The organism is Nostoc sp. (assembly GCF_036919575.1).
Lineage (GTDB): Bacteria > Cyanobacteriota > Cyanobacteriia > Cyanobacteriales > Nostocaceae > Nostoc.
Genome location: NZ_JBALBY010000106.1, coordinates 57,672 through 173,014, shown reverse-complemented (window position 1 = coordinate 173,014; position 115,343 = coordinate 57,672). Strand labels below are relative to the sequence as shown.

General features: G+C 42.4%; 109 protein-coding genes, 1 tRNA gene and 3 pseudogenes (1 of these 113 only partly in view). 42 read left to right on the top strand and 71 right to left on the bottom strand.

What is annotated here, in order from left to right; all coding sequences use genetic code 11:
- From V7K27_RS27100 to V7K27_RS27085, 4 genes are all read left to right on the top strand, one after another.
- Positions 1 to 962, top strand: the 3' portion of a protein-coding gene (locus V7K27_RS27100) for a metallophosphoesterase (protein WP_334951408.1). Its footprint begins 715 nt before the window's first position; only the last 962 of its 1,677 coding nucleotides appear in the window; its start codon lies beyond the left edge, outside the window; it ends in the stop codon at positions 960 to 962.
- Between the two features lie 344 nt (positions 963 to 1,306).
- Complete coding sequence (locus V7K27_RS27095) at positions 1,307 to 2,260, top strand: glycosyltransferase family 2 protein (protein WP_334951406.1); 954 nt, start codon at positions 1,307 to 1,309, stop codon at positions 2,258 to 2,260.
- 137 nt (positions 2,261 to 2,397) lie between these two features.
- Entirely contained in the window at positions 2,398 to 2,535 is a 138-nt protein-coding gene (locus V7K27_RS27090) for a hypothetical protein (protein WP_334951404.1), read from the top strand.
- Complete coding sequence (locus V7K27_RS27085) at positions 2,516 to 2,944, top strand: pentapeptide repeat-containing protein (RefSeq protein ID WP_334951402.1); 429 nt, start codon at positions 2,516 to 2,518, stop codon at positions 2,942 to 2,944. Before V7K27_RS27090 ends, V7K27_RS27085 begins: the two co-directional genes overlap by 20 nt.
- A 179-nt stretch (positions 2,945 to 3,123) precedes the next feature.
- Here the strand turns inward: V7K27_RS27085 and recG are convergent, their stop codons facing one another.
- The 7 genes from recG to V7K27_RS27050 all read right to left on the bottom strand — a co-directional run bounded on the left by recG (position 3,124) and on the right by V7K27_RS27050 (position 12,725).
- Positions 3,124 to 5,610, bottom strand: a complete 2,487-nt coding sequence (gene recG / locus V7K27_RS27080) for an ATP-dependent DNA helicase RecG (RefSeq protein WP_334951400.1) — start codon at positions 5,608 to 5,610, stop codon at positions 3,124 to 3,126.
- Between the two features lie 105 nt (positions 5,611 to 5,715).
- Positions 5,716 to 6,549 (bottom strand): hypothetical protein, encoded by an 834-nt coding sequence (locus V7K27_RS27075; protein ID WP_334951398.1) that lies wholly within the window; start codon positions 6,547 to 6,549, stop codon positions 5,716 to 5,718.
- Positions 6,550 to 6,656: 107 nt separating this feature from the next.
- Positions 6,657 to 7,733, bottom strand: a complete 1,077-nt coding sequence (locus V7K27_RS27070; protein ID WP_334951396.1) for an RNA-guided endonuclease InsQ/TnpB family protein — start codon at positions 7,731 to 7,733, stop codon at positions 6,657 to 6,659.
- A 583-nt stretch (positions 7,734 to 8,316) separates the two neighbouring features.
- A complete protein-coding gene (tsf, locus tag V7K27_RS27065; RefSeq protein ID WP_334951395.1) occupies positions 8,317 to 9,261 on the bottom strand; it encodes a translation elongation factor Ts in 945 nt (314 codons plus the stop codon).
- 458 nt (positions 9,262 to 9,719) lie between these two features.
- Positions 9,720 to 10,514 (bottom strand): 30S ribosomal protein S2, encoded by a 795-nt coding sequence (gene rpsB, locus V7K27_RS27060; protein ID WP_300415762.1) that lies wholly within the window; start codon positions 10,512 to 10,514, stop codon positions 9,720 to 9,722.
- A 601-nt stretch (positions 10,515 to 11,115) separates the two neighbouring features.
- Positions 11,116 to 11,877: a Uma2 family endonuclease gene (locus V7K27_RS27055; protein WP_334951394.1), complete on the bottom strand. Its 762-nt coding sequence runs from the start codon at positions 11,875 to 11,877 to the stop codon at positions 11,116 to 11,118.
- A 50-nt stretch (positions 11,878 to 11,927) separates the two neighbouring features.
- On the bottom strand, positions 11,928 to 12,725 hold the full coding sequence (locus V7K27_RS27050) for an HAD family hydrolase (protein WP_334951393.1): 798 nt from the start codon (positions 12,723 to 12,725) through the stop codon (positions 11,928 to 11,930).
- Positions 12,726 to 12,834: 109 nt separating this feature from the next.
- Between V7K27_RS27050 and V7K27_RS27045 the strand changes: the two genes are divergently transcribed.
- Positions 12,835 to 13,653, top strand: coding sequence for a hypothetical protein (locus V7K27_RS27045; protein ID WP_334951391.1), 819 nt, complete (start codon positions 12,835 to 12,837; stop codon positions 13,651 to 13,653).
- Positions 13,654 to 13,782: 129 nt separating this feature from the next.
- Here V7K27_RS27045 and V7K27_RS27040 read toward each other — a convergent pair whose 3' ends face one another.
- From V7K27_RS27040 to V7K27_RS27030, 3 genes are all read right to left on the bottom strand, one after another.
- Complete coding sequence (locus V7K27_RS27040; RefSeq protein ID WP_334951390.1) at positions 13,783 to 14,490, bottom strand: DevA family ABC transporter ATP-binding protein; 708 nt, start codon at positions 14,488 to 14,490, stop codon at positions 13,783 to 13,785.
- Positions 14,491 to 14,605: 115 nt separating this feature from the next.
- On the bottom strand, positions 14,606 to 15,760 hold the full coding sequence (gene devC / locus V7K27_RS27035) for an ABC transporter permease DevC (RefSeq protein ID WP_334951389.1): 1,155 nt from the start codon (positions 15,758 to 15,760) through the stop codon (positions 14,606 to 14,608).
- Between the two features lie 109 nt (positions 15,761 to 15,869).
- Positions 15,870 to 17,294 (bottom strand): HlyD family efflux transporter periplasmic adaptor subunit, encoded by a 1,425-nt coding sequence (locus V7K27_RS27030; RefSeq protein ID WP_334951387.1) that lies wholly within the window; start codon positions 17,292 to 17,294, stop codon positions 15,870 to 15,872.
- Positions 17,295 to 18,544: 1,250 nt separating this feature from the next.
- Here V7K27_RS27030 and V7K27_RS27025 point away from each other — a divergent pair.
- From V7K27_RS27025 to V7K27_RS27010, 4 genes are all read left to right on the top strand, one after another.
- Complete coding sequence (locus tag V7K27_RS27025; RefSeq protein ID WP_334951386.1) at positions 18,545 to 18,808, top strand: hypothetical protein; 264 nt, start codon at positions 18,545 to 18,547, stop codon at positions 18,806 to 18,808.
- Positions 18,805 to 19,065: a hypothetical protein gene (locus tag V7K27_RS27020; protein WP_334951385.1), complete on the top strand. Its 261-nt coding sequence runs from the start codon at positions 18,805 to 18,807 to the stop codon at positions 19,063 to 19,065. The genes V7K27_RS27025 and V7K27_RS27020 overlap by 4 nt, the downstream gene beginning before the upstream one ends.
- A 213-nt stretch (positions 19,066 to 19,278) precedes the next feature.
- Positions 19,279 to 19,401 (top strand): hypothetical protein, encoded by a 123-nt coding sequence (locus tag V7K27_RS27015; RefSeq protein WP_334951383.1) that lies wholly within the window; start codon positions 19,279 to 19,281, stop codon positions 19,399 to 19,401.
- A gap of 53 nt (positions 19,402 to 19,454) precedes the next feature.
- On the top strand, positions 19,455 to 19,700 hold the full coding sequence (locus V7K27_RS27010) for a hypothetical protein (RefSeq protein ID WP_292767722.1): 246 nt from the start codon (positions 19,455 to 19,457) through the stop codon (positions 19,698 to 19,700).
- 46 nt (positions 19,701 to 19,746) lie between these two features.
- Here V7K27_RS27010 and V7K27_RS27005 read toward each other — a convergent pair whose 3' ends face one another.
- Positions 19,747 to 19,881, bottom strand: a complete 135-nt coding sequence (locus tag V7K27_RS27005; protein WP_334951382.1) for a hypothetical protein — start codon at positions 19,879 to 19,881, stop codon at positions 19,747 to 19,749.
- Between the two features lie 11 nt (positions 19,882 to 19,892).
- On the opposite strand from V7K27_RS27005, the gene V7K27_RS27000 reads away from it, so the two are divergent.
- Positions 19,893 to 20,069: a hypothetical protein gene (locus V7K27_RS27000; RefSeq protein WP_334951381.1), complete on the top strand. Its 177-nt coding sequence runs from the start codon at positions 19,893 to 19,895 to the stop codon at positions 20,067 to 20,069.
- Here V7K27_RS27000 and V7K27_RS26995 read toward each other — a convergent pair.
- The 5 genes from V7K27_RS26995 to V7K27_RS26975 form a co-directional block, all read right to left on the bottom strand.
- Positions 20,066 to 20,803 (bottom strand): phycocyanobilin:ferredoxin oxidoreductase, encoded by a 738-nt coding sequence (locus tag V7K27_RS26995; protein ID WP_334951380.1) that lies wholly within the window; start codon positions 20,801 to 20,803, stop codon positions 20,066 to 20,068. The two genes, V7K27_RS27000 and V7K27_RS26995, sit on opposite strands and share 4 nt — an antisense overlap.
- A 172-nt stretch (positions 20,804 to 20,975) precedes the next feature.
- A complete protein-coding gene (locus V7K27_RS26990; protein WP_334951378.1) occupies positions 20,976 to 21,569 on the bottom strand; it encodes a Maf family protein in 594 nt (197 codons plus the stop codon).
- 178 nt (positions 21,570 to 21,747) lie between these two features.
- Complete coding sequence (gene psbP / locus V7K27_RS26985; RefSeq protein ID WP_334951376.1) at positions 21,748 to 22,293, bottom strand: photosystem II reaction center PsbP; 546 nt, start codon at positions 22,291 to 22,293, stop codon at positions 21,748 to 21,750.
- A gap of 415 nt (positions 22,294 to 22,708) precedes the next feature.
- The gene (locus V7K27_RS26980) at positions 22,709 to 23,290 is read right to left on the bottom strand and encodes a WD40 repeat domain-containing protein (RefSeq protein WP_334951374.1); all 582 of its coding nucleotides are present in this window, start codon (positions 23,288 to 23,290) and stop codon (positions 22,709 to 22,711) included.
- A gap of 624 nt (positions 23,291 to 23,914) precedes the next feature.
- Complete coding sequence (locus V7K27_RS26975) at positions 23,915 to 28,993, bottom strand: peroxidase family protein (protein WP_334951373.1); 5,079 nt, start codon at positions 28,991 to 28,993, stop codon at positions 23,915 to 23,917.
- A 480-nt stretch (positions 28,994 to 29,473) separates the two neighbouring features.
- On the opposite strand from V7K27_RS26975, the gene dapB reads away from it, so the two are divergent.
- Positions 29,474 to 30,310 carry a 4-hydroxy-tetrahydrodipicolinate reductase gene (gene dapB, locus V7K27_RS26970; RefSeq protein ID WP_334951372.1) on the top strand — a complete coding sequence of 279 codons (837 nt, stop codon included), beginning with the start codon at positions 29,474 to 29,476 and terminating at the stop codon, positions 30,308 to 30,310.
- 32 nt (positions 30,311 to 30,342) lie between these two features.
- Positions 30,343 to 31,029, top strand: coding sequence for a phosphate ABC transporter permease (locus V7K27_RS26965; RefSeq protein ID WP_334951370.1), 687 nt, complete (start codon positions 30,343 to 30,345; stop codon positions 31,027 to 31,029).
- A gap of 206 nt (positions 31,030 to 31,235) precedes the next feature.
- Here V7K27_RS26965 and V7K27_RS26960 read toward each other — a convergent pair whose 3' ends face one another.
- The 3 genes from V7K27_RS26960 to V7K27_RS26950 all read right to left on the bottom strand — a co-directional run bounded on the left by V7K27_RS26960 (position 31,236) and on the right by V7K27_RS26950 (position 34,312).
- Positions 31,236 to 32,651 (bottom strand): right-handed parallel beta-helix repeat-containing protein, encoded by a 1,416-nt coding sequence (locus V7K27_RS26960; RefSeq protein WP_334951368.1) that lies wholly within the window; start codon positions 32,649 to 32,651, stop codon positions 31,236 to 31,238.
- 76 nt (positions 32,652 to 32,727) lie between these two features.
- Entirely contained in the window at positions 32,728 to 33,357 is a 630-nt protein-coding gene (locus V7K27_RS26955) for a precorrin-8X methylmutase (protein ID WP_334951589.1), read from the bottom strand.
- A 145-nt stretch (positions 33,358 to 33,502) separates the two neighbouring features.
- Positions 33,503 to 34,312, bottom strand: coding sequence for a TPM domain-containing protein (locus V7K27_RS26950; protein WP_334951367.1), 810 nt, complete (start codon positions 34,310 to 34,312; stop codon positions 33,503 to 33,505).
- Positions 34,313 to 35,036: 724 nt separating this feature from the next.
- Here V7K27_RS26950 and V7K27_RS26945 point away from each other — a divergent pair.
- Positions 35,037 to 35,357 carry a DUF2281 domain-containing protein gene (locus tag V7K27_RS26945; RefSeq protein ID WP_334951366.1) on the top strand — a complete coding sequence of 107 codons (321 nt, stop codon included), beginning with the start codon at positions 35,037 to 35,039 and terminating at the stop codon, positions 35,355 to 35,357.
- The gene (locus V7K27_RS26940; protein ID WP_334951365.1) at positions 35,357 to 35,545 is read left to right on the top strand and encodes a type II toxin-antitoxin system VapC family toxin; all 189 of its coding nucleotides are present in this window, start codon (positions 35,357 to 35,359) and stop codon (positions 35,543 to 35,545) included. Before V7K27_RS26945 ends, V7K27_RS26940 begins: the two co-directional genes overlap by 1 nt.
- 119 nt (positions 35,546 to 35,664) lie before the next feature.
- Here the strand turns inward: V7K27_RS26940 and V7K27_RS26935 are convergent, their stop codons facing one another.
- The 3 genes from V7K27_RS26935 to V7K27_RS26925 all read right to left on the bottom strand — a co-directional run bounded on the left by V7K27_RS26935 (position 35,665) and on the right by V7K27_RS26925 (position 37,541).
- Entirely contained in the window at positions 35,665 to 36,204 is a 540-nt protein-coding gene (locus V7K27_RS26935) for a DUF948 domain-containing protein (RefSeq protein ID WP_334951364.1), read from the bottom strand.
- 11 nt (positions 36,205 to 36,215) lie between these two features.
- Positions 36,216 to 36,566: a YtxH domain-containing protein gene (locus V7K27_RS26930; protein WP_334951362.1), complete on the bottom strand. Its 351-nt coding sequence runs from the start codon at positions 36,564 to 36,566 to the stop codon at positions 36,216 to 36,218.
- Between the two features lie 639 nt (positions 36,567 to 37,205).
- Positions 37,206 to 37,541, bottom strand: a complete 336-nt coding sequence (locus V7K27_RS26925; RefSeq protein ID WP_334951361.1) for a hypothetical protein — start codon at positions 37,539 to 37,541, stop codon at positions 37,206 to 37,208.
- Positions 37,542 to 38,465: 924 nt separating this feature from the next.
- Between V7K27_RS26925 and V7K27_RS26920 the strand changes: the two genes are divergently transcribed.
- On the top strand, positions 38,466 to 39,458 hold the full coding sequence (locus V7K27_RS26920) for a metal ABC transporter solute-binding protein, Zn/Mn family (protein ID WP_334951360.1): 993 nt from the start codon (positions 38,466 to 38,468) through the stop codon (positions 39,456 to 39,458).
- A gap of 385 nt (positions 39,459 to 39,843) precedes the next feature.
- Here V7K27_RS26920 and V7K27_RS26915 read toward each other — a convergent pair whose 3' ends face one another.
- Positions 39,844 to 40,374: a DUF4330 domain-containing protein gene (locus V7K27_RS26915; protein ID WP_334951359.1), complete on the bottom strand. Its 531-nt coding sequence runs from the start codon at positions 40,372 to 40,374 to the stop codon at positions 39,844 to 39,846.
- 393 nt (positions 40,375 to 40,767) lie between these two features.
- Between V7K27_RS26915 and V7K27_RS26910 the strand changes: the two genes are divergently transcribed.
- Positions 40,768 to 41,631: a M48 family metallopeptidase gene (locus V7K27_RS26910; protein WP_334951358.1), complete on the top strand. Its 864-nt coding sequence runs from the start codon at positions 40,768 to 40,770 to the stop codon at positions 41,629 to 41,631.
- Positions 41,632 to 41,729: 98 nt separating this feature from the next.
- On the opposite strand, the gene V7K27_RS26905 is transcribed toward V7K27_RS26910, so the two are convergent.
- Both V7K27_RS26905 and V7K27_RS26900 read right to left on the bottom strand, forming a co-directional pair.
- Positions 41,730 to 42,485: a metallophosphoesterase family protein gene (locus V7K27_RS26905; RefSeq protein WP_334951357.1), complete on the bottom strand. Its 756-nt coding sequence runs from the start codon at positions 42,483 to 42,485 to the stop codon at positions 41,730 to 41,732.
- 665 nt (positions 42,486 to 43,150) lie between these two features.
- A complete protein-coding gene (locus tag V7K27_RS26900) occupies positions 43,151 to 46,294 on the bottom strand; it encodes a plasmid replication protein, CyRepA1 family (protein WP_334951356.1) in 3,144 nt (1,047 codons plus the stop codon).
- Between the two features lie 399 nt (positions 46,295 to 46,693).
- Between V7K27_RS26900 and V7K27_RS26895 the strand changes: the two genes are divergently transcribed.
- The 4 genes from V7K27_RS26895 to V7K27_RS26880 all read left to right on the top strand — a co-directional run bounded on the left by V7K27_RS26895 (position 46,694) and on the right by V7K27_RS26880 (position 49,846).
- Positions 46,694 to 47,053: a DUF2281 domain-containing protein gene (locus tag V7K27_RS26895; protein WP_334951355.1), complete on the top strand. Its 360-nt coding sequence runs from the start codon at positions 46,694 to 46,696 to the stop codon at positions 47,051 to 47,053.
- 163 nt (positions 47,054 to 47,216) lie between these two features.
- Positions 47,217 to 49,010, top strand: coding sequence for a GmrSD restriction endonuclease domain-containing protein (locus V7K27_RS26890; RefSeq protein WP_334951354.1), 1,794 nt, complete (start codon positions 47,217 to 47,219; stop codon positions 49,008 to 49,010).
- A 163-nt stretch (positions 49,011 to 49,173) separates the two neighbouring features.
- The gene (locus tag V7K27_RS26885) at positions 49,174 to 49,431 is read left to right on the top strand and encodes a hypothetical protein (RefSeq protein ID WP_190942212.1); all 258 of its coding nucleotides are present in this window, start codon (positions 49,174 to 49,176) and stop codon (positions 49,429 to 49,431) included.
- Entirely contained in the window at positions 49,421 to 49,846 is a 426-nt protein-coding gene (locus V7K27_RS26880) for a type II toxin-antitoxin system VapC family toxin (protein ID WP_334951352.1), read from the top strand. Before V7K27_RS26885 ends, V7K27_RS26880 begins: the two co-directional genes overlap by 11 nt.
- Before the next feature lie 63 nt (positions 49,847 to 49,909).
- On the opposite strand, the gene bchB is transcribed toward V7K27_RS26880, so the two are convergent.
- From bchB to rpmI, 7 genes are all read right to left on the bottom strand, one after another.
- Positions 49,910 to 51,436 (bottom strand): ferredoxin:protochlorophyllide reductase (ATP-dependent) subunit B, encoded by a 1,527-nt coding sequence (gene bchB, locus V7K27_RS26875; protein ID WP_292760706.1) that lies wholly within the window; start codon positions 51,434 to 51,436, stop codon positions 49,910 to 49,912.
- 803 nt (positions 51,437 to 52,239) lie between these two features.
- Positions 52,240 to 52,809: a peptidylprolyl isomerase gene (locus tag V7K27_RS26870; protein WP_334951351.1), complete on the bottom strand. Its 570-nt coding sequence runs from the start codon at positions 52,807 to 52,809 to the stop codon at positions 52,240 to 52,242.
- A 294-nt stretch (positions 52,810 to 53,103) separates the two neighbouring features.
- Positions 53,104 to 55,086 carry a primary-amine oxidase gene (locus V7K27_RS26865; RefSeq protein ID WP_334951350.1) on the bottom strand — a complete coding sequence of 661 codons (1,983 nt, stop codon included), beginning with the start codon at positions 55,084 to 55,086 and terminating at the stop codon, positions 53,104 to 53,106.
- 231 nt (positions 55,087 to 55,317) lie between these two features.
- On the bottom strand, positions 55,318 to 55,842 hold the full coding sequence (locus tag V7K27_RS26860; RefSeq protein ID WP_334951349.1) for a tetratricopeptide repeat protein: 525 nt from the start codon (positions 55,840 to 55,842) through the stop codon (positions 55,318 to 55,320).
- Between the two features lie 121 nt (positions 55,843 to 55,963).
- On the bottom strand, positions 55,964 to 56,779 hold the full coding sequence (locus V7K27_RS26855) for a transporter substrate-binding domain-containing protein (protein ID WP_334951348.1): 816 nt from the start codon (positions 56,777 to 56,779) through the stop codon (positions 55,964 to 55,966).
- A 12-nt stretch (positions 56,780 to 56,791) separates the two neighbouring features.
- A complete protein-coding gene (rplT, locus tag V7K27_RS26850) occupies positions 56,792 to 57,148 on the bottom strand; it encodes a 50S ribosomal protein L20 (RefSeq protein WP_229545555.1) in 357 nt (118 codons plus the stop codon).
- A 19-nt stretch (positions 57,149 to 57,167) separates the two neighbouring features.
- Positions 57,168 to 57,365, bottom strand: a complete 198-nt coding sequence (gene rpmI, locus V7K27_RS26845) for a 50S ribosomal protein L35 (RefSeq protein WP_292760699.1) — start codon at positions 57,363 to 57,365, stop codon at positions 57,168 to 57,170.
- Between the two features lie 323 nt (positions 57,366 to 57,688).
- Here rpmI and V7K27_RS26840 point away from each other — a divergent pair, with 323 nt between their 5' ends.
- A complete protein-coding gene (locus tag V7K27_RS26840) occupies positions 57,689 to 58,012 on the top strand; it encodes a thioredoxin family protein (RefSeq protein ID WP_334951347.1) in 324 nt (107 codons plus the stop codon).
- Here V7K27_RS26840 and V7K27_RS26835 read toward each other — a convergent pair.
- Together V7K27_RS26835 and V7K27_RS26830 are read right to left on the bottom strand one after the other, a co-directional pair.
- Positions 57,999 to 58,232: a hypothetical protein gene (locus V7K27_RS26835; protein WP_334951346.1), complete on the bottom strand. Its 234-nt coding sequence runs from the start codon at positions 58,230 to 58,232 to the stop codon at positions 57,999 to 58,001. The two genes, V7K27_RS26840 and V7K27_RS26835, sit on opposite strands and share 14 nt — an antisense overlap.
- Positions 58,195 to 58,428: a hypothetical protein gene (locus V7K27_RS26830; RefSeq protein ID WP_334951345.1), complete on the bottom strand. Its 234-nt coding sequence runs from the start codon at positions 58,426 to 58,428 to the stop codon at positions 58,195 to 58,197. Before V7K27_RS26830 ends, V7K27_RS26835 begins: the two co-directional genes overlap by 38 nt.
- 119 nt (positions 58,429 to 58,547) lie before the next feature.
- Here V7K27_RS26830 and V7K27_RS26825 point away from each other — a divergent pair, with 119 nt between their 5' ends.
- Complete coding sequence (locus tag V7K27_RS26825; RefSeq protein ID WP_334951344.1) at positions 58,548 to 58,889, top strand: hypothetical protein; 342 nt, start codon at positions 58,548 to 58,550, stop codon at positions 58,887 to 58,889.
- A 194-nt stretch (positions 58,890 to 59,083) separates the two neighbouring features.
- A complete protein-coding gene (locus tag V7K27_RS26820) occupies positions 59,084 to 59,524 on the top strand; it encodes a coactosin family protein (protein WP_334951343.1) in 441 nt (146 codons plus the stop codon).
- 328 nt (positions 59,525 to 59,852) lie between these two features.
- Here the strand turns inward: V7K27_RS26820 and V7K27_RS26815 are convergent, their stop codons facing one another.
- Positions 59,853 to 61,703, bottom strand: coding sequence for a S8 family peptidase (locus V7K27_RS26815; protein ID WP_334951341.1), 1,851 nt, complete (start codon positions 61,701 to 61,703; stop codon positions 59,853 to 59,855).
- 113 nt (positions 61,704 to 61,816) lie between these two features.
- Between V7K27_RS26815 and V7K27_RS26810 the strand changes: the two genes are divergently transcribed.
- Positions 61,817 to 62,251 (top strand): hypothetical protein, encoded by a 435-nt coding sequence (locus V7K27_RS26810; RefSeq protein ID WP_334951340.1) that lies wholly within the window; start codon positions 61,817 to 61,819, stop codon positions 62,249 to 62,251.
- A gap of 471 nt (positions 62,252 to 62,722) precedes the next feature.
- Here the strand turns inward: V7K27_RS26810 and V7K27_RS26805 are convergent, their stop codons facing one another.
- A complete protein-coding gene (locus tag V7K27_RS26805; RefSeq protein ID WP_334951338.1) occupies positions 62,723 to 65,593 on the bottom strand; it encodes a choice-of-anchor D domain-containing protein in 2,871 nt (956 codons plus the stop codon).
- Between the two features lie 1,278 nt (positions 65,594 to 66,871).
- The gene (locus tag V7K27_RS26800; RefSeq protein ID WP_334951337.1) at positions 66,872 to 68,653 is read right to left on the bottom strand and encodes a calcium-binding protein; all 1,782 of its coding nucleotides are present in this window, start codon (positions 68,651 to 68,653) and stop codon (positions 66,872 to 66,874) included.
- Between the two features lie 847 nt (positions 68,654 to 69,500).
- Here V7K27_RS26800 and thiD point away from each other — a divergent pair.
- Positions 69,501 to 70,322, top strand: a complete 822-nt coding sequence (gene thiD / locus V7K27_RS26795) for a bifunctional hydroxymethylpyrimidine kinase/phosphomethylpyrimidine kinase (protein WP_334951335.1) — start codon at positions 69,501 to 69,503, stop codon at positions 70,320 to 70,322.
- On the opposite strand, the gene V7K27_RS26790 is transcribed toward thiD, so the two are convergent.
- Entirely contained in the window at positions 70,311 to 70,478 is a 168-nt protein-coding gene (locus V7K27_RS26790; protein ID WP_334951333.1) for a hypothetical protein, read from the bottom strand. The two genes, thiD and V7K27_RS26790, sit on opposite strands and share 12 nt — an antisense overlap.
- 126 nt (positions 70,479 to 70,604) lie before the next feature.
- Between V7K27_RS26790 and V7K27_RS26785 the strand changes: the two genes are divergently transcribed.
- On the top strand, positions 70,605 to 71,213 hold the full coding sequence (locus tag V7K27_RS26785) for a hypothetical protein (protein WP_334951331.1): 609 nt from the start codon (positions 70,605 to 70,607) through the stop codon (positions 71,211 to 71,213).
- 355 nt (positions 71,214 to 71,568) lie between these two features.
- Entirely contained in the window at positions 71,569 to 71,907 is a 339-nt protein-coding gene (locus V7K27_RS26780) for a P-II family nitrogen regulator (protein WP_300418920.1), read from the top strand.
- Between the two features lie 273 nt (positions 71,908 to 72,180).
- Here V7K27_RS26780 and rdgB read toward each other — a convergent pair whose 3' ends face one another.
- Together rdgB and V7K27_RS26770 are read right to left on the bottom strand one after the other, a co-directional pair.
- Positions 72,181 to 72,759, bottom strand: coding sequence for an RdgB/HAM1 family non-canonical purine NTP pyrophosphatase (gene rdgB / locus V7K27_RS26775; RefSeq protein ID WP_334951330.1), 579 nt, complete (start codon positions 72,757 to 72,759; stop codon positions 72,181 to 72,183).
- Positions 72,760 to 72,845: 86 nt separating this feature from the next.
- Positions 72,846 to 74,285, bottom strand: coding sequence for a phosphoglucomutase/phosphomannomutase family protein (locus V7K27_RS26770; protein WP_334951329.1), 1,440 nt, complete (start codon positions 74,283 to 74,285; stop codon positions 72,846 to 72,848).
- 701 nt (positions 74,286 to 74,986) lie between these two features.
- Here V7K27_RS26770 and V7K27_RS26765 point away from each other — a divergent pair.
- Positions 74,987 to 75,496, top strand: a complete 510-nt coding sequence (locus V7K27_RS26765) for a pentapeptide repeat-containing protein (RefSeq protein ID WP_334951327.1) — start codon at positions 74,987 to 74,989, stop codon at positions 75,494 to 75,496.
- 231 nt (positions 75,497 to 75,727) lie between these two features.
- On the opposite strand, the gene V7K27_RS26760 is transcribed toward V7K27_RS26765, so the two are convergent.
- The 3 genes from V7K27_RS26760 to V7K27_RS26750 all read right to left on the bottom strand — a co-directional run bounded on the left by V7K27_RS26760 (position 75,728) and on the right by V7K27_RS26750 (position 78,224).
- Positions 75,728 to 76,207 (bottom strand): plasmid segregation centromere-binding protein ParR, encoded by a 480-nt coding sequence (locus tag V7K27_RS26760; protein ID WP_292753455.1) that lies wholly within the window; start codon positions 76,205 to 76,207, stop codon positions 75,728 to 75,730.
- Positions 76,208 to 76,212: 5 nt separating this feature from the next.
- Entirely contained in the window at positions 76,213 to 77,361 is a 1,149-nt protein-coding gene (locus tag V7K27_RS26755) for a ParM/StbA family protein (RefSeq protein ID WP_334951324.1), read from the bottom strand.
- Positions 77,362 to 77,600: 239 nt separating this feature from the next.
- Positions 77,601 to 78,224 (bottom strand): DedA family protein, encoded by a 624-nt coding sequence (locus V7K27_RS26750; RefSeq protein ID WP_334951322.1) that lies wholly within the window; start codon positions 78,222 to 78,224, stop codon positions 77,601 to 77,603.
- On the opposite strand from V7K27_RS26750, the gene V7K27_RS26745 reads away from it, so the two are divergent.
- Positions 78,224 to 78,535 (top strand): hypothetical protein, encoded by a 312-nt coding sequence (locus tag V7K27_RS26745; RefSeq protein WP_334951320.1) that lies wholly within the window; start codon positions 78,224 to 78,226, stop codon positions 78,533 to 78,535. The genes V7K27_RS26750 and V7K27_RS26745 overlap by 1 nt on opposite strands.
- 267 nt (positions 78,536 to 78,802) lie before the next feature.
- On the opposite strand, the gene V7K27_RS26740 is transcribed toward V7K27_RS26745, so the two are convergent.
- The gene (locus V7K27_RS26740; protein WP_300418931.1) at positions 78,803 to 79,885 is read right to left on the bottom strand and encodes a Gfo/Idh/MocA family oxidoreductase; all 1,083 of its coding nucleotides are present in this window, start codon (positions 79,883 to 79,885) and stop codon (positions 78,803 to 78,805) included.
- A 487-nt stretch (positions 79,886 to 80,372) separates the two neighbouring features.
- On the opposite strand from V7K27_RS26740, the gene queC reads away from it, so the two are divergent.
- Positions 80,373 to 81,050 carry a 7-cyano-7-deazaguanine synthase QueC gene (gene queC / locus V7K27_RS26735; protein ID WP_334951318.1) on the top strand — a complete coding sequence of 226 codons (678 nt, stop codon included), beginning with the start codon at positions 80,373 to 80,375 and terminating at the stop codon, positions 81,048 to 81,050.
- 392 nt (positions 81,051 to 81,442) lie between these two features.
- Here the strand turns inward: queC and V7K27_RS26730 are convergent, their stop codons facing one another.
- Complete coding sequence (locus tag V7K27_RS26730; RefSeq protein ID WP_334951317.1) at positions 81,443 to 82,837, bottom strand: hemolysin family protein; 1,395 nt, start codon at positions 82,835 to 82,837, stop codon at positions 81,443 to 81,445.
- Positions 82,838 to 82,968: 131 nt separating this feature from the next.
- Positions 82,969 to 83,670, bottom strand: coding sequence for a hypothetical protein (locus V7K27_RS26725; protein WP_334951316.1), 702 nt, complete (start codon positions 83,668 to 83,670; stop codon positions 82,969 to 82,971).
- Between the two features lie 294 nt (positions 83,671 to 83,964).
- Here V7K27_RS26725 and V7K27_RS26720 point away from each other — a divergent pair.
- Positions 83,965 to 84,037 (top strand) — tRNA-Ile (locus V7K27_RS26720).
- A 105-nt stretch (positions 84,038 to 84,142) separates the two neighbouring features.
- Here the strand turns inward: V7K27_RS26720 and V7K27_RS26715 are convergent.
- Positions 84,143 to 84,577, bottom strand: a complete 435-nt coding sequence (locus V7K27_RS26715; protein ID WP_334951315.1) for a hypothetical protein — start codon at positions 84,575 to 84,577, stop codon at positions 84,143 to 84,145.
- A 100-nt stretch (positions 84,578 to 84,677) separates the two neighbouring features.
- Between V7K27_RS26715 and pyrE the strand changes: the two genes are divergently transcribed.
- Positions 84,678 to 85,301 (top strand): orotate phosphoribosyltransferase, encoded by a 624-nt coding sequence (pyrE, locus tag V7K27_RS26710; protein ID WP_334951314.1) that lies wholly within the window; start codon positions 84,678 to 84,680, stop codon positions 85,299 to 85,301.
- 52 nt (positions 85,302 to 85,353) lie between these two features.
- Here pyrE and V7K27_RS26705 read toward each other — a convergent pair whose 3' ends face one another.
- From V7K27_RS26705 to surE, 5 genes are all read right to left on the bottom strand, one after another.
- Positions 85,354 to 85,593, bottom strand: coding sequence for a hypothetical protein (locus tag V7K27_RS26705; RefSeq protein WP_334951312.1), 240 nt, complete (start codon positions 85,591 to 85,593; stop codon positions 85,354 to 85,356).
- 33 nt (positions 85,594 to 85,626) lie between these two features.
- Positions 85,627 to 86,535: an AAA family ATPase gene (locus V7K27_RS26700; RefSeq protein ID WP_334951588.1), complete on the bottom strand. Its 909-nt coding sequence runs from the start codon at positions 86,533 to 86,535 to the stop codon at positions 85,627 to 85,629.
- A 184-nt stretch (positions 86,536 to 86,719) separates the two neighbouring features.
- Positions 86,720 to 87,778 carry a bifunctional riboflavin kinase/FAD synthetase gene (locus V7K27_RS26695; RefSeq protein ID WP_334951310.1) on the bottom strand — a complete coding sequence of 353 codons (1,059 nt, stop codon included), beginning with the start codon at positions 87,776 to 87,778 and terminating at the stop codon, positions 86,720 to 86,722.
- A 625-nt stretch (positions 87,779 to 88,403) separates the two neighbouring features.
- Positions 88,404 to 89,300, bottom strand: a complete 897-nt coding sequence (locus tag V7K27_RS26690; RefSeq protein ID WP_334951309.1) for an MBL fold metallo-hydrolase — start codon at positions 89,298 to 89,300, stop codon at positions 88,404 to 88,406.
- 286 nt (positions 89,301 to 89,586) lie between these two features.
- Positions 89,587 to 90,384: a 5'/3'-nucleotidase SurE gene (gene surE / locus V7K27_RS26685; protein ID WP_334951586.1), complete on the bottom strand. Its 798-nt coding sequence runs from the start codon at positions 90,382 to 90,384 to the stop codon at positions 89,587 to 89,589.
- A 352-nt stretch (positions 90,385 to 90,736) separates the two neighbouring features.
- Here surE and V7K27_RS26680 point away from each other — a divergent pair, with 352 nt between their 5' ends.
- A complete protein-coding gene (locus tag V7K27_RS26680; protein ID WP_334951307.1) occupies positions 90,737 to 90,970 on the top strand; it encodes a hypothetical protein in 234 nt (77 codons plus the stop codon).
- A 133-nt stretch (positions 90,971 to 91,103) separates the two neighbouring features.
- On the opposite strand, the gene V7K27_RS26675 is transcribed toward V7K27_RS26680, so the two are convergent.
- The 7 genes from V7K27_RS26675 to V7K27_RS26645 form a co-directional block, all read right to left on the bottom strand.
- On the bottom strand, positions 91,104 to 91,739 hold the full coding sequence (locus V7K27_RS26675) for a restriction endonuclease subunit R (protein ID WP_334951306.1): 636 nt from the start codon (positions 91,737 to 91,739) through the stop codon (positions 91,104 to 91,106).
- A gap of 218 nt (positions 91,740 to 91,957) precedes the next feature.
- On the bottom strand, positions 91,958 to 92,458 hold the full coding sequence (locus tag V7K27_RS26670; protein ID WP_334951305.1) for a cupin domain-containing protein: 501 nt from the start codon (positions 92,456 to 92,458) through the stop codon (positions 91,958 to 91,960).
- A gap of 163 nt (positions 92,459 to 92,621) precedes the next feature.
- The gene (hisS, locus tag V7K27_RS26665; protein ID WP_334951303.1) at positions 92,622 to 94,013 is read right to left on the bottom strand and encodes a histidine--tRNA ligase; all 1,392 of its coding nucleotides are present in this window, start codon (positions 94,011 to 94,013) and stop codon (positions 92,622 to 92,624) included.
- Positions 94,014 to 94,157: 144 nt separating this feature from the next.
- Complete coding sequence (locus tag V7K27_RS26660) at positions 94,158 to 94,604, bottom strand: DUF3598 family protein (protein WP_334951302.1); 447 nt, start codon at positions 94,602 to 94,604, stop codon at positions 94,158 to 94,160.
- Positions 94,604 to 94,801 carry a hypothetical protein gene (locus V7K27_RS26655; RefSeq protein WP_334951301.1) on the bottom strand — a complete coding sequence of 66 codons (198 nt, stop codon included), beginning with the start codon at positions 94,799 to 94,801 and terminating at the stop codon, positions 94,604 to 94,606. The genes V7K27_RS26660 and V7K27_RS26655 overlap by 1 nt, the downstream gene beginning before the upstream one ends.
- The gene (locus V7K27_RS26650) at positions 94,791 to 96,212 is read right to left on the bottom strand and encodes an aldehyde dehydrogenase family protein (RefSeq protein WP_334951299.1); all 1,422 of its coding nucleotides are present in this window, start codon (positions 96,210 to 96,212) and stop codon (positions 94,791 to 94,793) included. Before V7K27_RS26650 ends, V7K27_RS26655 begins: the two co-directional genes overlap by 11 nt.
- Before the next feature lie 135 nt (positions 96,213 to 96,347).
- The gene (locus tag V7K27_RS26645) at positions 96,348 to 97,382 is read right to left on the bottom strand and encodes a nitrilase-related carbon-nitrogen hydrolase (RefSeq protein ID WP_334951298.1); all 1,035 of its coding nucleotides are present in this window, start codon (positions 97,380 to 97,382) and stop codon (positions 96,348 to 96,350) included.
- A 324-nt stretch (positions 97,383 to 97,706) separates the two neighbouring features.
- On the opposite strand from V7K27_RS26645, the gene V7K27_RS26640 reads away from it, so the two are divergent.
- Positions 97,707 to 97,973, top strand: coding sequence for a hypothetical protein (locus tag V7K27_RS26640; RefSeq protein ID WP_334951297.1), 267 nt, complete (start codon positions 97,707 to 97,709; stop codon positions 97,971 to 97,973).
- A 275-nt stretch (positions 97,974 to 98,248) separates the two neighbouring features.
- Here the strand turns inward: V7K27_RS26640 and V7K27_RS26635 are convergent.
- The 3 genes and pseudogenes from V7K27_RS26635 to pbpC all read right to left on the bottom strand — a co-directional run.
- Positions 98,249 to 98,434, bottom strand: a pseudogene (locus tag V7K27_RS26635) (red chlorophyll catabolite reductase); the annotation flags it as partial.
- 287 nt (positions 98,435 to 98,721) lie between these two features.
- Entirely contained in the window at positions 98,722 to 100,095 is a 1,374-nt protein-coding gene (locus V7K27_RS26630) for a PQQ-dependent sugar dehydrogenase (protein ID WP_334951296.1), read from the bottom strand.
- Between the two features lie 1,045 nt (positions 100,096 to 101,140).
- Positions 101,141 to 103,477 carry a penicillin-binding protein 1C gene (pbpC, locus tag V7K27_RS26625; protein ID WP_334951294.1) on the bottom strand — a complete coding sequence of 779 codons (2,337 nt, stop codon included), beginning with the start codon at positions 103,475 to 103,477 and terminating at the stop codon, positions 101,141 to 101,143.
- Between the two features lie 605 nt (positions 103,478 to 104,082).
- Between pbpC and V7K27_RS26620 the strand changes: the two genes are divergently transcribed.
- On the top strand, positions 104,083 to 109,758 hold the full coding sequence (locus tag V7K27_RS26620; protein WP_334951292.1) for an alpha-2-macroglobulin family protein: 5,676 nt from the start codon (positions 104,083 to 104,085) through the stop codon (positions 109,756 to 109,758).
- A gap of 145 nt (positions 109,759 to 109,903) precedes the next feature.
- Here V7K27_RS26620 and V7K27_RS26615 read toward each other — a convergent pair whose 3' ends face one another.
- The 4 genes from V7K27_RS26615 to V7K27_RS26600 are packed head-to-tail and all read right to left on the bottom strand — an operon-like array spanning position 109,904 to position 111,104.
- A complete protein-coding gene (locus V7K27_RS26615) occupies positions 109,904 to 110,401 on the bottom strand; it encodes a DUF3368 domain-containing protein (RefSeq protein ID WP_334951290.1) in 498 nt (165 codons plus the stop codon).
- On the bottom strand, positions 110,398 to 110,676 hold the full coding sequence (locus tag V7K27_RS26610) for a UPF0175 family protein (RefSeq protein ID WP_334951289.1): 279 nt from the start codon (positions 110,674 to 110,676) through the stop codon (positions 110,398 to 110,400). The genes V7K27_RS26615 and V7K27_RS26610 overlap by 4 nt, the downstream gene beginning before the upstream one ends.
- 6 nt (positions 110,677 to 110,682) lie before the next feature.
- Positions 110,683 to 110,904, bottom strand: coding sequence for a type II toxin-antitoxin system HicA family toxin (locus V7K27_RS26605; protein WP_334951288.1), 222 nt, complete (start codon positions 110,902 to 110,904; stop codon positions 110,683 to 110,685).
- Complete coding sequence (locus V7K27_RS26600; RefSeq protein ID WP_334951287.1) at positions 110,901 to 111,104, bottom strand: type II toxin-antitoxin system HicB family antitoxin; 204 nt, start codon at positions 111,102 to 111,104, stop codon at positions 110,901 to 110,903. Before V7K27_RS26600 ends, V7K27_RS26605 begins: the two co-directional genes overlap by 4 nt.
- Before the next feature lie 32 nt (positions 111,105 to 111,136).
- On the opposite strand from V7K27_RS26600, the gene V7K27_RS26595 reads away from it, so the two are divergent.
- The gene (locus V7K27_RS26595) at positions 111,137 to 111,277 is read left to right on the top strand and encodes a hypothetical protein (RefSeq protein ID WP_334951286.1); all 141 of its coding nucleotides are present in this window, start codon (positions 111,137 to 111,139) and stop codon (positions 111,275 to 111,277) included.
- A 77-nt stretch (positions 111,278 to 111,354) separates the two neighbouring features.
- Here V7K27_RS26595 and V7K27_RS26590 read toward each other — a convergent pair whose 3' ends face one another.
- Positions 111,355 to 111,759 carry a pentapeptide repeat-containing protein gene (locus tag V7K27_RS26590; protein ID WP_442947649.1) on the bottom strand — a complete coding sequence of 135 codons (405 nt, stop codon included), beginning with the start codon at positions 111,757 to 111,759 and terminating at the stop codon, positions 111,355 to 111,357.
- A gap of 59 nt (positions 111,760 to 111,818) precedes the next feature.
- Here V7K27_RS26590 and V7K27_RS26585 point away from each other — a divergent pair, with 59 nt between their 5' ends.
- The 5 genes and pseudogenes from V7K27_RS26585 (at position 111,819) to V7K27_RS26570 (ending at position 113,268) form a co-directional block, all read left to right on the top strand.
- Positions 111,819 to 111,992, top strand: a complete 174-nt coding sequence (locus V7K27_RS26585; protein WP_334951283.1) for a hypothetical protein — start codon at positions 111,819 to 111,821, stop codon at positions 111,990 to 111,992.
- Positions 111,932 to 112,111: pseudogene (locus V7K27_RS36590) on the top strand (hypothetical protein); the annotation flags it as partial. The gene V7K27_RS26585 and the pseudogene V7K27_RS36590, both read left to right, overlap by 61 nt.
- Before the next feature lie 79 nt (positions 112,112 to 112,190).
- The gene (locus V7K27_RS26580) at positions 112,191 to 112,730 is read left to right on the top strand and encodes a hypothetical protein (RefSeq protein WP_334951282.1); all 540 of its coding nucleotides are present in this window, start codon (positions 112,191 to 112,193) and stop codon (positions 112,728 to 112,730) included.
- Entirely contained in the window at positions 112,727 to 113,128 is a 402-nt protein-coding gene (locus tag V7K27_RS26575) for a hypothetical protein (protein WP_334951280.1), read from the top strand. The genes V7K27_RS26580 and V7K27_RS26575 overlap by 4 nt, the downstream gene beginning before the upstream one ends.
- Positions 113,125 to 113,268: a hypothetical protein gene (locus V7K27_RS26570; protein ID WP_334951279.1), complete on the top strand. Its 144-nt coding sequence runs from the start codon at positions 113,125 to 113,127 to the stop codon at positions 113,266 to 113,268. Before V7K27_RS26575 ends, V7K27_RS26570 begins: the two co-directional genes overlap by 4 nt.
- 63 nt (positions 113,269 to 113,331) lie before the next feature.
- Here V7K27_RS26570 and V7K27_RS26565 read toward each other — a convergent pair whose 3' ends face one another.
- Positions 113,332 to 113,880 carry a pentapeptide repeat-containing protein gene (locus V7K27_RS26565; RefSeq protein WP_334951278.1) on the bottom strand — a complete coding sequence of 183 codons (549 nt, stop codon included), beginning with the start codon at positions 113,878 to 113,880 and terminating at the stop codon, positions 113,332 to 113,334.
- Positions 113,881 to 113,909: 29 nt separating this feature from the next.
- On the opposite strand from V7K27_RS26565, the pseudogene V7K27_RS36585 reads away from it, so the two are divergent.
- Positions 113,910 to 114,089: pseudogene (locus V7K27_RS36585) on the top strand (hypothetical protein); the annotation flags it as partial.
- Positions 114,090 to 114,108: 19 nt separating this feature from the next.
- Here the strand turns inward: V7K27_RS36585 and V7K27_RS26560 are convergent.
- From V7K27_RS26560 to V7K27_RS26550, 3 genes are read right to left on the bottom strand one after another with little or no spacing between them, the layout of a single operon-like run.
- Complete coding sequence (locus tag V7K27_RS26560; protein WP_334951277.1) at positions 114,109 to 114,336, bottom strand: type II toxin-antitoxin system HicA family toxin; 228 nt, start codon at positions 114,334 to 114,336, stop codon at positions 114,109 to 114,111.
- The gene (locus tag V7K27_RS26555) at positions 114,333 to 114,536 is read right to left on the bottom strand and encodes a type II toxin-antitoxin system HicB family antitoxin (protein ID WP_109007161.1); all 204 of its coding nucleotides are present in this window, start codon (positions 114,534 to 114,536) and stop codon (positions 114,333 to 114,335) included. Before V7K27_RS26555 ends, V7K27_RS26560 begins: the two co-directional genes overlap by 4 nt.
- Positions 114,537 to 114,580: 44 nt before the next feature.
- On the bottom strand, positions 114,581 to 115,177 hold the full coding sequence (locus tag V7K27_RS26550; protein WP_334951275.1) for a hypothetical protein: 597 nt from the start codon (positions 115,175 to 115,177) through the stop codon (positions 114,581 to 114,583).
- Positions 115,178 to 115,343 lie beyond the last annotated feature (166 nt).

The following is a 115,343-nucleotide window of genomic DNA, read 5'->3' as shown; positions in this document are numbered from 1 at the left end:
AATTTGATGATACAATTCCCCGTGTCGTTGCTCAAAAAATCTACCAAGACAAATCTTTAATAGATAATTCTTTTAATACTAATACCTACGAAGAGATTTTCTCTTTACCAAAAAGTAAAGAGGGTGGAAAAAGGTATTATGCAGTTACTTTTGGTGATGTGCGTTTGGTGGTACTGTACGCTACGAATATGTGGCGCACTCCCAACTTAGATGGAAAGCGTAAGGGTAGATATCGAGAAGCAGAAAATGATTTAAATAACCCTGAAAATTGGGGTTATGGACAGTTGATTTATGAGCCAATTGCTAAAGGCAGCAAGCAGTACAATTGGCTAGAGGCAGAACTGAACAGCCCTGAGTTTAAACAAGCAAAATACAAAGTTGTGATGTTTCATCATCCGGCTCATACTCTGGGTGATAATATAGTTCCTGCTTATACAGAACCAGTACAGATAATTGAACGGGATAACAGCAATATCAAAGCAGTGCGTTACGAGTACCCCAAAGACGCAGATTATATTATCCGCGATGTTGTCCCAATACTTGAAGCAGCTAATGTGCAATTGGTATTCTATGGACATTCCCATTTGTGGAACCGTTTTGTTAGTTCCAGTGGAATGCACTTTCTGGAAACATCTAATGTGGGCAATACTTACGGTGCTGCTTGGGGTGACAGAAAGCGAGAAGTGCCAATTGGATATCAAGAGGATTATGTTAAGGTTGGTGATCCCAATGGTTTAGAACCGATAGTGCCAACAATTTCTCCTTTGCTGGGTGAAGATGGCAAGCCAATGCCTTATATTACGAGTAATGATATTACGGTTTTCAGTATCTTTGATACGGGGACAGGTACGATAAGTAGTTATCGCTTTGATACCCGCAAGCCTGATTCGGAAGTATTGAAGTTTGATGAATTTAAGTTGAATCTTCAAAGTAATGCGATCGCTGGTCAACATGAGGGATAAATTTTTGATATCCAAAGAAGACTACATAGTTAACTCTCTAGCTCATCATTATCAATAATGAGGTTGTAGCTATTTAGGACTTACGCAAAATATCTCTGAAACTCTGATTTCCAGCGTTCGCGCAGCGTCTCCCCTTGGGAGAAGTTCAGATCGGCGTCAGCCGCGACTCCGACTTCTCTCCGTGTACTCTGCGCCTCTGCGGTTCGTTATTCCCTAACTCATGTGTAAGTCCTATATTTATAAAATTGCATCATCGGCAGATTCACCATTTCTGTAACCAGAATCAAGTAAGGAACAGTGTCAGTGTCCTATCTGTCCTATCCTGGAGATGGGTAAATAGTGTTGTGGGTGATAGTGTGTTTTTCAGCATTGTGATACCGACTTATAATCGCCAAGCAATTTTAGAAAAGTGCCTCCGCGCCTTGGAGATGCAGGAGTTAAGTCAGCCAAGTTCGATTACTAATTACGAGGTTGTTTTGGTGGATGATGGTTCAACCGATCGCACATTGGATTGGTTGACAGAACACAAAGAGGAGTTTCCCCATGTACGCTGGTTTCAACAAGACCATGCAGGACCTGCTGCGGCTCGAAATTTGGGGGTAGAAAAGGCGCTGGGAGATACAATTATCTTTATTGATAGCGATTTAGTGGTGCTAGAAAATTTCTTGCAAGCTCATGCGGATGCACTAATGCAGGGGAAAGAAAAATTGAGGAGCGATCGCCTTTTCACTTACGGAGCAGTTATTAATACTTGCAATTTCGACAACCCAACGGCTGAACCCTACAAAGTAACAGATTTTTCAGCAGCTTTTTTTGCTACCGGAAATGTCGCAATTCCCAAACATTGGCTAGAGAAAGCGGGACTTTTTGACACCAGTTTCCAACTCTATGGCTGGGAAGATTTAGAATTAGGTGTGAGGCTAAAAAAACTAGGTTTGACACTAATTAAATGTCCAGAAGCGGTAGGATATCACTGGCATCCACCATTTAAATTAGAGCAAATTCCCCGATTAATTGACCAAGAGATTCAACGCGGACGTATGGGAGTTTTGTTTTATCAAAAGCATCCCACATGGGAAGTGCGAATGATGATTCAAATGACTTGGCTGCATCGCTTACTTTGGGGAATTCTTTCGCTCAATGGTGGGCTAAATGAACGAACAATGGCTCCATTTTTGCAATGGCTAATTAATTTAGGTAAACCGCAATTAGCTTTAGAAATCGCCCGAATTTTCCTCAACTGGTACAACGTGAAAGGTGTCTATGAAGCCTATGCTCAAATGCAGCAAGTATTGTGATTTAAACACCTTTGGGAAGTATCACCGTGTAATCAACTGTGTAAAGATGCAGGATGTCGGGTAATGGGGGTTAAACGACATTCAAGGGAAAGCGGCTAATTTAGAGCAATAAGTCATGGTTTATGGGAAGTGTATAGATGAGGATAACTGCTAAAGATTTGTTGCAACGATATGCTGCTGGGGAAATAAATTTTGGAAAAATTAATTTGGTAGCTTTCTTTGTCAGACCACCTTGGTTGATGTGGGAGTTTAGTTATGGAAAAAATAACGGCTGAAATGTTCTTTAAGCGGTACGAGAATGGGTGCAGAGATTTTCAAAGTATCATCTTGGAGTATGCTGACTTGAGCATGGCTGATTTTCAGAGAATTAACCTGCAAGGCTCCCAGTTAAGCTATGTTAACCTGAGTAGAATTAATTTGCGGGATAGTACTTTGACCGCTCAATTCAGCTTCTGTAATTTCAGGGATTCTAAAATCGAATCTTGTTACTTGGAAAGTGCCAGGTTTAGCGATTGTGATTTTAGAGGGGCTAGTGTAACCAAAGTTAATTTGACTTATACCAGTTTTATTCGAGTCAACCTTCAAGGAGCGAGGCTTGAGGGTTTTGGAGAAGAATTCCCCTTGTTCTTCAATGTTGTTCGAGAAGACGGGGAATTTATTCCTGGTTACACCTATGAACCCTAATTATCACTTCCCAAACCGCGACCGAGCAATAGAGATGCACAGCACTGGTTCTCATAACTCTTGCTCTGGCTCGTTTGCAGCGACTACAGTAAGAACCTCCAGGGGACTTCCAAGGAATAAATTACTTTTAAAAGCTAGGAATGCATAGTCAGTTTCTCTCTTAAACTAACTCAAATATGTTATGTCAAAATTGCCCCACCCATCAATCGCTCGTACCGATACTTCAACTCTTCTTTCATCAAATACCAGCGCTCTAAAGTGGCATCCATCTCTATAATTTTCTCGGCTGCTTGCCGCGCTAAAAGTAAAACTTCCTCATCCTCAACCAAACTCGCCAAGGTAAAATCTGGCACTCCAGATTGACGAGTTCCCAAAACTTGCCCTGGCCCACGAAAACGCATATCCATCTCGGAGATGAAAAAACCATCCTGAGATTGTTCCAACACCTTCAGCCGTTGTTGAGCATCAGGACTTCTGGAACTGCTCATCAACAGACAGTAAGACTGAGCCACGCCCCGACCAACACGCCCCCGCAGTTGGTGCAGTTGCGATAAACCAAATCGCTCAGCATTTTCAATGAGCATTACTGTAGCATTAGGTACGTCTACACCAACTTCAATAACGGTAGTAGAAACCAAAATTTGCGTTTGGTTATCACGGAATTTGGTAATCGCCTCATCCTTCTCGGCTGAACTCATGCGACCGTGTAGCAGCCCCACTTGAAAGTCGGGAAAAACGCTTTCTTGTAGCTTTTGATGCTCGTCCACAGCCGATCGCAGATCCAGTTTTTCTGATTCTTCTACCAACGGCAAAACCACATAAACTTGTCTACTTTGGGCAATTTCTCGGCGGATCAGGTCGTAAGCATGGTTGCGTTGCTGACCCGATAGCACTGTTGTCTGAATCTTTTGCCGTCCTGGTGGTAACTCATCTATTTGGCTGACATCCAAATCCCCGTGTATGGTCAGTGCCAACGTTCGGGGAATCGGGGTAGCTGTCATAGTTAACACATGGGGTTGCTCACCTTTTTGCTGCAAACGCGCCCGTTGCTCTACACCAAAGCGATGCTGCTCATCTATCACCACTAACCCTAGTTGCTGAAAGTTTACGGGGTCTTGAATCAAGGCATGAGTTCCCACTAACAGAGGTAATTCACCAGTTGCTAACTGAGAATGTATTTGTCTTCGTTTAGCAGTTTTGGTGGAACCTGTCAGTAATTCCACTGGTAAATGCAAGAGGTTAAACCAACTAACTAATTTGCGATAATGTTGTTCTGCCAAAACTTCTGTGGGAGCCATCAGCGCCGCTTGGTAGCCAGATTGAATTGCTGCGAGGATAGCTAACACGGCGACAACTGTTTTACCGGAACCGACATCACCTTGCACCAAACGATTCATTGGTACAGGTTTTTGTAAATCGTTGAGAATGTCATTGAGAACTCGTTGCTGTGCGCCAGTGAGTTGAAAAGGCAGTATTTCGTGAAATTTCTCTACAAGTTGACCGCGTGGCACAAGAATGGCGCTGGTTTGAATTGCCCTTGCTTGCTGCTGACGTTGCAATAACCCAAGTTGCAGGTAGAAAAATTCATCAAAGACTAGGCGACGACGGGCAACTTGCAGAGCGGCGCTATCACTGGGAAAATGGATGTTAGCGATCGCATCTTTCAATTCCATCAAACCATACTTCTCTCGCAAACCACTTGGCAAGGGGTCTTTCATCTGAGCCGCAGCAGGCAAAGCCACAATTACCGCCTGTCGCACCGTATTCGCCACCACACCCTCAGTCAGTCCATAAATTGGCACCACCCGCCCAATATTCAGCGACTCAATCGAATCTCCTGGATTTGCCAAAACCTCTAGTTCGGGATTATCCAGTGTCAAGCCGTATTTACTTTCTTTCACCAACCCACACGCCGCCAGAATACTACCTACTGGATAACGGCGTTTTAAACTTTCTTGCCAAGCGCGACTGCTAAAGCGCGTACCTGCGTAAAAACGACCAATTTTGATTTGACCACTGTTATCTTTTACAATCAATTCTAAAATTGATAATTTCTGATTTTTGGGACTAGTAAAGCAGTTGCAACGCTTCACTGTAGCGACTATTGTCACTGTCTCACCCGCCTGTAACTCGCGGATATTTACCTGACGTGCATAATCAATGTGGTCACGGGGATAGTAGAAAAGCAAGTCGCGGACGGTGTGTAAACTAAGCCGTGCCAAATTATCAGCTTTTTTAAAGCCTATTTCTGGTAAATCACTGAGTTTTTGATCAATTTTCGGGGCAAGCCTCCGACTCACCTCAGAGATGATTTTGGATTTTGGATTTTGGATTTTGGATTGATAAATTCTCTCTTGCTCCTCTGCTGCCCTGCTCTCCTGCTCCCCCTGCTCATCTTGCTGTAGTTGTGAGAGATACCTACGAGTCTCTGCTACTAAGTGTTGTCTTTGTTCCAGTGCTAGATGTGGATAACTAGCAAATTGCACCGCTAGTCCTTGCCAACGGCGGCGTTCAGTTTGGGGTAAGCCTGTTGGGAATTTACCCAAAGTTAGGCTCAGAAATTCACTGAAGCGGTACTCTCTGCCCACCAAGTCTGTAAAGCCACGTTCGGCTTCTATTGCCAAGGCTTTGTGCAATCGTATCCAGTCTGGTTTTTCATTAGTCATTGGTCAGTAAGGTTAGGAGTGAAGAGTTAGGAGTGAGGAGTTAGGAGTGAGGAGTTAGGAATTAGGAATAAATTACTCATAACTCATAACTCATAACTCATAACTTTATTCAAACCAACTAGCACGCCATGCAGCTTCAGCTTCAGCGATCGCTCTTTCACGATGTTTCTTTTGATACTCTCGTCCTAGCTTGTTTAGCTGAAGTAAAATACTGCGGATTTGTCTGCGCTCAGACGAGAGTGTTACATCAGCAAATTCAATTTCCCCTAGCCGCAGGTTAATAGCCATAATTTGCGTCAGTCCAGAATCTTCTGACTGCTGCTCATTTTCAATTTCAATTACTAAGTTTAATAAGTTGGGTGGTCCTGGCATTACCTCGCCAGATGCTTCGGATGCAGCCGCAGCCGCAGCTGCTAAAATCGGTTCTGGCAATTTTTTGGGCAATATTCCAGCTTTCTGTAATAAAAGATTAGCATCATGCGAAAGTTTTTTCAGTATCTCTTGCGTGACCTCTTCTAAGTTCTGTTGCCATTTTGCCAGTTCTATAGGATTAGAAGTGTCGGCGATAATAGGCTCAGAAGTAGATGTGTCCAAAATCACAGGAGTTACTCCCTCATCCCCCTCATCCCCCTCATCCCCCTCATCCCCCCCTATTCCCTCACTTTTAATATAAGTGAGCAACTCCTCAGATGCCAATTGGCCCAACTTGCGGATTGCTTGTTGCAATTGTTGGCGCTGATTCAATGATAAATGTAGGAAGTTTTCGGGATACCCTTGTGTACAAAGGTGGTAACTCGCCAAAATCAACTGTTTTCGTACAGCTAGCCCCAAGGTGTTTAGATAACTAGCATAAGCCGTTTGTAGTTCTACTGCGATCGCCCGAATCGCTTCTTTGAGTGCTGCAATATCCCGTTCAATTCGCTCGATTGCTCTTGCCATATCTTTTCGTTCTTGCCCATGTGAACTGCTATATAAAACCTAGACAAAGCTAGACTTTATTTCTTATTTCAAGGGGAGCATGGGAGCGGTTATCCCTCAATAAGCTTTCAAGGTTTAGCCAACCTTGATAAATTAATTGAAGCGTTTAGATCCCGATCCATCACAAAATTACAACTTTGACAGTTGTAAACCCTTTCTTTTAGTGGCATATCCTGGACATGACCACAATTAAAACAAGTTTTAGACGAAGGATAAAAACGATCAGCAATTATTATTTCACAACCAAACTTTTTAGCTTTATATTCTAGTTGTCTTCTAAATTCACCAAAACCACAATCTGTTATTACTTGAGCTAACTTATGGTTTTTAACCATATTACTTACTGCAAGGTCTTCAATAACTACTTTTGCGTGGTTTTTGCAAAGATAAGTAGTTATTTTATGAAGAGTATCTTTTCTAAGGTTAGCTACTCTAGCATGATGTTTTGCTAGTCTTAGTTTGGTTTTGTGTTTGTTGTTAGACCCGTTAACTTTTATTGAAAACTTTCTGGATAATCTTCTAAGTTTTTCAATGTTTGCTTTATAGTGTTTAGGGTTAGGGAAAACTACACCCGTAGATAAAGTAGCTAGTTCTTTAACACCTAAATCAACACCTACAACTTCATGAGGTTTAACGGTTAGCTCATGTTCTTGTTCATAAGCAAAGGCTATAAACCAACTGTTAGCTGTTCTAGAAATAGTGATTGATTTACAAGAGGTGTGTGGCAAACCTTCATAAGTTTTAACCCAACCAATAGTAGGTAATTTGATAGATTTCCCACCAACAGGAATAGGTTTACCGCTATTATCTACAGTAAAACTATCATGTTTACCTTTCTTTTTGAAGTTTGGGTATTTACCAAGACCTCTAAAAAAGCGAGAAAAGGCATCTCCTAAGTTATCAAAAGCATATTGAGTAATCTTTTGGCAAATACCTTTTTCTTTTATCCAAGTTAATTCCGGTTTTACATAATTATTGAAAAACTTCTTAAGGATATATTTGTCAGGCTTTAATCCATCGTTATAAAACTCTTGCCAAATAGCTAAACCCCAATTATAGGTAAACCTTGCTATACCAGCGTGTTTACTCATAATTATTTGTTGGTTTTTAGTTAGTTTTAACTTTGTTTTGATGGATAAAAGCATTATTTCGACTTCAACACTGCATTTCTTCCAAGTCTTTGTCTGTCAGTTCTTGTACATTCGTGAGAGGTTAAGACGAAATCATTTTTGTCAATTAGTAACTCTGCGGAAAATTTGCTAAAAAAGTGAGTATTAAATAAAGCTTTCTACTGAATTTGGATGCAAGAACGAATGATCCTTTTAAATATGACGCGATCGCTAGCCCAAAAATTCTGTTGATTAGCCCCATTTTCCCCAAAATTTTAAGTACTATTGCTTATTGACAAAAGCTCTATAATCTTAACCTCTCACCGATGGTTCTTGTACGGGTTATAAAACACCTACAGGTTTGTCTATAAGTTTGCAGGATTGTCTATTTAATTGTCAACTAGTCCCTTTCTCTTACATAGTACAAATGTACGAATTTATTTTAGTATAACTTTCCAGAGGATTTTATATTTTAAATTAAATGCGATATTTCGCGTCTTTAGTAATAAAATACAGGTCAGGCTATTTGCTTGACCTGTTTGGTAAAGAGTCATTAGTCGTTAGTCCTTTGTCCTTGGTAAAGACTAATGACAAATGACAAATGACCAATGACTAAATATTACTTACTGCCCATTTGTGCAGCGACTTCATCAGCAAAGCTAATTTCTTGCTTTTCAATGCCTTCGCCCAGTACATAGCGGACAAAGCGACTAATTTGAATGTCTTCGCCTAATTGCGCCTTCACTTGCTTCACCAAGTCTTCCACAGAAATACTTTGATCGCGAATGTAAGGCTGATCGAGCAAAGCCAATTCTTTCAAGCGTTTTTCAATTCGTCCCTGAACAATCTTTTCTTTGATGTTATCTGGCTTGTTCGCCAAATCATCCTTGCCCATTTCAATGTCTTTTTCCTTTTGGGCAATTTCGCTAGGGATTTGGTCTACACTAACATACTCGACGTTTGGGCAAGCTGCAACTTGCATTGCAGTGTTCCGTGCCAAGCTTTGGAACTCTTGATTAGCAGCCGCCCCCTCAGTTTGGGAACCCAGTTCTACCAATACACCAACTCGACCGCCAGTGTGAATGTAGCTGTCTACTATACCTTGTGTGCCCTCTGTTATTGCAAAATTGACAAAGCGACGCACTTGGATATTTTCACCAAGGGTGGCAATGGTTTGCTTGATGAATTCTTCTACAGTTACACTTTCATGATCAACATAGGGTTGAGCCAACAAAGACTCAACACTATCAGCTGTCGCTGCTTGCTTTGCTAGGTTCTTAACTAAGGCTTTAAAAGCCTCGTTACGAGCAACAAAGTCGGTTTGGCAGTTGACTTCTATGAGTACACCCACCCGACCAGCAGGCTGAATGTAGGTGTCCACTAAACCTTCTGCCGCAATGCGATCGCTTTTTTTCCCCGCCGTAGAGATGCCCTTTTTCCGTAGCCAGTCTACGGCTTCTTCTATGTTGCCGTCAGTCTCTTTCAGAGCATTTTTGCAGTCCATCATGCCCGCACCAGTTTTTTGGCGTAGCTCTTGGACGAGTTTTGCAGATATTTCCGCCATGTTGCCTCAATTCCTAACTTGACCTCGAGTTGTAATCGCTCACCGAATTTTAGATTTTAAATTTTGGAAAATGGAATTGAAGATTCAAAATTAAAAAAGTCTGAGAGCAAGCGAATTTAAACGCGAGAATAAATCTCAAATCCCAAATTACTTGACTTGCCCCTGACTTAATTGCTCTTTTCAATCTAAAATCTAAAATCTGTCTTGAAAAGTTTGCTCAACGGGGGGAACCCCCGCACGCAACTTTTCGCAAAATCCAAAATCCAAAATTGCCTCACGGGTGTTGAGTATTTCTATCTTACTCAGGGCTGGGGGAGAAAAAATAATGAAGTTATGTTATGAGGTATGAGTTTTTTCGCCTCTACCTTAGCCTACGAGTTGCCGCAGGTTAGGGCGGATTGCTGCTTATTCTGCAAACAACCGCCCTCCCTCGGACATTTGCTTCACCCCTGCTTTACTTATTCCTCAACTTCCTCGTCGGGAATTACGGCGTCAGTATATTCGCTTTCTTCGTAGTCTTCGTCATACTCACCGCCTTCGTAATCTTCGTCATACTCTTCAGCATCCAGCTGACCGTGACGACCTTCGTAAATGGCATCCGCCAATTTTCCGACTATCAGCTTAATTGACCTGATAGCATCGTCGTTTGCTGGGATGGGGATATCTACTACATCTGGGTCACAGTTTGTATCCAGCATAGACACAATCGGAATATTCAGCTTTTGGCATTCTTGAACTGCGTTATATTCCCGGCGTTGGTCTACAATTACCACGATATCGGGGACTTTCCGCATTGTCTTAATGCCGCCCAAGTATTTCTGAAGCTTCGTCATTTCCCGACGCAGCATTGAGGCTTCTTTCTTCGGTAATAAATCTAGTGCGCCAGTTTCCTCACGGCGTTCTAAATCTTTCAGACGATCTACCCGTGTTTTGATGGTTGCCCAGTTGGTCAACATTCCGCCCAACCAGCGTTGGTTAATGTAGTGGGAACCGCAACGGGTGGCTTCTTGGGCAATAATTCCAGCTGCTTGCCGCTTGGTGCCGACGAAAAGAAATTTCTTCCCTTGTTCTGCATGCGATCGCATATAGTTGTAGGCATTATCCATCAACTGGGCAGTTTGCACCAAGTCGATAATATGCACACCATTGCGGGAAGTGTAAATGTAAGGAGACATTTTTGGGTTCCAACGCCGGGTCTGATGCCCAAAGTGAACCCCTGACTCCATCATTTGAGCCAATGAAACGACTGGCATATATTTTTTAACTCCGATTCGGGTTAAACCTCCATCCAAGTGCATTTCCCAACTGGGAAACACCCGAATTCTTAGATGTGCGAGATTAGTTAACCATACTAGGTTAACACATTCGGAAGAGTTGTTGTTGGCTGACCGAGTGAGGGCGATAAAATAGCGCTGCCCAATTGTTGAGTGGGCAGCGCTATGCTTTTATTAAATGCCATCAACAGCGATCGCCACGCTCATTTATAGTAAAAAATACTCAGTATAAAAAGCTTTCCCCTTTACCCCTTTTTTTCATACCTAGTGTTATAAATATTCAACAAATTAATGCTCAAAAATGGTAAAATATGTCTAAATATCCAATAGCCATAGACCATTAACTAAGGGGTGAAAAGCCAGCCACTACAAGCTTCCTTGCTTTAGGCATAAGGAGTCAAGCATAGGTACAAGAGCAAGCAATATTAGTTGATGTGAGGTAATTAACAATGGATAAATGTTGAATAAAACGTAGTCCCAGCGGCTTTTAGCTTAGGGATAGAGGGTATTGCAGTTTACCCATTCCGGGTAACACCGGGAAAAGTGGCTTAAGGATATTTGTCCATAAAGTTATTAACTGTTACTGAATATTATCGGGGTCTACATTGAGCGATCGCAATCTTGCCTTTAACTGTTCTATCTGCAATTCTGCCTGTTCAGCTCGTTGGCGTTCCTGTTCAGCTCGTTGGTGTTCCTGTTCAGCTCGTTGGCGTTCCTGTTCTACCAGTTCTTCTGCCTGCTGTCTTGCTAAAACTTCCTGCCCTAAAGCCTCTGCCAGTTCATTGGGGATAAGTAATTTTTCCCCCGTATCCTCTCGATAAAACCCAATTAGCCTTCCCTCAACTACCAAACGCAGTTGTAACGGTTCACTACGTCCATCTTGTATAGGTTCGTAGATTTCTCCCCGCAGGCGATAGCCACGTAACCGTTGTTGCACCCACTCGCCTTTAGGGTCAAATAGCCAATATTCCTTGACACCTAGCTGCTCATAGAGGGTCTTTTTGAAGATTTCGTCTTGTCCCTTAGTCCCAAAGGATGTCATTTCAAAAATAACTGTGGGTACTTGACCCTCTTCCCAGATTTTATAGTTGTCCCGACCGCCGGGTGCAACATCAAAAATCACCATCACATCTGGGGCTACCCGCAACTTGGGAAAGCCTTGTGCATAGTAAAGAAATTGATTTCCCAATACTGTTGCCTGACGATTTGCCACATACTGTTTCAGGACTTCCAAGGTAGTTAGCAAGGCATAAAGGTGATCGTAGGTTTCTGCCACTGGTTGACCATCAGCACTGGGGTAGAAAATTTCTGATTCGACACTAACAGGTAAAGTAGCCGTCATGGTTGTAAAATCAGTGCTACGAGATTATTGTAGAACAACTGTACCTCTCCCTAACTTGAAATGTGCAAGCTTTTTAAAATATAACTGGATAACTCACAAAATCCTTCCCCTTCGGCAGCAGTGGTAATATAAGCGGGCTGATATTTCAACTGATTCATATATTCCAGCACATTTACCACGCCTACAGAAATAGGAAAATAACGCCGATCAAATAAACTTTCATCATTGGGGCTATCGCCAACAGTGACAATTTGTTCTGGTGAATACTGGGGCAAATATTCGCGCAATACCTGCAACAATCCCACAGCTTTATCTTGCCCTTGAGGTTTAATGTGACACTGGACGTTGCTATAGGTAAATCCCCAGCCCATTTGTTGACAGAGATTGTCTAGGGTTTGTAGTTCGTCTTCCCGCAAACCAGCTACATCAAAAGTCCAGTCGGTGATGCGAAAACGATTATCAGCAGATTCTTGGATTTGGGGAAATTTAGTTTGTAAATTCTCAAAAGTCGTAGCCAAGTGCTGACGATGTTGAGCTAAATCGGGAATGGGTGTTAAGACTACTGGTTTCTGGTTCCCAGGTGGAAAGTACAAACCGCCATTTTCTGCTGTAGCACCGGCCACTGGCATAATCGCACTCAATCCACTCACCCACCCAGCAGAACGTCCTGTGACAATCAGCACCTTAATGTCAGCTGCCGCTAAATCCTCTAAAGCTTGCAGCACTGCGGGAGTAAATTTTCCTCGTGTAGTTAGGGTGCCATCCATATCTGTGGCTATCAGACGGATATTGCTCAGGCTGGTAGATGAAATCTCAGACAGGGCAGGAAAGCTCTGGTGTCTGGACATAGGCGGTTTTTAAAAGACTGTAAATAAAGAATATTAATCATACAGCAAGATGGCCTTGAAGATTTGGGCATCCTAAACATCAGGAGTCAAGTTTTTCAGTTTTCCAACCATGCCCACTTCGATCTTTCTTGCCCTACCCTCCGGGACAAAGACTAAAAAGCCATCCCAGGAAGTGCCAGCGAGTAATCCTCAAATAGTACCACTATTGGTAGTAAGCTCTGGAGGACTGGCTTTAGCTGTGATTGCTTTGATTGTGTATAGTAAGCTCCAGATGAATAAGCTGGAGAAAAAACTTAAGTTTGAACAATTCCGTGCGCGAGAATTAGAGAAAAAATTTAAGCTGGCGCTGGAAACAATTCGCAAAATGGAAACTAATCCCGATTTGGTCAACTCACGGGACTTTAACCTAGATTATCTGCGAATGCGGATGGCAGAGGAGGTGTTTCATTTTGCAATCCTTAATCAAGTGAAGATTCAGATCAAAGATAAAATTACTCAAGCCCTGCGCCCAAATCAAGCCCAACAAGGATCAGTCGGAATTGCTAATAGCGCTGGACGGCAAGTAGATGAAATTTTTGATGTGGAGTATGAGACTGGTAGTGCCGGGAACTCTGCCAAGCGAGTGCTGTTTCGCATTCAAGTCCGGTTAACGAAGTTACCGACACAAGCAACTTCTGCGACTATTAGTCAAATTATTGACTGTATAGAAACTTACCTAAGCCCGGTAGAAAACGAAGATAGTTGGCAACCAATAATTCAAGGTCGGATTGCTACCATGCATTGGGATCAAAAGGCTAAACCTACGCCTCTACTGGTGCTAGAGCAATCGAATGAAGGGGTGAATGTGACTTTTCGTACTAGTCGCCAACCAAATACCCCACCTCCGCCAAAGCCAACTGGAATGAAAAAATCAGGCTCGACTAGATAATACAGCAGAATTCAGGAGTCAGAATTCAGAATTCAGAAGTCATTAGTCATTTGTCATTTGTCAAGAGTAAATAGACTATGTTTATTTGTGTCACAGCTTAGTTATAAGTTGTGATTTCTCACTTGGGAATCATGACTGAATCGCTGTATTTGGGGAATTACGGGTTAAAAGACCATCTTCCATTTCTACGATGCGATCGGCTATGTCTAAAATGCGGTTGTCGTGTGTCACTAATAAGATAGTAGTTCCCTGATTTTTGGCTAGACTCTGCATTATTTCCACAACATCGCGTCCTGATTGTTTGTCTAATGCTGCTGTTGGTTCGTCTGCTAGCACCAGTGGGGGACGATTCACTAGGGCGCGAGCGATCGCAATTCTTTGTTTTTGTCCACCAGAAAGATTGTCTGGGTAGTAATCTACTCGTTCTTCTAGACCAACTGACCCCAGCATGGCTTTTGATTTAGCCACTGCTTCTGTTTGAGAAATATTATTATTCAATTCTACCGCCATTTGCACATTTTGCTTCGCTGTCAAGAACCCTAGCAAATTGTGAGCTTGAAAAATATAACCAATGTTGCGTCGCATCTGGACTAGTTTGCTTTGACTGACGCCAACGAGTTCTTCACCTAAAAATTTTAAACTTCCTTCTTGTACAGACCGCAAACCACCAATTAAGCTCAGTAATGTTGTTTTACCTGAACCTGATGGCCCGGTCATAATTACAATTTCACCAGGATAAATTTCTAGGTTGATGTCAAATAATATCTGTTTTCTCAGTGCGCCTTTGCCATAGTAGTGATTGAGATTTTTAATGGCAATTACAGGTTCTTTCATCATAATTTTGTTAGTTATATGTTAGTAGTTTCACGCTACGTAGTGCCTGCCAAAAATTAATGTTTCTTAATTGTAAACTCTGGTTATCAACAATATCTTTTAATTAATAGTGAATTAATTAAAAGATATCTGCTGGATCGGCAGAACGTAATTTTCTGACTGCGATCGCACCAGAAATAATACACATCATTATAGTCAGAAATAACACCATTGCCGCACGATCAAAACTCATAAAAACTGGTAAAAGTGTTGCTTTCCTGGCACTATCATACATAAAAAAAGCAAATATAATTCCAGGAAAATAGCCTAAAACTGCTAATAGTAAAGCCTCTTGAAGGATAACTGTCAATAAATAGTTTTGTGTATAGCCTATTGCCTTGAGAGTAGCGTATTCAGCTAAGTGATCTGCAACTTCTGTATAAAGGATTTGATAAACAATCACAGTCCCCACAATGAAACCCATGACAGTCCCTAATGTGAAAATAAACCCAATAGCTGTACTATTTGCCCAATAATTCCGCTCAAAATCAATAAATTCTTGCTTAGTTAAAACATTTACTTCGTTAGGTAAATACTTTCGTAATTCTTGGGCGACAACTTTAGCATCTGCTCCCGGTTTTAATCTAATCAGCCCAATATCAATTAATCCTTGCTGACGATTGGGAAATATCCGCATAAAGTTAATATCACTCGTAATTAAATTCCCATCTGCGCCAAATGATGCACCTAATGTAAATAGTCCCCCTACTTTAATTCGCCGCCTTCGTACTTCTGCTGTTACAATCTTTCCTTGCTCATAATTAGCAGCAATTGGCCCATACTCCACCCTAGAAGAACGGTCAAATAGAACTACATCAGGTAGTTTAAGTTTATCTAAATTCTCTTGAACTCCAGGTAAGTTAACTAGGTTAGTTTCTGGGTTCATTCCAAAGACAAGGATACTACGAGGACGGCCTGTTACAGGATTTTTCCAAATTGTAAAGTCCAAATATATCGGATGTACTGATTGAACTGCGGGTAACTCTAAAGCTTTATATAATCGCCGTTGAGAAAAGCTTCTCATCGCCAGTACAGCGCTAGATTGACTGTTAATTAAAACAATATCGCCTTGCAAGCTGTTATGAAATCGAACGTTACTATAATACAGAGCATCCCGGAAACCGAGTTGCATAAACATTAAAATATCAGCGAAAGCAATTCCTGCTAAAGCGACAGCTAGGCGAGTTTTTTCCCTTGTCAGTTGTAGCCACGACAGAGGTATTTTTTGATTCATTTTTTAGGTATCCAAGCACAGTTAAGATAATTCGTAATTCGTAATTAAGAACATTTACAATCCAAAATAGCAAATCACAAATTTGTAATACTGCTCATCTATAACTGAATTAGTTATTGATATCGACAACAACTTTAGCGTAAGTTAAACCAGAAACTTTCTGGCTATCTGCTGGAGGTAGAGCAATTTTCACTTCTACAACTCTGGCATCTACATCTGCTGCTGGATCTGTATTCAGCACATCTTTTTTACCAATTTTTCTGCCGATTTCAGTGACAGTTCCCTTTAATTCGCCGCTAAATGCTCCATTATCGCTGGTGATAGTAGCATTTTGACCAATACGCACTTTACCAATGCTGTCTTCGGCGACTTCAGCAATCACAAACATTTGGCTGGTTTGGCCAATTTCAGCAATGCCATTTGCACCGATCGCTTCGCCTGATTTGGTGTAAACTTTTAGAATCTCTCCGGCGATTGGTGCTTGAACGTAGCTCAATCTCAGTTCTGCTTCGGCTTTTCTGACATTTGCGATCGCATTACTAACTTGAGCTTGCGCTACTTGCACATCGGTAGGACTAACATCTAAAATTTTGCTCAGTTTGGCCTTTTCTTCATCGATTTGTCTTTGCAAAGTTGCTAAAGTTTTATCGCGGTTAACTTTGGCTTCGATTAGCTGCTGTTGCAAAGTTGCTAAATTTTGGATTTGGTTAGCTCTAGCCTCAGCAAGTTGCTGTCGTAGAGTTGCCAATGTCTGCTTCAGCGTAGCTTGGCTTTCAGCAACCTGCTGATTAGAACTTACTGCACTCAAGCGTCTTCTGTCCCGCTCTTGCTCAGAAATCGCACCTTCTTTGTATAAATAATCATAGCGTCCGGCATCTACTTGGGCATTGCGCTGTTCGGCTTTAATACGTGTCAGCGTTGCTCTCAGAACTTCTTTTTGCCCACTAAGTTCAGCTTCTAGGCGATTCACGGTTGCTTGTTGGACGAGTTTACCACCACTTAACTGGGCTGCAATCCGGGCGATCGTTGCTTGTTGAGCATCCCTTTCCCCAAGTAACTGCGCTTGTAGGCGAGCAATAACTGCTCTTTGGGCTTGAATATCTCTTGGAGATCCGGCTCTGACTTGCGCTAAATTCGCACGGGATTCTTGCACTTTGGCTTTTGCCTCTTCTAGTCCGGCTATTTGGGTATCGCGGTTGTCCAAAATTGCTAGAATTTGACCTTGCTTTACCTGTTCACCTTCTCTCACCAAAAGTTGCTGAATTCGTGACGATGGTGCTAATCCTGATGATGGGGCGGACAATTTAACAACTTCGCCTCGCGGTTCCAAACGCCCCACAGCACTAATGCTATTGGTAGATGGCATTATGGGTACGGATGTAGTTAGTTTCCTCAGCTGTTCGATTTTAGCTGTACCTAGTATCCCAGCCGCGATTACCACTGGCACAGCGACAGCGATACCCCACCAAATCTTCGGTTGTTCATGATTAAGTGGCTGCTCACTTGGCTTTGGCTTTTCAGTCACCCTTGACATAGTATGTTACCCGTTTACCTGAATTGTGCTGATGGAAGTAAAAATAAAAGGGTTTTTAATAATCAACAGCCAGCCGCTTAGGACAAACAACAGTGGTTTAAAGCTGGGTATGGCTTAAAATTCATTGTGTGATGAACGCTCAACACTATGGCTTTGCAAAATGGTGTTTTCTATAGTGTTTCTCATTTGTATGCAATACACTGACCTCTCTCTAAATCTCTCTCCTAAAAGGAGAGAGACTTTGAGGCTTACTCCCCAACGCTAAAACGGTTGGGGCTGTTCTTGTTAGGTCTGTATTGAAACCCAGAAGCGCTATAGTAGCTGGCTATTCAATAACTCTGAGTATTATTGAGACACGAGTGCAATGGAAGTTAGCAGAATTCACAAGCAGTATGAATCTAGATGTAGAGATGCGATATATCACATCTCTACACAAAATCCTAAATTGGTATGATGCGGTACTATACTGCCAATAGGGTTCGGTTAAGGCAAGAGACGCGATAAATCGCCGTCTCTACAACGGACTGATTATTGTAAAGACGGCGATTTATCGCGTCTTTGCGATGTAGGGCGTGTCATCAAAAAACCTTATCCGAACCGTATTGACTTTACTGCTACATTCACTACAGCTATAGTTAGTCACAAAATTGAAAAGAAACATCAAAAATAGACTGTTGCCTTTCCTGGATACAATCTTGCTACAAAAGTGAGTCTTCCTTAAGTCAATCAACAATTAACTAACTAAAAAATATCTGTTGACCCTGAGGGAAGCCGAAGGGTCAACTTGAGCATTTCTAACATTAGAGTTTCCTTAACTTTCTGGTCAATGAGTTAGCTGTCTCTAGTTGCTTACACCTACCAAGACAACAAACCATTTTGTGATATTCGCTTCAAAGACCTGACTATTCTCCCTGCTGCTGTTTTGGGACTCCATTAAACTCTCGTTGAATGAATTCTACATTTATCCGTTATGGGAAAACGTAACAGAGCCTACAGATAGAAAACTGTGAGCCTCACAAACCAAGCAAAGTTAAAAAGGATTTCAAAATTGCGGTTGCTACTTACGGTTGTACCCAAGTCGAGCGATCGCTAACCAGACAACAAAAGCCGCTAACTAGGGAATTGCCGCATGAAGGCGGGATAGCTGCACTAGACTAGAAGTAGGTTGAATTGTCTCGACATTTAACGTGTCGCGTAGAATAAAAATACCGAATCACAATAGAAGTAGTAACAGTCACAGGTGAAGACAAATGAGTCCAGAACAAGAATTATTAGAAAAATGGCGAACGCTTGACAAAGAAAAACAGGAAGAAGTTTTAGATTTTGTAAAATTTATTCATGCAAAAATGGTGAAAACTCAACCTCTAACCCCTGCAAATAAATCTCAATTGGGAAAACGTCTGCGGCAAATACGTGCCGAAATCGTTTCTTCTGGTGAACAAATGTTCACTCAAGATGAACTTGAAAAAGAAATTGCTAATCGTCGCGGTGGGTTACAGGAAACTGATACATGATGATAAGTTTTATTGATTCTGGGGTACTAGTTGCTGCCGCTCGTAGTGTGGGGGAATTATCCGAAAAAGCTCTTTCTATTCTAGAAGACTCGGAACGGGAATTTGCTGACAGCGTGTTTGTTAAGTTGGAAGTAATTCCCAAAGCAATTTCTAATCGACAAACAAAAGAATCTGAATTTTACGAAACATTTTTTAGCAGTATCACTTATTGGGCGAATGATTTAGACAAAATGGCTCTTCAGTACTTACTATGCTAAATTGCTTTGATAAAACCCTAAAACCCTTATATATCAACATAATTAACATTATTTACTAACATTTTAGGGTTTTAGCAATAATTTTGGCTTTTAACCTTATTTTTTAAGCCAAATTTTGATGTTTAACTAATAATTTGGCATAACAGGTACTGAAGAACCGACAAAATTGTTCAAGATGCTTACCAAATTGCTTCTCAGTATGGTTTAGCAGCTATGGACGCGCTTCATGTAGCGGCGGCGTTGTCAGTTGGGGCAGAGGAATTAGTCACAACTGAGAAAAGAACAAAGCCTATGCATCGAGTAACTAGTATTAATGTAGTTTCTATTTTTGATTAAGTTCAAACATAGTTGATTGTCCTCATGACACTGCACAGTATACGGAGGACGGAATGATTATTGTTCGTACTTCTGATTTTCGTGTTGCAGAGTTAGACCTTTCACAAACAAAATTTGTTTCAAAAGAAACTTTTGACAAGAGAGTTAAGCGTTTAAAACCTGTAAAAGGTGACATTTTATATAGTCGGGAGGGTGGTATTTTTGGTATTGCTTGCCCTGTACCTGATGTAGAAATTTGTATGGGTCAGCGAATGATGTTACTACGTGCTGACAAAAATATTTATCTAACAGTGGAGTAGGTGCAACCTTACTCAAACGACGATTGGAAGCCATCAGCAAAATCTTTCAAGTTTGCATAATTGATGCCCCACCCCAGCGATCGCGCTGGTGCATGAATCGAGCGATCGCATTTTTTAGGGGCGATCGCTCAGTTAAGATTTCCTTGTTATATAGTTCCCTGGTAGCTACAGAAATTAACAAAAAGCTGAAGCTTGAGTAGTTTGATATGGTTGGAAGCGATCGCTTGTTTTTTAGCCGATCTCACCAAATCGCGTTGCTGCCGTCCTAGACTTAAGCCTAAAGGCTTTTTGCCGCTTTCATCCCGCACCTTTAGTGAAGTGTTTATCGGGTTTCAGCAGTATTTGTATTCACAGGATATGGCAGCTTAATTTGGCAGATCGAATAGAACTGTGGTCATGTAATTTTCTGCCCAAACTGGGCCAAAGGCTTTTTCTAGTACGCGGCGGGTTTTATCGTTTTGCTGCTGTTTGGTGCAGTAGTTGTGTTGTCCGGCGATATTTTGTGTAACTTGTTCAACTGAAACAGGATGTGAAGCGATCGCTTGGGTACAATGAATGTCTAAAAATTCTCGCACCCGCGCGAGAAATATTGTTTCTTCTTCAGGGGAACTGGGGCGGACAAAGATGCAAAAATCAGAAAAAATATTTCCCCATTCAGGTAATTCACGAGGTTGAGAAAAGTTAAGCACTGTTAGCTGTGTCAGTGCAGAAGTATAAGATTCTGGTAAGGTACGCTCTACGTTAATCGGAGAAAGGTCGGCGATCGCAGCACTAATTTGACCTCTACCCCCAACTAAATCGCAACCAAACATCGGCAGGTTATATTCTGGACGGGGAAACATGACACAGTGCAAAATATCCAGCATATTTCCGATTTTTGCCAGTTCCAAATGCATTTTCCGAAACTGGGGCGTTTGATAGCAGCGATTTTCAATCGTCAGTTTTTCGCCTTCTAGTCTACCTTCCACATACCCCAACTCATCAGGCAAATGGTAGGGTGATAAATCCAGGTGCTGATGCCAAGCTGCCTCAATACAATCGGCTAGCTGACGAATTAGGGGATGTTGTTGCTCACGCAGCGAGGGCATAGAAGTAAATGACATATTCTAGTTGGCAATGCGATCTATTGGCTAGTCTACAACCTGTCGTGCCATACCTGCTCTGGACTGCAATATAAGCAAACACTTTAGGGGATTGGGCATTGGGGATTGGGCATGGGGCATGGGGCATTTACTAATAACTAATGACTAATGACTAATGACTAATAACTAATGACTATTGCCAAAATTCCGTAACATCGTATCCGAATTCTTCTAGCATTTGCCGCAGCAGAGGTAAACTGAGTCCAATTACATTGCTGTGACAGCCTTCGATTTTTTCCACAAATAAACTACCAAAACCTTCAAGGGCAAAGGCACCAGCACACTTGAGGGGTTCACCTGTGGCAACATAGGCTTGAATTGCGCGATCGCTCATTTGAGCAAAGTAAACTCTTGTGACTTGAGACTTGACTAAAGTGCGATTTTGGTCTATATCAATTAAGGCATGACCTGTGTACAAATCGCCAAAGTTACCTTGCATTATCTGCCACCGAGCGATCGCTTCCGAGATGTCTGGTGGTTTACCGTAAATTTCACCATTGATGGACAAAACTGAATCACAACCTATAATCAAAGCCGATTCAAACTGCGGGGCTACAGTTTGTGCCTTGTAGTCGGCAAGAGTTTTGACCAATTCTGCTGGTTCACTTAGTTGAATTTGCGACTCATCAAAGTCACTGGGTTTAACTATTGGTTCAATACCAACAGTTTGCAGCAAGCGGCGACGGGCTGGGGAAGCTGAGGCAAGTACAAAAGGTGGAATTTTCATGAGATTTCTGAAAAACTTGGTAATTACGCATTGGGCAATTCAATTTTAGATTTTGGATTGACGATTTTGGATTAAATTTCAATTCTTTAATCCAAAATCTAAAATCTAAAATTCTCACTCTCCCTCATCTCCCTCATCTCCCTCATCCCCCTCATCTCCCTCACTCCCCACTCCCCAATTAATAAACAGAAAAAGAATTGACAACCTCATCAATCATTCGTTTAACTCTCTGCCAGCGTTTTTCAGGAATTGAGGCGTTGAGGGTAAAAAGTTTACCACGGCTAACAGCGACGCTGGCGATGTTGTGTCGTTGCTGTTGATTGGGGAGTTTAACCTCATACTCTAAAAGGTAGTATATTTTACCGTCTACTTCTCGCTGTGCGGCATTGACTAATTCAGCCGAACGACCAGAGTCAGGAGGCGCCAGAGCTGCTTTTCCTAATTTATATCCTACTTCTGTTGGGGTTCCCAATTCTGATAAAGTTTTGCCTTCTGGAACTGGGCTAATCACAACCGAAACATTTTCCGACACCTCAATCAAATCGTGGAAAACCACATCTGGCCCGTTGGCAACTTTAACTTGCAGCCAGCCGTTAGGATATAAAAACTGATAGCCATCACTACTGTCTACAAAGCTTTTGAGTCCAGCCGCAGCCGCTACACTAGAATTGCTCAGGCTGAAGCTCAACACCAATAGCAAAATTAATACAATTCGTTTCCACATTTCTACAGATTCCTTTGGGCTGGAGATCACACAATGCTTGCATCATTTCTCGTTTTTATTCTCCCACCAAGCGGGACGCTTCGGATGATACAGTTTCGCCTAAATGTACCAGTACTTTCTTTACAGCTTGATAAGTCAGTAACTTTGGACAGTATTGGCTGCCCTCGCAATTTCCTTCAGAGGCAGGACTTACGCAAAAATCGCTAAAAACCTTAATTTATCGTTCGCATAGTGTGCCGGAGGCATACCGCCCTTCGGATGACGCTCGTTCGTGAAACGTCTCCCCTTGGGAGAAGACTCGCTAACGCTGCGCTAACACCAGTCGCCAATAACGCCTTCGCGGAGCGTCTCGAAGAGAAGAATTAGTAGAGTGTGCGTAAGTCCAAGAGGATGTTTGAAAAGTCACACCAGCTTATTAATTAGAAGGTTTAGAAATCATAATTGGGATTGGCCTAGGTAAAATGCTGGTAACATTTTCGTTAGACAATCGCCAAATCTTAATAGTTGTATCTGCACTACCACTAGCGAGCGTTTGACCATCAGCACTGAAGGCTACAGAATAAATTGCTTTTTGATGTCCTTGAAGAGTATGCAGTAACTGTCCAGTCTGGAAATTCCACAACTTAATCGTTTGATCGTAACTACCACTAGCGATCGTTTGACCATCAGCACTGAAGGCTACAGAAGAAACTGCTTGATTATGAGCCGCCAGAGGTATGTTTAATTTACCACTAGTCATCTGCCAAATGATGACTTTGCCATCTTGACAACCACTAACAAGAATCTGCCCATTTGGACTAATAGCCACTGTTCTAACTGCGTCTGAATGCTCGAAAACCCGGAGTATTTTACCAGTTTCTACATCCCATAGCTTCACCGTTTTGTCCCAGCTAGCACTAGCCAAAGTTTTTCCATCCCGACTGAAAGCGATCGCTTTCACATCATCTGAATGTCCAGATAAAGTATGGATTAATTTCCCCGTTTTTAAATTCCACAACTTAATTTTGTTATCCCAACTACCACTTTTTAATATCCAAAAAATAAAAATTCCTCTTAACTACTAATAAATAAGCATGCACCAGAGCTAATAAAAAAGCCAGGACACCTATTTATCGGCGATATTTAAATAATTTAATTATTATTTTTGATTTTTTTCTAACTGGAAATACTACTCTAATAGTACTTGGTAATAAGGTAAAAATGTAAGCAAATAAAGCTAAAAAACCTAGCAGATTAGGAAGCGGAACATTATCTAAATGCAACATAATAATAACTTTTTATCATCAAACTAGCGTGGTCGATATATTCAAAAACAATGGCTGTCGGCGGACTTTTTCTGTAGTAGATAGGGTAGGTTATTTCGTTAACGCACCATCTTGATTTGATCTGCGGCGCTTTAGGCGTTTCACCATAAAAGACTTCCAACAAATAAATTACCTAATCTTAGTGGGGTGGACAACATGAGTGCCCATATACAAGGGGGATCGTGTCGCCACCTCACAAGAAGTAGTTGAGTATTTTTTTGTTTGGAAGTCCCTAACGCATCCTACATACTGGCAGGAAAAAAGTAAGCCAAAAACCATAAAGCAATCCTGGCTCTAGAAACCAGGATTGCTTGGCATTAGACGTAGGAGAAAGACGAGCTATTGGTCAAGTTGAGTGTAGAATTCGCCGCAGAACCCTGTATCAGAGCGATAAGATCATCATTACCGCCAATACTTCCAGTCGAGGAGGACGAATAGACACGTGAATCCGTTGCCCCACCGCTATTGTTCCGGTAGAGACCAATGCCAGTTTGTCCGCCAATAGTGCCAACTTTGACGTTGTTAACAAGTGTGTAATTTGCAGCAGAACCAGTCAGTTGAATTTTGTCACCGAGTTTGAAATCAGTAATCTGGGCATAGTCAGTGTTTCCATAGAAAGAACCATTATTAACCCCGTCATCATAGAAAGTTTGACCTTGTACACCGAGGATAAAAGTGTCGTTCCCAAGTCCGCCTGTGAGGGTGTCGATGGTGCCAACCCCGTTAGAACCATTGCCAGCACCAGTTAAATAGTCGTTACCTGCGCCGCCTGACAGCAAGTTATTAGCAGCATTGCCGACTAGAATATCATTGCCTTGACTGCCTGTAACCTGTTCGATCGCAGTTAACAAAGTAGTACGCGTTGAACTCGTATAGGAAACTGTGCCCGTTGCTAGGTTAACGTTAACGCCGCCAGTATAGGGACTGTAGTCTACGGTGTCAATACCAGCACCTCCATTGATGAACACGGTATCAGAACTGCCAGTAAAGTTATCGTTACCTACGCCGCCTTTGACAATCTGATATTCACCGTCAGTCAACTTGATTTTTTCAATGTTGATTAGGGTATCAGTACCATCATCGCCATTCCAAGTAAGTTGGTCTGTTACCTGCAAATTCCCATTAGCAACCGAGAATTTATAGTCGGTATAGAGTCGGTCGTAGTGAGCTGTATCATACCCATCGCCACCATTGAGGAGGTCATTGCCAGCGCCGCCAGCAAGGTTATCGTTGCCACCACTACCGATGAGGGTATCGTTACCATCGCCACCATACATTAAAGCCCAGTTGGTAGTAGTGAGGTTATCGTTGCCATCAGTGCCTGTAACGACTGAATAGACACCGCCACCACCAAAGTTAATTTGTTCAACGTCAATTAAGGTATCAGTGCCATCACTACGACTCTGATCGCGGATTTGCCACTTACCTTGGTCAGAAAAAGAGACTTTGTAGTTTAGATGGTATCCAGCTTCATATACCGTGTCATAGCCATCACCACCTAATATCCTATTACTACCAGTGCCTGCATCGATATAGTCATTACCAGCGCCAGCAAAGACTTGATCATCGCCATTGCCACCATAGATAACATCATTGCCATCACCGCCGATAATCTGGTCAGCACCGTCATCACCAGAGAGGTAGTCGTTTCCGGTTCCACCATCGATAAAGTCATCGCCGCTACGACCAAAAATAGTGTCGTTACCTGTACCGCCGTAGAGGAACTCGGCGCGATCGCCACCATCAATTATGTCATCACCAGCTTCGCCGTAGGCAGTGTTATCGCCATTACCCGTAAAAATGTAATCGTTGTTGTTGGTTCCCCCAATTACCTCGTCGGAGTTGAACCCCTTTGCCGAACTACCACTGGGAGTACTACCTGAGTCTGGACGTACATCGAGTACATATTGTCGACCATCAAAAGTAACAATTGTGCCATTCTTAGCTGTGCTAACACCCTTAGTACTTTGGACACCAAGTCCTTGCTGCTTCACTGCTGCCAAACCACCATACTTATGTTCGTTTTTCGGATCAGATACAGCAGTTTCACCGAGTTCGATATGATTGTCAACATATTCAAAGACATCGCCTTGGAGGTGACGTGCCCCTGTGGTGCGCTCAATCATATCTTTGAACTGTTCTGATTCAATCTGGGTCAATAGTCCTATGGCCTCTTGAAAGTTTGAGTCGAGGCGGTTGAGGTAGTAGAGGCGATCGCCATCTTGAAGTCGCTCTAACTGATCGGCAAAGATCGTATTGAATGTAGTCCCCAGAACCCCGCCAGATACATGCGTTTCAGCCAAACCGCCGATCCACAGGTCAATCTTGTTGAAGCCTTGGTCGTCCCCGTTGAGGAAATTGGTCGCTTGTACCTTGGTAAAACCTTGAGCAGCAGCAGTACCCTGTAGGATTGTGCCTTTATCCAGCCCCGCGATCGCCTGAGCTTTCGACAAATCACCATCAAAAGAATAGGCGGCAATGAAATCCACCAGGGATTCTGGGTGAATCATGTGGCTACCAAAATCCTTCCAACTGGTGTAGGGATTGAGATCCTCTACTTTCAGAGAGCCATGTAGTTCGGGATAGGATGATGTAGTACTGTAAAGTTGCGAACTAGGAATAATTTGCTTTGTCTGGTGAGCGCTTGACCAAGAAAGTTTAGCGCTGGCATGTCCCGTACTGTCGTAGTACTCTAGTTTAATGTCGTACTTCTGTCCAGCTTCCAGGGAAATGCTGCCAGACTGTTTAGTTGGTAGCTGATCCGTGGAGTTGTCAATTAATAATTGTCCATTCACCCACAGCCGTATACCATCATCAGCATTGGTATAGAAAGTGTAGCTTTCGGTGTACTCGGCTTTGACTTGTCCTGTCCAACGCACAGAGAAAGTATCAGATCCCATACTCGCATCTGGTGAACTCGACCCCCAATTAAAGTTAACAGCAGCATCAGTGCGGGTAAGTCTTAGATTGGTGAAGTCTTTGTTGTCGAAATACTCTGCCTTCAAACCACCAGCAGGCGAGGCTGCTCGTTCAGCCACTAGCGCATCGTGTAGCTGTTTACGGGCATCATTCAGGGTAGTTAATCCTAAGTCACGACCACGAGCAATATTGATCGCAGCTAGATCCAATGCTTGTCCAAGTAAGGTTTGTTGCAATGCAGGGGTAACAAACTCGTCGGTTTCATTCCCCACCTGACGGGCCATACCCAAGGCAACAGATCCAGGCCCAACCTGAGAAAAGGCATTTGGGTTCAAGAATGCTGCTTTGAGGGCAAACTTTTGGACATCGGCAGTTAGGCTGCCATTGGGATCGAGATAGTCGATAGTTTCCCGTAATTGGGAGTGACCAAAACGGAAGGCTGCTTGGGAATAGTCGAGTGTGATGTCAGCGTTGATGTTGGGGTTGTAGGTGCGGAATTTCGGGATATCTGGTGAGACAAATCGGGCATACTCGAAGACGATGTGTTGGTACTCCGTCTGGTTAATGAATCGCGCTGCTTCAAACAACTTATCTTGATTCCAGGAGATGGCACCATTGGTTGTGACGTAATTGCCCTGAGCATCTTCGTAATGACTGTTAACAATGCTTACCCCTGACGATAATTGAGCGCCCATCCGTACATTTACAGCCACCTGCCAGTCATGAGCATAGGTCTTGTTGGAGTCTTGACTCTGCTGCTTCAGGATCGCCGATTCCAAGCTATTAAGTTGAAAGACATGATTCTCATGGAATACATGGTGTAGGGTCGTCAAACCAAAGTTTTCATTGAGTCGCCCGTCACCGGCAACATAGTGATCCCCTACAGACCGTAATAGTAACTCGTTAGCGATCGCCTGATCAGCAGCACTCAGATTCGGTTGGATGGAGAAACTGTTAGGGTTGATGTAGTTCGAGAAGTTGTAAGCTGTGCCATTGACTGTAATCGTCGTTGGTAGCCCTGTTTGATCCAGGGTTGTGCTTAACTCAACTCCCGCCAGGATACCTGTAGTGTCCTTCGTTGTCCCGTTCTGGTAGATATGGGCAGCATCGAAATGCGGGTTCATATCTAGAAGGACGGCCTGATTTGTACTAATGGTCTGAATTCCGGCTTGATTCGGATCAGCATCTAGGACATGACCCTGGTCATCGCGCACCCGGTAGTTCTGAATATCTTCCCATGTCAAGTCATCGCGCCCAGTCGCTAGCAGTTGTACCCGCAGTTCCTTCAGGGTGGGTAGAGTCTCTTTGGTCATTGTAGAGGTGCCGTCCGCCTGAACAAAGTTCCAAGACTGCGCCAGGGTGTTGCCAGTCAGTAAATTTGCACCGGGAATATAGTGCCCCGGATTGTTGGCGTCTTCTACCCACTGACGCAGTAGTTGCGTGATCTGCTGGTCGGAACCGTAGGCTTGTCCTAAGTCAGTGTAGGGAGAGGTGCGATCTAAATAGATGGGATTAACTGGACCGAGTTTATCGTCAGCAGTGCCGTACTTGCCATCAGCCCCCGGATTAATGTCGTCAACAGTGCCGAATTTGCCATCAGCACCAGCACCGAGCGGGTTGGAAACCGTAGCTCGTGAGATCGTCATCGATGTAACACCCTGGGCAGGGTTGTAGAGCGGATCGTTCGGACTCAGGGGGATAACGATCTTGGCACTCTTGCCATCAGCACCGATATTGCCGCCTTTTTCAATGAAATCAAGACCGTGGTCTAAGTACTGGCCAAACAGCACAAACACGCCACTGTAACCCGATTTAGATTGATTACTACTGCGATCGCTCCTTTGGCTGCGAATGAAGGGTAAACTAGTACCGAGAGAATTATCGATATCGGTGGCGATACCGAGGCGATTCAGGGCAGTCTGGGATGAAATCGTTTGAGAAATCATCCGTGGCGTGTAGTCAACCACCGTCTTGAACGGGTTGGCATAGAGCGCCGAACTGTTGGCAATATCGTTGCTGATGGTCAGACCGTTAGCTACAGTCTGGTAAGAATCTTGGAACCCAATTGTACCGGGGCCAAATCTCCCAGGGTTGAAAGCGGGGTTATTGATGTTTTGCCCAAGGTAGTTAGAGTAATTTGCCTTGGTAAGGTTCAGGAAGGGTTCATTAGTCGAACCCCAGGTATATCTACCAGGATTAAGATTGTTGAAAACGCCGCTGATTGTTCGAGTACCCAACGGATCAAGGACACTCCGCACGCGGATGGGGGCATTCACATAGATGGAAGAGTCAAGGGGGTTGAATGTACCCAATAGACCTAGCTCGCGAACAATATTGTTAATATCTACGTATCCGTAGATCGGCTGACCATTTTGGTCGTAACGAATAATTTTGATGTTGGCAGCATTCACCTGCCGACGCAGAAATTTCACATCACTGGGGGCGATAGAAAAAAGAGAACCAAGCTGATTTGGCATATATTAGGTTTATTGAATGTAAATTAAGTGATTGAAGCAGGCAGGAGGCTTAATTGGAGCAAATCAGTTATATAATTCGACCTATTTTGATTTGGAACTACTGTTGCGTAAGCTTCCTACAGATTAGGCAACAGTAAGGGTCTTAAACTCTTGCTAATTTCGGTCGCAGCCGGAAGTAGAGAGCAGTTTTTCTTCTGCCTCCTTGGTTTCTTGATCAAATGAAAAATACCTGTAATTTTTGTTAAAAATTAATTAAATCCCTACAAGGATTCACATCTTTTTTTTACATTGATTTAGGTGAGTTAAACCTATCTTACTGGTATAAATATTTAATTAGTTTAAAGCTTCGATGAATTAATACCTTGCCAAAATAAAATTTAGTGCGGTCAATTTTTTTACCAAAAGATAGAAGGAGTCTAGCCAGTAAATCACCAAAGTCTTTACAATTCCCTTATTCACTCAAAAAGTATTTCTCGACCTATGACGAATCAAGCTCCTATCCCGGTTATTGTCAACGGTGCTGCTGGTAAAATGGGACGTGAGGTGATTAAGGCGGTGGCGCAAGCACCTGACTTAAACCTAGTGGGTGCAATTGACCACAGTCCTGAACATCAAGATAAAGACGCTGGAGAGTTGGCGGGTTTAAGCGAACCCCTGGAAGTGCCAATTACCAATCAATTAGAGCCGATGTTGGGGTATGTGGCTGGCGATAGAAAGTCTCCTCCAGGGGTGATTGTAGACTTTACGCATCCTGATTCAGTTTATGACAATATTCGTAGTGCGATCGCCTATGGTATTCGTCCTGTAGTCGGCACCACTGGGTTAAGTCCAGAACAAATTCAAGACTTGGCAGACTTTGCCGACAAAGCTAGCACTGGTTGTCTAATTATTCCTAACTTCTCCATTGGGATGGTGCTGTTGCAACAAGCCGCAATCATCGCCTCCAAATATTTTGACCATGTGGAAATTATCGAACTCCATCACAACCAAAAAGCTGATGCCCCCAGTGGTACTGCCATTCAAACGGCGCAGTTATTAGGAGAATTGGGTAAAACTTTTAACCCGGCTCTTGTAAAAGAAACGGAGAAATTACCAGGAGCCAGAGGCAGTATAGCAGAGGAAGGGATTAGAATTCATAGCATTCGCTTGCCGGGATTGATTGCCCATCAGGAAGTTATTTTTGGCGCACCGGGACAGATTTATACTTTACGACATGATACCAGCGATCGCGCTTGTTATATGCCAGGAGTGCTATTAGCGATTCGCAAAGTCTTAGCGCTAAAGTCGTTAGTATATGGATTAGAAAAGATACTTTAAACCAATTCTTCAGCATTCATCACTCAGCACTCATGTTAGTACCACTGACTCGCCAGAAATTTGAACAAGTTGTCCCTCTAATTGCCACTGGTTTGCAGTACAAGTACTACTGGGGGAAATTCTCAAATTTTTTGCAACGGCTGTTAATTTCTGTAGTTGCCGTAGTTGCTATTTTGCTTGCGACATTCGTTTTCAAACTTGAGTTTGCTTCAATAGTATTTGTGCTAGGGGTAGTTAGCGCTTTTTTTTGGCTGTGGTATCCAGTGTTTCAAGCAAGTATGCGGAATTTGCAATGCCGCCGTTATAAGTACGGCGGCTTTTTCCGTGGTCGAGTGCTAGATTGGTGGATTACAGACCAGTTGATGGGTAAAACCGAAACAGTCAACAACAAGGGCGAATTGGTGATTATAGAAAACCGAGAAAAACAGATAAATTTAGAGGTTGGTGATGACACAGGATTTAGTATTGAATTTGTAGCACCATTACGTTCTGCTCACAAAGTTATTACTCGCGGCCAAATTGCAGAAATGGTAGTGATGTCAAATCGCGCAGATTTGAGCAGTATTGAAGAATTCAGCGATATATACTTTCCCAATCGTAACCTCTGGGTCAGCGACTATCCTTATCTGCGGCGGGATTTCTTTAACGAAATCGGTCGCCGCTTGCGTGAAGACCAACAACAAAAGTCGCGTCGGCGGCGTCGTACAGTAGAGGATTGAAGAATAAGTGAAGCAGACAGGAGGATGTAATCAGTATGGGCTGGGAGCATCTCAGTGAAAGCAAATACACCAGATGAGAAAAAAGATTCTTGCTCCCTCTCCGAACTCACGGAGAGGGTTGGGGTGAGGTTTTACAAGGCTTTTTAAGAAAGTGAGATGCTCCCGTATGGGCTTCTCTTTCCTACCCTATACTTCCTACCTTCTTGCTAACGAGAACATCCCACTTTGATGAGTTTCCCTTCCAAACGATAAGTCACTGTCCCACAAACAAAACCTGCCGACTTAGACTCTACATAAGTCTGCCTTGGCGGATTTTGTTTATCTAGCCGCGATTTCCAATCTCCAGATATTTTTTCTAGAGTGGGATGCTTACTTAAAAACTCTGAGTCTGCAACAATATCGTGAGGACCCTTAACACTTATCTTAGAACTATTAATGTAGATATTATAATCATAAATAACGTTTTGATTTCTAATGTTAATATTAATATCCTTGCCCGGAAAAGCATAGAGAATATTATTTAAAATTTTGACATCAGATGACGTATGAGCATATATTTGCGCGCCTTTAATTTCTGGACTCTGATTATTTAAAACAGCAGTGTTATTTACAATATCAACATGCTCACTTAAAAATGCATGAATACCTGAACCACCATTATTAAATGTCAGATTGTTTTTAACTAAAGTACCTCCTGTATATGCAGCCAAGTTGGGGTTATGATCATTTCTGGAACTATCGATAATAATGCCATTACCGTCTGTGATCCTTCCCACTGCAATCCAAGGGATGTACATGCGATTGTTGTAGCTCTTGTTGTTAGTTACAAACATCTTGTACCCCCGGTTGTTGTCAGAATTCCAATTGTTCAACATCGAAATACCACTATTACCATAAACTGAGTACCAGGCATTATTGAACACAGTGTTATTATCCACCTTCACATAATCAGCCTCGATTACTGTAATACCTGCTCCTCCACAGTCATGCACTTTGTTGTTCAGAATACGGATGTGATGAACATGACCATTGGTTCGTCCATCAATGCTTATGCAGTTTCCGCTTGTCAGTGGGTTTTGTTTGTTAGTCTTCTGACTCATCGCATAATCAAGGGTTACATTGGCATTGTTCCCAATTACCTCTAGCCCATTTATTTCGATATATGAAGCTCCATTTGCAATCAGGATACCGTGCCATGTATTGTGCTGAATTTTTGGGAAATGCCCAGGATATGCTTTATACCTAATCCATGCTTTGGCAGTTCCAGAACGTTTAATATTTACTACACTCCCAGCTTTGGGTAAATTTGTGTATACTCCGTTCATAATCAATACTGTGTCGCCAGGGTTAGTCATATCTGCCGCCTTTTGAATTGTCCGAAAGGCGGATGAAGAAGAAACTCCACTATTTTTGTCGTTTCCAGCACCACTAACATAGTATGTTTTCGGAGTCCCATTAGTGCTGATTAGCCCGCGGCTGCTAGTGGATACCTGACGGGCGTTTTCAAAATGTACTTTTATCCATTCTCCCCCAGCCAAAAGACTTAATACCACGGGAATTGCCAGATATGCTTTTAAACTGAAACCTTGAATTACCACAAGAAAAGGCTCCTTTCTCGGCACTACTTAACAAAAATATCAGGATATTCAATACTTTTAAATAGTATTTGGCATAAAAGGTACGATCAAGCCGACTTTTCTAACTCCCCCGATTTCCATCTTGTCCATAGGCTTGCCATGCCAAGTCTACCAATCCATCAACGATCGCAGCTGCTACAACTGCATTACCTTTGCGACTGTCAATTATAATGTGAGGCACTAAAGAATCTCGTAAGCGCTCCTTCGCTTCATCAACATTTACAAATCCCACTGGAGTTGCAATTATCAAAGCAGGTCTAATTTCCTCAGCTTCAATTAAATCCACCAGTGCTGTTAGTGCTGTTTGGGCTTGACCCACCACAAAAATGCCCTCTGGATAACGCTTTGCTAAGGTTTCTATTCCCCATGCGGCGCGAGTTTTTTCTTTTTGAGGGCGTGTCAGAGCTTCCATACTGCAATATACCGGATTGGCAAAGGTGTTTTGAATCTCGTAGGCAATACCTACTTGTACCATCGGCACATCTACCACAATCGTAGTACGCGCGGCTAGCGCTGCTGCTCCAGCTTGCAAGGCACGCTCAGAAAAGCGAATCAAAGACTTATACTCAAAGTCAGCCGTGGCGTAGATTACCCGACGGACAATCTCATACTCTGCGGGTGAAAATACATGAGCCTCAATTTCGCTATCAATAATTGCTAAACTTTGAGCATCAGTTACGTGCCATTCCATTTTTGTTGAGCTTTTCAAATATTAGATTTCAGCTTATCAGCTTCAGAGAGTTAGGAGTTAGGAGTTAAGAGTTATAAGTTTTGAATTAACTCATAACTCAGCGAGAAGTTTGAGCGGCCCAAGCCGCAGCTCAAATCTTCGACACTCATAACTCATTACTGGAAGAAGGCCGACTGAAAATAGGAGATAAGTAGGCAACCAAGACGCCGATGAGAAACCCAGAGATATTGCGAACTAGAGGTACCCAGTCGCTTGTACGTGTCACTACTGGGCCAATACCAAAGGCAATAAATAAGATTCCCCACAAAGGTGAGAATATTAAAGCCCATTGCCAAGCGAAAACTTGTCCTTTATCGCGGGGTTGAGCTGCAAACCCACAAATCACCCCACCAATAACTGAGGAAATCAAGGTGAGAATCCATTGCTCTCGTGGCAGTCCGGGGACAACATTGCAACCACCCTTGAGCAAACAGCCTTTAACCGATTCTAAGGCTTGCAGAATGGCTTGGTCTTCGCCTTGTTCGCGGACAAAGAACAAATTACCGAAGCGGGTTTGCAGTTCTATCCAGAACGTCCGGGGTAAAAGTTCATAAACAGCATCGCCGACGCTAAAACTGAGGATGTTACCGCCACGAGAATCAGCAACTAATAGAATGCTTTTGTCATCCAAACCCCAATATTTGATGACTGCCCGACCTGGGGTGCGGTCATACTGAGTCAATACTCGCAGTTTCCAGCCCGTATCGGCTTCAAACTGCTCTAATTCTTTGACAAGCTTTTCTTCTTGCAGCACAGGAAGAGATTTTGCTAAGTCTACAACTGGGGTAAAGGTGTTAGGGAGTAAATCGGGATTGTCATAAGCCAGTGCTGGGGGAGAATGCATCACCCAAATTGACCCAGCCAGGAAAAATACTGCAATAGATAACAGAATTCGTCGCCAAAAACAAGATTGCATGGACGTTTTTATACAAATATCAACGGTAAAAGTAAACAAGTTGTTTTAAAAGAGTACTGGAAAAGTGATAGTTCTTTACACTTGTTTACTTTACTCTAATCTAAGGGATCAAAGCAAAGGGTTTTTGGGGAGTGGGGAGTTGGGAGTTGGGAGTTGGGAGTGGGGAGTGGAGAGTGGAGATTCGGGAATAAAGTCTATTTTGTCAATGAGTTAAAATACTCAAAATATCCTTAATAAAAATGATAATCGTGGCTGGGGAGAGAGGTAGGAGGCGAACGACGCTTACCTCCTATCATTATCGTCAAAGTTTTTAACGTGTCGCGCAAGTCCCCAGCTTCAATGTACTCTAATGGTAGGTATTGTGAGCGGGGGTTGAGGATTGCATCCAGTATTGTTTTTTTGTATCAGCAATAACAAATACGCTTATGTATGACGAAGCGCCAAAATTTTCTGATAGGATAGTTGGGTCTTGACCACCAATGCCGTAAGCGAAAACCAAGCTGTATAGGTAAGTGTCGCAAGAGAAAGATTTGGGTCTTGGGAACCAGGACTCCTGCCCTTGGAGGGAATGTTAGACTTTCTAGTACTACGAAGTACTGGAGGCTGTTCCCGATGAATTGGGAAGCCCCGTCCGTCTTACGGCGGAGTAGTTCACCAACTCAAAATTGACTAAGCCATAGCGGAGTTCCCCATACAATAAAAGGGGAATGATTAGAGGTGAGAGATGACTAACAAAGAATTATTAATCCAAGAAATAGAAACTTTACCGCCGGAGTTGCTAACAGAAGTACTCGGTTTGATACGTTCTATTAAGGTTAACTATACAAAAAAGGAGTTGGAACGAGGTAAGCTTGAACCTATCCCTTTAAGGGATTCTACAGAAACTTCTAGCGATCAAGACCAACTTACATACCGTCCTGCTTCGGGACGCTCCATTCTTCGACACGCTGGTACTTGGGAAGGTGACGACTTTGAAGAATGCCTTCAAGCAGTATATGCTACCCGTGGTCAAGCGAAATTTGATGACGAAAATCTATTTGAATAATGTATTTATTTGATACAAATCATTGTAGTGCCATTATTTTAGGCGAACCAAATGTTATCCGTCACGTGAATGAAGTTGGAGAAAATAACATTGCTACTTGCGTAATTGTGCAGGGTGAACTGACATTCATGATGGAAAAATCCCAACGCAAGGAAAATAATCTGGCTCGCTTGACAGAATTTTTATAAGATATTCGTATCTACCACATAACAGAAGCAACAGCAACAATTTACGGTCAAATTAAAGCAGCTTTATTCAATCAATTTGCACCCAAAGATAAAAATAAGCGGCGAAAAACTAAAATTGGTCAATCTTCCTCATCGAAATTGTTTTCCCAGCTAGCGGCGTCGTTGTAACCGTCATTAACGCGGTATACTTCTGCTTTGATCCGGTGATTTTCTTGCCTCAGCACTTCTCGTTCTCGCAACGTTAGTGGTGGTTTTTCATTGCTGGGCAAGCGATCGCTTATTCGCCTCGCGGGTTTTTGACGTGTGAAGTTTCTCCAAGCAGCTTTCGCGCCAATAAAGATGCTGCGTGTACCTACTTGCAGATTTTGAGCTTGAATTCTTGCACTATCAAGACTTTGATCAACTTGTTTCACGACTTGACTGGCACTTTTTACACCTTCACTGACATCATCAGTTAAGTCAGCGATTTCCAAACCAGTCACGCGGATAGCTTCTAGAGTGGGTGGTAACTCGCGTGAGAGGGTATCAAATAGCTTTTCTGCACTGCGAGCTGCGCGTGCTAACTCCTGCAAAGCAGGTATTGCCGCCACTAAAACCGCAGTTAAACTTGTGGCGACTAAAAGTAACGAAAGTCCCAACCAAAACAGGGGTTCAATCACGGTTGTGTCATTTATGAGCGTTCTAATTCCTGGCGAAGAGAATCTGAGTCTTCAACAGATGTTTGCCGATTTAAGACTTGGCTTTCTCGCTGACTGGCATCTACACCTGCTGCGATCGCTTCCTGTAATCTATCTAAAGTCTCATCCCAATTTCGTAGTGCGATCGCAGAGAGACGATCTGCCTGGATTTGCACACTAGTTGATAAATCTTCTGCCAATTCTGGGATAGCATTGGCAGATTTTTTCAAAATTTTACGCGTTTCGCGCCCTGTGCGCGGAGCCACGAGCAAACCAGTCAAAGCACCGATGGTAGCTCCCAGCATAAAACCGCCAATAAATACTCCAGAACGGTTATTAGACATCTTGTTGTTTCTCTCCTTACACCCATTTTAGGTGGGTTTTCTCCCCTTGTAAGACTCCACTGATTTTATTCAGTTAATCTAAGTAGGTAGGCACAAATTAACCTAACTATGTAACAAAATGTAAAACCGCCAAAGTCCTTGTGATTGCTTCGTTACACTCCGTTTCACTCGCAATGACATACTTATAAATTTTCCCACCCACCTACTTATCGTGACAAAATATCAGCCATAAATGTTGCTTTTATTCATTAAATATTAAAAACATTAATTACTTATAATTCAAAACTCCCCGTGTTTGTCAAAGTTTTTATGCCTCCGGTAAGTCTTATGACGGGCTTCTAAGTCCCAAATTGGCGCTTAGACTTCTGTTTGTGTCACCACATCCCAGTGTCCTCGCATCAGCCCTAATTATAAATGTTCATGAACCTGACATAAAATAGGACTCAGAATTCAGAATTGGTAAATACTCTACCCATAAAGGGATAGAGTTTTAAGGCGAGAATATTTTTATTTTTTTCGCCCAACCTTCGGCCACGCTCACGGCATCGCTAGGGGCGAGGTTTTAACAAATATTCATCACCCACTCGTACAGCATTCATACTGAATTCTGACTCCTGAGTTCTGAATTCTTCTTATAAATCATTTTGCAACAGTTCTTTTCCCAGATATTAACTCTAGCCTCCGAAAATAACGCTGCCAGATTTGCCGTCCTAGCAAAAGTAGACTGATAATTTGCCGGACTTGTTGGATTTGCATTTGTAGCGCTTGATTTTTCTGCCGTAAGTTATAAATATTTTCCTGGCTGAGATAAATATTTTCGGGTGCTTTATTCAGTGCTGCGTGGGTACAACTTTCATAGACGGTTAACCTATCTGCTATGTATGCTAGCTGCTGCTTGAGTTGCCACACCCGCCAAGCCACATAGAGTAGTATCAGCGAAATCAGGGTGTTAACGAGGATAACTAAAATTACCATTGTTTATCTTCACCAATATCAGCTTTGAGGAATTGTTTTATATACTTGACTTGGCTCTTATTTAATGATGAAGAAACTAAAGGATAAAAATTATGGCACAATGTACAGCCGAGATTATGGCAATATAGAGCAGTTAAGTTGATGTGCAGCTAAATTGTATAACACGAAAACCCAAAAATATTGTAGTGCGGGCAACATGAGCGCGTCCAATATACAAATTAAATACGCAACAGCTTAGATGAAAATTAGTGTAACAAAGGCTGATGGCTAAAAAATCGCCAATTCGCCAATTCTGTAACAACTATATGCCCACACCTAGCAAAACCACAGCTACAATTGCCTTAGATTCACGACTAGGTTTGCGAAATCAACCCGTATGCTCAATAAGCCCCAGCATGGCTACGTTCCACTCCCTAACCTGATAATCCTAGTTAAGTTGCGACTTTTGTGGCATATAAGCACAATGGCATAGCCCCTTCAACAGACGATGACAGAACTACACTACACTCCTTATCGGAGGCTCCCCAGCATCGCCTTTATTATTGTGCTTCTACCTCTACCAGTTTTCGAGTCTGTCGCGTGAAGTTAACTAACATTTTGCCTGCAAAAATCTCACTAGTACAGCACGGCGTAAATAAGCCACCCATTTCTAATCTCTGAAACCCTTGCTAAAACGTAATTACGAATTACGAATTACGAATTACGAATTACGCGTTCGCGTAGCGTCTCCAAGAGTTGCGGTACTAGTGGTTCACTAAGCAAAAATTGCTGGATGTAGGCTGGGGAAAGTGGGAAAGGAGAGAGTCTATTAATTCCTCTTCCCTTAACTTTTAGACTTTTCCCAGCCGAAGGCTTCGCCCTGCTATTTCACTAATCCGTTACTGATAATGATTATTTTTTCAATACATCCAGTAGGAGTTGAGGATGTCAAAAAAATTACCATCAAATAATTCCTTCCGAGCTATTCTTGTTGCCTTAACGATTGGATTTGTTGGGTGTGGAAATCAAGCTGCAAGAACCGCATTCACTCAGACTACCACCCAGGTAAATGAGAATCTTCCCCAAGTCGTAGCGACTACAAGCGTACTATGTGACTTAACCAGACAGGTTGCCGGGAATACAGTTAACCTTACCTGCTTAATTTCCCCTACAGCCGACCCCCAATTTTATAAACCAAAACCGGAAGATCGTAAAGCCATTGAACAAGCTAATCTTATTCTTTATACTGGTTACAACTTTGAACCAAATCTGATCAAATTAATTAAAGCGACTAAAAACACTGCACCAAAAATAGCCGTCGGACAACTTGCGGTGTCTAAGCCACAAAAATTTCAGAAAGGCGGCAAGAATGTAACCGATCCTCATCTTTGGCACAATACCAAAAATGCGATCAGAATGGTGGAGGTAATTAATAGTAACCTGAGAAAATTAGAATCTAGTGATGCAGAAGTTTATACCAGCAATACCAAAAAAATCAAAAATGAACTCACTCAACTAGATCGCTGGATTAAGTCAAGAATTGCCAGTATTCCTGCCAAAGAACGCAAATTAGTTACAACCTCTGATGCACTGAGCTATTACGCCAAAGCATACGGTCTTTCATTAGCAGGGGGATTGCAAGGTATTAGTACTGACAAAAACCTCACGGCTGCACAAGTGACAAATTTGGTGACAAATATTAAACGGGCTAAAGTGTCAACAATTTTTACTGAGGCGACAATTAACCCTAATTTGCTTCAATCTCTAGCAAGAGTTGCTGAAGTGAAAATTTCTGAGAGGAAGTTGTATGCTGAGGGACTTGGTGAACCAGGAAGCGAAGGGGACACTTATCAGAAAATGATGATTGCCAATACACGCACAATTGTAGAAGGGTTAGGAGGGACGTATTTAATGTTTGAAGCGAAAGCTCCTAAGTAGTTAGGACTTACGCAGTGTACAAATGCATCATAATATGCACTAGCTAAAATAGGTTGTTTCAGGCTTTTATTAATTATCCTGTGATCGTAAATAGACCATGCTGTAGGGGCACAGCAATGCTGTGCCCTTACGAAAGATGTGGTTTTTAACCTTATGCATATTTGGTATTTCTTGTCAATGCGTAAGTCCTAGTAGTTATAACCTTAACCGAACCGTATTGGGAAATAAGGGACTGACAAATAAAAAATACTCAACGGTACTAATGACTAATGACTAATGACTAATGACTAATGACTAATGACTAATGACTAATGACTAATGACTAATGACTAATGACTAATGACTTCGATTTCCCCCCGGCTTGAAGCCGGGGGATGAGTCAATGCTATTTCTCGAATCTGATATCAATAACAGTTGCATTGAAGTTGTAGTTAAAGCCTTCTAACTCAAATGGCATACCAATTTTCACTTTACTGCTACCTAAAACTAGTCCGCTTTCAGTGCGTTTGGCTTTACCTTCTAAGGTTAAAATCATATCTGTACTAAAATTGTTGGTCTTTGGATCTGGCAATTCTTTAACACTGCCATCAGGTTGGAAAACATTGACTGTTCTAGGTAGCTGTTGAATAGATTTAATCCCAATCTCTCCATAGGGTTGATTGCGGATAATTACATCAGTTTTCCCGCCTTTTTTTAAGCCATTGTTAAATAATTGCTCAGGATCACGTACATTCAAACCACGAACTACTAAGTCTACTTCTATGGGTACTATTTTCTCACCGACTTGGGCAAGACCCAAGCTAGACAAGATAGTAGACAAGATCACAAATATAACTAGCAGAGTTACCAGTGCAGCACCTAAATCTAGGAGGTTGATTTTGCCGAACAAACGACCTTTTGAATCTAAAATAGCCATAAAAAATTTTCCGAGGTAATAGCGAAGTAATTGATTGTAGCAAGAAAGTTTTCGATGGGAATAGCAATTTTACCTATTTGGTAATAACTCAAAGCGGCTAGGAGTTGCGGTTATGCGACAGTTTATCACGAGTTCGTAAGTTCGGAGTGGCGACAGATGACTCTCAAACTTTTGGCTGTTAAGACTGACGCATCCAGAAGGTAAAATCTAGTGTTTAAGCCTATCCCTAGAGTGAATCCCTAGCCTCACACAATTCAGTAGATTTGCGTAAGCATTGGCTGTATAACAATCCCTTTGGTCTTGAGTTAAGAATGCAACTTAGAATGATCTAAAACCGTCTCATAATTTGTTCCATCATTTTATGTTCTCCGAAAATTATCTTCAGTGCAGATTATGTTGAATTGGAAAGGTTTTGTGGCAAATTCCCGTATGTGGCCGCGTCGCTGGTTTTATCCTTTAATTTCGGTGGTAGTCGCCCTGAGTCTGTGTCTGAGTACACCCTTGCCGGGAAGAACTTTAGACTTTTTGCCTCTTCTACTCCAAGGATTTCAGGCATTTCAGCTTTCTAATATATCCCCTAACCAAGAAGTTGATCTTGGTAAGCAGATTAATCAGGAATTAGTCGGCAGTCAAGTCCGGCTTAACCGCAATCCCGAAGTTAATCGCTATGTAACCCAAGTTGGTCGGCGTTTAGCAGCTAATAGCGATCGCCCCGATCTCCCCTATACCTTCCAAGTAGTTCAGGATGACACTATTAATGCTTTTGCTACCTTGGGCGGCTATGTATATGTCCACACGGGTTTGCTGAAAACCGCAGACAATGAAGCGCAATTAGCAAGTGTACTCGCCCATGAAATTGGTCACATTGGCGGGAAACACGTAGTCAAACAGATGCAGCAAAAAGCGCTGGAAAGTGGCCTATTAACAGCTGCTGGCTTAGACCGGAGTACGGCGGTGCAAATTGGTGTACAGTTAGCGCGAGACTTGCCACGCAGTCGTAAAAATGAATTTGAAGCCGATCAAAGAGGATTAAGAACTTTAACACGTACTGGTTATGCTCAGTCTGCAATGGTTTCCTTTATGCAAAAGCTGCTGAAAAAGGGTGGTTCTGCGCCGACATTTTTGAGTACGCACCCCGGAACGAGCGATCGCATTCATGCCCTCAGACTTGCAATTGACTCTCAACCTAGTAATGGAAATTATGGCTTGGATAAAGCTAGTTATAAAGCTAATATTCGATCATTAGCGAAGTCTTGAGGGCATTGGCCATTACTCAAGAGTCATTTCTCCCTCATCTCCCTCATCTCCCCACTCCCCACTCCCCACTCCCCACTCCCCCTCATCTCAAATATTGCTCAATTCTGATTGCGGCGATCGACCTTGATTTTGGCTGGATCAACTCTGATCACTACATCTTCTAAGGGCAGGACACGGAGATAATTTTTAAAAATGTTAACTTGATAAACTAAGTTATTCGTCACATCCAATCCAGTCAACCAGCCACTTTTGGGATGATAAGCACCAGTATCTATGTCTAGCCATCCCTGTCCTTGTGCCAGTTTACCAGGAGAAACACCCGGCAGAGTAAAAGTAATGGTGTGACCGATGATAATTTGCTTATCTGGGAAGTAGGGTTTTTCAATACTATGAAATTCCTCTCGTATCCAACAGAGTTCATCGGCAGTTTGTTCTGTGACCGACTTGGAAGGGTCAACACCAGCATGAGCTAACCAAATATCCCCCAAGTCGAGATATGTAGGCAAACTCTTGAACCAATCCAGATGGTCGTCGGGGATTGTGGCCTGGTGATAACTGGCTACGGTAGCTTGCCCTCCACCATACAGCCATGCTTGCATCGTCGGGGAGGAGGTTCTTTCATTGGTCAGAATGTTTAATAACATCTGCTCATGATTTCCCAGCAAACATGGGTAGTTATTTCGCTTGACAAAATTAACTACTTGTGCGCTATGAGGCCCACGATCAATTAAGTCTCCCAGAAAATAGACTTGATCCTCTGAGGTGGGGGCGATCGCCTCCAACAATGTCATCAAACCTTCATAGTGGCCATGCACATCCCCAATTACAATTCGTCTGGGGCTAATTTCGCTCATTGTCTCTTAGCTTCAATAGTTTTGGCTAATACTTCTGCTACAGTTTAAGCTTTCTGGTTTCCGCAATGAAAGGTAAAAATACTGAACAAGTTTTATTTTAATTTAATTATTATCCCAGTAATAAAATTAATCTATGATGCTAATGGGGGAAAATATATAGTTTTGAGTGGTAAGGAATAAGAATTAAATAACATACAATTTATGTCCCTGGCTTACCTCACCCTCAATCCCTCTCCGATATATTGGAGAGGGAAGCTAGAGACAGGATAAAGTTTTGCATTTTATTTAAGAAAGTTTGGGGGTTTAATTCCCCAGCAAGACAGGCAGCACGAATTGAACGCCTAATTGAAATCCCCGTCACAAAACTTAATTACGAATTACGAATTATTTTAAGCTGTTACTGTGAGGTAAACGCAGAGGGACGCAGAGAATTCGCTACGAATTTAGGACTTACGCAAAATATCTCTCAAACTCTGATTTCTCCGTGCCCTCTGCGCCTCTGCGGTTCGTTAAACAAAATCAGGACTTACGCAAACAATAGCCGAAACCCTTATTTTCTGGTAGGGGCAATTCATGAATTGCCCCTACAGCGTGTGGTTTTGCGTAAGTCCTAAAAATGATCTAAATACTGCATTTTAGAAGTATGACAGCATCATTACTAGATATTAGGGTAGGATATTGACCACTGCGGCATAAGGCTTGGTTTGGATAATTTCAAGCTTCCAGTCTGAAGAATAATCAGGTAACTCATAGCCAACACTCTTAACATGAGCCAACATCAACTCATCCCGTTGATGCCAAACTGCAAATATTCTCTCCCTACCATCATCAAGCGTTTCTAGGTCGATTTGATAAACCTCATTTACCCGCTTTAGTTTCAAGCCCAACAAATTTAACAGTCGGCTGAGTATTTTTATTGCCGAAACCTGCTCTTTCTCCCCGACTAAATTAATACCAAGCGCTCTTTTAATATGCTTACTATGCTGAAAAACAACATTTTTAAGCAATATCAAATCTGTATGACTCTCGCTAAATTCTCGTTCTGCTTCGAGAAACTGAAGCATTCCCAAGGCTCTCATCGCCTCAACTTTCAGCGTGTAAGTTTTTAAATCTGGTAGAAAAACTTTCCCTTCACCCCAAGACAATTGCTGATGCCATTCTTGCTCATCTCTGACGTGAAAATACTCGCTTTCGTGAGTTAGATAATAATGAATTAACAGTTGACAATAATATCCGTGGTCATCCTGCAATTTCAGCCAAGGAGTAACTTCTACACCATACCTTTGTCTGAGAAGATATTTATTGATTTGGTTGCGTTCTCCATCAGTTAGGGAATGCTTTACTAATAGCTGCTCATATTCTACATAATCGATATCTTGAGCATTAGCGACAGCAGTTGCTAGCGATAGTTGATTTTGCTGCTTAATATCTTTAATTTTACGTTTAATTTCTTTAGCTTTTTGACGCCTTTGCGCCCAATCTTTTTGAACTTTGACAATTTCTAAAACTAATCTTCTGCGGGTAGCTAAATCATCAGCGTCAGTTGCCAAAAATGCCAGGCGTAAATCTCGAATAATATTATTGTGAACAGCATTACTCCGCAACTGAATTTGATGCCCATCAGCAATCAAACCATCTTGCATCGATTGACGGTAGAGGCGGATAGAAGCATTTACCCGTGCAGATAACTTAGCCCAAGTTCGCAAATGAATCGGGTCATGAACTAAAGGTAAATCTACATCTATTTTATGTAGTGGACTCAGCAAAGCTAAGTTTTCTTTTTGATTTTCTTGATACCAATCAGATAGCAAGCGATAATTTGTACTACCACTACCAATTAAGCCAATACCTCGTTTAGCGCACCAGACAACACGCGGAACATCATCACGCACTCTCGCTAATGCTTGTCTTGCTTCCGAGTCAGGAATTACCCCTTGAAAAATGCCATAAACTCGGTCGAAATGCTGGACATCAATACTAATTCCTGTACCAAGACTAGGGGTAACAAAAACGCCGTCATATTCAGAGATTTTTTCATTGATAGCGGCGATAAAATCAACCGCTTCATGTCCAGGTGTGTTTGTAGTGTGGCTACTAACTACCAAGGTTTTGGGAAATTGCCGTCGTAATTTTTGTAATCGCTCTTTCAGATAACGTTCAATTGTTTCACAACTGTAACGCCCAGTGCGACTATCGGTAGTAACGTAACATTTACGTCCAGCAAGTAAATCCAATTCCAGTTGGTGAATTAGCGGTGTTGGGTTCGGCGAATCATAAAAAGTTACGTCCCAACCTTGCTGAGGTTTCCACTGGTTGAGAACTACCCAAGGTGTTAATTTAATTCCTGCCAATCCCTGTAAATATTCAAGTGATACATCTGATAAATCAGCATCTTGGGCAATTACTAACCCCCCAGTTGTTAAAACTGTGGAAATTAGTTGCTGGAATAATTTTAATATTTTTACACGCTTGTGTTTACAAGTATTACTGTTTAATAGATGCCATAAAGATTGCTCTACTTCATCTAAAATTACTATTGCCCCGCGCCAATTTTCCGGGTTAAGTTTCCAAATCGAATCAACACACAATCCAAGGGAGTGTTGAGGAAACAGAGAGCGGAGGATGGGAGGAGCGGGGGTAAGTGTTTTATCAATTCTTTTCTCCCCATCTTCTTTATGTGTTCCCCATTGAATACCAATTTTTTCACATAAAAATCGTCCTAGTAAAATTCTGTGAGTAATTAATAAAACAGGTTGATTTCTGCTTTTTGCTTGCTGAACAACGGCTTGCAGTGCTGTAGTTTTACCCGTTCCTTTTGCTGATTTGACTCCTACTAATCCAGAGGTGGGGAAAGGTATTTCACTTATATAAGGGCGATTCAAGGTGAGTGCAGCAGGAATGCTTAACTCGGTGTGGGGTTTGGTTTGAGCAAGATAAATTTCTAAATCAACACTTTGACGATAAACTTTATCGAAACTACTTGCACCTTTCGCAACGATAAACTCATCAACTCCTTTTTCAACTCCTGGAAGTTCGATAACTTTAACAGTACAATTTTTTTGCTGAAATAAACAACCAAGTTGAGAAATAGCATTATTTACAGCAGCAATTGTCTTAGGTTGAGTTTCAAAATCAAAGCAAATGTAAAAGCTGCGCTTTGTAATCGCAAACGCGCCTAAATCGGGAATTAGCTGACGACGAGTAACTTTGCCAAATTCATCTTTAACAACTCGATAACCACTGGTAATTCCGGGAATGGCAATAGCTGCATATCCTTGCGTCAACAGTGTGGCTGCTTTCTTCACACCCTCGCAGATAATCAGGGGAATATTCTGCTGTATCACCCATTGCCAAAAGCCTTCAGCTTCACCATCAGGAGTAATGGTGATATTGTCAGGCATAACCAGATTGTAACGTCCAGCGACTTGCTGCCACACTTGCAAAGTTACCCGCAAACAAAATACTCGCGTTGGCGTGCTGGGGGGATGCTCGTATTTGATGGACTTACCATTGTGATTTTGTCGGGGTTGGTTTGGCTTAAAGCATCCCCATTCCATCATTTGCCAATTATTCAAAGGGTCTAACCCCGAACACCACCAACCACCTTCAGTGATATGAGCATAACGCTGCAACCAACTACTTTTCACTATTCCGGCATTGGTGCGGGGGAGTAGCTCAGAAATCAATAGGTACTCATAAGCTGTTACGCCTTGGAGTGACCTAAAATTGAGTTGCACTAAGTGTAAGTCTATACCACTGCTCTTGACTAATTCTTCAAGGTGTTGGGGGTGTAAATAGTGCAGATGCATAGGGAAAGACGCTAAGGGAAAGTCAATGAGATTAAAACATTAACACGCATCTGCTTTTTTTCTATAAGAGATATTGCGAGGCTTTGATGATGCTTTTTTTACTTCGTTATAAGAGACACATCGGTTAAAACTCTAGTGGGTTATTCTGCCTATTAGATCCCCGAAGTAATAATTTTGTATTGTGATATTTGTTCGCTATTAATTTTTATTTATCAGTAAATTTATTGGTTAAGGAATGCGATCGCTGGAGGGGTTGCCGCAGCGATCGCTATAGGGTAACATTTTGCAAGACAAGGTTTGTCACAAATCGTAGATGCATAGCAGCTGTCAAACATCACTTCTGGGATAAAAGCTTATCATTTGGATAGAGACTATGAGTTACACTATTCAATAAAGATAGTGTCTCCAAGTATGGATTCTCTCAAAGAAAAGATTTTGGAAAAACTAGAAAGCCTTCCAGAAAATGCACAGCAGGAAGTTCTAGATTTTGTACAGTTTCTAGAGTGGCGAAAGGAGAATCGTCAAGAATCTCAGTTATCTATAGTCAGTGAAGAATTAGATGAAGAATCTGATGCGGGATGGCTAGAGACTGACTTATCGAATTTGGGTAGCTATGAACCTTATGATTGGCAACCCGGCGAACTAGATAAAGGTTTGCTTGTTAAGTATGTTGAGGGAGTCCTAATTGTACAGGCTGAAGACTCAAAAAAGTGGGAAACAGTTGTGCATGATTTAAGAGAGGAACGAATTAATAAATGAGTATACTATAGTTGCAGCGTGTCCTAACAGAATAAATAAAAGGATTTGTTTCAACTTACACTCTGGCTGAACTTTATACTGTTCTCACTCGCTTTCTAAAGACTAAATCCATGCTCGAAGAATTAAAATATACCAAGTCTGAGTTTAATGAAGACTCAATAATATGGCAAAACTACCAGATAATATTCCTGCTTCCTCTGTGCAAAGAGAACTTTCTATTAGAAGTGAAAGTATTCAAAGAATTTACAATTTCTATATAAATCATCTGTTTTATGTAAACAGAAGATATCAGAGAAAACTGGTTTGGACTATTGAAGAAAAAAGAGCATTTATAGATTCAATACTTCAGGGATTTCCTGTACCTATAATCTTGCTTGCTGAATCTGAAAGAGAAAAATTCTCTGTATTTGAAATTATAGATGGAATGCAAAGGTTAAATGCAATCACATCTTTCATTGAAGGCGAGTTTGAAATCAATGAAAAGTATTTTGATTTAGAGACAATGGTAGAATCAAAATCTCTCCTGGATCAAGATATTCTGAAACAAAAGAAACCTATTCTTGAAAGAAATCTATGTGAGATAATAGCAAGTTACGTATTGCCTATCTCTATTTACTCATTTGATAATGACGAGAAAGTTGATGAAGTCTTTAGGCGAATTAACTCAAATGGTAAACATTTGTCTAGACAAGAGTTGAGAGCAGCTGGAGCGACCGGTGATTTTCCTGATTTAGTAAGGAAAATATCAAATGAAATTAGAACGGATACATCTGCATCAGATGTTCTTCTTCTTAATAACATGAAATATATTAGTATTACTAATGCTAATTTAGAATACGGAATAAAGGTAAATAATATCTTTTGGGTGAAAAACAATGTTTTAACAAAAGAGATGGTTAGAGAATCAAAAGATGAAGAAGTCGTCGCTGAAATTGTTGCATACATGGCATTACTGCCCGAAGTACCAAGAAGTAGCTCTGAAGTTCTAGATGAATACTATGGATTAATTTCAGGTACTAGAAACAATGATATAGAGACTGCCCTCCGAAGAAAAAATCCTGATGTGATTAAGGGACAGTTTGTCAAAGTATATGATGAAATGCGTAGAATCCTAGACGAATCAGGACGAAAGTTTAATGAATTATTATCAAATCAAAATGCAGTACCCCGCTACTTTCAAGTAATTTTTCTAAGCTTTTATGAATTGATGTTTATTGAAAGAATGCAGATTGCCAACCGTAGAGGACTAGTAGACAGTTTAATGAATATTAGTCAGAATATTGATATCACTAGAGGTGGCAATTGGAGTTCATCGAACAAGACTAAGAATATAAAGGCAGTTAAAGGTATTGTTAGAGATTGCTTCAAGCCAAGTGAGCGGGAAGATCCCGCTCTTGATAGCTGGCTTACGGAGTTTGAAACATTACTGACTCAATCTAAAACTGAGCAAGCTTTGTATGATTTTAAGCAGGGCTTTACAAAGCTGGACGGACGAACTGAGTTTGATCAGGATAATTTTGACAAAATTATAAAAACTCTTACTGCTATGGCAAACCATTCACCAAATTCTACTGGTTATGTTTGCGTTGGCGTAGCGGATAACGATAATGATGCGAAGAGAGTAGAGTCTATATACGGTAGTCAATGTGTAGAGTACAAGGGCTTCAAAATAACAGGAATAGACCATGAAGCTACTAAATTAAAAGGTAGTGTTGATAAATTCTTTGGGTGGTTGAAACAAAAGATTGAATCTCAACCTATTCAACAGTCTGTGAAAAGTAGTATCGGTAGAAATATTAAACTGATTGATTATCACGGTAGAGAGGTAGTCTTATTTAAACTCAGTGCAGGTAGAGATCCTACTGCATATGATTCTAAGTACTACGAGCGTATTGGTGCAAATCTTGAAGAAATTAAGTTTTCAGAATACAACGAGCTTTTTAGGCGATTCTCTTAGATTTAATAATGATATGGCTTCTACTGATTACTTTATCAACAATGCGAAGCAAGATTATTAGGTAAGCATAAAAAATATGAAAGTGAGTAATGAAGAGTAGAATTTAATTTGCTCTTGATTACTCATATAATGTTCTTTTTATCATTCGTAACTGGTGAATAAAATGGCTAAAACATTAACAATACAGTTGTCAGATGACTTAGAAAGTAAATTAACTGCTCAGGCACAAAAATTGAATCTATCTTTAGAAGATTTAATTTTGCAATCGTTATCTCAATCAGCTAAACAGGAAAATATCTCCGAATTAGATCCAATTTTACCTTTACTAGGTACATTGAAATTTGATAATTCTGATGTAGGAGAAAACCACGATCAATATCTCCAGCAAACTTTGCAGCAGGAGCTAAAAATTGACGAATAAAGTCTTTATAGATACATCGGGGTGGGCTAATTTATTTATTGCAACTGAGTCCTACCATAAACAAGCAAAGCAGTGGTTTCAACATAGGCGTCAGCAAGATCAAGCAATGGTAACAACTAATTATGTTGTTATTGAACTGGTGGCTTTGCTGAATAGCCCTTTACGCGTACCTCGTTCGCAGTTATTTAAATACGTAGAAGCTGTCAGAACTGCTCCTTATATCAACTTGATTTATATTGAACCAACAATAGATTCAGCAGCTTGGGAGCTACTCAAAACTAGAGAAGATAAAGCTTGGTCTTTGGTGGATAGCACTTCTTTTATAGTCATGCAAGAGCTTGGCATTAAAGAGGCATTAACCACAGATCACCACTTTGAACAAGCTGGCTTTATTCGTCTACTGAAGTCAGAATAAGTAATAATAAAAGGCATTCCTTAAGATATGCCCTTTATTATTAAAAATCGCTAACCCCTTAACCTACGCCCCGACAGCCTCCTTCGCAGCATACAACACCTCAGCATTGATTTCCTTAAAACCGCGATCGCGGGCAAATTTCTCAGTATTTCGCTTTACTTTACCGCGCACAAATCCCGGAATCTTATTCAATTCTGCTTGACCATCTTTTGTCCAATTCAAATCAGAATCAGCAGAAATTCCCCTAGTAATTACTTCTTTGGTATCATGACCACCGAAGATTTCTAACAGGTGATCTTCCATTCCCAAAGTGAAGGAATTGTAGATCAAATCTGTAATCTGATTAGTGCCTTCGTAACCCATAAATGGTTTGTAACCAATGGGGAAGTTTTGGACGTGGATGGGTGCTGCAATTACACCGCAGGGAATATCCAAACGCTTACCAACGTGGCGTTCCATTTGGGTGCCGAAAATGGCAGAGGGTTCGACACGAGCGATCGCATCCCCAATTGCACCATGATCTTCGGAGATTAGCACTTCATCGCAATACTCACTAACCTGTTCGCGGAACCAGTCTGCATCATATTTACAGTAGGTTCCAGCCCAAACAACATGAATCCCCATTTCTCGCGCCAGAATCTTGGTAATGGCGGCGGCGTGGGTGTTGTCACCAAAGACCACAGCTTTTTTGCCAGTCAAGTTTTGACAGTCAATCGAACGGGAGAACCAAGCAGCCTGAGATACATGGAGAGTTTGCTCATTGATGAAGTTTTCGTAGTCAACTTCTGCACCTTGAGCGTTAATTACCTGCTGAATCTTGCGAATACAACGGGCAGTTTCCACTACACCCATTGGAGTAATGTCTATATAAGGTGTGCCAAATTGTTCTTCCAGGTAACGAGCTGTGGTTAAACCGAGTTCACGGTAAGGAACCAGGTTAAACCAGGCTTGGGACATCTTTTTCAAGTCATTCACCGAAGCACCTTCGGGAATTAAGGTATTCACCTCAATTCCCAAGTCAGCCATCAGCCGTTTCAGTTCGGTGCAGTCGTGATTATTGTGGAAACCGAGGGTGGTAGTACCGATAATGTTAACTGAGGGCTTCGCAGTTTTGCCTTCTGGCAATTCGCCGCGCTTCCGGGCTTTTTCAATGTAGTATTGAACGATTTGATCCAAAGTGCGATCGGCGGCTTGTAGTTCGTTGTAGCGGTAGTGGTTCACATCCGCCAGCATTACGTCTCCTTTTGCTTCCAACTGCGATCGCTCGACAAAATTGTGCAGGTCTTCTTGCAAAATGCTGGAGGTACAGGTGGGAGTTAACACAATTAAATCTGGGTGTTCCTCGGCATCCTTGCGGATGATGTTATCTACCACCTTCTCTTGAGAACCGCGTGCCAAAACGTTGCGATCGACGACACTGGTTGTCACTGGGGTAAAATCCCTCTCCCGCGATAGCATGGAGCGCATGACGTTAAAGTAGTCATCGCCAATGGGCGCGTGCATGATCGCATGAACATTTTTAAAAGAACTAGCGATTCGCAGAGTGCCAATGTGGGCTGGGCCTGCATACATCCAGTAAGCCAATTTCATGTTTGTGTTCTCCCTTTTCAACAGAAATAACCCGGAGTCCGATAAGAGTGGACTATAAGTGCTTGATTATTATTAAATCGTTTCTGATTGTCTCAAAAGTTGTATCCCTGATGAAGTGAAGACTTGTAAGGGTTTTAGCTGCGGTGTGTAGGCGTAGGCATCGCTCAAACGTTGTTCCTGATTGGAATCTAGCTTCTAACTTTAACAATATTACTGTTGCTTTTTTAAAATAAATCTTAATTTTTCGGCAAATTTGTTTTCAATTTGGGGCGGTGTGTTAACTATCACCAATAAATTTAGAAAATTTATGTACAACTTCTCCAAAAATACAAACATCCTCTCATCCCGTTTCACTTTAATAATGATACAAATACGTTGGTAGGGGCACAGCATTGCTCATTGGTGTCAACTTAAGCTAAAAGGGCGGTTAGAAACCGCGTCTACACGAGGCTTTACCCACCTTTCCTGCGGAACGCCAAGGGCGAACGTGGGTTAAGAACCCTTGATTTTGTATTAGTCCACGGAGGTGGACTTTGTTTGTGTAGCCGCGTTCGCGTCAGCGTGCCGGAGGCTCTATTCCATTCGCCCTGGCTCTAAGTTGACACGCATGAGCATTGCTGTGCCCCTACGAGAAATCTATATGTATCAGGCTTTGTGTGAAATGGTATCAGAGGATCTTTGTAAAAAATCACGTTGTATCAATATCCCCCCTAACCCTCCTTGTTTAAGGAGGGTTAGGGGGGAATAACACTAGCGCAATTTGTTCATTTGAGGCAGTAGAAATTAACCTAGAGAGGTGTTAGTTACTGCCGAAAAATTTCTACTTTTTCTAACACTACATCTTGATTTGGACGATCTCTAGTCGTAGGCACATTGGCGATGCGGTTGACTATATCCATACCTTGGATAACTTTACCAAAAACACTGTGTTTGTTGTTAAGGTGAGGCGTTGGCCCTTCTGTAATAAACCATTGCGAACCATTAGTATTACGTCCTGAATTTGCCATTGAGAGGATACCCGCACTAGAGTGTTTCAATTCAGGATGAAACTCATCTTCAAATTGATATCCTGGTCCACCAGTACCCCACCGGTTGGCCATATCTGGATAACGAGCCAGGGGATCGCCACACTGAATCATAAAATCAGGGATGACTCGGTGAAAGCGAATCCCATCGTAGGCAGGAGTCCCCTTCAGAGATTGATTTGTTTTAGGGTCTTTCCAGTCGATTGTGCCGGTTGCTAAACCTACAAAATTTTTGACGGTGTTGGGGGTTTTGTCTTCCTCCAAACGAACTATAATTTCACCCAAGGAAGTAGTTAAACGAGCGTGCAGTGCGCCATCACCGGGAATATTAATTTCTGGAAAATTCATGAGGTATCCTATTTTCAAAACTGCCAGTAATTTGACCCCGCCAATTTTAGATTTTAAATTTTGGATTTTGGATTATTTCTTTGGTACAGAGCCACCGCATATTGTGGGCGGAACAAATCTAAAATGGCAAATCTAAAATCCCCAAGCTGTAACCCAAGAGTGGGTACAGTCAATCTAAAATCGCAAATCTAAAATCCAAAATTGATTGACCTACGATAAGCTTATCAGCATTCAAGTTATAGGTTTACAGATTACCAAAAAACTGAACGAAGGAAACTTTAGAAAACGAATATTTTACTCTGGTAAATTAATCGCTGGATTACGGCTAAAGAATCCTCTAGGAACGAGTTTAAAGCCAACTCGGTGAACAGGCATCACAGGCCAATCTTCCGATCGCGGAATATGAGTGACGCCCATTGTATACCACAGCACGATATCTTCACCCATCAAGGACTCATCGTCAGCAATATATTTTGGCAAACCCTGTCCGGGTTGAGTCTGGTTGGGATAATCGCCGCCAGCATAAAGTTCAGCAGGTTTATATTTTGTTACCCAGACGTGGTGAGTCGCAAATTCTGCCCGTTGACGGATTTTTGAGCCTTCCACAGGGAAAAATACAGAGTTTCCTCCCGGCATCAGCATATATCCAGGTGCAGCACCTAGAGGATTCTTTTTGTCTGCACTAACAATCATCCATTCCCGACTGTGTTTTATGTCTAAATCGCGGACAGCAGCTGTTTCTTTTGTTAGTGGGGTTTCTGTAACTGCGATCGCATTTCCTAATGGATTTTTCTCATCCATCGGCAAAGCTTTGACATTCATTTCCATCACGGAATTAGCTTGACCATCGACATCGAAATCTAGGCGATAGTTGAAAAAATGCTGGTGATTTACTCCGAAGATATTCTTAGCAATCAACTGACCATAGGAATTATCCTCAGACTGTTTTTCGGCAGCCGTTCCCTGTGCCAGTATAATACCCGTTAATTCATTTTGAACTTCTAAAGTTCCATCTTGCTGAAAAATCCAATTAATGCTGTAATCATAGTTGTCAATAGCCGCAGTCATCGTCATTACTAATTCTCGACTGCGACGGACATCATTGCGCTGAGTATTATACTCATAGTGCTTCCACAGCATTCCGCGATCGCGCTCGTAAATACCAATAACCCCTGGTATTTTATCAGGTTCTCCCTGCTCATTAGCAAATACAGCATTTAGTAACAGGCCGTTTTCGGGAATTTCCTTACCTAACTCCATCGTATTTGCTAACAAACCAAGGTTATATTCTCCAACATCAAAGGCATTCCTAAATGACCAAGTAGGCTCAGGATCGCCATAAGGTACTACCATTTCTGATAAGCTAGCGCGGTATAAAACTGGTCGAATATTTTCCCCGTCCTGGTGCGTCACTTGGTACAGCATTAATCCATTACGAGGATGCATTAAATAGCGAAACTTCCAACCTTGCCAGCTAATTTCATTATTTTTGATCTGGAAACTTGCACCATTAGGTTGCAGAATCTTTAATGCTTTAAGTGGTGAAAGCAATTTGCCCAAAGATTTGACATCGTAGTTCCAGTTTTCTTGAGAGAAAGGTACGTTTCCTCTGTCAACAAAACTGGCGATTTTACCTGTGTTCAAATTAACTGTTGCTACGACTCCTTCAATCGGACTACCGTAATAGTTCCAGCCTTTGCCTTTATAGTAAGATAAGCTCCGACAGAGACGATTACCTGTTGCTTCTTCCTGTTGACTCAGGATTCCTGGTGCCGACGAACTGATTTTGACTTGATCTAAATCGGTAATTCCCCGCCTTTGCATCGCTTTTTGCCATCGAGGATCGGCTTTGACTATCTGAGTTGCTAGTTCATATTCGGAACTAACGATCGCAGGTTGCACAGACGGTATTTCTTTCCAAGAACTTAAGGTTTTGCTTGTCAGATCAACAATTCCCTCATAGGTTTTGTTTAGCGATCGCTCAGAGATTACCAAAAAAGCTTTTCGCCCAAAGGCTTTACCCGGTGTAAAATTCAAAACTTCTTCTTTATCTGGTTCTTGTAAAGCAATAATTGGAAAAGCTGCCATTTCGCTCAAAGTTTTTTCTCTTTTGATCACCGAAACAGCTGTACTAATTTCTGCCTCTGTTAGTGAAGTGAGAGGATGGGAAATCGAAAGCTGTTGAGCCGTCAATATTCCCATTAATCCGAGTGAGATAGAAATGACAACAATGATGGCAATAGCTAGCCACAAAAAACGCTTTAACCGCTTAATCATCTTTTACATTTTTACAAAAGACTTATAGTTATCTATTTCCAAGCCTAAGATTGAAAACCGATAAATTAAGAGGCTAAAGCCAAATTAATTTGTTAATAGTTGGGGAGTGGGCAGAGATGTGATTAATCGCGTCTGTACTGGGGAGTGGGCAAGAGAAGAATTAATAACCAATACCCAAATGACAAATGACAAATGACAAATGACAAATGACAAATGACAAATAACCTTAATTTATGCAGAAACCAAACGGCGTAAAGATTCAGCACGGCGTTTAGCAGTAGAGTTATTTGGAGAAAATTTTAGTGCTTCTTCGTAAGTTTGTAATGCCTGAGTAGTTAATTTTTTCTTCTCGTAGGCGTGACCGAGATTATTCAACCCTGTCACGTAGTCTGGTTTAGATTTCAGGGCTTCTTTATACTGACGAATTGCTAGGTCGTATTGCTCTTGGGAAAAATAAACATAACCCAGCCCGTTATAAATGGGGGCGATATCTTCTTCTCCCTCTTCTTCGGCAGCTTTGAGAGCTTTTTGAAATAGCGCGATCGCTTGGGAATACAATTTTTTTTCTGAATAAATACTGGCTAACTCATAATATTCTTGAGTCGTACCCTTTTCTTTCTCTAACTTCTTTCGCAATCTTGCAAAGGAGCCTTCAATCTTGCGAGTTTTGAAAATCTGGCGAAGAACACCCACGGCTGCAATTGTGAGCAAACCTACCAAAATTGAGAGATAAACAACGGCTAGACTGTTATCCATTGCTGCAAATATAAATATTAAAAGTTGCTTCTGTATCTATTATCAGCCTATTGTCCTTTGTCATTTGTCCTTTGTCCTTTGTTATTCACTAATGACCAATGACTAATGACCAATGACAAACTTACGGCAAACCCCAATAGTGAGAGCGTTGTTGGAGCCAACCTTCTGCTAAGTAACGAGCGATCGCTCCATTCACATTTCGTCTTAACTCATCGTACTGCAATCCCTTGGGCATGACTACAGCTAAGGGTTCAGTTGATAGCTTGGTTGGTAGTAGCCGATATTGGGGATATTGTTGCACCCAACCGCTCAGAACGCTAGCATCTGCGGCAAAGGCAAAGGCTGCATTACTTTCTATTTCCTCTCGCGCTTCGTCATAGGAATTCACTCCTACTAACTCGGCGCTTGGCAGATAGTACCGCACTTTAGCGATGGTGCTGGAGTTATTCAGTACAGCAATTTTTTGTTTTGCCAAATCACTCAACTGCTGCACAGAGGCATCTTTTGTAACTAATACAGTGCTATCCAAATAGTAGGGAACACTGAAACTAACTATGCGGCTGCGAGATTCAGTTGCTGTCACCCTAGCGATCGCAAAATCAACTTTCTGGTCTAAGACTACAGACAGGCGATCGCGATTCGCTACTGGTTTAAACTTGACAGCCTCGACTTTCCCAACCAAATCAACTGTCAAGCGCTGTGCTAAGTCAATTTCCAAGCCCTGCAAATTGCCACTAGCATCTCTAAATCCCAACGGACGCAAGTTATCCTTAACGGCAACAATTAGATAGCCTCGCTGCTGAATTTCTGGCATTTCGGCAGCAGATGCAGTTAATCCTGTCCCCACTATGGAAAAGCAAAAAATCCAAAAAATAGTGGCGGATAATACCAGATGTAACCGAGTAATTACTTCCCATCTGCTACATCCGTTATACATCCGTTGCCACCTTTATCCTTTAGCTTGATTTGCCAATTCTGCAACTTTGCCGAAGCTAGCTGGATCGAGGACTGCCAATTGCGCTAACATCTTGCGATTTAGTAGGATATCAGCTTTTTTCAGATTCCCGATCAACTGGCTGTAACTCAAGCCATGTTGCCTTGCAGCAGCGTTGATCCGGGTGATCCAGAGGCGACGAAAATCGCGCTTTTTCTTTTTGCGATCGCGGTAGGCACTCCGTAGTGCCTTCATCACTTGTTGGTTGGCGGTTCTAAACAGAGTTGAATGGGAACCGCGAAAACCTTTAGCTAGTTTGAGAATTTTATTGCGGCGCTTGCGAGCTACATTACCGCGTTTTACCCGTGTCATAACTTATTTCCTGAAATACTTACAAATATGGGAGCATCAAACGCACGTTAAGTTCATCGCGTTCATGTACAAGTGTACTCTGGCGCAGGCTACGCTTCTTGTTGGAAGATTTGTGTTCTAAAAGGTGGCTTTTGAACGCTTTACGACGGACGATTTTGCCGGTGCCGGTGGCACGGAATCGCTTCGCTGCTGCTTTACGAGTCTTTAGTTTAGGCATGGTTTAACTTTAATTCGACACGATCCATAATTATATACTAATAAAATTGCTTGAATTGCAATTAAATAAAGGATTTAACCAACCACGACCGATGTAGCTCAAATTAACTTCACCTATGGATGAAATAAATATAGTCGAATATGATCCATGTTGGCTGACTTTGTTTAGAGAACCAGTGAGGGCAAGGGCTGTATCTTAACTTAGTGCCATTCGATACTGGATCAGGGTTTCAGTGTTAAGTTGACACTAATGACCAGCTATATGCTAATATTTCATGGCATTATGTTAAAAAACTTTGCCTAAAATCAAAGAGTCGCCAACCCATGAGTTTAGCTGTAATTAAGTTCTCTTCAGAAGAGTGCGGCATTTGCCACAAAATGTCTTTTTATGACAAAAAGGTGGCACAAGAACTGGGTTTAGAATTTATCGATGTCAAAATGCAGGATACGGCTGCTTACCGCAAGTATCGCAAGATTTTATTAAGTCACTATCCCGATAAATCAGAAATGGGATGGCCTACTTACATTCTCTGCAATTCTCCAGAAGGGGAATTTCAGATTGTGGGTGAGGTAAAAGGAGGTCATCCTAAAGGAGAGTTTAGAAGCCGTCTTCAAGATGTTCTGAATTCCACAACTAATCAGAACTAATTACGTCAAAAGATTTGACCTCCAGGACAGGGCCAATCATGGCAGTTGTCATGACATCCTCACGCACCTGTCCTTTAACTTTTGCTTTTTGTCCAGTTTTGAGTAAGTCTTTGTCAGCCCCTCTGAGGATTTCGTAAGTAACGCCCTCTTCTGTAACTAACGCCCATGCGCCTGTGCCAATATCACGGCGTTCGATTGTACCTGTAAGTGTAATGCTCATAAGAAGTGGGGAGTAGGGAGTGGGGAGTGGGGGAGTTAGGAGTTAGGAGAGACGCGATTAATCGCGTCTGTTGGGACAATACCTCTGCGAATTTACGAGGTTCAACGCCTGTAGAAATGGGATGAATGCGTCCTAAAGAAGTAAGTTTAGCAAAAATCTGAGTTAATAAAATAGGCTCAGGGATTTCGGGAAGCATTTTTAACATTTCACGAACATATCGACATACAGGTATAATTTTTACTAAGATTACGAAATTTATATCTGTTTGTTTACTTAGTTGAAATTGGCGATTTTGGTAGCAGATAGATATGAATCTTGCACGTTAACGAAGTTCCTCTGAAAGAGGGACGAGAAGCACTCCCAGAAACTTACCATGAGTTAATCGAATTTGGGATTTTAGCCAGTCGCAAAGACCCCTTCGATCCGATGGAAAAAGCCCTCAAACAAGTGGGTGATGACTATTTAGCCAGAACTGAACATTTACATCAAGATTGCGAGATATTGCAAGAGTATCTCCTGTCTGGTGAATTGTTGGCAATGTCTTGTGTTTGGCGATCGCCAGAAAATAGATTAGTAATTGCTACCAAAGGTGCGCCCCAAGCGAGGAAAAATAGCATCAGGGAAGATGAATCTGACGAGAATATCATCACCTTCTGAGTAGAATAAGCGATCGCTCCCTTGTATCTCTGTAATTTCCCTATTTATTTGTTCCTTTTAGTTCATATTATTATTTAAGTATATCTTCAATTATGTTGTTACATTTATTTACCTGCTCTTAGTGTATTCCGTCAGGTGCATAATATAAGATATATATGTTCTCTTTTAGAAAAAAATAATCAGAAGGAGATTTTATGCCGTTAAGACTCGACAACGAAGCAGAACTTCGAGAAGCTCAAGCAGCTTTATTCAATGTTAATAATAATACATCAGGATGGCTCTTGCTCAATTACGTCAGACCATCCACCGTGCATTTTACTGCTGGAGGGGAGGGAGATGTGGAAGAACTCAGTCCCCATTTAGAAGACGACCAGATCCAGTATGCTCTGGTGAGACTGGGTAACATTCAAGAGAAGGGTACTCTAAAGACAACTATACGTGATGTCTTTATAACCTACATAGGTCCAGGGGTTGGCATTATCGAGAAAGGCAAGAAGACGGCTTTTTTGGGCGATGCACAAGCATATCTTCAACCTTCCCACGCTGATGTCACAGTTTTGAATAAAGATAATTTGAACAGGGTGACTTTGTTAGATAGGTCATCACCACTATCAGGAAGCCATGTTATTGATTAAGTGTCCAGGAGTACTTGGGAATAAAAACCCCACGCACCCCACTAACTACAACTCTTAGAACCCCCGCGACGGAGAGGCAAGATTGATTCTTTGGGTGGCTCTGAATCTTGAGCCTTAATTGAAATATGTTCCTGTTCGCGTTCACCCCCCGCTCACAATACCTACCATTAGAGTACATTGAAGGTGGGGACTTCCGCGACACGTTAACCTCTCACCGATGCGATTAATCGCGTCTGTACAGGAGTTTGGAGTTAGGAGTTAGGAGTTATAAAAATTCATGCCCCATTCCCCACTGCCCACTCCCCACTCCCCACTCCCCACTCCCCATTTACGCTATTTTTTCTTCGTTTTTCAATGCTAAACGAGCAAGCCCATAACAGATTAGGGCATTGGCGATCAGGAATAGGCGTGCTAAGTAATCACTTCCCAAACCCCAAACTGTCGGGTTGAAAAACGCACTTACTGTCAAGCACGCTGCTACACCTAAAGTTGAACCAATGGCAAACCATTTCCAACTAGGATGTCCCAGCAGCAATGCCATTAAGACAATGGGAATGAGTACGCTAGCAAACAGGGGATTTAACGCATCAGTTCCCTGGAGGGTATTGCCCAGTTCGGGAATTGAACTGCCCAAAACCCGGAAAGGCCATTGGGGAAGATCAAAAATATAGATTCCCTTGAGGAAGAATAACCCAGAACTACCAGCAATTAAGCCGCTAGATAAAGACCAACTCCAAGTAAAGGGGAAGTAAACCCGTAAAAACCAAGCTAGCAGATAGGAACCAACTATCATTAAAATCTTGGGTAACAGTGCGATCGCACCACCATCAATCCAAAAGCCGGGGTTAAGATAGCCGTTATCGCGTAACCACCGGAAGAAATCTGTGAAACTGATTTGCCCCGCAAAGGCTAGTTTTACTGCTGCTTCTGCATTCAGGTGTCCAGCGCCATAATAGTTCAAACCATCATCCTGGATAACTCGCGCTGACTGCTTCAGGACTTTTAAAACTTCATCTGGTTCTTTGATGCCAGCAGCTTTGATTAATGCCGCAACACCAGCAACGTGGGGAGAAGCCATGCTTGTACCCTGGAAGCCCAGAAATACGCCTTCGCCCTTTTCATCGATAGTTTCTTGGAGAATCTTACCAGCTTCACTACCACCAGGAGCCGAGATATCTACCCCGGCACCAAAGTTAGAATAAGGCGCTCTTTCGCCATCTGGGCCAATTGCCGAAACGCCGATGACGTAGGGATAGCGGGCTGGATAGCTTGCCCCATTAGTGTTTTCATTCCCGGCGGCGGCAATAATAACTACACCTTTTCTATGGGCATACTCGATCGCTTCTTTCATCAATTTGCTTTCACCACCACCGCCTAAGCTCATATTAATCACATCTGCGCCTTTATCAGCAGCAAATTTAATCGCTTCGGCAATATCGGCAACAGTACCGCCACCATAGGAACTTAGTACTTTCAGGGGCATTAGACTGGCTTCATAGGCAATTCCAGCGACGCCATATTTGTTATTTGTGGCTTGGGCAATAGTTCCGGCAACATGGGTACCGTGACCATTATCGTCTGTGGCTTCTTCTCGGTCGTTAACAAAATCATAGCCTTTGACGAATTTTGTCTCATACAAGTCCCGCACCTTGGTAATCCCAGTGTCAATTACCGCAACTGTGATACCGCTACCTTTGGTTTGACTCCATGCGCCTTCAATGCCGATTTGGTGCAAGTTCCACTGCTTGCTGTAATATTGGTCATTGGGGCCAGTTAATGAAGGACTTGCTTGATCATCTTCTTGGGGTGTTAAAAATTCTCCAAGCCTTGCTGCTTTACCTGGTTGTGGAATCGTCCTGTAGATATAATTTGGTTCAATGAATTCTGTAGCTTGGGCAAATTGTGATTTTTTCAGTTCTTGGAGTCGCTGGCGATCGCCTTTGACAATATACACATGATCTTTTTGGGAAAACTTGTTGTCTAATTGGGGTGTAACGTTGTATTGTTTGGCGATCGCTTGCAAATCCTGTTCCACCACAAGTGATGGAATATCTTCCCGAAAATCAAGCAAAATCGTCTCAAACTCTCCTTTAGCTGCCAATCCCTGAAAATTCAGGAAACCAAATATGGCAGATCCCAGCCCAATGACAAACAAGCACAATAATATAAGCTTTCTCATATTAACTCATCACCGCTTTTTGTCAGATTGCTCACTACCATAACTTATCTGCATCCTTTATTGGAAGATTTTGCAATTTTAGTTATCAAGTTTCACTTAGGACTTTTTTAACGATGGAACGTGGTCTTTTGTGGTTGCCCCTATTAGTAATGTTTTTCTGGTTGGCTTGGCAAGGCTCGAAAGAGTACCAAAAGGTTGAAGCCTATCGCGCTTGGGCAGAGCAATTTGAACGGGCTAAGTACGATATTTATTCAGTATTAGGTCAAAAAGGCAACAATCTGACTTGGGGAAAACCCACGACTAAAGGGCCTATTAAACTAGAAACATTCTCTTTGCTTGATGTTAAGCAAATTTATCTTTTAGTAGATGATAAACAAGTAGATTTGGAAAGTATACCGGAAAAAGGTCGTTCTATAGAGTTAGAATTTCTATTTTCCGAATCTACTAACTCAGTGCGGGTTCCGTTTACAGAAATCCCTTTGGCAGCAGAATGGGGTAAATTTTTGCAGGGGGTATTACAAGACTTGCGATCGCAACCACAGCAGTAGTTATACTTAAACTACCAGTTCCAGATAATACGGCTATTTCTGATCAAAAAGTCAGGGCGCAAATATATTGCGCCCCGATGTGTGTGATCTATTTAATTGAAAACCGGATTGAAAATCGATTCATTGAAAGCGGCGGGAAACTCCATCCCCAGGTGTCTGTAGAGGGATAGCCGCCCCGCCGCTTTAGTCCTGCCGTCAAAAATCATTGGTCATTGGTACTAATGACTAATGACTGAATGGCACTAAGAAAAGATATAGCCCTTGCCCTGACTGGTTAAGAGCCTCCAGGCTCTTAACCGATTCTGGGAGGGCTGCCGCCTCCAGTGGCTTGACCAGAGGCAGAGCCTATGAGAATACATTCCCAGCCTAGAGGCTCTTAACGAGGTAACACAAGCCTTTGGGCTTTACAAGCGTGCCATTCACTAATGACTAATGACTAATGACTAATGACTAATGACTAATGACTAATGACTATGCTTGAACGATGAAGTCGGAAGCAGTAAGAGTGGTAGCACCGATAAGTTGTGCAAATTGACCACCACTGCCGAAACCAGCAGCGCTACCATTTTGATTGTATGATAACTGCCCAGTCAGAGAGTCGTAGACAATTGCAGCATTGCTAGCTGCCCCTAAACTGGTGATTTGAAAATCACTGGCGTTACTAAAACCCGTTCCGCCAACAGAAGCAATGGCACTAAAGGTGGTCTTACTCAGGACAATCTTATCACCTTGAGAGTGATTGAAGTCAGCGATCGTATCAATACCCACAACAGCGCTATTAAAGGTAGCATTGGTGTCGTAGAGGAAAGAGTCAGCACCCACACCACCGACAAGAGTATCATTGCCTTGTCCACCAATCAGAAGATCATCACCAGTACCACCCCGCAGCAGGTCGTCACCACCGCTGCCATCGATGGTGTCATTACCCCCTAGACCATTAATCACATCGTTGGAAGTGTACAAACCTCTGATGTTATTGTTCGAGTCATTGAGAAACGTGACGGTGTTTGCGGTGGAAATATACGGTTGAATGGAGTTGGCATTAATCACATCAATGCTTTTGGTAACACTGGCTTCTCCGTCAAATAGGATATTACCGATGGCAGGTCTTGTTGTCGATGCGGCTAAGTTGTCTAGGTTTTCTAAATTAAAGTTTTGCAGAGTGACTTTGGTATTAGCCACATCTTCAAAGGTGACTTCTAAATCGTTGCCATTTTGAGTTAATTGTAGATTTGTCGCAGTCAAGCCAGCCCCAACAAATTGCAAGGTGTCTATTTTGGCAATCACCGCAGCCGAAGGGTTTGAGCTAGTACCTACACCGCCAAAGTCCGTGATGATGTAATTGGTATTGCCTCCTTGGGCAATAAAGGTGTCATTGCCGACTGTGCCATTGATAACTTGAGTTTTGGGTTTAACTGTGCCAGTAATTGCAAAGTCAAAGGGGCTTTCATTACTATCGTTGTTGTTTAAACTGAGGCTGCCACCATAGGTGCCGGGTGTCGTGGCGTTGAGTGCCACCGATATGCTGGTGGAAGCATTAGCAGCGACGCTCGTCGGAAGAGTACCGACCAAACTAAATCCGTCAGGAAGTTTCAGATTACTCAGATTGAGTGCAGCTGTACCGGTGTTCTGAATCGTAAAGGTTTTGGTCAGGGTATTACCAACAATGGCATCGCCAAAGTTAATAGCAGTAGTGTTGCCATCTGCAATGTCAACGGTGCCATTGAGAACTTGAATTTCCGGGGATAAAACGGGTTTAACTGTGCCACTAATTGCAAAGTCAAAGGGGCTTTCATTACTATCGTTGTTGTTTAAACTGAGGCTGCCACCATAGGTGCCGGGTGTCGTGGCGTTGAGTGCCACCGATATAGTGGTGGAAGCATTAGCAGCGACGCTCGTCGGAAGAGTACCGACCAAACTAAATCCGTCGGGAAGTTTCAGATTACTCAGGTTGAGTGCGGCTGTACCGGTGTTCCGAATCGTAAAGGTTTTGGTCAGGGTGTTACCAACAGTGGCATCGCCAAAGTTGATAGCAGTAGTGCTGCCATCTGCAATGTCAACGGTGCCATTGAGAACTTGAATTTCCGGGACGGTAATGCGGGGGGCTTCGTATGCACCAATATCAATCACTGCGGTGCCATTACCATCGCCATCCTGGGGAATGTTGTTAGTGATGCTATTGAAGGCATTGGAACCAGCATCGATCGCAGCACTTCCAGGTTTGAGCGCAAAATTCCCTCCGGCTGCATCAACAAATTGGGGATCTTGACCCAAAATATTCTGCAATCCTGTGGCATTTAGATTATCTGAAGCTTGGAATAGATTCGAGTTATAAACAAGGTTGTGGTCAAAGTTGACATTTGTAGAATATTTCAGAACATTAGCCACTTGATTGTCGCTGGCATACATTATATTGTTATCGACTCTAACATTCTCTGAGTAATTAACTTTAATCTCGCCAGTGTTAGCGATATTAAGGCTATTTTGGTAAACTGTATTATTGATAATATCGACATTTTTAGCTTCAAAAGCGTTAATACCAGAGTTACCATTGTTGTAGACTATGTTATTAGCAACTAAGGTTTTCCCTAAGTAAGGTGTTCCATCTTTACTCTGATTAATAGTATCAAGCATTAGCCCATGCCCTTCAGTAATCTGACCAGCTTGTTTCCAGGGAACCAAACTTTGATTATCAAAAACAATATTGTCTCGATAAATTATTTTGTAATCAGTAGTATTGTTATCAGAATTGGTGGCATAAAGTGTTGTAATCCCCTGACCACCATACGGCGTGTACCAAGCGTTTCCAGATACAACATTTTTCTCAACTGTGATGTAGTCGGAATTACTGGATTCAATGCCTCCCCCTGGAAAGTTACTAACTGTGTTACCAGAGATGACAATGTGATGAGGATTACTACCACCCACTCCTTGGCTATTTGTCCAGGCTTTGATATTAATTCCAGTGGAATTGGTTAAGGGATTATTGAGATTATCCTTCTGTTCTAAGGCATATTCTAGAGTGATGTTTTCCCGATTGCCTTCTAGATCAAGTCCTTCAATCCGCACGTAGGATGAACTAAATATATTAAAGCCACTTCCTATTGTTTTGATTATAGGCGTAGCCCCTGGATAAGCTTTAATTGTTGTCCAGTTATTTGCTGAACCATTAAAGTTAAAAAGCGTAGCGCCTTTGTCATAAGTTCCATTCATGACGTAGAGCGTGTCACCTGTTTGCATCTGATACACGGCTCTACCCAAGCTGCGAAATGCACTTCCTTCGATTAAGCCATTATTGTTATCATTGCCTGTTCCAGAAACGTAGTATGTTTTGCCAGCCATAGTTTTAGTCCGAATGTGTGTAAGGTGAATTGGAGTTATTTGAATAGGTGATTTGTCTGGACTTTTCAGGACAGTCACAGTTATCCGATCGCGACTTGAAATCGCATCGGTTGTAAAAAGGCTGTTGTTAAACTAAAAACTTTGTCTCCTGTCAACCGTTGATGGTTAAACCAGGGATATCGATACCGTTAATCGTCAGAGTTTTGTTGAGAGCGATCGATTAGTGTGTGGACGCTTCGCCTCCGGGCTTGTCCTGAAAAACTACGGGCATCGGAATTCCTCTGAACTTTATCCGTTGTCTGAGGTTAGGAGGTTGCCAAATCGGTATGGTAAAATCCACCCCTGGATAATAACTGGGGACTTAAAGTTGCAGTGGTAAAAGTTAAATTGGTTGAAAGTTTAGTCGGTTGACCCCTTAACTTAAGGGAACTAATGTAAGAACTTAGTCGAACCTGTTGTAAGCGATGTAACTGAGCCTTGTGGACTTATGTATTAAAACTAACCTTTACAAATGGCACTTGATATCAGCAAATACTCTGAATATAGTTGCTAATTTTACAGAAAAAGTGGAAAATTTACTTAAGCATCGTGGTAAGCCCTGTTAATTTCCAGTGTGATATGGGAATGGAGAGTGCTTTGTGCAAGGATTTGATGAAGTTTATCTAAATATTTTTAAAGAAGCGATGCCTTCTTTACCAGACGCTGCGCGTAGCAAGATCCCGTTCGCCCTTACCGTCCCGTAGGGAAGGGTACGGCGGGCTACGCCCAATACGGTAGCTTGTATTTTTTCAATCACGCACTGTTGCAAAACCCACTACTAAGTTGATGTGCAGCTAAATTGTATAACACGAAAACCCAAAAATATTGTAGTGCGGGCAACATGAGCGCGTCCAATATACAAATTAAATACGCAACAGCTTACAACTCATTCGTTGGTTGGTAGAGCATCAACGAAAATCGGCGGGAATCGCATCCCAACATTCTTGGGTGGGAGGAATAGCCGCCCGCCGATTTAGTCATTAGTCATTAGTCAAAAGTCAAAAGTCATTGGTCATTGGTACTAATGACTAATGACTTCGATTTCCCCCCGGCTTCAAGCCGGGGGATGAGTTAACCTTCTATGGGACTGGTTAAGGCAGTGCTTCTTGCTTTAACCATTGCAAAATTGTAGGGGCACAAATATCTTGCGCCCCGATGTGTGTGATCTATTTAATTGAAAACCGCTTTGAAAGTCGATTCATATTTGGATTAGACTTGGACTCAGTTGATCCGACGCAACTATGCTTGAACGATGAAGTCGGAAGCAGTAAGAGTGGTAGCACCAGTAAGTTGTGCAAATTCACCGCCGGTGCCGAAACCAGCAGCACTACCATTTTGATTGTATAGTAACTGCCCAGACATAGGGTTGTAGACAATTGCAGCTTTGCTAGCTGCCCCTAAACTGGTGATTTGAAAATCACTAGCCTTACTAAAACCCGTTCCTACAACAGAAGTAATGGCACTAAAGGTGGTCTTATCCAGAACAATTTTGTCACCTTGAGAGTGATTGAAGTCAGCGATCGTATCAATACCCACAGCAGCCCTAGTAAAGGCCGCATTGGTGTTGTAGAGGAAAGAGTCAGCACCCTGACCACCGACGAGAAGATCATTGCCTTGTCCACCAATAAGAAGATCGTTGCCAGTACCTCCCTTTAGTTGGTCGTTAGCACCGTAACCATTGATGGTGTCATTACCTCCTAGACCATTAATCACATCGTTGGAATTGTCAAAACCGACAATGTTGTTATTCAAGTCATTAGGGAAGCTGACGCTGCTGTGGCGGGCTTCGTATGCACCAATATCAATCACTGCGGTGCCATTACCATCGCCATCCTGGGGAATGTTCTTAGTGATGCTATTGAAGGCATTGGAACCAGCATCGATCGCAGCACTTCCAGGTTTGAGCGCAAAATTCCCTCCGGCTGCATCAACAAATTGGGGATCTTTACCCAAAATATTCTGCAATCCTGTAGCCTTTAGATTATCTGAAGCTTGAAATTGAGAAGAGTTATAAACAAGATTGTGGTCAAAGTTGACATTTTTAGAATACTTTAGAACATTAGCCACTTGATTGTTGCTGGCATACATTATATTGTTATCGACTCTAACATTCTCAGAGTAATTGACTTTAATCTCGCCGGTGTTCGTGACATTACGGCTATTTTGGTAAACTGTGTTGTTGATAATATCGACATTTTTAGCTTGAAAAGCGTCAATACCAGAGTTACCATTGTTGTAGACTATGTTATTAGCAATTAAAGTTTTGCCAAGATAAGGTGTTCCATTTCTACTCTGATTAGTACTATCAAGCATTAGCCCATGCCCTTCACTAATCTTACCAACTTGTTTCCAGGGAACCAAACTTTGATTATCAAAAACAATATTGTCCCGATAAATTATTTTGTAATCAGTAGTGTTGCGATCGGAATTGGTGGCAAAAAGTGTTGTAATCCCCTGACCACCATACGGCGTGTACCAAGCGTTTCCAGATACAATATTTTTCTCAACTGTGATGTAGTCTGAATCACTGGATTCAATGCCTCCACCAGGAAAGTTACTAACTTTGTTATCAGAGATGACAATGTGATGAGGATTGCTACCGCCCACTCCTTGGCTATTTTTCCAGGCTTTGATATTAATTCCAGTGGAATTGGTTAAGGGATTGTTGAGATTATTCTTCTGTTGTAAGGCATATTCTAGAGTGATGTTTTTCCGATTGCCTTCTAGATCAAGTCCTTCAATCCGCACGTAGGATGAGCTAAATATATTAAGGCCACTTCCTATTGTTTTGATTATAGGCGTAGCCCCTGGATAAGCTTTAATTGTTGTCCAGTTATTTGCTGAACCATTAAAGTTAAAAAGTGTAGCGCCTTTGTCATAAGTTCCGTTCATGACGTAGAGCGTGTCACCTGTTTTCATCTGATACACGGCTCTACCCAAGCTGCGAAATGCACTTCCTTCCTTTAAGCCATTACTGTTATCATTGCCTGTTCCAGAAACGTAGTATGTTTTGCCAGCCATAGTTTTAGTCCGAATGTGTGTAAGGTGAATTGGAGTTATTTGAAATGGTCATTGTCTGGACTTTTCAGGACAGTCACAGTTGTCCGATCGCTACTTGAAATCGCATCGGTTGTAAAACGTTGTTGTTAAACTAAAAACTTTTTCTCCTGTCAACCGTTGATGGTTAAACCAGGGATATCGATACCGTTAATCGTCAGAGTTTTGTTGAGAGCGATCGATTAGTGTGTGGACGCTTCGCCTCCGGGCTTGTCGTCAGATATCGTCTGAAAGACCTACGGCTAGATGGAGTCGAATTGAATCGTATCTTCATCTGTAGCAACCGCGATTGCTGCTCTTTTCGAGCTAGCTTTCCTATCTGCTATATTCGATACGGCGATCATATTTGGCATCAGAATTCCTCTGAACTTTATCCGTTGTCTGAGGTTAGGAAGTTGCTAAATCAGCATGGTAAAATCCACCCCTGGATAATAACTAGGGATTTAAAGTTAGAGTGGTAAAAGTTAAATTGGTTGAAAGTTTAGTCGGTTGACCCCTTGACTTAAGGGAACTAATGTAAGAACTTAGTCGAACCTGTTGTAAGCGGTGTAACTGAGCCTTGTGGACTTATGTATTGAAACTAACCTTTACAAATAGCACTTGATATCAGCAAATACGCTGAATATAGTTATTAATTTTACAAAATAAGCGAGAATTTTACTTAAAAGTCGTGGTAAGCCCTGTTAATTTCCAGTGTGATATGGAAATAGAGAGCGCTTTGTGCAAGGATTTGATGAAGTTTCTCTAAATATTTTTAAAGAAGCGATGCCTTCTCTACCAGACGCTATGATCCGAACTTAATCTTCATAATATGAACACTGAAATAAACTCCAGAATACCTGTTGCTTTAACCATTGCTGGTTCCGATAGCGGTGGCGGTGCAGGAATTCAAGCTGATTTACGCACCTTTGCTTTTCACTGTATCCACGGTACTAGCGCTATAACCTGCGTCACGGCACAAAACACTCTAGGAGTGAGGAGGGTTGATGCCATGCCAAGAGAGGCTGTTGTGGCGCAAATTCAGGCAGTAGTTGAGGATATTGGCGTACAAGCTGCCAAAACGGGAATGTTGCTCAATCAGGAAATTATCTTTGCTGTTGCCCAGCAGGTAGAAGCTTTACAAATCCCTAATCTAGTAGTTGATCCAGTAATGGTGTCACGTACAGGAGCGCAACTGATTGATGATGATGCGGTGAAGACTCTGTGCCATGCTCTGATTCCCAAGGCGGTTATCATTACGCCGAATCGCTACGAAGCCCAGATTTTGAGCGGTTTACAAATTAATTCCTTGGAGGATATGCAAGCTGCTGCTGAAATTATTCACAAGACTTTACGCACGAAGGCTGTTTTAGTCAAGGGCGGAGGTATGCAGGGAGATATGCGTGGTGTTGATATCTGGTTTGATGGGGAGAAGTTGGAAGTTTTGACTTGCCAGCAAGTAGAGACGAAAAATACTCACGGTACTGGTTGTACACTATCGGCTGCGATCGCTGCTAATCTGGCTAAAGGAAAAGACTTGTGGCAGGCAGTGCAACAGGCAAAGGAGTATGTGACTACTGCACTCACTTACGCCCTAGATATTGGCCAAGGGCAAGGCCCTGTAGGACACTTTTTCCCTTTGTTACGAAATTAACCTTTTGGGAGCATGGGGAGATGAGGGAGATGAGGGAGATGAGGGAGATGAGGGAGATGAGGGAGATGAGGAGGAGTGAGAATTTTGGATTTTAGATTGAAATTTAATCCAAAATCTAAAATCCAAAATCCAAAATCCAAAATTGAATTGCCCCATGCCCCATAATAAATCTTTGCTCTTTCGACATTTTTCTATTATTCTTGGGCATAGTTTCAGGGCTGACTATCTCTGTTAGCATCTCTGTACGATCTAATTACCTTGATTTTTAATCCCAAGTCCCCGATGCGAACAACCATAGGTTCTGTTCACAGGAATTCGCCAACACCAACTACTCAAGCCTACCCTCCCTCTGTACCACTATCTGTATACAGGGAATTGTCAACAGAGTTGCAAGCAACACAGGCGAGGCTAAATGCACTCACTACCCAAAATCAGCAATTAGCACAAGAAAATCAACTACTACGCCAAGAGATTATCAAAGTCGTTGAGTCTTTTTCTCACTTGCAAAAGTTTGTGGATTCCCATGCTACGCCTAGTTATCACCAAGCTACCCAAGCTTCTGGCGACGTTAAAAGTGCTACCAAACAGCCAGTAACACAAGCGCGTCCACGTCAACAGGTTTCTCCTTCGCGCCCACCCGTTGTGCCCAAAGCCTCACCCGAAAAAAGCCGCCGCCAAGACTTTTCTACACCTGTAATGGAAATAAATTTCCCGATACCAGAACCAGTTTTTATAGAAGAGCAACAAGTAAGTTATTATTCCACTACTGAGCCGGATATCAAGGGACTCAATGGCTGGTGGTTAATTATCACCATCTTGTTAATCATGCTGACTGCTTTTAGTGCTGGATATTTCGTTGTGCGTCCCTTGTTTGAACATCAGAAACGTTAGTTGACACTCCCCCAGTCAGCAGCAGGCTTTTGGGCTAGCGTGCAATTTGTCTACAATCACTATCTAAATATCCGAACAAATCTGCTAAATGGCGGAGTTGATCTATTTTTAGGTTATAAAAGCTACATAAAATGCTAAATTGACAGCAACTTCTTTATGTTAGAACCTCAAAAATTATCCAATTAATAAATCCTTGCTGGTTTTCATGTCCCAAACCCTCAAGCAAAGCATCTACACTTTAAAAAAAGTGGTAATTATTACATATGTTTTAGGAAAAGCACTGCTAGTTACAGCTTCAGACAACGGATCTGGTTAGATATATAAACGAAGCTAGTAGAAGTCAGGAGTCAAGAAGATGAAAAAAGTGGAAGCGATTATCCGGCCATTTAAGCTAGATGAGGTGAAAATTGCCTTAGTTAACGCTGGTATTGTTGGGATGACTGTTTCTGAAGTCCGGGGGTTCGGACGTCAGAAAGGTCAAACTGAACGGTATCGCGGTTCTGAGTATACCGTTGAGTTTCTGCAAAAACTCAAGGTGGAAATCGTCGTTGACGATAATCAGGTTGATATGGTGGTGGACAAAGTTATTGCTGCTGCCCGCACTGGTGAAATCGGCGATGGTAAAATTTTCATCTCGCCTGTTGAGCAAGTGATTCGGATTCGCACTGGCGAAAAGAACACAGAAGCAGTTTAAAAAAGTTATGAGTTAAGAGTTAAAAGTTATGAGTTGTGATATCATCTCCGCCAAATTACCCATAATAAAAGAACCCCACCCCCAACCCCTCCTCGCCGGCGGGGAGGGGAGCTAAAGCGCAGCTTTGGCTCTTTGGGGTTCCGGGTATTATGCTTAATTACCCGGACATGATATGAGTCAGGGATAATGAATGAAGATTTAGCATAAATCCTAACTCCTAACTCCTAACTCCTAACTCCTAACTCCTAACTCCTAACTCCTAACTCCTAACTCCTAACTCCTAACTCTCTCCAGTTGCGGAAGTAAAGCTGTAAAAGCCTTACCTCGATGGCTAATTGACCTCTTTAACTCCCGTGTCATCTCAGCAAAGGTCAATTGCAACTCTTGCACATAAAAAATTGGGTCGTAGCCGAAACCATCATTACCACGAGGTGTGTGAAGAATTTCGCCACGACAAACACCTTCAGATTCTAATACGATCGCACCATCAGGACGAGCGATCGCTACTGCACAAACAAATTGAGCTTGCCGATTTACTTCGTTGCCTAATTCCTTCAATACCCTAGCAATGCGTTCTGAGTCGGTTTTGGCATAACGTGCAGAATACACCCCTGGTGCGCCATTTAGGGCATCTACTTGCAAGCCCGAATCATCAGCAATTGCCCAGTTTCCTGTGGCTTTAGCAATTTGTGACGCTTTCAGACAAGCGTTCGCAGCAAAAGTTTCACCCGTCTCTTCAATTTCCAATTCTTCAGGTTTGAGGATTAATTCCCAACCAGAATTTTCCAGATAAGCTTGCATTTCCCGCAACTTACCTGGATTTCCTGTGGCTACTACAAGTAATTTGGTCATTAGTCATTGGTCATTGGTCATTGGTCATTAGTCATTGATCATTTACCAAGGACAAAGGACAAAGGACAAATGACTAATAACTAATTTTACTCCGCCCAGTGTTTCGCCCAAGCAAGAGTTTGATGTACTTGCTCAATTGTCGGGGCTTCACAGTAGAGGCGTAAAACTGGCTCAGTACCGCTAAACCGAATCATTAACCAGCTTTTATCCGCGAGGCGATATTTGTAGCCGTCAATTGTCTGGCAATCAATTACTGCTAAAGAGGCAATTTCCGTTAAGGGTTGGCTTTGCAGTTGTTGCAAAAGACGCGATCGCACTTCCATACTTGCTAAGGGTAAATCAATGCGATCGTATGCTGAGGTAAACCCTGTTTGTTTCTGTAACTGGCGATAATATTCACCTAAATCCAAACCAGATTCTACAATCGCCTCTAGGACGTATAACGCTGACAGCAGGGCATCGCGTTCGGGAATATGGCTGCCATAGCCAATTCCTCCCGACTCTTCGCCACCCAGCAACACTTTTGCTGCTAACATTCTGTCAGCGATGTATTTATAACCAACTGCTGTCTCAAAGACTGAGAGGTTATGTAGTGCTGCTACAAGGGGCATCAAGTCGGAACCACTGACAGTTTTGACTATTTCACCCGTAAAGCCGCGCCGTAGGGTTAAGTGGTCGATTAATATCGGGATTAATACTTGGGAACTTAGGAAATTGGCTTCTCCATCCACTGCTGCAATGCGATCGCAGTCTCCATCAAATACCAACCCCACCGTTAAACCTGATTTATCGGTTTCTCGGTGAGTCTTGATGACTTGAAATAGCTTTGAAAGGTATTTAGGCAAGGGTTCCGGCGCACCGCCACCAAAGAGGGGATCGCGTTCTGAGTTGATTTCTTTAACCTGATTGCCTAGTAGTTTCGCCAATCCGCCAGCCGCCGCGCCATGCATAACATCGGCAAATAACGTTAATTTGCCAGATGCGATCGCTTCTCGAATTTTGACGATATCAACTTTACCCTCTAGTGCTTGGGTATAACTAGGCCAAGGATCGAATTTCTCTTGCTTGCCTGGGGTAGCTGCTACTGGTACTACTCCAATGGACAACTGTGCTTCTATCTCTTTTGTGACTTCTGGCGGTACTGACCCACCAAAATAGCCCTTGACTTTTAAACCCAAATATGTACCAGGATTATGGCTGGCTGTAATTACCAGCGCCCCTAAAGCATTGAGTTCTTTTGCTGCCCAACTATAAGCTGGGGTTGGGGCATAATCCTCGCTCAAAAGTACATCAAATCCAATAGCGGTGACAGTATCGGCAACAGCACGAGCAAAGTCTTCGGCCATGAATCGGCGATCGTAACCGACAATTATTGTCCGGCTACCCACCGTAGAAAAATATGTATCATATAATACTTTTGCGGCAACTGGTGCGACCAGGGCTAGGCGTTCAAAGGTGAACTCGTCACCAATAACGCCCCGCCAGCCGTCTGTACCAAACTTGATTGAGTTAGCTACAACTGGCATCTAGGTATCCTAACTGTCTACTTGAGGATTCTAGCATTTATACAGTGTGCAAAGTAAAAAAAGAATCTAGTAATAATATGTACTAATAATATTCAAGATAAAAGTTAGCAAATTTGTGCATTGTAGAGGTGCGATCGGGTGTATTTCTTTTTCCATACCGCATGTTGGGGCAAGAGACTTTTTTTGTGCCTAATGGGTCTAATTTTACTTTTTTAGGACTTACGCACTGTACAAATTCATCATGATGTGCATCAATCAAAATAGGTTTTTTCAGGCTTTTCTTAATTATCCTTGGCTCGTAAATAGACCATGCTGTAGGGGTAAAGCATGCTCATACGTGTCAACTTAAGCTCAAATGCTTATCCCACAGGCGTTTTACCCCCCTTAATCCCCCCTTGTAAAGGGGGGAAAAAAATCCGGTTCCCTCCCCTTTATAAGGGGAGGGTTAGGGTGGGGTAACACGGATCGTGATGAGAAGCCAAAGAATTGAATATCACGTCTTGACAAGGGTTTCACGTTAAGTTGACACCTATGAGCATTGGTAAACCCCTACGAAAAATGTGGTTTTTCGCGTTATATATATTCACTCTTTCTTGTCAATTGGTGATTTGAAAGTTGATACTAAAGGTGGGAGCGAAGAAGATAAAGCAGAGGTTAAGTGAGCTATTTTTGTATGTTTTAATTGATGTAAAAGGCGAATTATGAACGGTAAAGAATTGCTGAGACGTTACGCTGCTGGGGAGAGAGATTTTAGCGGGGTCGATCTCAAAGGAGCTAATCTTAGTGGAGTCAGTCGTAGCTTTGACGTTGATTCTTATGCCGAACCCTACAGTCAGGGAATCACTTCCGATTTGAGCAGGATTAATCTCAGTGGTGCCGATTTGACTCAGGCTTACTTGAGGGGGGTCAATTTGGAAGGAGCGAACTTGAGTAATGCCAACTTGACCCGTGCTGACTTGAGTAAAAGCAATCTCACCAATACCGACCTGAGTGGAGCTAACTTGACCGAAGCCTTGCTGGAGTGGGCCGAGTTGGATGGTACTAATATGAGAGGGGCTAACTTGTTTAATGCTGAAATCAGAGTTGGCGATGCATTTAGTCCCGATCTGACTGGAGCTAAAAATGTCAAGACTGTCGATTTTACTGGTATGGCTATAGAGTTGACTTTGGAGGACGGGACTATTATCGATACCACCGACTACGATTGGTAAATTAACTGCTTCTTGAGCCTCAAATAATAGAAGAGCTTGCAATATTGGTTTTCAATTCTTAATTCACATTAAACATGATTTATAAAAAGTATTTTATGGATATCGCTCTGTATAACTTGATTAGATGCGATCGCATTTCTAAAAAAAATATAAACATTAATAATCCTTAATAGTATTAACTATTAAGGATTGTTAACATGAGCAAAAACTGCTCACAAACCTGATTGTTCCTTAAAAATCATCGAGAAACTGACTAAGGCGACTGATTACGGGGTCAACCTCTTGAGGAGGAGTAGCAACAGTATAAGAAGTATTATTTACTACTTCTAATTGAGATGGAGACGGAATGAATGATCGATCATTGACTATGAGCGCCAGTTGTGCAACTTGTTGAGAAAGTTGCAGTAGATGATGTTCCATCGCCTCCAAACGATTAGATCCCTTGGCAAAAAAACGTTCCTCAAGTCCAGCCACTTGACGTTGCAGTTCACCAATTTGTTGATCAATCGGTGTTGTTGCTGCTGTTTGTGGAGCAGGTTGTACAGGTTCCGGTACACATAAAGACTGCCACAAGGCTTCTTTACAGAGGTCACTGAAAGTCTTGTCTGGTTGTTTTTCCAAATAACTTTCTACTTGCGCTAACAAGCTTTCATCAGCAAGCTCTGGGTTGAACGTGACGGATTTAACTACCTTTTTTGACCATTGGAACATCAGATTTATGCCCTAGCAGCGCGATTGGAGGATAATTGTGCCTCTCCATAAATATACTGCCCCAAAGCATTCGCCTGTCGTGAAGGTGCTGCTAAATGAGCATTAATCTTTGCTTCTTTGAGCAGGCGTTGAACGTCATCCCAGAAAAACTCACCACCTCCTCCAGTGAGAATCACATCAGTGACGCGTTCTGGCAACCAGGCTAGCACACGGCTACAAATTTCGCGGGAAAACATCTCCGTGAGGTTGGGAAGAAAATCATCCAGGTTGGTGGGCTTGCTAGCGCCTTTAGGACGGTAATAGCGTTCACCTCTGGGTTTGTTAACAGCAGAAATCAGCGCTAGAGATTGACTATCTGCTCCCTCGATTTCGGCGGACACCAATTCATAAAACTTATTCATACCAAAGTCTTCGCTCTTAGAAGCACCTCTGGCAAAACGGAAGTTATCTACCATCAAAAGATCGACGGTTTGATGTCCAATATCAACGATCGCCACCGATATTTTTGTAAAATCGGGACTGCCAGGACTTTTCTTCGGTTGAGCTTCAGACCACAGTAGGCTACCGTAGCCCTCTGGCATTACCCAAACCTTACTGACGTTCAGCGATACAGATTCGCCTCGGAAGTTCAACACATGAGGCCCACCTACTTGGCTAATCAACTGTGCTTTTTCCTTTTCAAATTGCTCTAAGGAAAGAAAAGGCAGACCCAGTACGACTGAGATATCATTTTTGAGTTTGAAGTAGCCAGCACTTGCTAACACTTTTACCAGTGCAGCTTCTACCTTAGATTGGCCGACTCCTAAATTTGCCCCAAAATCTGCTGCTAGTTGACCAACAGCATATCCATTTCCTTGATACTCCAGCCATAAATCCATTAAGGGATCAGTAGCCCTGGCTTCAAAAACACCGCCGCGTACTTGTTCTATTGACATCTGCTTCACGTTGGCAGGTACGAACACCACATTATTCGGTTCACGACTCACACAAGTTTTTGTGGAAGTTCTGCCTAAATCAACACTGAGAATAGTTTTTCCACCAGCGACTGGGACGGCAGCAGGGTTAACAGCATTGATCGGGGTCGATGCTGACACTCTATTCATCGGTATAGCAGCGGCATTGATTGGGGTAGCGGCGGAAGGTTGGTCTGTCATCAAAGCTCCTAGTTCAAACTTAACTGTAAAAAGTTGTCATGCTCATCTTACAAAAATGCGAGCAACCAGAAATTCTAGGTTGCGTCAAGTGTAGCTAGAAATACGCCAAAAATTAATTCCGGCGATACCTCCGGTGGACTTTGCCAACGTATATTTAGTATTATTTGGCATAGTGTAGGCGAATTTTGGCCAGATGTAACCCCTGCTTTCACTACTTTCAAACCAAAAGCGGCCGTGTTTCATCTTCTGGTGCGTCTTAACTGGCGCTTGAGTACCCAGAAAACAAATGCTAAAACCAAACCACCAAGTACGATTTTGGATACAGGAGCAAGGTACTTGTCCACAAGTTCATACTGACTACCCAACGCGTATCCTGAGTATGTTAGCAAACCCACCCAAGCAGCGCTACCTAATGTTGTGTAAAACAGAAATGCTAGCAAGGGCATATTGGTGATTCCTGCGGGAACAGAAATCAAGGTACGGATTCCTGGAACAAGGCGACCAATCAAAACTGCTTTGTTACCTTGAGAGTCAAACCAGCGCGTTGCCTTATCGATATCTTTGCTGGATATTGCCAGCCACTTACCATACTTGTCAGCTATAGCTTTCAAGCGCTTTTCACTTAAGAACTTACCAGGGTAATACCAAATAAGTGCGCCCAATACAGAACCCACAAGTCCTGCAAAAAACACACCAATGATATTCAGCTTTGCCCCTCCTGGTTGATATGGGCTTGCAGTAAATCCAGCCAGAGGCATAATCAATTCTGAAGGAATGGGGGGAAAAAGGTTTTCTAGGAACATTAGTAGGGCGATTCCCCAATAGCCAAAATAGTTGATAGTATTAGTTATCCATTCAAGCATTGAGTCAATTCCTGAAATTGCTGAACCAGTTTTATCGGGTAAGGCAGGAGGCAGAAGGAAAAGATACGTGTCAACTTAACGTGAAAGTTAGTCTAGAAGCAGCTTTTAGAGATTATCTCGTTAAGAGTCTCCGACTGGGAATGCCCGTCGTTGAGGCTCCGCCTCAAGACTTGCGGCAGAGCCGCGATGAGGTGCATTTCCAGCCTCTTGCTGGAAACGAGGTTATAAAAGGCTTTCACGTTAAGTTGACACCAATGGAAGGAAAACTGCCCTCTATTCCCTGCCCCGACCAATCAGGGAAAGGGGTTTAAGTTTCATTAATTTTGCGGGGCTGCGAGATCCCCGACTTCTTCAAGAAGTCGGGGATCTGACCACTCTGATGATTTATGTTGTCTAATTATTTAGATCCCCCTTAGTCAGTTTTTTAAAAGGACTAGGGAGGATCTAAAGATTTGATGGCAAATTTAAAAACATACTCTAGGGTTTTCTTCTGAGGTTGATGCTGTGGAGGAGATGAGGAAGAAAATTTTACCTTGTCCCCCTCATCCCCCTCATCCCCCTCATCCCCTCTTCTTCTTCTAGGCTGTCGGGGTCAATGATTGTACTCTTGGTTCCGATTGCCAGTCTAATGGATTCCAAACTCGATCTTCCAGCGCCATTTGCTCAATCAAACTTGCCAGTCTCAGGGCTTTGAGAGCTTGTTCACCACCTACTGAGGGTTGATTGCCACCATGCACACAGTTGACAAAATGTTCTAATTCTGCACTCAATGGTTGAATATTGCTGGTGTAGACTTTTTCAATTACACCATCTTGCCTGTAAAGTACTTGTCGGTGGTCGGTGAGAGAATTAGCAGTCGTTTGTCGGTGAATCAAAATTTCATTTTTGAGAAAATCTGCCTCAGTAAATGAATTTTTGCAATGGGCGACAATCCGGCGAATTTTGCGGTGGGTGACTTTACTAGCAGTCAAAGTAGCAACAATACCATTGGCAAATCCTAATGTGGCGGTTACGTAATCTAAATAACCAGAGTCTAGGGCGCGACTTCCGCTAGCAGTCAATTTGGTGACTGGGGAAGCAGCTAATTCCAAAAGTAGGTCAATGTCATGGATCATTAAATCCAGCACAACTGAAACATCGTTTGCCCGATCTGAGTAAGGACTCATTCTATGGGCTTCTAGCGCCAGCAATTCCTCTGTTTTCAGAACTTGGCTCAGTTCTTTAAAAGCTGGGTTGAAACGCTCAATATGACCTACTTGCAGGATACAGCCAGACTCAGCTGCGGCATTTACTAAAGACTCTGCCTCAGAAATACTGGCTGCGATCGGTTTTTCAATCAAAACATGAATTCCCGCTAACAGACAGTTGATACCCACGGCATAGTGCAAGCGGGTGGGAACAGCGACACAAACTGCTTCCACCAGGGGTAGCAGATCACAGTAATCTTCAAAAAAACGCACCTTGTACTTGCTGGCAGTTTCTAATCCTCGCTCAACGTTAATATCTGCCACTCCGACTAGTTCAACATCTTTCATTGAACTCAGCACGCGAGCGTGATGTTGTCCCATGTTACCCACTCCAATCACGCCTATGCGGATCGGTCGTGGCTGGTTGCGCTGTGTATATGGATTCGGTTCTGCCACTGACATGCTATTTTGCACTATTATTCTCTCCTCAACCACCAAATTTAGAGACGCTACGGCCGTTGGCGTTTATACTCGAAAGCCAGTTACGATCCGTCTAAAACCATCCAGATGGTAACATAGAGCCTATGTTTATGAAGAATTTCAAAGTTTGTGATCGGTTCCCGTAATCCAGATATCTTTTGTATAGATAGTTCGGGTTGGCTTTGGATTTTGCACTTTCTCCAAAAAATATATGTCTTTTTATAAGAAGAATTCAGAACTCAGGAGTCAGAATTCAGAATTGAATTGGAGTCCGACACAACGACCGGCTCAGTGCATCGCTGGGTAATGAATATTGGTTTAAAACCAAGCCGAATTGCGGGCGAAAAAAATTAAAATATTCTCGCCTTAAAACTCTATCCCTTTATGGGTAGAGTATTCACAATTGGTGAATTCTGTATTCTGACTCCTGTTTTATTAACTTTAAAAAGTTCAGTACTTGAAATCCAAATTTGCAACCGAGATGAAAGCTGTAATTCTGTTATCTGGGGGATTAGACTCTTCCACAATTCTGTACAAAGCTCAGGCTGATGGCTGTGAATGTCATGCTATTTCCTTTGATTACCAGCAGCGACACCGACGAGAGTTACAGTCAGCCTTTACCGTTGCTCAAAAAGCTGCGATCGCAAAACATCAGGTGGTAAATTTTGACTTACGACAATGGGGCGGTTCAGCACTTACTGATGATGCCATTGATTTACCCCAGGAGCGATCGCTGGATGAAATGTCTCAAAATATTCCTGTCACCTATGTTCCGGCTCGTAATACCATATTTTTAAGCTTTGCTCTTGGTTACGCCGAAGCGATCGCAGCAGAGCGTGTCTATATCGGCGTCAATGCCCTAGATTACTCAGGATATCCTGATTGTCGCCCCGACTATATCCAGGCAATGCAGGAAGTTTTTCGCCTGGGAACCAAACAAGGGCGTGAGGGACAACCAATTAATATTGTTGCACCTTTAATCAACTTGAAAAAAACTGAAATCATCCAACTGGGGAACCAATTGGGAGTTCCTTGGGAGCTAACTTGGTCTTGCTATGTCGGTGGAGATGTCGCCTGTGGCGTTTGTGATTCTTGTCGGTTGCGGCTAGCAGCTTTTGCCGAATTGGGACTCGTTGATCCAGTGGCGTATGCTTCTTGAGTGGGGAGTGGGGAGTGGGGAGTGGGGAGTGGGGAGTGGGGAGTGGGGAGTGGGGAGTGGGGAGTGGGGAGTGGGGAGTTAGGAGTTAGGAGTTAGGAGTTAGAAGTTAGGAGTTAGGAGTTAAAGTTCATAACTTAACGTGAATTCGACGGCTCATATGATGTCCAGCCCCAATCCATCTTAATTTCTTTAATTTCAGTGCGTTTCAACGTACTTTAGCTATTAGCCCGCAATTTATTGCAGGGCGGGAAAGCAACGCAAAGCCGAGGTTTTAGGGCTGGAGGGTTTAATCCCTCACTTATTCGCCAACAGTCTCATTCTATTCGCCAAGGCTTAAGTTGACACCAATGCCCCCCACTCCCCACTCCCCACTCCCCACTCCCCATTCATTCCTAACTCTCAACTCCTAACTCTTCTAAGCGTTGCAGTTGAATTTGATGCAGGCGTGGGCCAACAATTGACACCACAGTGAATTCGAGATTTTGATAACAGAAGGTTTCGCCTTTGACAGGAATTTTCTGTAACTCATACAGCAAAAAGCCCCCTAGTGTTTGGTATTCTCTTGTCAAGGGCAAATTGAGATGTAAAATTTCGTTGAGGTCTTCGAGGTTGATCTGTGCCTGTACCAAAAATTTCTGCTCATCTAACATCTGAATCAGTAAGTCATCGCTGTTTTCAGGTTCGCTGGCGTCGCCAATGATTTCGGCAATCACATCTTTGATTGTCACTAGTCCTACGATACCGCCAAATTCATTCACTACCATGACCATAGCTGGTTTCTCTTGCTGCATCATTGGCAAAAGTTCACTCAAGGGCGTATGTTCTGGAACAAACCGGGCGGGACGCATCCAAGGTTGGATCTGTGTCTCTAAACTTAGCTTTCCGACAGCTAAAGGTTGTGCCAAATCTTTAAAATAAACAATGCCGCGAACATCGTCCAAAGATTCACCAATTACGGGATAGCGAGAGTAGCCAGTAGAAGCCATTTCCCTGAGTAATGTCTGGAAGGTTGCATCTTTTGGCAACGCGACAATACTGGTGCGGGGGATCATTACATCTTGGGCTATGATCCCCCCAAACTCAAAGACATTATTGAGCAATTCTCGCTCTGCACGCTGTAAACCAGTAGAACCCCATTCTGTAGAGATAATCAGTTGCAATTCTTCGGGAGTTACAGGTGGCCTCCAGCCTTGACCGGTGTATTGGATACCAAAAATCCGCAATAAGCAACGATTTGATTGGTTGAGAATCCAGATGAAGGGACCAAAAAAACGCACGATCGCTTTTACCGAAGGCCCCAAAAACCTCGCTAGCTGTTCTGAGTACAGCATGGCTAAGGATTTGGGACATAGTTCTCCGATCACAATTTGTAAATAGGCAATCAAGAAAAAGGCGATGGGAATTGATAGGGAATGGGCGATGAAGGTAGTCATCCCACTGGGTAAAGGCCAGGATCTTAACCAAGCATTCACCAGCACCACAATCGTACTTTCTCCAATCCATCCCAGTGCCAAACTAGAAAGGGTAATGCCTAACTGAGTGGTAGATAGCAGTCGGTCAATACTACGTTGTAGCATTTCCACTGCGATCGCCGGAATATCCCCAGCCTTAACTAGCTGGTGAATACGCGATCGCCGCACGCTCACCATCGAAAATTCCGCCGTCACAAAAAAGGCATTTATGGCAATCAGCAGTAGCACTGACAACAACCGCAGCGCCACGTCTGTCCAAATTAAATTAGGAAAACCACTTACCACCAAAGCTCGTGTAAAACTCACGCCCTCCATTCTTGAATTTTGGATTTTGGATTTTGGATTTTGGATTAAATTTTGGGTATTAGGGATTAGGTAAATTACTTAGTACCAAGTCCCCAATCTAAAATCTAAAATCTAAAATCTAAAATCTCCAGTTGCCCAATCTATCTTTCTACAGGAATATTCGATGCTTCTAGCTTCAATTGTTGAGCGGGATAATCAGTGAGAGCCAGTGATATCTTCTTGACATCATCAAGCAAAGCTGTGGGAATGCTCACTGTACCCGAAAATGTTGGACCATTTGCAGGCAATTCTGTTGGTAAACCCTCTGTACTAGCACTCAGGGTTCGTCCTTTATCATCGGTAACATCTAAAAAACTATACAGGAAGCGCACAGAATCTTTACCTTTGTTCTGCATTTTCACTTTCAGTAGCAAATCACCACCAGAGTAGCGAACAGATTGCACAGACATGGTTACACCCTCACTCTGGGCAGTAACCGGAAAACCTGGCTGGAGTTTTTCTTCAACCACTTGTGGGCGTTTTTCCTCTGGTTTCTGCTTGCTGCTATTGGTTTCTTCATCATCTTCCTCTAGCTTCTCCGATTTAGAAGCCTTGGTCTTACCCTCAATTCGCGCCTTGACAATTTTCAGGATTTCTTCCTCTTTTAATAGCACTAGCCCTGTCTGTTGGGAGCTATTTGTCTTATTACTGGCAAATTTGGTTGTGGGACGCCCATCTGGTGTAGTAACGCCTTTAAGTGCTGAACTCCCTAGTTCAAACCCCAAAAACGCGCTCACAGAGCCTGCTCCCAACATCAGGATTAACAAAATCAAAGTAAGAAGTACAGTAGAATTTATTTTCATCGCTGACAAGCTATCACAAAAGAATGCTGGTCTATTTAAGAATAATGAAGCTTTTGACCTCAATCCTTAAAGGAACTTAATCAATATTAGTTTGCACTATTTCATGATTAAACTATGTAGTATAAAAATCTGGTAAATTATTGTCGAGTATTCACAGGCGGTAAATTTGTGCTATAATTACACAATTGGCTAAACGTAGTGGATGAAATATCTTCCTCACCCTAAAATTAGCAAATCAGATTGACCTAAGAGTTAAAGTAATTGACTCGTAGGAACCCGAAACCCAAAAAACAAGCGCCTTTGGCCGATTGGGGAGGCAGCGAACTCATAATTCGCCTTCAGGCTGGTTCGATTCCAGCAGGGCGCACTGAATCATCAAAAAGCAGTAATAGAGGGGCATTGGTTATTAATTCATCTCCCTCATCCCCCTCATCTCCCCCACTCCCCACTCCCCACTCCCCACTCCCAAATCTTACCGAGGTGGCAAAGTTTCAAACCTAAATTCAGTTCCGACTTTGAGTTTGTTGCTATTCATACGGGGAGACATGATCAGCGACGTGTCATAAGGATTTGGTAAATCAGGAGTGCGAATATAAGGATCGTTGCCAACTTGCTGAGTCAGGACATCATGATATAAAGTGTTAACCAACTCAGCATCGTGGGCAATTTCATTTTCTGGGAAGGAACCACCGAAACTGGAACCAGATCCGAGAAATGAGTCTAGCTGACGCTTGAAGCTGGCATTTTCGTAGAAATTGCGATCGTGACGAAAATAAGCTCGTTCAAATACATCATTCGTAGTTTCATAATTGGGTGTTTGGGTTTGGGCAGATGCAACAGAGGGAAAAGTAATGGCAGCAGCAAGCAGCACCAACAAACTACCAAGGGTTTTTAATTTTATACGCACCTTTCTGACTCCTCAATTTTTAGGCAATCTTAATTTATGCTTAAGTTCAGAACTCTGATGAGTTCAACCTTTGGTGTAGCACAACTTTTAATGTTTTGTAATGACGTATCCTACTGAAACTCTTACCCACTCAGATATTTGGGCAACCACTGCTGATTTGACCACCTTGCGCCATAAGCTACTAGATTTATTTTGCCAACTTGCTTATCAAGAGGGTGATTTCGTTCTCGCTTCTGGGCTACGTAGTTCTTATTACGTGAATAAGATGCAGGTAACACTCCATCCTCAAGGTGCTTTGGCAGTTGGACGATTGCTGTTTCCCTTATTACCTGTAGATACACAGGCTGTGGGTGGTTTAACATTGGGGGCTGACCCAATTGTGACAGCAGTTAGTATAGTTTCTGTTTATGAAAACCGACCGATACCAGCGCTGATTATTCGCAAGGAAGCCAAGGGTTATGGGATGAAAGCTGATATAGAAGGTCCCAATTTACCAGAAGGTGCAAAAGTAGTAGTTTTGGAAGATGTGGTAACAACTGGGCAATCTGCTCTGAAAGCGGTTGAGCGTCTGAAAGAAGCAGGTTATACCGTAAATCAAGTAATTTCACTGGTAGACCGCGAGCAAGGAGGAGGGGAATTGTACCAGTCAGCTGGGTTAAAGTTTGAAACTTTGTTTTCGATTCAGGAAGTTCAGCAACGCTTCCGACAACTTGCGGATTTATGAACAATAGGACTTATCGAACAGAATTCAGGAGTCAGGAGTCAGGAGTCAGAATTCAGAATGAATTTTGTACGAAAAAGCAGATGAATAATCGGCGTTTTTGCACCCCCACAAAATTGAGCATCATGTGGATATCAAGCTTATTAAGATAAAAGTCTTGCTCTGCCTCATTCCTGGGCTGCTGCCTGGGAATGCGATCGCTGGGAGGGCTGCTGCCTCCTGTCAAACTGGGAGGCAGCAGCCCTCCCACAACAGCATTACAAGGCTCTGCCTTGTAACGAGAGGTGATGCACATTTGGTTATGTCTGTCAATGCGTAAGTCCTAGTATTAAGGAATAGAAACCGATCGCAATAATCGCTCAACAACAGTTCTAGAATTGCGTCCTCCTCTAGGAATAAGGCGATGGCAAAAAACGTGAGGGACGAGAAATTTCACATCATCGGGGATGGCATAATCACGCCCTAATAGAAAAGCTAGCGCTTTGGCAGCTCGTTGTAATGCTAATGTGCCACGCGGACTGACCCCAAGGGCGATTTCCTCATCTTGGCGTGTTGCCCGCACCAATTCGAGGATGTACTGTTGCAAGGAAGTTGCCACTTTTATTTGAGAACAGAGGTAACGCAATTCCTCTACTTCTGCCAAGGTAATACAAGGCTGCAAATCCGCAATCTTCACACCATTTTGGAGATTTTGCAGCATGAGGAGTTCTTCTGCCTCGGAAGGATAGCCCAAACTCAATGAGAGCATAAACCGATCCATTTGCGCTTCTGGCAGGGGAAAAGTACCTTGATACTCGATTGGGTTTTGAGTGGCAATGACAAAGAAGGGCTGGGGAACTGGACGAGAAACACCATCGACTGTTACCTGATGTTCTTCCATAACTTCCAGTAAAGCTGACTGAGTGCGGGGTGTAGCGCGGTTGATTTCGTCAGTTAACAGCACATTAGCAAAGACTGGCCCAGGAAGAAAAGTAAATTCGCCGCTTTTTGGGTTCCAAATGTTGGTGCCAGTGATGTCAGTTGGCAGTAAATCTGGGGTACATTGTAGCCGTTGAAACTTGCCATCCACTGAACGAGCTAGAGATTTAGCGAGCAAGGTTTTACCAACACCAGGGACATCTTCTAGAAGGGCATGACCACCACCTAGCAGGGCTACTAGCACTAAGCGTATTGCCTCGCTTTTGCCAACGATGGTAAGAGCTAGATTTTGTGTTAAAGCGTCAATTTTTTCTCTCATGTGGTGCGGGGAGTAGGGAGTGGGGAGTGGGGAGTGGGGAGTGGGGGAGTGAGGGGGATGAGGGGGATGGAGGGATGAGGGGGATAAGGGAGATGAGGGAGACAAGGGAAGAGTTTTCCCAATGCCCAATGCCCAATGCCCAATGCCCAATGCCCAATGCCCCATGCCCTATCTATTGTTCCCACTAAACACTCAAAACTTCTCTAGCAACAACGCAGTCAAGTTGAATTTGTGTTTTCAGGGCTTCTAGAGAAGGAAATTTTTGTTCCGGGCGCAAAAATTTAACTAGCTGCACAACTAGTTTTTTGCCATACAAATCACCAGACCAATCGAGCAGATGTACTTCCGCAGATGAATAAGTACCATTTACAGTTGGGCGATTACCGATATTCATTACGCCCAAGCTCGTGACATCTGATGTTTCACTGAGATTGAAAACGCGGACAGCGTAAACTCCTTGGCGGGGCAAAAACTTTTCTTTTGGTAGTTGGAGGTTGGCGGTGGGAAAGCCAATCGTTCTGCCCAGTTGTTGACCTTGAACGACATCACCAAGGAGAGTGTAGGGGCGCCCTAGTAGGAGATTTGCGTTTTCGATGTCGCCGGACTCAAGGGTTTGGCGGATTAATGAAGTGCTAATGCGGGCATCCTGAGTCGGAGTCGTACTGACGCAATTGCTTTCGGTGGGCGAGTTACCTGTATAAGTTTGTAAGGGAACGATCGCAACGGGGATATTGTGCTTGGCGGCGAGTAATTGCAAATCTTTAGCAGTACCACTGCGCTTTTCGCCAAAACAAAAATCCTGCCCGATGCTAATTCGCTGGCATCGCAGTTGTTGCACAAGAATTTTTTCGACGAATTCTTCGGGGGTCAAAGCAGATAATTCTTTGTCAAAGGGTAGTAGTACCAGTTGTTCTACCCCAAGCGATCGCAATTGTTGGACTTTTTCATCCAGTGGTGTTAACAATGTCCGGGGTTGCCCCGTAAAAAACTCGTGTGGATGGGGGTCAAAGGTGACAACTGTTGAATAGGTATATTCTCTATTTGTTAGTTGTTCATTTTCGTTTGACTGCGGACTACTGGCTACTGACAAGTGACCACCAGTGTGCAAGACTGGTTGAATTACCCTTTGATGACCAAGATGAACACCATCAAACTTGCCAAGGGCAACAGCAGTCGGCGTTAGCAGTTCTTCACTTGAAGAAGCAACCCACACAGAACACCCATTTTGAGACAAATTTAGCACGTGGATTCTGAGATTTTAGGTTTGTTTTAGCTATCAGCAGGAAGCTACCTTATGGTAAACCGCCTTGAGGAGTACAGCTTTTGTAGACGGTCTGAACTTTCACCAACTGCCCATGAGGTCTTGTGCGATCAGCTAGGGTGTTGATGCCACCCCTTTTAGCTATCAGCCAAAAGCCTAACCCACGGGAAGTAGCCCAAGATGGTTTCTTCTAAGTCCAGATAAGGGACTGACAACAAATAAATTATCCAATCTTGTGGGGTGGGCAACATGAGCGCCTTTGGCTATGGGCTCTCGTGTCGCCCACCCCACAAGAAGTAGTTGAGTATTTTTTTATTTGTCAGTCCCTAACCCCAAATACCAGAGCTAAAAAGGCTCTAGTTTCGTGCTGAGACTGCAACGAGGTTTTACCCCGCCCATCAGCCGCAATCTTAGGGGATCTGTGGGTGTCTGGGCTGTGTTGGTGAATCTATAAAGTGTCCTCCTGTTGTCGCCCTGATCCTGTGGTCGGCGCTCTAACAACTTTGGGCAACGCTGTCTCACCGTGCAGCCAACAGGTAGGCTCTCATGCTGAAAGCTTCTGATCACCAATCTAATCTAAAATCTCCAATTCCTGCGATCGCAATCTTTAAACAGAAGACTTCCTAACAGGAAAAGATTCTGATAAGGAAACTGAGGTGGGAACCTGGAGTAGCATTCCTTCCCGTGCCATGATCGCTCCAGGAAATTTCGCAGCTGCTTGTACCCCTACACGATCTAAAAAGTCGTCATCGTGTGCGGGGTCGTGGTGGTAAATCACTAGAGTTTTGACATTAGCAGCTTTCGCCACCTTTATAGCTTCTTGCCAAGTGGAATGTCCCCAGCCAATTTTCGCGGATGTTGGGGAGTGGTATTCTTCGTCTGTGTAGGTAGAATCGTAAATCAGAATGTCGGCATTACGAGCTAACCACAGCACATTGTCATCGAGTCGGTCGGGAAAATGTTCGGTATCAGTTATATAAGTAGCAGCGCCACCACGCCAGTTGACGCGGTATCCTACGGCTTCACCTGGATGATTTAAAGGTGCTGTTTCCAGGGTAACGTCATCAATGTGTATTGGTTGCCCCGGTCGAACGTCGTAGAAATTTAAATTGGCTTGCATAATCTGCAAGGGTACGGGAAAATTCGGGTGCAACATTTGATCGTTGAGGCGCTGTTCTATGGTAGAACCATCAGGTGCGATCGCGCCGTAGATATGAAAGTCATTCCCCTTCACAAACCCTGGAGTAAAGAAGGGAAAACCCTGCATGTGATCCCAGTGAGAGTGGGTAAAAAATATGTGAGCTTCTAACGGCATTTGGCACAATAAAGATTGCCCCAAAACGTGTAGTCCCGTGCCAGCATCGAAAATTAAGCGTTTATCGCCCGCTTGCATTGATATGCAAGGGGTATTACCGCCGTAACGAACGGTGTTTGGCCCTGGAGTGGGGATGCTGCCGCGAACGCCCCAAAATTGTACGGTAAATTGGTTCTCTATCCTAGACATAGGTGTTGCTTGCTGGACTGAGCGGGCGATAATTGGAAAAATTGTTACTTATTTTGTCTAAGTTTATGCTCTCTAACCGATTTTGGTAGAGGGAGGATTTCTTGGTAAAACAGCATACCCTGTTTCTGGCTGATTGTGTAAATGTGGATGAGATACTCTCAGGTAGAATTTTCCAGTTTTTGGGATGGATCTGTATCATTTATTTCAGGAATGTCCCTACGTTATAGCCTACTTTTTCTGCGATGCATTTGAATCACCCCAGTTTTTTCCTGATAAATCAAATGATTCATGGAAAATTGAATTCCAACTCAGACAATTTATCTAGTCCATTTGCGTCGGTAAGATCGTATTGTAACGGCGTTATACTGATGTAGTTTTTACGTATAATATGCACGTCTATCGGTACATTTTGAGGCACATTTAATCCGGTTGAGGGTTCCACATCCTCAATTACCTCTCCGGTTAACCAGTAGTACGTTTTTCCACGAGGATCAACTCGTTTATCAAACACATCAATGTAATGCCGCACTCCTTGACGGGTGAGAGTAACTCCGGCAATTTCTTCCCATTTGACCGCAGGAATATTGACGTTGAGTAACATTAAATCTAGTAGCGGTCTTTGGGCTAACTGGTCTACGAGAATTTTGGCAAACTTAGCAGCAGGTTGAAAGTCTTTAGATGTGTGACTAGCAAGACTCAGCGCTACACTGGGGATGCCTTCAATTAGACCTTCCATTGCCGCAGAAACAGTGCCGGAATACAAAATTTCAGTTCCCAAATTCGCACCTTGATTAATCCCAGAGAGAACCAAATCGGGGGGAGCCTCTAGCAAAGCCCACAGCGCCAATTTGACGCAATCTGAAGGTGTACCATCGCAAGCCCAAGCTTTGACAGCCGGATGAAAAATCTCTTCAATAATTTCAGCGCGAATTGGTTGGTGTAAAGTTAACCCGTGTCCAGTTGCCGATCGCTCTCGATCTGGGCAAACTACACTCACATCATGACCTGCTTCTGCCAAGTAGTTGGCTAGGGTACGAATCCCCAAGGCAGAAATGCCGTCATCGTTGCTAATTAGTAATTTCATAGTCATTGATCATTGGTCATTAGTTATTTGTTATTTGTTATTTGTTATTTGTCAATGTCGTAGGTCACAAACAGCAAAAAAACATATATACTCACTAGTACAATACGGCGGAAGTTTGCCTACCTTTAACAAGAGGCTTGAGCAACTTGTCTGACGCCAAGTCTTGTTAATTGAGATGTTAGCTGGATTTATGCCAAGCTGTACTAACCCAAGTTGCGTGTTAGGCGACTCCGGGTGCGAAGCACCCGGAAAGTCATGCGATGCCTGGGGCGGGCTACGCCTACGCACAAAAACTCTTCGGTTACGTTAGCCCATAACCGAGAGATAGATTTTTCACTACTTTGGGTTTAGTGTGCAAAAGCGGATTTGGGAAAGCGTTGGAAAAGACTACGAAAAGTTTGGCGATCGCGTCGGATGGCCAGACCTGAACTACTATGATTCTCCGCAGGGACATTTACCTGCTTTTGGCGGGTATGCGGAGGAGTGTAGGGGGGCTAAGTTTAAGAGTTCTATCATTGAGTTCTCTTTTCTCGCGTCGAGACTTGTAAACTGTAAGATGGAGAGGATTTCTTCACCTTTGCTTTAGCCTTCAACCCTACTAATAACTTGCTTCCCCAGTAGTTGTGCTTTTCTTTTTTTGCTTGAGAGCAGTATTTTTTAATAAATCTTGTGAGATTAAAATCTTAATATCCTTAAATAATGTATATTTAAATTACCTTTTAAAGCTGACAAATTGCTTTTAGAACTTGTAGCAACTGAGTTGAACGCCCTCTTTCCATTAAATTTAATTCTGGTAATAGATAATAAATCGGGGGATTTCCTTGTTCGATATAGACAAACTGATAACTTCTACCATTAGTCGTTAATCCCCAAACTGATTTTTGATTATCTAAATTTTTATAAGAGTATGTGAGTAGCTGAGGTAAACCTGTTGATATATCAACCTGACTATTTTTCGATTCAATTAACAGTACCCAAAAGTATGTCTGAGGTTTTGTATGTTGAGCTTTACTGACAGCTAAAATATCAAATCTTCCTTTAATTTTGATATCTTCATCTTCAACTTGAATATCAGCAATATTCTCCTCCAAAAGAATCTCGATAGGATAGCGATAAAAACCAGCTAATCTTAATAAAGGGGCAACTGCAAGAAACTTTACCTGACCTTCAGAAACTTTTCCTGCTGTCAGGTAGCGTCGAAAGTCATTACTAATTTGCAGAAGTTCCTGCGGTTCTGCTTCCGTGAGAGGTTCCAGAGATAAGTAGTTAGAAAATGAGTCCCTGTATTGTTCTTGAAAGCCAAACAGACGCTGAACTTCTTCTAAGGATAAATTACGAGCGTTGAGAATTGTCATATATATATTTTTTTTTGCTTGATTAAGGTGAAACTCAATCCAAATTCTTTACATAAAACCTATCTTAACCCCAGGTTGACTGACCAACTTCGTTAGGCTGCAACGAAAAAGATTTGTCAGTTAATCAAATATTTACCTACAGTAAAATCTGTAAACTGTCTTTTATAAGGCAATACGCTTGGGTTAAGGCTCAAACTCTTTGTCAAAGTCAATGTTTGCTAGTCGAGATAGTCCGGCGGGAATACTTCCTGACCATACTTTTCGGCGATGCCCTGTAACCGTTGCTGATCTTCCTGACTCATAACCGGGGGAGGCAGAAAGGTGCCGGCTGGCACAGGCGTGACTATTTCCTTAAAGAAGTCCTCTAGTCCGGCAGGAACTACCACGCACAACAGGTGTGCTATTGTATCCGTCTTATTTTTAAAACAATGCACTACCCCACCCAAGGGTATGTTGACAAATGAACCCTTCCGGGCTATATAAGTTTGAGATTTAGTTTTAACCTCAACTTCCCCTTCCAGTACATAAAAAGCTTCTTGAAAGCGGGCGTGCGCGTGGGGGCCAGGCCCGCCTTGCGGCGGCACCAGCATATCAATGACAGCGTAAGCCCCGTTGGTTTGTTCACCAGTAATAACTAGGCGGTAGGTATCACCTACCACCGACAGAATCTGGCCGTCCTGAGCATTTACTGTTATAAGATCATTGATTGGATTTTCCATGATAAGCTGTTGCGTATTTAATTTATATCTTGGACGCGGGCAAGATGCCCGCACTACAATATTTTTGGGTTTTCGTGTTATACAATTTAGCTGCACATCAACTTATTAAATTTGATTGATCCCTTTTTTAAGATTTCCTAAGTTGCCTTGTTTCAGTCTATGGTCAATAGATAAGCCTTTTTTTAACTTCCTCAGCTAAATCTACTAGTAGCACTTCTACTTGCTCACCTGTTTTTAAATCTTTGAGCGAAGACTTTTGTGTTGCTGCTTCCTCAGAACCAATAATTACACAAAATTGAATTCCTTGTTTGTCAGCTAGCTGAAATTGTTTACCCAAGGGGCGCTTATCAAAGTTAGTTATCACATTAATTCCAGCCTGACGCAGATGTTGAGAAACTTTTAAATAAGTTGGCATTAAATCTTCTTGCATATTCACTACCATTACCTGGGCTGGTGTCGCCGCTAAGGTACTAAGAATACCAGCTTTTAGTAAACGACTAATTAAGCGAGTTAATCCGATAGAAATGCCTACACCCGGCATTTTTTCGCCCAAAAAGACACCTACTAATTCTTCATATCTACCGCCAGAACAAATACTACCTAATGCTTCATGTCCTAATAAGGTTGTTTCGTAAACTGTACCTGTATAGTAATCAAGACCACGGGCAATGGATAAATCAATACAGAAACGATTTTCGGCAACTCCGAGATTACGCACGCCTGCAATTACCGTTTCTAATTCGGTAACTCCCAGGATCAATTGCTCAGTTTCTGACAGATTTTCTGCAAGGTGCTTGAGTTTATCTAAGATTTCATCAACCGACCCATCAATTTTAATAAAATCAATAATATTTTGCGCCTGTTCTGCTAAAATGCCCTCTTTTTCTAAATCTTGCTTTACTTTAGTTTCACCAATTTTTTCTAAAGTATCAACGATGCCAATACAGGATTTAATTTGGTTTTCAGCAATTCCCACTGACTTAAAGAAACCAGTCAGAACTTTGCGATTATTGATGCGAATCAGAAAATCACCAATATTAATTGCTTCAAATATCTCAGTGATAATTGCAGGCATCTGAGCATCATAGAGCAAGCTGAGTTCACGACGAGCAACTACATCAATATCACACTGACGAAACTGACGAAAACGCCCATCTTTCGCCCGTTCTCCCCGAAAAACTACATCCATTTGATAGCGGGCAAAGGGAAAAGTTAACTCATTCAAGTGACGGGCAATATAAGCCGCCAAAGGAACCGTTTGATCAAACTTTAAAGCTCTTGCTTCCGAACCAGTTTCGCCCGATTTATCTCTCTCGGCTTGTCGATTTGGTGGCAGGATGGGATCAATGCCATAGATGATATTGTCGCCTTGATTCCCTTTAGCTTGCAGTACTTCTAAACGTTCTACAGCAGGTGTTTCGATGGGCGTAAATCCATAGCTTTCAAAAACCCTACGGATGATATCTAGCAAATATAATTCTAGACGCTTTTCACTAGGAAGAAACTCTGGGAAACCGCTAGGAGTAGAAAAGTTTATTTTGTCACCTTTGGCCATGCGTGTACCTTACTAAGTTGAGATTTGAGAGCATACGGAATCCGCAGGAAGTAGCTCACTTTTGTAGAAGGCTCTTTAAACCTCACCCCAACCCTCTCCTTAGTAAGGAGAGGGAGTAGAAATCTTTGCTGAGAGGAGAATTTACTATTTTAGCCGTTCTTCTTGAATTAGAGTGCGTTGAAAGATTTGATTATTCTTAAACCAATGCCAAGTGCGGGCACGATTGTTATTGTCAGGACTAATGTAGATCATTTCATATATGGTCATTTCTGGGTTTGTCTTATAAGCAAACCACAAAATAACAACTGAATCATCTGCTTCCCAAGCTTTTCCTTCTATGCGATCGGTGTCAAACCAGAGCTTATTATCTTTATAGCTTCCTGGAAATTCATACTCTTCTCGTTTACCATCAGACCAGTTGTAGCGATTTATTTGGTAGTAGGGATGAAGACCATTTTCTGGAAACTGACAAGTTAAGTGAGATTCATACTTGTCGAGAATCTTTCCTGCTGTATCAATTAATGTATAAGTTCCTACCCAATCTCCTTCATGACGGGCAAGTACGGGCATTGCTTCTCGAATATTTGACATTACAATTCACCTTTTATTGTTCTAACATCTGGAAAAATCGAGTAATGTAATCGGGAAAAGTTTTTGCTGTACAACCAGAGTCTTTTGGGCTTGTGTTCTGAACCAATGGGCTTGTGTTCTGAACGAAGACAGAGGCGATCGCCTCTAGTAAAACAAATATTTTGAACAGAGTGATGATAGCATTGGTCACTCCCCATTTTCAAACCACCAAGGGTCATTAGTAGCGTTAGTTTTAATCAAAATAGCTTTTTTTCGCATGAACCGTTTCAGCGCTGCCGCACCCATGCGTGACCCTCCCAGACCAGAGAATTTAAAGGCGTTTTTCTCTCCCTCATGTATCATGGCGGTGAGTCCAGCATCGTTGATACTGATGCCACCTGCATCTATCTGGTAGGCAACTTCTAAGGCTTCCGCTTCTGACTCGGCAAACACAGCAGCACTCAATCCATAAATTGAGTCATTCGCTAAAGAGACTGCTTGTTCTACTGTGGAAAAAGGCATCACTGGCATAATCGGGCCAAAAGTCTCTTCGGTCATCACTTTCATGGAATGGTCAACTTGGGTGATAACTGTCGGACGACACCACCAACCCCCACCTAATTCTTCAACGACACCGCCGCAGTGAATTACTGCTCCCTTTTCAACTGCATCTTGGAGATGGTCGCTAATAATTGCTGCTTGTCTTTCGGCGATGATCGGGCCAATTTCTCCACTTTCAATTGTCGGGTAGGCTAGCCCAAGGCGATGTGCTTTGGCTACTAGTTGATGGTAAAACTTTTCAAATATCGATTCAGCAACATAAATTCGCTCAATTGATAGGCATGACTGTCCGGTGTTGACGACGGAACCCCACAATATTGCTGAGGTTGCTAATTCTAAATTGGCTGATTCTAAGACGATCGCCGGATCTTTTCCTCCTAATTCCAAAAAAGCTGGAATAAACCGTTTAGCAGCCGCTTCTGCTACTTTTCGCCCCGTGGCTACACTGCCTGTAAAACATACCAAATCTACATTTTCAATCAAAGCAGATCCGGTTGTGCCTGCTCCTTCAACAAAAGTTAAGACATCGTGCAGTTTGGGGACGGCATTGAGTGCTGTAATCATTGGTGCTACGAAGCGGGGCGCAATTTCACTGGGTTTAACAATGACAGCACAACCCGCCAGCAATGCCGGAATGGTATCAATGGTAGACAGCACCAGGGGAAAATTCCACGGGCTAATTATCCCAACTAGGGGATAAGGAACGGATGTTTGTTGCAAGGCGATAAACGGAATAGCTGTATTTTTTGCAGATTCTTGCAGTAACTCCGGCGCTAACCGACACCAGCGATCGATGCTAGAGAGGAAAGAATCTATTTCTAATACTGAGACTGACAATCTTCCTGTATCATTTACCAAAGCCTCCGTTAAGCGATCGCGTCCAGATAATATAGCTTGTTTCCACTGCTGTAAGGCTTCAATTCTCCCCTCTAAACCCAACTCCTGCCAACGAACTTGCGCCCGACGCATGCGCTTACATTGCTGCACCAGCAGCTTTGGCGGCGCCGGGATAATTACGTAGTCAAATTTGCCAGTTCGGGGATTGCGGACTTCTATTGGTTTTGTCATTTGTCATTTGTCATTTGTCATTTGTCATTTGTCAAGAGTTATTTATTATTTATTCTTTATTTCCCCATGCCCCATGACGGCAGTTGCTCCACTTGGGGAAACCCCAAGACCGCACTGCCTCCCCCATTCCCAAATTCAAATTATCCCCAATTGGCTTAAGCGCTCAATGGTGGCTTGCTGCGTTTGGAGGAAGTGTTTGCGGTCTACTTCTGTTTCTAGCATAGTATTAGCTGGGTAAAAGTGTGATTGCTGGTAACTTTCGGCGTATAGCTCAAACCGTTGGCGCGAAAGTAAATTATTTAACCCCGGTCGGCGGCGATCGCGGCGTAATGCTACTAGGTCAATCTCTGCGAATGCTGCCATGCTCTCGCCTGCACCTGTCTCTGCTAAAACGATTCCGCGATGGTCAATGATTTTAGAGCCACCATCAGCCGAAGCAATGGGAATGGCAATATTAGCGACACCTGCGGTATTGGCTGAAACTACGTATGCCATGTTTTCGACGGCGCGAGTGATTTTTGCCGCGTCTTTGGGGGTGAGGTTTTTGTTGTATACTTCCGAGGTGGAATGCACAAAAATCTCCGCTCCTCGCATCGCCAAACACCGCGCCACTTCTGGATACAAAATTTCTTCTGATGCTAAAGCTGCCAAATTACCGATCTCCGTTTTGGCAACGGGGAAAACTCCCTCTAAACCATAGCAGTCGAGATACTTATCCCAAACATCATGGGGGGTGGGAGCAAATAAGGAATTTAGCCGCCGATATCGCAAAACAATTGAGCCAGAGGGGTCAATGATAAAGCAGGTTTGGAAATACAATCCGGGAAAGTTGGGGTCAACTTCGTAGGCATTGCCAGCTAAAAAGATTTTATGCTTTTGAGCAATTTTAGCAAGTGCTTCATACTCAGCCCCAGCCATTTCTATACAGGCTTTTTCTGCCCATCCTAAGAGAGAATCTCCCATCGGAAAACCAGTCAGGAAATATTCTGGCAGTACAATTAAACGACAATCAAAGCCAATAAAAGCGATACTGGCAGCAATTTGTTGAGCTAGGCGGTTGATGGAGTTTTGCATGAGCGATCGCGCTTCGTGGCGATTGCTTGTTTGGTTGACTGCATGACAAGTAACTTGCAGTGCCAAAGCGCGGTAGGATTCTAAATTAGTCGTCATTAGTCATTGGTCATTAGCAAAGGACAAAGCGATCGTACAAGTTTATTGTTTGCTTCTCCTGTCTTTGTATAAACTTAATTTACAGCTATTTTCAGGTAAATAGACCACGCGGGTAGGGGCACAGCAATGCTCATTGGTGTCAACTTAAGGTTAAAGCCAGCCTAAAACCAGCTTTTAGAGATAGTCTCGTTCCCAGTCTCTGACTGGGAATGCCCGTCGGAGAGGCTCCGCCTCCGTAACTTGCGGCAGAGCCACCAGGAACTGCATTTCTAGCCTCTGGCTAGAAACGAGGTTTTAAAGGGGTTTGAGCTTAAGTTGACACGCATGAGCAATGCTGTGCCCCTACGACAGATGTGGTTCAAATACATGATTTCTGCTGTAAATCAAGAACTCCAGGTAGGAGAGAGAATGTCAAATTTCCGCGATCGCACAGAGTCAAACACCGATAAAGTCTTACTCATCGGAGTTACTGGCGGCACAGGTGGAAATGTCGTCAAGGGATTTCTCGAACAGGGAGTTACCAACCTGCGAGTCATCACTAGAGAAATTGACCTTAATCGCCCAATTCTGGCAAAGCTTAACAGTCATTAGTCATTTGTCATTGGTCATTTGTCATTGGTCATTGGTGATTGGTCATTTGTCATTGGTCATTGGTCATTTCTCATTGGTCATTTGTCATTGGGTCATTAGGGTTTTCCAAGAAATAAATTATCCAATCTTGTGGGGTGGGCATCTTGCCCGCCTTTGATTATTGGGCTCTCGTGTCGCCCACCCCACAATAAATAATTGGATATTTTTTTATTTGTCAGTCCCTTAGCAAAGGACAACTGACAAAAGATAAATGACCAATTCAGAGAATGCGATGCCTAGGTTGGGCTTACGCCTACGCCACCCCAGAGCGATCGCACAAGTCTATCTGTCAATTCCGATCCAAATAGTCGCACAGCGATTTGGTTATCTGCGTCGCGTTCTGCACTGCTCCGACGCAGCCATAAATCACGAGCCGCTAGAGCATCCCGTGCATCTTATGGCACAGGTTCAGCTGCATCTACGCAGACTGCGTTGGGCTTTGCCCTCGCCGGAGGCATCGCTATCATCATTTGTGACTGGATTCAAATCGGCTACGACTAGACGCACAATCTTATCCGTAATGCCCCTGAAATAGCAATTTGGTAGGGTAATTATTACAACTACATATTATCAGAATGCTTGTTGAAAACCCTTGAAGATGTGTCCATGATCCAAATACGTTGGTAGGGACACAGCAATGCTGTATCCCTACGATAAATCTATATGTATCAGGGTTTGTGTGAAATGGGATGAAATCTGGAAATCATTTTTATCTCGGCGTGTAGGTGAGCTTATAGATGGTGCCACTGTAGTCATCCGAGATTAACAAATTACCCTGCTGATCGACTGCCGTATCCACGGGTCGCCCCCAGAAATCTTGCGTTCCTGGAATTACCCAGCCGCTGACTAAATCTATCTGGTCTCCTGGGATCTTTGTCGTATTTTCCCAGGGAAAGTAAACTACTTTATAACCTGTTCTCTGCTGCCGATTCCATGAGCCGTGCAGCCCTACCAATACCCCATTTGAGTATAGGCTGGGAAACTTCGTATTTTGTAAGAAGGTTAGTCCCAACGGAGCCGAATGCGCTTGAATACCTCTAATAATCTTGTCCATCGCATTGCAATTAACATGTCCATCAGCATTAAACTGATAGTCGCGATCGAAGGGCATATAGTAGGAGCCATTTGACGTGTCAGGATTGGGGTTGCAGAATGGCCAACCGTAGTTACCGCCATCTCGGACTCGCGTGAACTCCTCTGGCGGGTGGTTGTCCACGTAGGGCGGGACAACCTTGCCGTAGTTGTTAGTGGCATCCTTGAAGGGATAGGCGATGTTGTCTCGATTATTAACGGCTACCCAGAGGTCATTTGTGCCAGGGACGAATGCCAGTCCTTCTGCATTGCGTAAACCTTGGGCAAAAAGCCGCGAATTGCTTCCATCAGCGTTGTACTGGTAAATCGCACCGCGCCGTGGGTTACTGACAGTATCTGCTACGCAGGCGTTGCAGGCCGAGGCGATCGACACATATAGTTTGTGGTTGGTATCGACTGCGATATTCTTCAGTTCGTGACCGTAAGCACCTTTGAGTTCCGAGGTGCTGCTATCTGGTAAGCCAGCGACGACAACTTGGCGATTCTGGGCGGTTATGTCTCCAGATTTGTAGATGAAGCGGTTAATTTGATTACTCTCAGAGATATAAATATATGTGGTGTTGTTAATCGTGTGAAACACAATATCGTGCGGGTTGCGTAGACCTGTCACGAAGTCAGAAATAATTGGGTCTTTGCTGCCATTTGCTCTGACAATCAGTACTTTACCAGTACTGGGCTGCGACACTAGAAGATTGCCATTGGGAGCAACTGCGATAAAGCGGGCTTTCGGAATGCGAGCATAAACGGAGATGGAGAAGTTGGGTGGCACTTTCAAGTAACGGCTAACATTGAAAGGCCAAGAGCTCATTGTATTAGACACGTTAATCTTGGTGTCAACAGACGCAGCTGGTGGAATGGCCAACGCTGGGGTGGAAAGAACCTCGAAGGGCATCACAGTAGTAAGCAGGGCGAGCAAGCTAACTAGCCGCGCAGATACTATCCGTCCGAGCCACTGTTTTGGCTGTAGAGCAAACAGAATTGACATTGACATTTTCAACTTCCTTTTGATGATTAAAGTTAATAGACTTGTCGAAAATTCACTTGACATAAACTAAGGAAATAAAATGCTATCTTTGTTGAATAAAATTAATTATTCAAAAGGCTAGTACGGATTAAATAACATACCAAATCGGAGAGTTACTCAAAATTAAACAACACTATCTTTCGCCCGGAACCTATCAGCAACTACATGAAACCCTCATTGCTGCATTGTTTGAAGACATCTAAGTATTGTCTAAAACCCTTAAACAGACTGGGTTATAAATTTTCGATAAAGTCTAATTCTTACCCGAATATCTCTGAATAGCAGGTTTGATTGATTAATATTGTTCTTGTCTAGATTTAGCTAGCATATATACAACTACGATTTGATTGATGAAAAGTTTTTAAGATAAAAGCTTTACTGGACAAATTTTTTAGTCTCAGTATGCTTTCACAATCCAAGTCCGATTCCGATATTTGCTTACATCCTATTGAGATAAAAGTGAAACGTAACTCGTATATTCACTAATATTTAAATTTTCTTGGAAAAATTTTTCGAGTAAAATTACGTAAACTGGAATTTAATATCATGTTTCAGCAAAAGGTGGCAATATTCAAATACAAGTTATTGTTAGCTTACTGACATCAGTCCTCTATCTTCATCCTTATTTTTAGCTAAAGGTATTGAGTGTATAGGACTAGTATAAGATTAGTGAAATGCACGTAGTGGAACCTCTAGGCTAAAATACTGCATTAGACGTAGACGTAGGTTGGGTGGAGCGGAGCGCAACCCAACATATATCAGGATGTTGGGTTACGCAAAGCCTCCACCCAACCGACAATTTTTTTGCAACATTAAAGCCATGACAGTCCACTACAAAACTACCGAGATTTTTTCAGAAATCAAACATGATTCCTATAGAACTTTATTTATTCACGCCAACTTACTATTTAATTAGGACTTACACAAAACTACACGCGCTCTGGAGCCATTCATGAATTACCCCTACCTAAAAATCATTCTTTTCGGCTATTGTTTGCGTAAGTACTGTTAATTATGGGCGATTGCTCTTTACCGGAGAATTACTAATAGAAAATCCCCGACGCGTGGGTTTAAGATTAGCCAATTCCACCTGAAAACTTACCTTATCGCTCATTTCCCCAGTTCTTGCTTCCAAAGTCCAATTACCAGGACGCAAATACCAAAATAAAGAATTAGCTGACTGTGTATCTAACTTTTCACCATTCAGCCACCACTCAACAGGCGCAGATTTATTTCCCACTAGCTTAAATTCGAGTTTTTGCTTCGCTTCTTCACTTGGATACAGTAAGAATAAATCGCCATGATGCGGAGATAAAATTCTCAAATGGGTAGAAGTAAAATTCGATTGCTGTTGTTTTGCCAACCACTCATCATACTCTGCTGGTAAATTGAATTGATTTTCACGTTCGTAATTACTTTTATCTTCAGGATAGAAATATTCCTGCACCACTGAGGTACAATCTGGTGTTGGTCGTAACCCCGAAATTGCACAAACAGGTAGTTGTACTAAACCTTCTGGAGGCGGGAAATCTGCTGGTTCTTGATGTTCGTGCAGATGTAACATAATCCGATTCCATAAGGGTGCAGCCCCTGTCACACCTGAAACTTGTCGCATCGGTTCGCCATTGAAATTGCCTACCCAAGTAGCAACGGTGTAATCGGTAGTGAAGCCAACTGTCCAAGTATCACGAAAATTGGAAGAAGTGCCAGTTTTAACCGCAGAAGGAAAGGGTAAATTTAACACTGAGTCTACACCAAATGCTGTTGCACGAGCATGGCGATCGCTGAGTATGTTGGTGATTAATTGCCAGATTGTGTGATTAGGGAGTGGGGAGTTTGTAGAGACGCGATGAATCGCGTCTGTAGAGAGTGGGGAATTGGAAAATGTGCTTAGTAAAGGGGTAGCATTCCCTTGTCGTGCTATGGTCAGGTAAGCATGGGCTAATTCCCAGAGGCTGACTTCGCCACTACCCAAAGTCAAACCTAAACCATAATGTTCTGGTGTTTGATTGAGGTGTTCAAATCCCAGTTGATGCAGACGTTCTAAGAAAGTTTCCACACCTACTTTTTCTAACACCCGCACTGCGGGTACATTTAGGGAATTTGCTAAAGCGATTCGCACCCGCACAGGGCCAAGAAACCTTTCGGTGTAATCTGTGGGGCTGTAAAGTTTTGCGCCGGGAATTGCATAATGGGCGGGTACATCTGCTAAAATCGTATTTGGGCGAATTAAGTTTTTTTCTAAAGCTAATTCGTATATAAAAGGCTTGAGGGTAGATCCTGGTTGACGTAACGCCTGTACTCCATCATTGCGTCCCAGTTTGACTTCATTAAAATAATCAGGTGAACCGACATAAGCCAAAACTTCACCAGTGCGGTTGTCAATCACCAACGCAGCTGCATCATGGACATTGTTAGCGGCTAGGGAAGAAATTACGTGCTGCACCTGTGCTTCGACAAACTGCTGCAAAGGGCGATTTATAGTGGTGCGAATGGGGGAATTTTGTTCTGTTTGCGTCTGATCAAACTGATTGGCTAACCAAAATAAAAAGTGTGGTGCGGCGATAATTCCCCGTTGGCGAGACTGAAACACAACTTTTTCGGTATGTGTTCGGGTTGCGATCGTCGAAGACGCACTAATATAGTTTTCTTGTACCATCCGATTGAGGACGTATTTTTGTCGCTGCTTCAGCCGTTCCCAATGCTCATAAGGGTTAAAATATGTGGGATTATTGGGAATAGCAGCCAACAAACTAGCTTGGGCAAGATTCAACTCACTAGCTGGGATGGAAAAATAAGTCTGCGCGGCTGCTTCCACACCATATATATTCCCACCCATTGGCAGCCGATTGATATATGCAGCCAGGATTTCATCTTTATTCATCCCTGCTGTTAACCGCCAAGATAGCCAAATCTCACTCAGTTTACCAGAGAAGTTGCGGGGGACGGGATCTAACATCCGCGCCAACTGCATCGTAATTGTGGAAGCGCCGGAAACAACTCTTTTCGCGTGGATGGCTTCTTTGCTGGCGCGGATAACAGCTTTCATATCCAACGCCCCGTGATGGTAAAAGCTGCCATCTTCGGCTGCTAAAATGGCATGGATAAACTGGGGCGAAACTTGATTCAGTGGTACTACTGATGTATGCTCTTGGTCACGGGTGAGCAATGTTCCTAATGGTAAACCATTGCGATCGCTAAATTGCATTGCCAACTGATTTTGGGCAATATCTGCGGCACGAATGGGCGCAAAATATGGTAATAGGCGTACAATCAGACAGATTAGCAGCACAGCTAGGATAATTTTACTGTGCTTAATTTTGAGTAGCGATCGTGAAATTAGTTTCATCAGGGAATCCCCTGTATAAGAAAACTTACCTTAATTTTCCCGCAGAGTTACTTACATCTACATCAGTAAATATGTCAAATCCTTAATAATTCATTTTTACTAACTTAGCAAATGTAAATTAATGTTTGCGAAATTTAAATACTTCTTTATAGTTAAGAATTGTAGTTATTTTTTGGAACAATCACACTGAGTTAGTTATCAATGTAAATAAACATTGAAGAAGAATTCAGAATTCAGAATTCAGGAGTCAGAATCAATCAGCAAAAAAATTGTAGGTTGGGTGGAGGCTTTGCGTAACCCAACATCCTGATATTATATGTTGGGTTGCGCTCCACTCCACCCAACCTACGTCTAATACACTATCTTAGCTGAATTTTGACTTCTGACTCCTGAATTCTGTTCGATAAAGTAATGCAAAGTTTTGTTAGCTATAATTTACGAATTTTTAATTTTGAATTACTAAAAATATGATTATCAGAGTTTTACTCCGTTTCCACCATAAAATTACCTATCGCGTCTTTCGCATCCTTGGCGGTTCGTTAAAAAAAATTAGACATTCCTCAAGGCGCAAGAGAAAAATACAGTTTATTCTTCTCTTTACATTTATGTTAGGAATGGCAGGGTGTAATTTTTTTGCTATCAACTCAGCTAAAGAACAACTACCAGTAGTTTCCTCACTCACACCCCCAAAATTACCAGACTGGATTGAACAAATTAGTCCCATTGGCGATGCGAAATCTCTTAACCAAATCCGCATCCGTTTTAAAGAGGCTTTAATACCAGTTGAAAGTCTTGATAGTCCAGAACAGCAAAAAATATTACAAAGATTTGCACTGTCGCCGCCCTTACCCGGTCAATTTCGCTTTTTAACACCGCGTATGGTGGGATTTCAAGCTGATAAAGCATTGCCAATAGCGACAAGATTTCAAGTTACCCTCAAAGCCGGGTTAGCCGATTTAAAAAATCATCGCCTAGACAAAGATTTACCTTGGACTTTCAATACTGAATCTATCAACCTGACTAATCTTCCTGGTGTGAATCCTGTTGAGAAGGCTGATGTTGAACCAATTGATTTACAAACAAAGTTGCAATTTACCTCAAATGTAGAATTGGATTTAACTTCTGTACAAGAACATTTACAGTTAATTCCTGAAGGGAAAAATAAAGGTATAGGTTTTAAAGTCGAATTCAACAAAGAAGAAAAACCAGTAAAAAATGAAGAAGACCCTTTAGAAAAATTTGACCCTTCAGCACGCAATTGGATTTATAACCTCATCCCCCAGCAAAATCTCGAAAAATCAACCCGTTATCGCCTGGTATTTTCTCCCGGAATACGTCCGGCTTATGGCAATCTACCTACAGAGAAAGAATTTGCCACTAAGTTAGCAACTTATTCGCCTTTGGCATTTCAGAAAATTAACTTTTACGGACAGCCAGATTCGGGGGGAACATTTGGAAGATTTCTTAAAGGCAGTCCGCAGCTAGAATTTAATAATGTCTTACTCCCAGATTCAGCTAAAGAAAATATTACGATTAATCCAGCACCAAAAGAAATTTCGAGAATTATCCAAATAAATGATGAAGATAAAATTGTTGGTATCAATCCTTATGCGCTAGAACCTGCCAAAAGTTATACAATTACTATCGGTGCTAATCTCAAAGATAAGTTTGGCCAAACTTTGGGTAAACCTGTCACAGTTAAATATGATACTGGAGATTTAGCTGGGGATATCTGGGTACCATCAGATTTGAATATTTTCCCCACAGGTAAAGATTTACAGCTAAATATTAGTGCGGGAAATCTGCCAGAATCTAAATACAAAGCAGCTTATCGAGTAGTTAAACCGACAGATTTAGTTTATTTTAATAATAGTATTGATTTATTACCACAACCTTCTGATTGGCAAAGCTTTCAGGTATCAGGGAAAAAAAATCAATCAGTTGACATTGCTGTTCCTCTCCGAGAAAAAATAAGTGCTGCTACGGGAATGTTAGCTTATGGAGTGCAAGCCCGTACTAATAAATATCAGGAGAATGGTAAGGAACTGTGGCGAGAACCTACGACTTATGGCTTAGTTGAATTGACGAATTTGGGCGTATTTACTCAGTGGTTTCCTGAATCAGGCTTAATTCGCGTCAATCATCTTACAGATGGTTCGCCAGTGAAAGCGGCTGCTGTGGAAATTTATCAATCAAAATTACAGGCGAAATCTCGCCCGGAACCAGTACCTTGTGCAACAGGTAAAACTGATGACAATGGAATTTTTAGAATTGTTCGTGAAGGATTACCGCAATGTTATTCTGGAAATGAAAGTTCTAGTAAATCACCACAATTATTAGTAATTGCCCGTGAAAATCAAGATTGGGCATTCGCTAGAACAGAAGAATATAGCGGCGTTTATGGATATGGTATTGATGCAGGTTGGCAAGATGGTAAGCCAGAATCACGCGGGGTAATTTTTTCAGACAGGCAGTTGTATCAACCAGGAGAAAAAGCTTGGTTGACTGGTTTCGCCGACTTCTTACAAAATGGTGCAATTCAGCAAGATAAAAATGCTGCTTACCAATTAACTTTGGTAAATCCTGATGGACAAAAGACCAATTTAGGTACGCAAACTACAAACGAATTTGGTACATTTTCTCTGGAAGTGCCAATTAAAACTACTCAACGCTTAGGCTACTATACAATCCAGGCGAAGGGAAAGAACGGGCAAGAAATTTCTGGAGAATTTCGGGTTGCTGAGTTTAAGCCACCCAATTTTAAAGTCGAACTCAACTTAGATAAAGAATTTGCTCTCATTGACGAGAAAGTGGATATTAATGCTACAAGTAATTATTTATTTGGTGCGCCTGTAGAAGGTGGAGAAGCAAAATATTTTATTACTCGTCAGCAGGCTAATTTTGTTCCTAAAGGTTGGGACGAATTTGCTTTTGGTAGACAATGGTTATGGCCGGAGGAAACTCCGACTATATCTAGTGATGTGTTGCAAACTAATGCCCAGCTAGATGCTAATGGTAAAAGTAGTCAAACTGTGAATGTGGCTAATGATTTACCATATTCGATGACTTACCGAGTAGATGTGCAAGTTGCAGATGTTTCTAATCTATCTGTAGCGAATTTCAAAACTTTTACAGCATTACCAAGTAATCGCCTCATCGGGTTAAAAAGCAATTTTATCGCTGATGCTGGTAAGGCTTTTCCCATTGAAGTGATTGTTACTGATCCTACAGGAAAACCGATAACAGGTCAACGGGTGCGCCTGGAATTACAACAGATAAAATACAGCAGCGTTACGCAGTTAGTGGAAGGTAGCCGAACACCAAAAAATCAAGTTGAATATAAAACAGTCAGACAAGCAGAAATTACATCTGCTAGCAATCCGCAATCGGTAAGTTTGACAGCGCCGGAATCTGCTTCATATCGGATTAGAGTTAATTTTAGTGATGCGAAAAGCGAATTAAGTGCCACAGATTTACAAATTTGGGCAACTGGAGGAAATTCAGTATTTTGGGGTTCGGGAGAAAAAGATGTCTTAGAAGTTAAATTAGATAAAAAAGAGTTTAAAGCGGGTGAAACCGCTACTGCACTAATTCAATCTCCCTATCCAGATGCAGAATTGTACTTTGCTGTGATTAAAGACAAACCCCTTTATCAGCAAATTATCAAAGTTCAGGGAGGCGCACCACAAATACAGTTTAAAGTTACGCCAGAAATGCTGCCAAATGCAGCCATCGAAGCTGTGTTAGTCAGACAAGGTAAACCCATAAACCAAGTGGAAGCGGGAAGTTTAGATAACTTGGTGAAGATTGGTTTTACACCTTTTAAAGTTAACTTAGAAGATAAGTATTTAAAACTGCAAGTTAAGCCGGTGCAAGCATCATTAGAACCTGGTGCAGAAGAAACAGTACAACTGGAATTGAAGGACAATCAGGGAAACCCCACCAAAGGACAGTTTACAGTCATGGTGGTAAATGAAGCGGTGTTACAACTTTCTGGTTATCGTCCGCCAGATTTGGTAGATACAGTTTATGCAGAACAGCTAATATCTACCCGCTTTAACGATAATCGCGCGGATGTAATATTACAACCACAAGATGTAGCTAAACCCAAAGGTTGGGGTTATGGCGGTGGTTTCTCAACTGGTGCAGCTAATACTCGCACTCGCACTGATTTTCAAGCCTTAGCTTACTACAACGGTTCTGTCCTCACCGATGCAAATGGTAATGCAAAGATAACCTTTAAACTCCCGGATGACTTAACTACATGGCGGGTGATGGCTGTCGCCACCGATGGAAATCTGCGTTTCGGGAATGGGGAGGCGACGTTTATCACCACAAAGCCACTGCTAACTAATGCCATTTTGCCACAGTTTGCCCGTCCAGGCGATCGCATCCTTGCTGGTTTATCTGTAACTAACAACACTGGGAATACAGGAAATCTCTCAATTAATGGCGAACTTAGCGGTAATGTGAAGTTTGCTGAGAAAAACCCCACAACTACTGCTTTGCAAACCAAAGCTGAATCCGCAACTCATGCTTATCGCTTTCCAATGGTGGCGGATAGTGTGGGAATTGCTAAAGTTCGCTTTACCACTCAGCTAAATACAGCCGCAGATGCTTTTGAAGTACCTTTGGAAATTAAGCCAATTGAAATTACAGAACAAGTCGTTGAAACTGGTGTCACTGAAAAACAGGTGAAGATTCCCCTGAATGTTGATAAAAATACCTTCCCTGATGCGGGAGGTTTAGATATTCAGTTGGCGAGTACTTTGATAACGGAGATTCAAGCACCAGCAAAGCAGGTTTTAGAAGATGATGATTTGCCGTTTACTGAACCGGCTGCAAGTCAGTTAATAATTGCGGCTAATTTGCAAACTATTGCCCAAAAATATGGTCAAGCATTTGCAGAATTTAATCCTAGCCAACAGGCAAGTAAAGCAATTGAAAAATTACAAAAACTCCAAATAGCCGATGGTGGTTTTACTACTTTTCCCGGACAAGAAAAATCCGACCCTTGGGTTTCTTCATACACGGGTGAATCTTTGGCTAAAGCCAGTCAGGTATTCCCTAATTTAGTCGATTCTGCAATGCTGTCTCGCCTGAAAGCTTATTTGCAAAAAGTTCTGGCGAATCCTGGAGAATACGATTTTTGCAAACAGCAATTATGTAAAAGGCAACTGCAACTTAATGCTTTAATCTCACTGGCACAAATTGGGGAAAAACGCAATACTTTTCTTGCGGATATTTATGGACAAAGCAATAACTTTGATGTCGTAACTAAAATTAAACTAGCGCGATACTTATCTCAATTCCCAGAATGGCAAGACGAATCTCAACAATTAGTGAACAAGTTACAACAGAATATCTATGAAACTGGTCGCACAGCAGTTGTAAGTTTACCAGATAGTTGGGGATGGATGAGTTCGTCTACCGCGACGCAGGCGGAAGCTTTACGTTTATTTATTGCCAAGCAGAGTAAACCCGAAGTTATAGATAAGTTATTCCAAAGTCTTCTGGCATTACGACGGAATGGCACATGGCAAACTAACTATAACAATGCTCAAGCCTTAACAGCTTTGGTAGAATATAGCCAACTGCAACCCACGCCGCCTAATTTTGTTGCCACAGTGCAATTAGCTGGTAATAAGTTAGGAGAAAATCGCTTTGAAGGCTATCAAAATCCTAGTTTACAGCTAAATGTGCCGATGAATAAATTACCTCGTGGTCGTAATGATTTAACGCTGCAAAAATCAGGTAATGGCACTTTGCACTATCTGGTTGCTTATAATTATCGCTTGCAAGGAAATCAATCAGGCAGATTTAATGGTTTACGCATAACACGAGAAATTAGTCAAGTAAATAAAGATAAAGTTTTACAAAAAACAGGTCTTTATGCTTTCGATAAACCCTTGACTTTAGCATCTGGACAGGTGTTTGATATTGGTTTAGAAATCATCTGCGATCGCCCCGTAGATCATATAGTAATTAAAGATCCGCTACCATCGGGTTTTGAGGCGGTGGATGCGAGTTTTCAAACTACCACAGCTGCATTACAAGCAAAAGCCGATAACTGGGAACTTGGCTTTAAGAATGTGTACCGCGATCGCATTATCGCATACACCGACCACCTGGAACCAGGAGTTTATAGTCTGCATTACTTAGTCCGTTCTGTGACTCCTGGTACATTTTCTTGGCCTGGTGCGGAGGTTCACTTGCAATATGCACCAGAAGAATTTGGGCGTACAGCTGAGTCTACACTGATATTAGAGGATAGCAAGTAATATAACTTCATCTTTCAAAGTCAATCTCATTAAGAATTGATAGTTAGGATTGCTCTATCTCCAAAAATTAATTTTGCATTACCAAAAACCCCAACTCAAAAAGCGATACTTTCGTTAAAGTACGCTAATGCACTGGATAGTTATCTTAGCTTTCAGGATTGTCTAATTCTGATTTTACCCAACTAATTATTTGAGAATTGAGGCGGATTCCATGCTCAATTAACTGTTGTAATGAATCTAATGTTTCTTGTTTAGACATATAACCTGCATGAAAACCAGCCAAGAGAATTCCTACTGTTCCTTTGACAGACAATCCCATTACTTTTGCTACTCTTCTGGCTAATTTTTCATCGATAATTACCCAATTTGGTTTAATTAAAATTGCTAATAGAATAACTTCTAATTCTCCTCGATCCAATCCCAGTAACAGAGGTTCAATATTAGATAATGGTGTCACGGATTGGACTTGAATCCAACTAGCATTATTTAGTTCAATTGCTCCAGGTTTACTAGCTCCAGAGATAACAACTTCTTGATAGACCGCCGAAGGAATAATTACTTCATCAAATAACTGATTTAAAAGCTCTAATTTATTAATCAAAGATAGAGCAATAAGCGGTGTAGAATTGACGACAATCTTCATTTCGGCTGAATTTTAGAAGCTATTTCTCGGCTACTTTGCACTTCTAATTTCCATTCTTCTTCTGTATAGTCAATGACCGAAAAGCCATATTCAGATAAAAGAGTATAAAAAGTGTATTTATCGCATCCTAATACCTGTGCGCCAATACCTGCTGATATTTTACCTTCTTGATAAAGATGTCCCAAGGTGTAAATTATGACTTTGCGAGAAAATGTCTCTTTTTCTTCTCTAGCCGCAATTAATAATTCTTCGGGAAAGGTCACGTTAATACTCATGTTTGTTCAAGGATAGTTGATTTTTCTTGATTTTAACTTTAAATTGGTAAAGTTACTACCAAATAACGTTACTTTCACCACTATCAAGAGTACAGTCAACTTCAAGACTTCATCCGGTATGCTTTTTTCCAATCTAATGTGACTACCTCGTTGGCGTACAACTATCCATCCATCCCGTTCTAAAGCAGCGATAATCTGAGTGTAAGGTAAATTGGGAACTTTGCTCACAGTACCAATTCCCTGACAATTACGCCTTCTTGAGTAATCGATTCATCTTCCAATGACTCAAGGTAAAGTTCTATTGCTTCTTGGATATTCTCTAATGCTTCTTCTACAGTTTCTCCTTCACTGATACAGCCAGGAAGTGAGGGAACATGGACGGTGTATCCGCCTTCGTCACTGGGTTCTAATACAACTTTAAGTTTCATAACTTGACAATGAACTTACTTTTCTATTTTTAATGATTTTTGGCGATGCCTGCGGCGGGCTGCGCCTACGCATTGTAATTGAAGTGCGAAGATTTGAAAGTGGCGATCGCACTACTGCTACCGAGAGAAGAGAATGCGATCGCTTTTTTCTTATGAATTCTTGCAAGATATAAATATTGAGTCTTAAACAGTATCACAGTTTGATACCCCATCGGCTTCTCTAATCACTGCAACTGATGAGGAATTTTTATCATCTGTTATCACGACCATTCCCCCACTGGGGACCGTGAATGACAGTTCCACTGGGCATAGTGGTGTTCCAAATCAAATTCATGCCTCGGCAAATCAAGCCGTCATCGGTATGAGCGCCTCTGAAATCAGCTTCGATGAGAATAGCATCTTCGAGACTTCGCATTTGAACTTCCCAGAAATGACCAAATGTGGCATTCATTTGACTCAAAATGCTGCCCCGCAAGTCGGCTTTATCGAAGGAACTGTGCCTCACATTAGCAGCAAACAAATTAGCATCGCGGATAATTGCTCCTTCCAAACAACAACTTTCCAAGAAAATACCGCCCAAATCGGCTCCAGTCAAATCGGCTCCAATCAGATAGACACTACGCAAATCAGCCCCTCGCAGGTTGATATCTCGCAAAACCACACCATCGAGATCGAGTCCACTATGTTGGAGCGGCGAAATCCATAGAGTCCATAATGAGCCAATTTGATTCCAGCAAAGTTACGTTCCCCATCAGCATACCGCTCCAGCAATTCTTCAGCAGTAATTTCCCAGACCATTATTTACCTCCCGCATTAACTAAAAAAGCGATCGCATTATCGCCTATGCTGACCATCTGGAACCAGGAGTTTATAGTCTGCATTACTTAGTCCGTTATGTTACTCCTGGTACATTTTCTTGGCCTGGTGCGGAGGTTCACCTGCAATATGCACCAGAAGAATTTGGGCGTACAGCTGAGTCTACATTAATACTGGAGGATGGAAAATAATAATTGTAGTTTATTGCATTTCTGCAACTGCAAGTAAAGTATAATCAAAATAATCACGGTAAGATTCGCTCTATTTAGCTTGGATAAACGCCAAGAGTTAGTATTAACTAAATTAGAAGAAGGACTACCCGCTATAACTCCATCTTTTGGAGCAGCTTTAGCAGAAGCTTGTGCGGTGTGTTTGGAGGATCAAGGTCATTTACAGGGTGTAGAACTCACAGTTAATGGAGAATTTACCGCCAGATTTAGACTATATTGGCAACCTGTTACACAGCAAATGCTCCGTTGCTGGAATGATAAAGAGTTCACCACAGAACAAGCAGCCTATGGCATTGCTTTTATGCTCATCAGACAATTAACTCAGTTTACAGTCATTGAGCGATCGCGCAAAGGCACTGGATTTGATTATTGGTTAGGTAGCGAAGATGAAGCAGGTGAACTTCCGTTTCAAAATAAAGTAAGGCTGGAAGTTTCAGGTATACGTAAAGCAGATGATAGCAGGGTTAGAGCTAGAGTCAAACAAAAAATTGAGCAAACTAATCCTTCAGATGGCGAATTTCCTGCCTACATTATTATTGTTGAATTTAGCAGACCCCTATCTTTTATTGTGGAAAAATGAGTCAGATTCAGGAGTTGCATAAACAGGCGATGGATTTGGCCGAAGCAGCTTTTACTGCTAAACTCAGAGGAGACTTAAAGCAAGCTAGTCACGTTTCTCGACAAGCTTTTGAAAAAGAATCTCAAGCTGCTGCACTCATTGCCAATCAACTTGATGCCGAACCGACTCGTTCAGTGTTACATCGTAGCGCTGCAACTCTTGCAATAGACTGTGGTGAATTTCGAGCAGCAGAACGTTTAATTGCGATCGCATTATCAGGAAATCCACCCCAAGAAATTGCCCAAGAATTAAAAGATTTATTCATTAAAATAAATTTGCGCCCATATTTGGAACGTCACGGGCTTACTTTTGATGAAGAAAAGTTGAGGAATCTAATACTAGATAAACAGGGTAGTTGAAAGGGTGGTCACTGAGCCAAGCCGTTGGCGCAGCCTCTCGTAGAGAAGTGCGGGCTACGCCTACGCAATACTACAACATCAACAAAAAGCGATCGCTCTTTTCTTGTGAATTCTTGCAAGATATAAATATTGAGTCTTAAACAGTATCACAGTTTGATACCCCATCGGCTTCTCTAATGACTGCAACTGATGAAGAATTATCCTCATCTGGCATCACGATCATTCCCCCACTGTGGACCTTCTACTACAATCCCACTAGGCAGGGTAGTGCGCCAGATCAAATTGGAACCCCGACAAATCATACCGTCATCGGTATGAGCGCCTTTGAAATAGGTTCGAGCGAGAACAGCATACTCAAAAGATCCAATTTGGACTCCAGGGAAATTAGCACAACTGGCATTCATGTGATCCAAGTTACTTCCTCGCAAGTCAGCGTTATCGAAAGCACTCCAATCCAAACAGGCAGCACGCAAATTAGCATCGCGGATAATTGCTCCTACCAAATAACAACTTTCCAAGCAAATACCGCCCAAATCGGCTCCAGTTAAATCGGCTCCAATCAGATAGACATTAAGCAAGTCAGCCCCTCGCAGGTTGATATCTCGCAAAACCACACCATCAAGATCGAGTCCACTATGTTTGGAGCGGCGAAATCCATAGAGTCCATAATGAGCCAATTTGATTCCAGCAAAGTTACGTTCCCCATCAGCATAACGCTCCAGCAGTTCTTCAGCAGTAATTTCCCAAACCATTATTTACCTCCTACATTAACTAAAAAAGCGATCGCATTATCGCCTACGCTGACCACCTGGAACCAGGAGTTTATAGCCTGCATTACTTAGTCCGTTCTGTTACTCCTGGGACATTTTCTTGGCCTGGTGCCCAAGTACATTTGCAATATGCACCAGAAGAATTTGGACGTACTGCTGAGTCTACATTAATACTGGAGGATGGGAAGTAATTATTTATGCCATCTTTGGCTACAACAAATCTAAAAATCTTCCCAACTCCATACGAGCCTGCTTTAAAATCTTAGCTAGGGTGGAACGTTTAACTGGTCGATGAGCTGGAACAGTCAATTTCAAGACTTCATCCGGTATGCTTTTTTCTAATCTAATGTGACTACCTCGCTGGCGTACAACTATCCATCCATCCCGTTCTAAAGCAGCGATAATCTGAGTGTAGGGTAAATTGGGAACTTTGCTCACAGTACCAATTCCCTGACAATTACGCCTTCTTGAGTAATCAATTCATCTTCCAATGGTTCAAGGTAAAGTTCTATTGCTTCTTGGATATTCTCTAATGCTTCTTCCACAGTTTCTCCTTCACTGATACAGCCAGGAAGTGAGGGAACATGGACGGTATATCCGCCTTCGTCACTGGGTTCTAATACAACTTTGAGTTTCATAACTTGACAATGAACTTACTTTTCTATTTTTAATGATTTTTGGCCTACACCTTAACCATCCACACCAAAAAGCCAAGAATCTGATCTGCTGGTGGTAGCGGGTAGTCGGTTAAGTCAATTGTTACCGTTTGTCTTTCGAGCTTCATGAACCGCCATTGAGTACCACTGCTGACAACACCATAAATAGTGGAAATTATATTCTCGGAAGTTTCGTTAAAGCGTTGAGCCGCGACCATCTCCGCCACACATTGTCCCAGTCCTTCGTTGAGGTCAGCTTTTTTCGCCTCAGTTACCACAACAACGGGAGCTTCAATAATAAGTTGTTCTGGTGAATGGCTAATTAAAAAGTCAACATAGCCAGTCAGATCACAAGTTGAATCTACATTAAACTCTCGTCCAGAAAATAAACTGATCTGACGATTGAGGATACGCCTGACTTCCTGTAGCACTGGATAAACAATGGCTTCAGAGCGAGCCTTTTCTGAACCGACAGCGATCGTCCAAGGTAAATCTTCGAGTTCACTTGCCAATCTGGGGCTGGGAGAAATGGATTCAATCTCTGGGAAGAACCGAGAATCTTCAACGATAGTGAGATCAAACGCCTTCTTTGCCTTGCTGAGAGTGAACTGACTATATGGCATGGAATTTGTCTGGTGATGACATGGTGACTTATCTTATCATTTAGTTTAACTAGATTTTATAACCCACATTCCGCACTTCATTTTGTAACACATATACTAGTATTACAATTTGCCATTTTTTTTAAGAAAAAATACTTTAATTAATTAGTTAGTGATTAATATTGAC

Excerpts from the sequence above, each read along its gene's own strand:
- V7K27_RS27090 (WP_334951404.1), top strand. The coding sequence starts at position 2,398 with ATGAGGATAACTGCTAAAGATTTGTTGCAACGATATGCTGCTGGGGAA.
- V7K27_RS27085 (WP_334951402.1), top strand. The coding sequence starts at position 2,516 with ATGGAAAAAATAACGGCTGAAATGTTCTTTAAGCGGTACGAGAATGGG.
- recG (WP_334951400.1), bottom strand. The coding sequence starts at position 5,610 with ATGACTAATGAAAAACCAGACTGGATACGATTGCACAAAGCCTTGGCA.
- V7K27_RS27075 (WP_334951398.1), bottom strand. The coding sequence starts at position 6,549 with ATGGCAAGAGCAATCGAGCGAATTGAACGGGATATTGCAGCACTCAAA.
- V7K27_RS27070 (WP_334951396.1), bottom strand. The coding sequence starts at position 7,733 with ATGCTTTTATCCATCAAAACAAAGTTAAAACTAACTAAAAACCAACAA.
- tsf (WP_334951395.1), bottom strand. The coding sequence starts at position 9,261 with ATGGCGGAAATATCTGCAAAACTCGTCCAAGAGCTACGCCAAAAAACT.
- rpsB (WP_300415762.1), bottom strand. The coding sequence starts at position 10,514 with ATGCCAGTCGTTTCATTGGCTCAAATGATGGAGTCAGGGGTTCACTTT.
- V7K27_RS27055 (WP_334951394.1), bottom strand. The coding sequence starts at position 11,877 with ATGACGGCTACTTTACCTGTTAGTGTCGAATCAGAAATTTTCTACCCC.
- V7K27_RS27050 (WP_334951393.1), bottom strand. The coding sequence starts at position 12,725 with ATGTCCAGACACCAGAGCTTTCCTGCCCTGTCTGAGATTTCATCTACC.
- V7K27_RS27045 (WP_334951391.1), top strand. The coding sequence starts at position 12,835 with ATGCCCACTTCGATCTTTCTTGCCCTACCCTCCGGGACAAAGACTAAA.
- V7K27_RS27040 (WP_334951390.1), bottom strand. The coding sequence starts at position 14,490 with ATGATGAAAGAACCTGTAATTGCCATTAAAAATCTCAATCACTACTAT.
- devC (WP_334951389.1), bottom strand. The coding sequence starts at position 15,760 with ATGAATCAAAAAATACCTCTGTCGTGGCTACAACTGACAAGGGAAAAA.
- V7K27_RS27030 (WP_334951387.1), bottom strand. The coding sequence starts at position 17,294 with ATGTCAAGGGTGACTGAAAAGCCAAAGCCAAGTGAGCAGCCACTTAAT.
- V7K27_RS27025 (WP_334951386.1), top strand. The coding sequence starts at position 18,545 with ATGAGTCCAGAACAAGAATTATTAGAAAAATGGCGAACGCTTGACAAA.
- V7K27_RS27020 (WP_334951385.1), top strand. The coding sequence starts at position 18,805 with ATGATGATAAGTTTTATTGATTCTGGGGTACTAGTTGCTGCCGCTCGT.
- V7K27_RS27015 (WP_334951383.1), top strand. The coding sequence starts at position 19,279 with ATGGACGCGCTTCATGTAGCGGCGGCGTTGTCAGTTGGGGCAGAGGAA.
- V7K27_RS27010 (WP_292767722.1), top strand. The coding sequence starts at position 19,455 with ATGATTATTGTTCGTACTTCTGATTTTCGTGTTGCAGAGTTAGACCTT.
- V7K27_RS26995 (WP_334951380.1), bottom strand. The coding sequence starts at position 20,803 with ATGTCATTTACTTCTATGCCCTCGCTGCGTGAGCAACAACATCCCCTA.
- V7K27_RS26990 (WP_334951378.1), bottom strand. The coding sequence starts at position 21,569 with ATGAAAATTCCACCTTTTGTACTTGCCTCAGCTTCCCCAGCCCGTCGC.
- psbP (WP_334951376.1), bottom strand. The coding sequence starts at position 22,293 with ATGTGGAAACGAATTGTATTAATTTTGCTATTGGTGTTGAGCTTCAGC.
- V7K27_RS26975 (WP_334951373.1), bottom strand. The coding sequence starts at position 28,993 with ATGCCAAATCAGCTTGGTTCTCTTTTTTCTATCGCCCCCAGTGATGTG.
- dapB (WP_334951372.1), top strand. The coding sequence starts at position 29,474 with ATGACGAATCAAGCTCCTATCCCGGTTATTGTCAACGGTGCTGCTGGT.
- V7K27_RS26965 (WP_334951370.1), top strand. The coding sequence starts at position 30,343 with ATGTTAGTACCACTGACTCGCCAGAAATTTGAACAAGTTGTCCCTCTA.
- V7K27_RS26955 (WP_334951589.1), bottom strand. The coding sequence starts at position 33,357 with ATGGAATGGCACGTAACTGATGCTCAAAGTTTAGCAATTATTGATAGC.
- V7K27_RS26950 (WP_334951367.1), bottom strand. The coding sequence starts at position 34,312 with ATGCAATCTTGTTTTTGGCGACGAATTCTGTTATCTATTGCAGTATTT.
- V7K27_RS26945 (WP_334951366.1), top strand. The coding sequence starts at position 35,037 with ATGACTAACAAAGAATTATTAATCCAAGAAATAGAAACTTTACCGCCG.
- V7K27_RS26940 (WP_334951365.1), top strand. The coding sequence starts at position 35,357 with ATGTATTTATTTGATACAAATCATTGTAGTGCCATTATTTTAGGCGAA.
- V7K27_RS26930 (WP_334951362.1), bottom strand. The coding sequence starts at position 36,566 with ATGTCTAATAACCGTTCTGGAGTATTTATTGGCGGTTTTATGCTGGGA.
- V7K27_RS26925 (WP_334951361.1), bottom strand. The coding sequence starts at position 37,541 with ATGGTAATTTTAGTTATCCTCGTTAACACCCTGATTTCGCTGATACTA.
- V7K27_RS26920 (WP_334951360.1), top strand. The coding sequence starts at position 38,466 with ATGTCAAAAAAATTACCATCAAATAATTCCTTCCGAGCTATTCTTGTT.
- V7K27_RS26915 (WP_334951359.1), bottom strand. The coding sequence starts at position 40,374 with ATGGCTATTTTAGATTCAAAAGGTCGTTTGTTCGGCAAAATCAACCTC.
- V7K27_RS26910 (WP_334951358.1), top strand. The coding sequence starts at position 40,768 with ATGTTGAATTGGAAAGGTTTTGTGGCAAATTCCCGTATGTGGCCGCGT.
- V7K27_RS26905 (WP_334951357.1), bottom strand. The coding sequence starts at position 42,485 with ATGAGCGAAATTAGCCCCAGACGAATTGTAATTGGGGATGTGCATGGC.
- V7K27_RS26900 (WP_334951356.1), bottom strand. The coding sequence starts at position 46,294 with ATGCATCTGCACTATTTACACCCCCAACACCTTGAAGAATTAGTCAAG.
- V7K27_RS26890 (WP_334951354.1), top strand. The coding sequence starts at position 47,217 with ATGGCAAAACTACCAGATAATATTCCTGCTTCCTCTGTGCAAAGAGAA.
- V7K27_RS26885 (WP_190942212.1), top strand. The coding sequence starts at position 49,174 with ATGGCTAAAACATTAACAATACAGTTGTCAGATGACTTAGAAAGTAAA.
- bchB (WP_292760706.1), bottom strand. The coding sequence starts at position 51,436 with ATGAAATTGGCTTACTGGATGTATGCAGGCCCAGCCCACATTGGCACT.
- V7K27_RS26870 (WP_334951351.1), bottom strand. The coding sequence starts at position 52,809 with ATGAATTTTCCAGAAATTAATATTCCCGGTGATGGCGCACTGCACGCT.
- V7K27_RS26865 (WP_334951350.1), bottom strand. The coding sequence starts at position 55,086 with ATGATTAAGCGGTTAAAGCGTTTTTTGTGGCTAGCTATTGCCATCATT.
- V7K27_RS26860 (WP_334951349.1), bottom strand. The coding sequence starts at position 55,842 with ATGGATAACAGTCTAGCCGTTGTTTATCTCTCAATTTTGGTAGGTTTG.
- V7K27_RS26855 (WP_334951348.1), bottom strand. The coding sequence starts at position 56,779 with ATGTATAACGGATGTAGCAGATGGGAAGTAATTACTCGGTTACATCTG.
- rplT (WP_229545555.1), bottom strand. The coding sequence starts at position 57,148 with ATGACACGGGTAAAACGCGGTAATGTAGCTCGCAAGCGCCGCAATAAA.
- rpmI (WP_292760699.1), bottom strand. The coding sequence starts at position 57,365 with ATGCCTAAACTAAAGACTCGTAAAGCAGCAGCGAAGCGATTCCGTGCC.
- V7K27_RS26840 (WP_334951347.1), top strand. The coding sequence starts at position 57,689 with ATGAGTTTAGCTGTAATTAAGTTCTCTTCAGAAGAGTGCGGCATTTGC.
- V7K27_RS26835 (WP_334951346.1), bottom strand. The coding sequence starts at position 58,232 with ATGAGCATTACACTTACAGGTACAATCGAACGCCGTGATATTGGCACA.
- V7K27_RS26830 (WP_334951345.1), bottom strand. The coding sequence starts at position 58,428 with ATGCTTCCCGAAATCCCTGAGCCTATTTTATTAACTCAGATTTTTGCT.
- V7K27_RS26820 (WP_334951343.1), top strand. The coding sequence starts at position 59,084 with ATGCCGTTAAGACTCGACAACGAAGCAGAACTTCGAGAAGCTCAAGCA.
- V7K27_RS26815 (WP_334951341.1), bottom strand. The coding sequence starts at position 61,703 with ATGAGAAAGCTTATATTATTGTGCTTGTTTGTCATTGGGCTGGGATCT.
- V7K27_RS26810 (WP_334951340.1), top strand. The coding sequence starts at position 61,817 with ATGGAACGTGGTCTTTTGTGGTTGCCCCTATTAGTAATGTTTTTCTGG.
- V7K27_RS26805 (WP_334951338.1), bottom strand. The coding sequence starts at position 65,593 with ATGGCTGGCAAAACATACTACGTTTCTGGAACAGGCAATGATAACAAT.
- V7K27_RS26800 (WP_334951337.1), bottom strand. The coding sequence starts at position 68,653 with ATGGCTGGCAAAACATACTACGTTTCTGGAACAGGCAATGATAACAGT.
- thiD (WP_334951335.1), top strand. The coding sequence starts at position 69,501 with ATGAACACTGAAATAAACTCCAGAATACCTGTTGCTTTAACCATTGCT.
- V7K27_RS26790 (WP_334951333.1), bottom strand. The coding sequence starts at position 70,478 with ATGGGGCAATTCAATTTTGGATTTTGGATTTTGGATTTTAGATTTTGG.
- V7K27_RS26785 (WP_334951331.1), top strand. The coding sequence starts at position 70,605 with ATGCGAACAACCATAGGTTCTGTTCACAGGAATTCGCCAACACCAACT.
- V7K27_RS26780 (WP_300418920.1), top strand. The coding sequence starts at position 71,569 with ATGAAAAAAGTGGAAGCGATTATCCGGCCATTTAAGCTAGATGAGGTG.
- rdgB (WP_334951330.1), bottom strand. The coding sequence starts at position 72,759 with ATGACCAAATTACTTGTAGTAGCCACAGGAAATCCAGGTAAGTTGCGG.
- V7K27_RS26770 (WP_334951329.1), bottom strand. The coding sequence starts at position 74,285 with ATGCCAGTTGTAGCTAACTCAATCAAGTTTGGTACAGACGGCTGGCGG.
- V7K27_RS26765 (WP_334951327.1), top strand. The coding sequence starts at position 74,987 with ATGAACGGTAAAGAATTGCTGAGACGTTACGCTGCTGGGGAGAGAGAT.
- V7K27_RS26760 (WP_292753455.1), bottom strand. The coding sequence starts at position 76,207 with ATGTTCCAATGGTCAAAAAAGGTAGTTAAATCCGTCACGTTCAACCCA.
- V7K27_RS26755 (WP_334951324.1), bottom strand. The coding sequence starts at position 77,361 with ATGACAGACCAACCTTCCGCCGCTACCCCAATCAATGCCGCTGCTATA.
- V7K27_RS26750 (WP_334951322.1), bottom strand. The coding sequence starts at position 78,224 with ATGCTTGAATGGATAACTAATACTATCAACTATTTTGGCTATTGGGGA.
- queC (WP_334951318.1), top strand. The coding sequence starts at position 80,373 with ATGAAAGCTGTAATTCTGTTATCTGGGGGATTAGACTCTTCCACAATT.
- V7K27_RS26730 (WP_334951317.1), bottom strand. The coding sequence starts at position 82,837 with ATGGAGGGCGTGAGTTTTACACGAGCTTTGGTGGTAAGTGGTTTTCCT.
- V7K27_RS26725 (WP_334951316.1), bottom strand. The coding sequence starts at position 83,670 with ATGAAAATAAATTCTACTGTACTTCTTACTTTGATTTTGTTAATCCTG.
- pyrE (WP_334951314.1), top strand. The coding sequence starts at position 84,678 with ATGACGTATCCTACTGAAACTCTTACCCACTCAGATATTTGGGCAACC.
- V7K27_RS26705 (WP_334951312.1), bottom strand. The coding sequence starts at position 85,593 with ATGTGCATCACCTCTCGTTACAAGGCAGAGCCTTGTAATGCTGTTGTG.
- V7K27_RS26700 (WP_334951588.1), bottom strand. The coding sequence starts at position 86,535 with ATGAGAGAAAAAATTGACGCTTTAACACAAAATCTAGCTCTTACCATC.
- V7K27_RS26690 (WP_334951309.1), bottom strand. The coding sequence starts at position 89,300 with ATGTCTAGGATAGAGAACCAATTTACCGTACAATTTTGGGGCGTTCGC.
- surE (WP_334951586.1), bottom strand. The coding sequence starts at position 90,384 with ATGAAATTACTAATTAGCAACGATGACGGCATTTCTGCCTTGGGGATT.
- V7K27_RS26675 (WP_334951306.1), bottom strand. The coding sequence starts at position 91,739 with ATGACAATTCTCAACGCTCGTAATTTATCCTTAGAAGAAGTTCAGCGT.
- V7K27_RS26670 (WP_334951305.1), bottom strand. The coding sequence starts at position 92,458 with ATGGAAAATCCAATCAATGATCTTATAACAGTAAATGCTCAGGACGGC.
- hisS (WP_334951303.1), bottom strand. The coding sequence starts at position 94,013 with ATGGCCAAAGGTGACAAAATAAACTTTTCTACTCCTAGCGGTTTCCCA.
- V7K27_RS26660 (WP_334951302.1), bottom strand. The coding sequence starts at position 94,604 with ATGTCAAATATTCGAGAAGCAATGCCCGTACTTGCCCGTCATGAAGGA.
- V7K27_RS26655 (WP_334951301.1), bottom strand. The coding sequence starts at position 94,801 with ATGGGGAGTGACCAATGCTATCATCACTCTGTTCAAAATATTTGTTTT.
- V7K27_RS26650 (WP_334951299.1), bottom strand. The coding sequence starts at position 96,212 with ATGACAAAACCAATAGAAGTCCGCAATCCCCGAACTGGCAAATTTGAC.
- V7K27_RS26645 (WP_334951298.1), bottom strand. The coding sequence starts at position 97,382 with ATGACGACTAATTTAGAATCCTACCGCGCTTTGGCACTGCAAGTTACT.
- V7K27_RS26640 (WP_334951297.1), top strand. The coding sequence starts at position 97,707 with ATGAGCAATGCTGTGCCCCTACGACAGATGTGGTTCAAATACATGATT.
- V7K27_RS26630 (WP_334951296.1), bottom strand. The coding sequence starts at position 100,095 with ATGTCAATGTCAATTCTGTTTGCTCTACAGCCAAAACAGTGGCTCGGA.
- pbpC (WP_334951294.1), bottom strand. The coding sequence starts at position 103,477 with ATGAAACTAATTTCACGATCGCTACTCAAAATTAAGCACAGTAAAATT.
- V7K27_RS26620 (WP_334951292.1), top strand. The coding sequence starts at position 104,083 with ATGTTAGGAATGGCAGGGTGTAATTTTTTTGCTATCAACTCAGCTAAA.
- V7K27_RS26615 (WP_334951290.1), bottom strand. The coding sequence starts at position 110,401 with ATGAAGATTGTCGTCAATTCTACACCGCTTATTGCTCTATCTTTGATT.
- V7K27_RS26610 (WP_334951289.1), bottom strand. The coding sequence starts at position 110,676 with ATGAGTATTAACGTGACCTTTCCCGAAGAATTATTAATTGCGGCTAGA.
- V7K27_RS26600 (WP_334951287.1), bottom strand. The coding sequence starts at position 111,104 with ATGAAACTTAAAGTTGTATTAGAACCCAGTGACGAAGGCGGATACACC.
- V7K27_RS26595 (WP_334951286.1), top strand. The coding sequence starts at position 111,137 with ATGATTTTTGGCGATGCCTGCGGCGGGCTGCGCCTACGCATTGTAATT.
- V7K27_RS26585 (WP_334951283.1), top strand. The coding sequence starts at position 111,819 with ATGAGCCAATTTGATTCCAGCAAAGTTACGTTCCCCATCAGCATACCG.
- V7K27_RS26575 (WP_334951280.1), top strand. The coding sequence starts at position 112,727 with ATGAGTCAGATTCAGGAGTTGCATAAACAGGCGATGGATTTGGCCGAA.
- V7K27_RS26565 (WP_334951278.1), bottom strand. The coding sequence starts at position 113,880 with ATGGTTTGGGAAATTACTGCTGAAGAACTGCTGGAGCGTTATGCTGAT.
- V7K27_RS26555 (WP_109007161.1), bottom strand. The coding sequence starts at position 114,536 with ATGAAACTCAAAGTTGTATTAGAACCCAGTGACGAAGGCGGATATACC.
- V7K27_RS26550 (WP_334951275.1), bottom strand. The coding sequence starts at position 115,177 with ATGCCATATAGTCAGTTCACTCTCAGCAAGGCAAAGAAGGCGTTTGAT.